The sequence below is a fragment of the Marinomonas shanghaiensis genome, from assembly GCF_003259175.1.
In the GTDB taxonomy this organism is placed as follows: Bacteria; Pseudomonadota; Gammaproteobacteria; order Pseudomonadales; family Marinomonadaceae; genus Marinomonas; species Marinomonas shanghaiensis.
Genome location: NZ_QGOK01000005.1, coordinates 57,307 through 172,649 on the forward strand (window position 1 = coordinate 57,307; position 115,343 = coordinate 172,649).

The 115,343-nt window shown below is 44.8% G+C and carries 108 protein-coding genes (2 of these 108 only partly in view); 49 read left to right on the plus strand and 59 right to left on the minus strand.

Going from position 1 to position 115,343, the window contains the following annotated elements:
• Positions 1-2,151, plus strand: partial view of an NACHT domain-containing antiphage protein HyoA gene (locus DKT73_RS03980; RefSeq protein ID WP_111637296.1) — the 3' portion only. Its footprint begins 2,166 nt before the window's first position; only the last 2,151 of its 4,317 coding nucleotides appear in the window; its start codon lies off the left edge, out of view; it ends in the stop codon at positions 2,149-2,151.
• A gap of 186 nt (positions 2,152-2,337) precedes the next feature.
• Here the strand turns inward: DKT73_RS03980 and ahpF are convergent, their stop codons facing one another.
• From ahpF to DKT73_RS04005, 5 genes are all read right to left on the minus strand, one after another.
• Complete coding sequence (gene ahpF / locus DKT73_RS03985) at positions 2,338-3,885, minus strand: alkyl hydroperoxide reductase subunit F (RefSeq protein WP_111637297.1); 1,548 nt, start codon at positions 3,883-3,885, stop codon at positions 2,338-2,340.
• 129 nt (positions 3,886-4,014) lie between these two features.
• Positions 4,015-4,572, minus strand: coding sequence for an alkyl hydroperoxide reductase subunit C (ahpC, locus tag DKT73_RS03990; RefSeq protein ID WP_011978188.1), 558 nt, complete (start codon positions 4,570-4,572; stop codon positions 4,015-4,017).
• A 120-nt stretch (positions 4,573-4,692) separates the two neighbouring features.
• Positions 4,693-5,745 carry a response regulator gene (locus DKT73_RS03995; RefSeq protein ID WP_198666534.1) on the minus strand — a complete coding sequence of 351 codons (1,053 nt, stop codon included), beginning with the start codon at positions 5,743-5,745 and terminating at the stop codon, positions 4,693-4,695.
• Positions 5,742-9,611: a hybrid sensor histidine kinase/response regulator gene (locus DKT73_RS04000; protein WP_111637298.1), complete on the minus strand. Its 3,870-nt coding sequence runs from the start codon at positions 9,609-9,611 to the stop codon at positions 5,742-5,744. Before DKT73_RS04000 ends, DKT73_RS03995 begins: the two co-directional genes overlap by 4 nt.
• Positions 9,608-10,828, minus strand: coding sequence for an ABC transporter substrate-binding protein (locus DKT73_RS04005; RefSeq protein ID WP_111637299.1), 1,221 nt, complete (start codon positions 10,826-10,828; stop codon positions 9,608-9,610). Before DKT73_RS04005 ends, DKT73_RS04000 begins: the two co-directional genes overlap by 4 nt.
• Positions 10,829-10,972: 144 nt before the next feature.
• On the opposite strand from DKT73_RS04005, the gene DKT73_RS20470 reads away from it, so the two are divergent.
• Positions 10,973-11,083, plus strand: a complete 111-nt coding sequence (locus DKT73_RS20470; RefSeq protein WP_456298944.1) for a hypothetical protein — start codon at positions 10,973-10,975, stop codon at positions 11,081-11,083.
• 174 nt (positions 11,084-11,257) lie between these two features.
• Here the strand turns inward: DKT73_RS20470 and DKT73_RS04015 are convergent, their stop codons facing one another.
• The 9 genes from DKT73_RS04015 to DKT73_RS04050 all read right to left on the minus strand — a co-directional run bounded on the left by DKT73_RS04015 (position 11,258) and on the right by DKT73_RS04050 (position 19,504).
• Entirely contained in the window at positions 11,258-12,823 is a 1,566-nt protein-coding gene (locus tag DKT73_RS04015; protein WP_198666535.1) for a sensor domain-containing diguanylate cyclase, read from the minus strand.
• Positions 12,824-12,940: 117 nt separating this feature from the next.
• Positions 12,941-13,093: a hypothetical protein gene (locus DKT73_RS20005; protein WP_157959147.1), complete on the minus strand. Its 153-nt coding sequence runs from the start codon at positions 13,091-13,093 to the stop codon at positions 12,941-12,943.
• A gap of 168 nt (positions 13,094-13,261) precedes the next feature.
• Positions 13,262-14,185 carry a 5-oxoprolinase subunit C family protein gene (locus tag DKT73_RS04020; protein WP_111637301.1) on the minus strand — a complete coding sequence of 308 codons (924 nt, stop codon included), beginning with the start codon at positions 14,183-14,185 and terminating at the stop codon, positions 13,262-13,264.
• On the minus strand, positions 14,175-14,879 hold the full coding sequence (gene pxpB, locus DKT73_RS04025; RefSeq protein WP_111637302.1) for a 5-oxoprolinase subunit PxpB: 705 nt from the start codon (positions 14,877-14,879) through the stop codon (positions 14,175-14,177). Before pxpB ends, DKT73_RS04020 begins: the two co-directional genes overlap by 11 nt.
• A gap of 3 nt (positions 14,880-14,882) precedes the next feature.
• Entirely contained in the window at positions 14,883-15,650 is a 768-nt protein-coding gene (locus DKT73_RS04030) for a 5-oxoprolinase subunit PxpA (protein WP_111637303.1), read from the minus strand.
• 20 nt (positions 15,651-15,670) lie between these two features.
• Complete coding sequence (locus DKT73_RS04035; RefSeq protein WP_111637304.1) at positions 15,671-16,978, minus strand: TRAP transporter large permease; 1,308 nt, start codon at positions 16,976-16,978, stop codon at positions 15,671-15,673.
• Positions 16,978-17,496 carry a TRAP transporter small permease gene (locus tag DKT73_RS04040; RefSeq protein ID WP_111637305.1) on the minus strand — a complete coding sequence of 173 codons (519 nt, stop codon included), beginning with the start codon at positions 17,494-17,496 and terminating at the stop codon, positions 16,978-16,980. Before DKT73_RS04040 ends, DKT73_RS04035 begins: the two co-directional genes overlap by 1 nt.
• A 135-nt stretch (positions 17,497-17,631) precedes the next feature.
• Positions 17,632-18,609: a TRAP transporter substrate-binding protein gene (locus tag DKT73_RS04045; RefSeq protein ID WP_111637306.1), complete on the minus strand. Its 978-nt coding sequence runs from the start codon at positions 18,607-18,609 to the stop codon at positions 17,632-17,634.
• Between the two features lie 94 nt (positions 18,610-18,703).
• Positions 18,704-19,504 carry a putative hydro-lyase gene (locus tag DKT73_RS04050; protein ID WP_111637307.1) on the minus strand — a complete coding sequence of 267 codons (801 nt, stop codon included), beginning with the start codon at positions 19,502-19,504 and terminating at the stop codon, positions 18,704-18,706.
• A gap of 204 nt (positions 19,505-19,708) precedes the next feature.
• Here DKT73_RS04050 and DKT73_RS04055 point away from each other — a divergent pair, with 204 nt between their 5' ends.
• Positions 19,709-20,989 (plus strand): amidase family protein, encoded by a 1,281-nt coding sequence (locus DKT73_RS04055; protein ID WP_198666536.1) that lies wholly within the window; start codon positions 19,709-19,711, stop codon positions 20,987-20,989.
• Here the strand turns inward: DKT73_RS04055 and DKT73_RS04060 are convergent.
• Positions 20,984-21,889: a LysR family transcriptional regulator gene (locus tag DKT73_RS04060; protein ID WP_111637308.1), complete on the minus strand. Its 906-nt coding sequence runs from the start codon at positions 21,887-21,889 to the stop codon at positions 20,984-20,986. The two genes, DKT73_RS04055 and DKT73_RS04060, sit on opposite strands and share 6 nt — an antisense overlap.
• A 166-nt stretch (positions 21,890-22,055) precedes the next feature.
• Between DKT73_RS04060 and DKT73_RS04065 the strand changes: the two genes are divergently transcribed.
• A complete protein-coding gene (locus DKT73_RS04065) occupies positions 22,056-22,637 on the plus strand; it encodes a DUF502 domain-containing protein (RefSeq protein WP_111637309.1) in 582 nt (193 codons plus the stop codon).
• A gap of 71 nt (positions 22,638-22,708) precedes the next feature.
• Here the strand turns inward: DKT73_RS04065 and DKT73_RS04070 are convergent, their stop codons facing one another.
• Positions 22,709-23,527: a glycosyltransferase gene (locus tag DKT73_RS04070; RefSeq protein ID WP_111637310.1), complete on the minus strand. Its 819-nt coding sequence runs from the start codon at positions 23,525-23,527 to the stop codon at positions 22,709-22,711.
• Between the two features lie 229 nt (positions 23,528-23,756).
• On the opposite strand from DKT73_RS04070, the gene DKT73_RS04075 reads away from it, so the two are divergent.
• Positions 23,757-25,007 carry a TIGR03862 family flavoprotein gene (locus DKT73_RS04075; RefSeq protein WP_111637622.1) on the plus strand — a complete coding sequence of 417 codons (1,251 nt, stop codon included), beginning with the start codon at positions 23,757-23,759 and terminating at the stop codon, positions 25,005-25,007.
• 104 nt (positions 25,008-25,111) lie between these two features.
• Here the strand turns inward: DKT73_RS04075 and DKT73_RS04080 are convergent, their stop codons facing one another.
• The 3 genes from DKT73_RS04080 to DKT73_RS04090 form a co-directional block, all read right to left on the minus strand.
• Complete coding sequence (locus DKT73_RS04080; protein ID WP_111637311.1) at positions 25,112-25,657, minus strand: porin family protein; 546 nt, start codon at positions 25,655-25,657, stop codon at positions 25,112-25,114.
• Between the two features lie 413 nt (positions 25,658-26,070).
• Positions 26,071-27,108 (minus strand): OmpA family protein, encoded by a 1,038-nt coding sequence (locus DKT73_RS04085; protein WP_111637312.1) that lies wholly within the window; start codon positions 27,106-27,108, stop codon positions 26,071-26,073.
• A 332-nt stretch (positions 27,109-27,440) separates the two neighbouring features.
• Positions 27,441-28,337 (minus strand): NAD(P)/FAD-dependent oxidoreductase, encoded by an 897-nt coding sequence (locus DKT73_RS04090; protein ID WP_111637313.1) that lies wholly within the window; start codon positions 28,335-28,337, stop codon positions 27,441-27,443.
• A gap of 112 nt (positions 28,338-28,449) precedes the next feature.
• On the opposite strand from DKT73_RS04090, the gene DKT73_RS04095 reads away from it, so the two are divergent.
• From DKT73_RS04095 to DKT73_RS04105, 3 genes are all read left to right on the plus strand, one after another.
• Positions 28,450-28,920: an Rrf2 family transcriptional regulator gene (locus DKT73_RS04095; RefSeq protein ID WP_232827778.1), complete on the plus strand. Its 471-nt coding sequence runs from the start codon at positions 28,450-28,452 to the stop codon at positions 28,918-28,920.
• A gap of 157 nt (positions 28,921-29,077) precedes the next feature.
• Complete coding sequence (locus tag DKT73_RS04100) at positions 29,078-29,869, plus strand: DODA-type extradiol aromatic ring-opening family dioxygenase (RefSeq protein WP_111637315.1); 792 nt, start codon at positions 29,078-29,080, stop codon at positions 29,867-29,869.
• A 248-nt stretch (positions 29,870-30,117) separates the two neighbouring features.
• Entirely contained in the window at positions 30,118-30,954 is an 837-nt protein-coding gene (locus DKT73_RS04105) for an alpha/beta fold hydrolase (RefSeq protein WP_157959148.1), read from the plus strand.
• 28 nt (positions 30,955-30,982) lie between these two features.
• On the opposite strand, the gene DKT73_RS04110 is transcribed toward DKT73_RS04105, so the two are convergent.
• From DKT73_RS04110 to DKT73_RS04120, 3 genes are all read right to left on the minus strand, one after another.
• Positions 30,983-31,321, minus strand: a complete 339-nt coding sequence (locus DKT73_RS04110) for a hypothetical protein (protein ID WP_157959149.1) — start codon at positions 31,319-31,321, stop codon at positions 30,983-30,985.
• A gap of 64 nt (positions 31,322-31,385) precedes the next feature.
• Positions 31,386-32,270 (minus strand): phytanoyl-CoA dioxygenase family protein, encoded by an 885-nt coding sequence (locus DKT73_RS04115; protein WP_111637318.1) that lies wholly within the window; start codon positions 32,268-32,270, stop codon positions 31,386-31,388.
• A 179-nt stretch (positions 32,271-32,449) separates the two neighbouring features.
• Positions 32,450-35,581, minus strand: coding sequence for a tetratricopeptide repeat protein (locus tag DKT73_RS04120; RefSeq protein WP_111637319.1), 3,132 nt, complete (start codon positions 35,579-35,581; stop codon positions 32,450-32,452).
• Between the two features lie 167 nt (positions 35,582-35,748).
• On the opposite strand from DKT73_RS04120, the gene DKT73_RS04125 reads away from it, so the two are divergent.
• Positions 35,749-37,125 (plus strand): Fic family protein, encoded by a 1,377-nt coding sequence (locus DKT73_RS04125; RefSeq protein WP_111637320.1) that lies wholly within the window; start codon positions 35,749-35,751, stop codon positions 37,123-37,125.
• Positions 37,126-37,201: 76 nt separating this feature from the next.
• Here DKT73_RS04125 and DKT73_RS04130 read toward each other — a convergent pair whose 3' ends face one another.
• A complete protein-coding gene (locus DKT73_RS04130) occupies positions 37,202-37,855 on the minus strand; it encodes a glutathione S-transferase family protein (protein WP_111637321.1) in 654 nt (217 codons plus the stop codon).
• Between the two features lie 121 nt (positions 37,856-37,976).
• On the opposite strand from DKT73_RS04130, the gene DKT73_RS04135 reads away from it, so the two are divergent.
• From DKT73_RS04135 to DKT73_RS04145, 3 genes are all read left to right on the plus strand, one after another.
• Entirely contained in the window at positions 37,977-38,837 is an 861-nt protein-coding gene (locus DKT73_RS04135) for a LysR family transcriptional regulator (protein ID WP_111637322.1), read from the plus strand.
• Positions 38,838-38,985: 148 nt separating this feature from the next.
• Entirely contained in the window at positions 38,986-39,168 is a 183-nt protein-coding gene (locus tag DKT73_RS04140) for a hypothetical protein (RefSeq protein ID WP_111637323.1), read from the plus strand.
• Between the two features lie 162 nt (positions 39,169-39,330).
• Complete coding sequence (locus tag DKT73_RS04145) at positions 39,331-39,513, plus strand: hypothetical protein (protein ID WP_111637324.1); 183 nt, start codon at positions 39,331-39,333, stop codon at positions 39,511-39,513.
• A gap of 125 nt (positions 39,514-39,638) precedes the next feature.
• Here DKT73_RS04145 and DKT73_RS04150 read toward each other — a convergent pair whose 3' ends face one another.
• The 6 genes from DKT73_RS04150 to DKT73_RS04175 all read right to left on the minus strand — a co-directional run bounded on the left by DKT73_RS04150 (position 39,639) and on the right by DKT73_RS04175 (position 45,753).
• Entirely contained in the window at positions 39,639-41,363 is a 1,725-nt protein-coding gene (locus DKT73_RS04150; protein ID WP_111637325.1) for an ABC transporter substrate-binding protein, read from the minus strand.
• A 95-nt stretch (positions 41,364-41,458) separates the two neighbouring features.
• The gene (locus DKT73_RS04155) at positions 41,459-41,731 is read right to left on the minus strand and encodes a DUF2160 domain-containing protein (protein ID WP_111607406.1); all 273 of its coding nucleotides are present in this window, start codon (positions 41,729-41,731) and stop codon (positions 41,459-41,461) included.
• Positions 41,732-41,742: 11 nt separating this feature from the next.
• On the minus strand, positions 41,743-42,639 hold the full coding sequence (locus DKT73_RS04160) for a carbohydrate ABC transporter permease (RefSeq protein ID WP_232827779.1): 897 nt from the start codon (positions 42,637-42,639) through the stop codon (positions 41,743-41,745).
• 9 nt (positions 42,640-42,648) lie between these two features.
• Positions 42,649-43,518 carry a carbohydrate ABC transporter permease gene (locus DKT73_RS04165; protein WP_111607405.1) on the minus strand — a complete coding sequence of 290 codons (870 nt, stop codon included), beginning with the start codon at positions 43,516-43,518 and terminating at the stop codon, positions 42,649-42,651.
• Positions 43,508-44,662 (minus strand): ABC transporter ATP-binding protein, encoded by a 1,155-nt coding sequence (locus tag DKT73_RS04170; RefSeq protein WP_111637326.1) that lies wholly within the window; start codon positions 44,660-44,662, stop codon positions 43,508-43,510. Before DKT73_RS04170 ends, DKT73_RS04165 begins: the two co-directional genes overlap by 11 nt.
• A 2-nt stretch (positions 44,663-44,664) precedes the next feature.
• On the minus strand, positions 44,665-45,753 hold the full coding sequence (locus DKT73_RS04175; RefSeq protein WP_111637327.1) for an ABC transporter ATP-binding protein: 1,089 nt from the start codon (positions 45,751-45,753) through the stop codon (positions 44,665-44,667).
• 304 nt (positions 45,754-46,057) lie between these two features.
• On the opposite strand from DKT73_RS04175, the gene DKT73_RS04180 reads away from it, so the two are divergent.
• The gene (locus DKT73_RS04180; RefSeq protein WP_332871633.1) at positions 46,058-48,061 is read left to right on the plus strand and encodes a sigma-54-dependent Fis family transcriptional regulator; all 2,004 of its coding nucleotides are present in this window, start codon (positions 46,058-46,060) and stop codon (positions 48,059-48,061) included.
• A 53-nt stretch (positions 48,062-48,114) separates the two neighbouring features.
• Here the strand turns inward: DKT73_RS04180 and DKT73_RS04185 are convergent, their stop codons facing one another.
• Together DKT73_RS04185 and DKT73_RS04190 are read right to left on the minus strand one after the other, a co-directional pair.
• Entirely contained in the window at positions 48,115-48,516 is a 402-nt protein-coding gene (locus DKT73_RS04185) for a RidA family protein (protein ID WP_111637328.1), read from the minus strand.
• Between the two features lie 99 nt (positions 48,517-48,615).
• Positions 48,616-49,503, minus strand: a complete 888-nt coding sequence (locus tag DKT73_RS04190) for a LysR family transcriptional regulator (protein ID WP_111637329.1) — start codon at positions 49,501-49,503, stop codon at positions 48,616-48,618.
• A gap of 110 nt (positions 49,504-49,613) precedes the next feature.
• Here DKT73_RS04190 and DKT73_RS04195 point away from each other — a divergent pair, with 110 nt between their 5' ends.
• The 3 genes from DKT73_RS04195 (at position 49,614) to DKT73_RS04205 (ending at position 52,512) form a co-directional block, all read left to right on the plus strand.
• Positions 49,614-50,138 carry a DUF7482 domain-containing protein gene (locus DKT73_RS04195; RefSeq protein ID WP_111637330.1) on the plus strand — a complete coding sequence of 175 codons (525 nt, stop codon included), beginning with the start codon at positions 49,614-49,616 and terminating at the stop codon, positions 50,136-50,138.
• A gap of 274 nt (positions 50,139-50,412) precedes the next feature.
• Complete coding sequence (locus DKT73_RS04200) at positions 50,413-51,387, plus strand: DUF1852 domain-containing protein (RefSeq protein WP_111637331.1); 975 nt, start codon at positions 50,413-50,415, stop codon at positions 51,385-51,387.
• 57 nt (positions 51,388-51,444) lie between these two features.
• Complete coding sequence (locus DKT73_RS04205) at positions 51,445-52,512, plus strand: methionine synthase (RefSeq protein WP_111637332.1); 1,068 nt, start codon at positions 51,445-51,447, stop codon at positions 52,510-52,512.
• Between the two features lie 85 nt (positions 52,513-52,597).
• On the opposite strand, the gene DKT73_RS04210 is transcribed toward DKT73_RS04205, so the two are convergent.
• Positions 52,598-53,647 carry a zinc-binding metallopeptidase family protein gene (locus tag DKT73_RS04210; protein WP_111637333.1) on the minus strand — a complete coding sequence of 350 codons (1,050 nt, stop codon included), beginning with the start codon at positions 53,645-53,647 and terminating at the stop codon, positions 52,598-52,600.
• 194 nt (positions 53,648-53,841) lie between these two features.
• Between DKT73_RS04210 and DKT73_RS04215 the strand changes: the two genes are divergently transcribed.
• Positions 53,842-55,158, plus strand: coding sequence for a PAS domain-containing methyl-accepting chemotaxis protein (locus DKT73_RS04215; RefSeq protein ID WP_111637334.1), 1,317 nt, complete (start codon positions 53,842-53,844; stop codon positions 55,156-55,158).
• A 65-nt stretch (positions 55,159-55,223) separates the two neighbouring features.
• On the opposite strand, the gene DKT73_RS04220 is transcribed toward DKT73_RS04215, so the two are convergent.
• The 5 genes from DKT73_RS04220 to pspF all read right to left on the minus strand — a co-directional run bounded on the left by DKT73_RS04220 (position 55,224) and on the right by pspF (position 60,579).
• Positions 55,224-56,342 carry a PA0069 family radical SAM protein gene (locus tag DKT73_RS04220; protein WP_111637335.1) on the minus strand — a complete coding sequence of 373 codons (1,119 nt, stop codon included), beginning with the start codon at positions 56,340-56,342 and terminating at the stop codon, positions 55,224-55,226.
• 82 nt (positions 56,343-56,424) lie between these two features.
• Positions 56,425-57,483: a FecCD family ABC transporter permease gene (locus tag DKT73_RS04225; RefSeq protein WP_111637336.1), complete on the minus strand. Its 1,059-nt coding sequence runs from the start codon at positions 57,481-57,483 to the stop codon at positions 56,425-56,427.
• Positions 57,480-58,463, minus strand: coding sequence for an ABC transporter substrate-binding protein (locus tag DKT73_RS04230; protein ID WP_111637337.1), 984 nt, complete (start codon positions 58,461-58,463; stop codon positions 57,480-57,482). Before DKT73_RS04230 ends, DKT73_RS04225 begins: the two co-directional genes overlap by 4 nt.
• A gap of 21 nt (positions 58,464-58,484) precedes the next feature.
• Entirely contained in the window at positions 58,485-59,336 is an 852-nt protein-coding gene (locus DKT73_RS04235) for an ABC transporter ATP-binding protein (protein ID WP_111637338.1), read from the minus strand.
• Between the two features lie 232 nt (positions 59,337-59,568).
• Positions 59,569-60,579, minus strand: a complete 1,011-nt coding sequence (gene pspF, locus DKT73_RS04240; RefSeq protein WP_111637339.1) for a phage shock protein operon transcriptional activator — start codon at positions 60,577-60,579, stop codon at positions 59,569-59,571.
• A gap of 216 nt (positions 60,580-60,795) precedes the next feature.
• Between pspF and pspA the strand changes: the two genes are divergently transcribed.
• Genes pspA through DKT73_RS04265 form a run of 5 tightly spaced genes read left to right on the plus strand, consistent with a single transcriptional unit; the run spans position 60,796 to position 63,601 of the window.
• A complete protein-coding gene (pspA, locus tag DKT73_RS04245; RefSeq protein ID WP_111607392.1) occupies positions 60,796-61,467 on the plus strand; it encodes a phage shock protein PspA in 672 nt (223 codons plus the stop codon).
• A 38-nt stretch (positions 61,468-61,505) separates the two neighbouring features.
• Entirely contained in the window at positions 61,506-61,754 is a 249-nt protein-coding gene (gene pspB / locus DKT73_RS04250; RefSeq protein WP_111607391.1) for an envelope stress response membrane protein PspB, read from the plus strand.
• Positions 61,755-61,802: 48 nt separating this feature from the next.
• A complete protein-coding gene (gene pspC / locus DKT73_RS04255; RefSeq protein WP_111637340.1) occupies positions 61,803-62,252 on the plus strand; it encodes an envelope stress response membrane protein PspC in 450 nt (149 codons plus the stop codon).
• Positions 62,253-62,285: 33 nt separating this feature from the next.
• Positions 62,286-62,468, plus strand: coding sequence for a hypothetical protein (locus DKT73_RS04260; RefSeq protein WP_111637341.1), 183 nt, complete (start codon positions 62,286-62,288; stop codon positions 62,466-62,468).
• A gap of 23 nt (positions 62,469-62,491) precedes the next feature.
• Positions 62,492-63,601 carry an MbnH family di-heme enzyme gene (locus DKT73_RS04265; protein ID WP_111637342.1) on the plus strand — a complete coding sequence of 370 codons (1,110 nt, stop codon included), beginning with the start codon at positions 62,492-62,494 and terminating at the stop codon, positions 63,599-63,601.
• Positions 63,602-63,674: 73 nt separating this feature from the next.
• Here the strand turns inward: DKT73_RS04265 and DKT73_RS04270 are convergent, their stop codons facing one another.
• Both DKT73_RS04270 and DKT73_RS04275 read right to left on the minus strand, forming a co-directional pair.
• Complete coding sequence (locus tag DKT73_RS04270; protein WP_111637343.1) at positions 63,675-65,291, minus strand: methyl-accepting chemotaxis protein; 1,617 nt, start codon at positions 65,289-65,291, stop codon at positions 63,675-63,677.
• A gap of 298 nt (positions 65,292-65,589) precedes the next feature.
• Positions 65,590-66,201 (minus strand): glutathione S-transferase family protein, encoded by a 612-nt coding sequence (locus tag DKT73_RS04275; RefSeq protein WP_111637344.1) that lies wholly within the window; start codon positions 66,199-66,201, stop codon positions 65,590-65,592.
• Positions 66,202-66,416: 215 nt separating this feature from the next.
• On the opposite strand from DKT73_RS04275, the gene DKT73_RS04280 reads away from it, so the two are divergent.
• Positions 66,417-67,010: a DJ-1/PfpI family protein gene (locus tag DKT73_RS04280; RefSeq protein ID WP_111637345.1), complete on the plus strand. Its 594-nt coding sequence runs from the start codon at positions 66,417-66,419 to the stop codon at positions 67,008-67,010.
• A gap of 254 nt (positions 67,011-67,264) precedes the next feature.
• Positions 67,265-67,735 carry a Dps family protein gene (locus DKT73_RS04285; protein WP_111637346.1) on the plus strand — a complete coding sequence of 157 codons (471 nt, stop codon included), beginning with the start codon at positions 67,265-67,267 and terminating at the stop codon, positions 67,733-67,735.
• Between the two features lie 79 nt (positions 67,736-67,814).
• Here the strand turns inward: DKT73_RS04285 and DKT73_RS04290 are convergent, their stop codons facing one another.
• The 7 genes from DKT73_RS04290 to DKT73_RS04320 form a co-directional block, all read right to left on the minus strand.
• Positions 67,815-68,093: a putative quinol monooxygenase gene (locus DKT73_RS04290; RefSeq protein WP_111637347.1), complete on the minus strand. Its 279-nt coding sequence runs from the start codon at positions 68,091-68,093 to the stop codon at positions 67,815-67,817.
• A gap of 11 nt (positions 68,094-68,104) precedes the next feature.
• A complete protein-coding gene (locus DKT73_RS04295) occupies positions 68,105-69,022 on the minus strand; it encodes a DMT family transporter (RefSeq protein WP_111637348.1) in 918 nt (305 codons plus the stop codon).
• A 122-nt stretch (positions 69,023-69,144) separates the two neighbouring features.
• Positions 69,145-70,566: a sensor histidine kinase gene (locus DKT73_RS04300; RefSeq protein ID WP_111637349.1), complete on the minus strand. Its 1,422-nt coding sequence runs from the start codon at positions 70,564-70,566 to the stop codon at positions 69,145-69,147.
• Positions 70,496-71,185 carry a response regulator transcription factor gene (locus DKT73_RS04305; RefSeq protein ID WP_111637350.1) on the minus strand — a complete coding sequence of 230 codons (690 nt, stop codon included), beginning with the start codon at positions 71,183-71,185 and terminating at the stop codon, positions 70,496-70,498. Before DKT73_RS04305 ends, DKT73_RS04300 begins: the two co-directional genes overlap by 71 nt.
• A 69-nt stretch (positions 71,186-71,254) precedes the next feature.
• Positions 71,255-74,416 (minus strand): efflux RND transporter permease subunit, encoded by a 3,162-nt coding sequence (locus tag DKT73_RS04310; RefSeq protein ID WP_111637351.1) that lies wholly within the window; start codon positions 74,414-74,416, stop codon positions 71,255-71,257.
• A gap of 2 nt (positions 74,417-74,418) precedes the next feature.
• Entirely contained in the window at positions 74,419-75,504 is a 1,086-nt protein-coding gene (locus tag DKT73_RS04315) for an efflux RND transporter periplasmic adaptor subunit (RefSeq protein WP_157959150.1), read from the minus strand.
• Positions 75,505-75,564: 60 nt separating this feature from the next.
• The gene (locus DKT73_RS04320) at positions 75,565-76,176 is read right to left on the minus strand and encodes a PepSY domain-containing protein (protein ID WP_111637353.1); all 612 of its coding nucleotides are present in this window, start codon (positions 76,174-76,176) and stop codon (positions 75,565-75,567) included.
• A gap of 207 nt (positions 76,177-76,383) precedes the next feature.
• Here DKT73_RS04320 and DKT73_RS04325 point away from each other — a divergent pair, with 207 nt between their 5' ends.
• From DKT73_RS04325 to DKT73_RS04345, 5 genes are all read left to right on the plus strand, one after another.
• The gene (locus DKT73_RS04325; protein WP_111637354.1) at positions 76,384-76,836 is read left to right on the plus strand and encodes a MarR family winged helix-turn-helix transcriptional regulator; all 453 of its coding nucleotides are present in this window, start codon (positions 76,384-76,386) and stop codon (positions 76,834-76,836) included.
• A 131-nt stretch (positions 76,837-76,967) separates the two neighbouring features.
• Complete coding sequence (locus DKT73_RS04330; protein WP_111637355.1) at positions 76,968-77,390, plus strand: organic hydroperoxide resistance protein; 423 nt, start codon at positions 76,968-76,970, stop codon at positions 77,388-77,390.
• A 386-nt stretch (positions 77,391-77,776) separates the two neighbouring features.
• Positions 77,777-79,663 (plus strand): methyl-accepting chemotaxis protein, encoded by a 1,887-nt coding sequence (locus DKT73_RS04335; RefSeq protein WP_111637356.1) that lies wholly within the window; start codon positions 77,777-77,779, stop codon positions 79,661-79,663.
• Positions 79,664-79,732: 69 nt separating this feature from the next.
• On the plus strand, positions 79,733-80,833 hold the full coding sequence (locus DKT73_RS04340) for an SMP-30/gluconolactonase/LRE family protein (RefSeq protein WP_111637357.1): 1,101 nt from the start codon (positions 79,733-79,735) through the stop codon (positions 80,831-80,833).
• Positions 80,834-80,894: 61 nt separating this feature from the next.
• Positions 80,895-81,203 (plus strand): 4a-hydroxytetrahydrobiopterin dehydratase, encoded by a 309-nt coding sequence (locus DKT73_RS04345; RefSeq protein WP_111637358.1) that lies wholly within the window; start codon positions 80,895-80,897, stop codon positions 81,201-81,203.
• 39 nt (positions 81,204-81,242) lie between these two features.
• Here the strand turns inward: DKT73_RS04345 and DKT73_RS20135 are convergent, their stop codons facing one another.
• Complete coding sequence (locus DKT73_RS20135; RefSeq protein WP_198666537.1) at positions 81,243-81,809, minus strand: helix-turn-helix transcriptional regulator; 567 nt, start codon at positions 81,807-81,809, stop codon at positions 81,243-81,245.
• 229 nt (positions 81,810-82,038) lie between these two features.
• Here DKT73_RS20135 and DKT73_RS04355 point away from each other — a divergent pair, with 229 nt between their 5' ends.
• Complete coding sequence (locus DKT73_RS04355; protein WP_111637359.1) at positions 82,039-83,055, plus strand: alpha/beta hydrolase family protein; 1,017 nt, start codon at positions 82,039-82,041, stop codon at positions 83,053-83,055.
• Here the strand turns inward: DKT73_RS04355 and DKT73_RS04360 are convergent.
• Complete coding sequence (locus DKT73_RS04360; RefSeq protein ID WP_111637360.1) at positions 83,052-84,098, minus strand: helix-turn-helix domain-containing protein; 1,047 nt, start codon at positions 84,096-84,098, stop codon at positions 83,052-83,054. The genes DKT73_RS04355 and DKT73_RS04360 overlap by 4 nt on opposite strands.
• A 149-nt stretch (positions 84,099-84,247) precedes the next feature.
• Between DKT73_RS04360 and DKT73_RS04365 the strand changes: the two genes are divergently transcribed.
• Positions 84,248-84,601: a DUF805 domain-containing protein gene (locus DKT73_RS04365; RefSeq protein ID WP_111637361.1), complete on the plus strand. Its 354-nt coding sequence runs from the start codon at positions 84,248-84,250 to the stop codon at positions 84,599-84,601.
• A gap of 13 nt (positions 84,602-84,614) precedes the next feature.
• Positions 84,615-85,175, plus strand: coding sequence for a hypothetical protein (locus DKT73_RS04370; protein WP_111637362.1), 561 nt, complete (start codon positions 84,615-84,617; stop codon positions 85,173-85,175).
• 39 nt (positions 85,176-85,214) lie between these two features.
• Here the strand turns inward: DKT73_RS04370 and DKT73_RS04375 are convergent, their stop codons facing one another.
• Together DKT73_RS04375 and DKT73_RS04380 are read right to left on the minus strand one after the other, a co-directional pair.
• Positions 85,215-88,094, minus strand: a complete 2,880-nt coding sequence (locus tag DKT73_RS04375) for a bifunctional diguanylate cyclase/phosphodiesterase (protein ID WP_111637363.1) — start codon at positions 88,092-88,094, stop codon at positions 85,215-85,217.
• A gap of 530 nt (positions 88,095-88,624) precedes the next feature.
• Entirely contained in the window at positions 88,625-89,476 is an 852-nt protein-coding gene (locus DKT73_RS04380) for a LysR family transcriptional regulator (protein WP_198666538.1), read from the minus strand.
• 160 nt (positions 89,477-89,636) lie between these two features.
• On the opposite strand from DKT73_RS04380, the gene DKT73_RS04385 reads away from it, so the two are divergent.
• The 4 genes from DKT73_RS04385 (at position 89,637) to DKT73_RS04400 (ending at position 92,175) form a co-directional block, all read left to right on the plus strand.
• Positions 89,637-90,359 carry an HPP family protein gene (locus DKT73_RS04385; protein WP_111637365.1) on the plus strand — a complete coding sequence of 241 codons (723 nt, stop codon included), beginning with the start codon at positions 89,637-89,639 and terminating at the stop codon, positions 90,357-90,359.
• A gap of 41 nt (positions 90,360-90,400) precedes the next feature.
• Entirely contained in the window at positions 90,401-90,796 is a 396-nt protein-coding gene (locus DKT73_RS04390; RefSeq protein WP_111637366.1) for a VOC family protein, read from the plus strand.
• Positions 90,797-90,910: 114 nt separating this feature from the next.
• Complete coding sequence (locus tag DKT73_RS04395) at positions 90,911-91,372, plus strand: methyltransferase family protein (protein ID WP_111637367.1); 462 nt, start codon at positions 90,911-90,913, stop codon at positions 91,370-91,372.
• 479 nt (positions 91,373-91,851) lie between these two features.
• Positions 91,852-92,175 carry a hypothetical protein gene (locus tag DKT73_RS04400; protein WP_111637368.1) on the plus strand — a complete coding sequence of 108 codons (324 nt, stop codon included), beginning with the start codon at positions 91,852-91,854 and terminating at the stop codon, positions 92,173-92,175.
• A gap of 472 nt (positions 92,176-92,647) precedes the next feature.
• Here DKT73_RS04400 and DKT73_RS04410 read toward each other — a convergent pair whose 3' ends face one another.
• The 4 genes from DKT73_RS04410 to DKT73_RS04425 are packed head-to-tail and all read right to left on the minus strand — an operon-like array spanning position 92,648 to position 95,511.
• Positions 92,648-93,376, minus strand: a complete 729-nt coding sequence (locus tag DKT73_RS04410; protein WP_111637370.1) for an amino acid ABC transporter ATP-binding protein — start codon at positions 93,374-93,376, stop codon at positions 92,648-92,650.
• Positions 93,363-94,013 (minus strand): amino acid ABC transporter permease, encoded by a 651-nt coding sequence (locus DKT73_RS04415; RefSeq protein ID WP_111637371.1) that lies wholly within the window; start codon positions 94,011-94,013, stop codon positions 93,363-93,365. Before DKT73_RS04415 ends, DKT73_RS04410 begins: the two co-directional genes overlap by 14 nt.
• Positions 94,014-94,046: 33 nt before the next feature.
• Positions 94,047-94,709, minus strand: coding sequence for an amino acid ABC transporter permease (locus tag DKT73_RS04420; RefSeq protein WP_111637372.1), 663 nt, complete (start codon positions 94,707-94,709; stop codon positions 94,047-94,049).
• Positions 94,710-94,719: 10 nt separating this feature from the next.
• On the minus strand, positions 94,720-95,511 hold the full coding sequence (locus tag DKT73_RS04425) for a transporter substrate-binding domain-containing protein (RefSeq protein WP_111637373.1): 792 nt from the start codon (positions 95,509-95,511) through the stop codon (positions 94,720-94,722).
• A gap of 322 nt (positions 95,512-95,833) precedes the next feature.
• Here DKT73_RS04425 and DKT73_RS04430 point away from each other — a divergent pair, with 322 nt between their 5' ends.
• The 7 genes from DKT73_RS04430 (at position 95,834) to DKT73_RS04460 (ending at position 104,085) form a co-directional block, all read left to right on the plus strand.
• Complete coding sequence (locus DKT73_RS04430; RefSeq protein WP_111637374.1) at positions 95,834-96,652, plus strand: MurR/RpiR family transcriptional regulator; 819 nt, start codon at positions 95,834-95,836, stop codon at positions 96,650-96,652.
• A gap of 269 nt (positions 96,653-96,921) precedes the next feature.
• Complete coding sequence (locus DKT73_RS04435; protein ID WP_111637375.1) at positions 96,922-98,145, plus strand: amidase; 1,224 nt, start codon at positions 96,922-96,924, stop codon at positions 98,143-98,145.
• Between the two features lie 6 nt (positions 98,146-98,151).
• Complete coding sequence (locus DKT73_RS04440) at positions 98,152-99,774, plus strand: gamma-glutamyltransferase family protein (RefSeq protein WP_232827780.1); 1,623 nt, start codon at positions 98,152-98,154, stop codon at positions 99,772-99,774.
• 79 nt (positions 99,775-99,853) lie between these two features.
• Complete coding sequence (locus tag DKT73_RS04445) at positions 99,854-100,672, plus strand: sulfite exporter TauE/SafE family protein (protein ID WP_111637376.1); 819 nt, start codon at positions 99,854-99,856, stop codon at positions 100,670-100,672.
• 10 nt (positions 100,673-100,682) lie between these two features.
• Positions 100,683-101,903, plus strand: coding sequence for a (S)-ureidoglycine--glyoxylate transaminase (locus DKT73_RS20525; protein ID WP_111637377.1), 1,221 nt, complete (start codon positions 100,683-100,685; stop codon positions 101,901-101,903).
• Positions 101,903-103,129, plus strand: a complete 1,227-nt coding sequence (locus DKT73_RS04455; protein ID WP_111637378.1) for an allantoate amidohydrolase — start codon at positions 101,903-101,905, stop codon at positions 103,127-103,129. Before DKT73_RS20525 ends, DKT73_RS04455 begins: the two co-directional genes overlap by 1 nt.
• Before the next feature lie 590 nt (positions 103,130-103,719).
• A complete protein-coding gene (locus DKT73_RS04460; protein WP_111637379.1) occupies positions 103,720-104,085 on the plus strand; it encodes a cupin domain-containing protein in 366 nt (121 codons plus the stop codon).
• A gap of 39 nt (positions 104,086-104,124) precedes the next feature.
• Here DKT73_RS04460 and DKT73_RS04465 read toward each other — a convergent pair whose 3' ends face one another.
• The 5 genes from DKT73_RS04465 to DKT73_RS04485 all read right to left on the minus strand — a co-directional run bounded on the left by DKT73_RS04465 (position 104,125) and on the right by DKT73_RS04485 (position 109,726).
• Positions 104,125-105,198, minus strand: coding sequence for a methyl-accepting chemotaxis protein (locus tag DKT73_RS04465; RefSeq protein ID WP_111637380.1), 1,074 nt, complete (start codon positions 105,196-105,198; stop codon positions 104,125-104,127).
• A gap of 112 nt (positions 105,199-105,310) precedes the next feature.
• Entirely contained in the window at positions 105,311-106,711 is a 1,401-nt protein-coding gene (locus tag DKT73_RS04470; RefSeq protein ID WP_111637381.1) for an APC family permease, read from the minus strand.
• Between the two features lie 41 nt (positions 106,712-106,752).
• Positions 106,753-108,045, minus strand: coding sequence for an NAD(P)/FAD-dependent oxidoreductase (locus DKT73_RS04475; protein ID WP_111637382.1), 1,293 nt, complete (start codon positions 108,043-108,045; stop codon positions 106,753-106,755).
• 55 nt (positions 108,046-108,100) lie between these two features.
• The gene (locus DKT73_RS04480) at positions 108,101-108,529 is read right to left on the minus strand and encodes a Rid family hydrolase (RefSeq protein ID WP_111637383.1); all 429 of its coding nucleotides are present in this window, start codon (positions 108,527-108,529) and stop codon (positions 108,101-108,103) included.
• 45 nt (positions 108,530-108,574) lie between these two features.
• On the minus strand, positions 108,575-109,726 hold the full coding sequence (locus DKT73_RS04485) for an ornithine cyclodeaminase family protein (protein WP_111637384.1): 1,152 nt from the start codon (positions 109,724-109,726) through the stop codon (positions 108,575-108,577).
• 224 nt (positions 109,727-109,950) lie between these two features.
• On the opposite strand from DKT73_RS04485, the gene DKT73_RS04490 reads away from it, so the two are divergent.
• From DKT73_RS04490 to DKT73_RS04515, 6 genes are all read left to right on the plus strand, one after another.
• Positions 109,951-110,784 carry a helix-turn-helix domain-containing protein gene (locus DKT73_RS04490; protein ID WP_111637627.1) on the plus strand — a complete coding sequence of 278 codons (834 nt, stop codon included), beginning with the start codon at positions 109,951-109,953 and terminating at the stop codon, positions 110,782-110,784.
• 224 nt (positions 110,785-111,008) lie between these two features.
• Complete coding sequence (locus tag DKT73_RS04495; protein ID WP_111637385.1) at positions 111,009-111,953, plus strand: ABC transporter substrate-binding protein; 945 nt, start codon at positions 111,009-111,011, stop codon at positions 111,951-111,953.
• A gap of 5 nt (positions 111,954-111,958) precedes the next feature.
• Complete coding sequence (locus DKT73_RS04500) at positions 111,959-112,969, plus strand: FecCD family ABC transporter permease (RefSeq protein WP_111637386.1); 1,011 nt, start codon at positions 111,959-111,961, stop codon at positions 112,967-112,969.
• A complete protein-coding gene (locus DKT73_RS04505) occupies positions 112,962-113,993 on the plus strand; it encodes a FecCD family ABC transporter permease (RefSeq protein ID WP_111637387.1) in 1,032 nt (343 codons plus the stop codon). Before DKT73_RS04500 ends, DKT73_RS04505 begins: the two co-directional genes overlap by 8 nt.
• Positions 113,994-114,022: 29 nt before the next feature.
• Positions 114,023-114,898, plus strand: a complete 876-nt coding sequence (locus tag DKT73_RS04510) for an ABC transporter ATP-binding protein (protein WP_232827781.1) — start codon at positions 114,023-114,025, stop codon at positions 114,896-114,898.
• Positions 114,891-115,343: the 5' portion of an IucA/IucC family C-terminal-domain containing protein gene (locus DKT73_RS04515; protein WP_111637388.1), read on the plus strand. It continues 351 nt past the right edge of the window; only the first 453 of its 804 coding nucleotides appear in the window; the start codon lies at positions 114,891-114,893; its stop codon lies off the right edge, out of view. Before DKT73_RS04510 ends, DKT73_RS04515 begins: the two co-directional genes overlap by 8 nt.

Below are 115,343 nucleotides of genomic sequence, written 5' to 3' on the forward strand. Positions count from 1 at the left end.
GATCCTAAAAGCGAACCCTTGACCTCCGATTCTTCTATTTCTTGGCAAGGTCATTTATGGGCATTTGAAACAGTTGAGAGTTTTCAAAGACTGCTTTCATTTGTACGTTGCCGAGCATTAGAAAATGATCAGTCTATTGCGCTTAGCACTGCCTTTCGCTTTTACAGCAGACACGACAAGCCATCGGATATGCTAGCGAAGCTAAAAGCAAGCGCAGAGCATAGTGCCATTTTGACTAATAAGTTAGATATGTTGATTGATCCTCCAATATCAGATTGGGAGAAAAAACACGGAGAGGAGAATGAGAAGCGTAGGCGAAAATTCGATATTATAAAAGAACATAAAAAAACGTCCCGTGATGCTTGGATAGATGGTTTGAAAAATAACCCTGATCGTTTGCGTAACTCTATACACTTATATTTTGGTGAAGTGGCGAATGACTTTTGCTGGATACTAAATGAAATTAATAATGAAAATTCAGTAGTAAACCGAAGTAGTGGCTCAGCCTGGGTGAAATTAATTCCTGATTTTGGCTACGAAGTTGCTCTTTCTTATCGTGATGCATTGATGAAACTGTGGAGAGTTTACACTCCGTCATTACAATCAGAAAGTGGGATGAGAAATAGTTCATGCCCATACTCGCTTCTACTTGCTCTGGCTGGTTTGGAAATTGAAGCGTCTGAACATTCAGAGTTTCCATATCACTTAGATGAACCAGAAGTACATCATGCGTTGCGCTATATCACGTGGGAGATAAATGGCTTTCCTAGTTGGTTTGAGAGCATGTACCGAGCATTCCCTTCATTGGTTACAAAAGCGGTTACCCAAGAACTTATTTGGGAGCTAGAAAACGCAGAGCTAGATTTGAATTACCGTATATTGAGTTCACTTGTTTTCGGCGCACCTTGGTTACATGAAGATATTGCTAATCCCCTTTTAGAGTGGTTAGAAGTCAACCCAAATACATTAAATCCGAAGAATCGAAGAGATTGTATCCATCTTCTAGTTTCTGGGAATAGTGATGCTGCACGCCTTGTAAATATTGCAAAACAAGAAATAGATCAAAGTAACGATTTAGATAGTGTTGCTTGCTGGTTTGCTTTTTTAGTAGATTGTGATCCAGTGAATGGCATTCCTCAGCTTGAACAATGGTTAGCAGGGCTTGATCACGAGCGAGTCAGTCGAGCTGCACAAGTTTTTGTTACCGCGCTTGTTGGTGAAAGCCATAGGTCATTCAGTGTGCCTAACGTAGGTTACTTCAAGACGCCAGAGCATTTGAAAAGGCTCTATGTCCTCATGCATAAATACATTCCTTCCAAAGAGGATATAAACCGCGCTGACGGCGGAGTGTATTCTCCAGAGTTGAGAGATGATGCACAAAGCGCTCGGAGCGCATTGTTTTCTCTTCTATGTAATATGGCTGGTTTTGCTAGTTATGCATCTATCAAACAACTGATTAAAGAACACCCCGAGCCTGAGTATCGAAAAAGGATGGCTCAACAAGCCTATAAAAGAGCAATGGCGGATGGTGATTTAGAGCTCTGGACGGTAGATCAGTTTAGTCAGTTTGATAAAAATCAGACAGTAACACCTGCAACACATCGCCAACTTTTTGATCATACGGTTAACCGACTAAACGATTTAAAAAATTGGTTAGAGCGCGGAAATGACAGCCCATGGCGAACTTGGAAAAGAACCGAGGGCGAAACAGAAATGCGAACTTTGATCGCTGGCTGGCTGAACCAAAACAGCCATGGTCAATACACAACAGCCCAAGAGTCTGAACTTGCAAATGGCCAACGCATGGATATTTGGCTTCATAATACAAGTGTACAATCTCCTGTTCCAGTTGAGTTGAAGCTATTAGATAAAGCGTGGTCAGGCCCAGATTTATGTGAACGATTAAGGAATCAGCTTGCGGGCGATTATCTTCGACAGGAAGGTGCTAGTTGTGGTGTCTTTCTATTAGTTGCGCAAGATATAGAACCAACAAAGCAATGGCGTATTGACGGTACATTAGTCAATTTGAGCGAGCTTTCAGCAGCGCTTAAAACCTATTGGCTGAGTATCGCTGAATACCATCCTAGAATTCACGAGCTAGAAGTAATCGTTATTGATTTATTAGAAAGGGAAAGGTTTAGTAAGTCATAAGTTGGCTTAACTGTAAATCAAGTAGAAACAAACTCACGCCGAGCGGCTTTACGCGCTTGCGCGTGGAGCGAGGCGGGAAGTTTGTTTCTGACTTGCCAATAGCATTTTGAGATAAAAAAACCGCCCTCTCGCTAAGCCAGAGGGCGGTTGGTTCGGGTGTTGCTGAAGACAGGTTATCCCCGTTGCCTAGTTACGAATCAAGTAATCAAACGCACCAAGAGCCGCTGTCGCGCCAGATCCCATGGAGATGATGATCTGTTTGTATGGCGCTGTTGTGACGTCACCCGCTGCGAAGACACCTGGAATAGACGTCTCACCATGGGCGTTGATCACGATTTCGCCTCTGTTTGTTAATTGCAATGTGTCCTTTAAAAACTCACTGTTTGGTACCAAACCGATTTGTACGAAGATCCCTGCAACGTCAACAAGGTGTGACTCGTCAGTTAGGCGATCAGTGTACTTAAGGCCAATAACACGTTGTCCATCGCCCATTACTTCCGTGGTCATGGCGTTTTTAATAATAGTGACGTTCGGCAAGGAGTTGGCTTTTTTCACCAATACATCGTCAGCACGTAAGGTATCACTGAACTCTAAAACGGTAACATGCTCAACCAGACCAGCAAGGTCGATTGCGGCTTCAATACCTGAGTTGCCCCCACCAATCACCGCGGTTTTCTTGCCTTTGAACAAGGGACCATCGCAGTGCGGGCAGTAAGCCACACCTTTACCACGGTATTCTTGTTCACCCGGTACGTTCATTTCTCTCCAGCGTGCGCCTGTGGCAAGCACGACAGATTTACTTTTTAGTATTGCACCGTTTTCCAATTCGACTTCGATGAATTCTTTTTTCTCTAAACGAACGGCTTTTTGCGTTTTCATCAAGTCCACGTCGTAATCGAGCACGTGTTGTTCTAAGCCTGTGACCAGTTTTGGACCATCTGTGGCTTTCATGGAAATAAAGTTCTCAATCGCCATGGTGTCGGCGACTTGTCCACCAAAACGTTCTGCGACCACACCGGTACGGATGCCTTTACGAGCGGCGTAAATAGCGGCTGCGGCGCCCGCTGGGCCACCACCTACCACAAGCATGTCATAAGGGGCTTTTTCCGCTAAAGCAGCGGCTTGTTTTTTCGCGGCACCAGTGTCCACTTTGTTAACAATTTCCGCCAAAGTCATACGGCCTTGACCAAATAATTCGCCATTTAGGTACACAGAAGGTACGGCCATGATGTTGCGACTATTCACTTCGTCTTGGAATAACGCACCGTCGATCATGGTGGCTGTAATCTTAGGATTTAACACGGCCATTAGGTTGACCGCTTGCACCACGTCTGGACAGTTGTGGCAAGAGAGGGAAATGTACACCTCAAAATTCAATTCAGCGTCTAGAGACTTAATTTGCTCTATCGTATCTTGTGCTGCTTTGGATGGATGACCACCTGCTTGCAATAGTGCTAGCACAAGAGAGGTAAATTCGTGACCCATTGGGATGCCTGCAAAACGCACACGTGCTGCTTCGCCTTTTGGCGCGATGGCCATTTGCGGTGCACGACCTGATGCGTTTTCATCCACCGTTAGGGTGATTTTGTCGCTTTTTAGCTCGGTGATTTCACGAGCCAGTTCGAGTAATTCTTGTGATTTTGCTGAACCATTTGTGGACACAGTAATTTCAATCGGATTAACGATATTTTGCAGGTATGTGCCCAACTGCTGTTTTAAGTTTGCTTCTAACATGATGATGAAACCTGTGTGTTTGATTGATTTACTGTGTTGAATAGCTGTGTTTAAGTGCTTTAGCGTGGTGAGAGAAGAGTGACTCTTTCAGAAGAAAGAGTCACAACGACTGTCTACACAGCAGTTAGCTTAGATTTTGCCAACTAGGTCTAGAGAAGGAGTCAATGTTGCTTCGCCTTCTTTCCATTTCGCTGGGCAAACTTCACCTGGGTGAGCGGCAACGTATTGTGCTGCTTTTACTTTGCGAAGTAGGTCTTGAGCGTCGCGGCCAATACCTTCTGCTGTGATTTCCATTGCTTGGATAGTGCCTTGTGGATCGATCAAGAAAGTCGCACGGTCAGCAAGACCTTGACCTTCGCGCATTACGCCGAAGTTGTTCGTGATGTTGCCTGTTTGATCGCCAACCATATAGTACTGGATTTTGCCGATCGTTTCAGAGCTGGCATGCCATGCTTTGTGAGTGAAGTGAGTGTCTGTAGAAACAGAGAATACTTCAACACCGCGAGATTGAAGCTCAGCGTAGTTGTCTGCCACGTCACCTAATTCCGTTGGGCAAACGAAAGTGAAGTCAGCTGGGTAGAAGAAGAATACAGCCCATTTGCCTAATACATCTTTTTCAGAAATTTCTACGAATTCGCCGTTTTTAAAAGCTGTTGCATTGAATGGTTTGATTTGCGTGTTGATCATTGTGTTTCTCCTAATGTGTTTAAGTTCGTTACCAACGAGACTCATATTAGGGAAAAACATAAAATAGATAAAATTGTTAATAACTAAAGTTATGATTGTCAAAAACTATCGGTTGTGTTGTTAATCAGGATAAGCAGCTCGAATTTTTTCTATTTCAGAAATGATCTGAGGGAGGTATGTAATGAGTTGCGGATCAAAATGTTTGCCTTTGTTTTCCTCCATGTAGCGAATGGCGTCTGTCAGTGGCCATGCTTCTTTATAGGGGCGTTTTGATAGTAAGGCATCCAGCACATCCGCAATGGCGACAATACGGCCTTCTAGAGGAATCTTGTCACCCGATAAACCATAAGGATAGCCTGTGCCGTCCCATTTTTCATGATGGGTTAATGCAATGACTTCGGCCATTTTTAACATTGGATCGTCGTCGCAATCACCTAAAATTTTGGCACCAAATAAGGTGTGTTGTTTCATGATTTCCCATTCGTCTGGGTTGAGCTTTCCTGGTTTCAATAGAATGGCATCGGAAATACCTATTTTCCCAACATCGTGCATAGGGGCGGCATTGAACAACATATCTATCCATTCACTATTACCGCCATAGGCTTCAGCGAGTAGCCTAGAATAGTGACTCATGCGAATCACGTGGGCTCCCGTTTCATTGTCTTTGTATTCCACCGCTCGACCAAGGTGATGAATAATACGCAGGCGATTACGTTCTAATGACTGAGTGCGTTCTTTGACCTTCTCTTGTAGCTGCCGATTTTGATTGTACAAGGCAATATGAGTACGAACTCTGGCTTTGACCCGAGGAGGGCTAATCGGTTTGGTAATATAGTCAACCGCCCCCAGCGCAAAACCTTGTTCTTCATCGCAGGCGTTGGCTTTCGCTGTAACAAACAAGACGGGAATATCGGAGGTAATGGGGTTAGCTTTTAATTGGCGGCAGACCTCATAACCATCCATTTCAGGCATCATCACGTCCAATAAGATCATCTCTGGCTTAGGAACGCTTTGGGCGATCTGAAGGGCTTTTTTGCCATTGGTCGCTACTTTAAGGTCATAATCGTTGCGTAACGTCGCTGCCAATACATCAATATTATCGGGCGTGTCGTCTACGATTAGAATCGTAGGTTTAAGCGGGCTTTGTTCTAGCATAACGTGGTTATCAATCATGAATGTGGATCGGTCATTAAGATGTTGAGTTTATCCATGGCCGTTTCAAAGTCATAACGTGTGATGGCTTGACGGATGGCGTGAATAAGGTGACTTTTATCTGTCCCTTCTAGTATCGCTTCTAATTCAACGGCAACAATGTCTGCGTCCAATTTATCCTGTGATAAAAGATCATACAGTTTCGCTATTAGTGTTTGATAATAGTCAGTGGACACCGGTTGTTGTGTTACTTTTGCGGGTGTTAATGTCTCTTTTTGTTTCTCTTTTTGCGCTTTTATTGGCGGGAGAACACGCCATAGCTCATTTTCTAATTCGCTCAGCGCATTTGAAAAGTCCGCGTCGGGAAGCTGGCATGCCTTTTCTAGCTCGGCGGCTTTGTTCATTAAATCAAGCATGCCTATGTTACCAGCATTGCCTTTTAATGTGTGTAGCAAACGCAGTCCGTCCTCTCGCGTATCTGTTTGTTGCATTAAGCGTTTGAATTGCTCAACAAAGTTTTGCTGAGTATCATAAAAACGCAATAGAAGACGCCACAGGAAAGCGACATCATGTTGGGTAACCGCGAGCCCTGTTGCCACGTCAACACCAATCAATTGCTCTAAGTCTTGTTGATCTTCTGTACTTAATGCCTTTTTGTAAGAGGTCGGTTGTAGATGAATAATCGTATCCACAGGTTGGCTAGGTTTGATCCATTTCTTTAACGTATCAAACATATAGTGAACCTGAATCGGCTTGGAAATATGGTCATTCATGCCGCTTTCGATGACTTTTTCTTTATCACCTGCCAACGCATTGGCTGTCATGGAAATAATGGGCAAATCACTGTATTTCGGATTTTTCCGGATGATTCGAGTGGCCGTATAACCATCCATGACGGGCATTTGACAATCCATTAACACACCGTCGTAAGTGTGTTGCTCAAGTTTATCCAATGCTTCTTGGCCATTATTGGCGGTCTCTACGATGAGCCCATGTCCCATTAATAGTTCTTGTGCCAGTTCTTGGTTAAGCAGGTTGTCTTCAACCAGTAAGATGCGCGCTCCGGCCAGTGTTCGAGTGTCTATTTGGGATATCAAGGTATGCTTGATGGGCGCTATGTGATCCAAGTGTAGCGCTTGCACCATGGCGTCGAACAAGGAGGAAGGCGTGACAGGCTTGGTTAGAAAACCGGCAATATTAACATCTTGGCTGGCTCGTCTGGCTTCTTCTAGGCTGTACGCTGTCACCATGAGCACAGTAGGGAAACCCTCTTCCTCTTGGCATTGCGCATGGAGCGCTCGACAGGTTTCGACGCCGTCCATGTCAGGCATTTGCCAATCAACCAGTACGAGTGAGAATGGGTCGAGTGTTTTATTGGCTTTTATAATACTAAGCGCATCTTCACCGCTATTCACTGAGGTGACTCTGAGCCCAAAGTTATGGATGATATTGTGTAAAATCTCTCGTGCAGAGTCGTTATCATCCACAATCAATACACGGTGTTTTATGGATAAGCTCGGGAGATTGTGAGAAGTGGATTGGCTGGATTCAAAAGGTAAAGTAAGGTGAAAAATACTGCCTTGATGTATTTTGCTTTCCACCCAAATGCTGCCGCCCATTAAGTCGGTGATTTTTTTAGAAATGGCCAACCCAAGCCCCGTTCCACCAAACTTCCGTGTCGTCGATGAGTCGGCCTGTGAGAACGATTGAAATAGGCGCGATTGTTGTTCTTCTGTAATGCCAATGCCAGTATCTTTGACGCTGAAATGTAACAGCAAGCCATCCGCATGTTGTTTGAGCAAATGGGCCGCAATGATGACTTCCCCTTGCTGGGTGAATTTGATGGCATTGTTGCCTAAATTAAGCAAGATTTGCCGTAAACGCATCGGATCACCCGTTAAGTTGGTCGGCAAGTTAGGCGCAAGATCGAATAATAACTCAAGGGACTTTTCTTCGGCTCTTAAGGATAAAATACTGGCCACATCGTTAAATACATCGTCTACTTTGAAGTCAATTTTTTCGATGTTGAGCATACCCGCTTCGATTTTTGAAAAGTCGAGGATGTCATTAATAATACCGAGTAATGAATTGGCAGAGTGGCTGACTTTCTCAATATAGCCTCGTTGTTTGTCATTTAGGTCAGTTAATAAGGCTAAATGGGACATGCCAATAATGGCGTTCATTGGTGTTCTAATTTCATGACTCATGTTGGCTAGGAAGTCACTTTTGGCTCGATTGGCCTGCACGGCTTCGTCTTTGGCGATTTCCAGTTCATGTGTACGGCTTTTGACTTCTACTTCAAGCTGTTCTTGGTGGGCGATTAAGGCGTTTTCAACCAGTTTACGTTGGCGTATGTTGTGCCAAGTGCACAAGGTGGCTGGGTGGTTTGAAATAGCGATACTTGCCATGGTGATTTCAGCAATTAATGGCTGTTGATTGGCATCGGTAAATAGCCATTCGAAGCGATGATAGCCGTGTTTTTCGACGCGTTCTAGAATGGTTTCCAAGGTGTCAGAAGAGCGCTTATCATTGCCTTGGCGAAGTGGGCTTAGCTCGTCCATGGTTTTGTGTTTGATGGCGTCTTCTGTGTCGAACCCAAGTTGTTCAAAAGCCGCTTTATTGCATTCCACAATGCGATGTCCTGATAAGATCCATACTGGATCGGGAGACAGTTCAAACATGGATCGGAAACGGTTTTCGCTGTCGACTAAATCGGACAGTTGTTTGTCGACCCGTCGAGACACTAACCAAGATAAGGCTAACAGTAACATAATGCCAATAAATGCTGTGGTGGTCATTTTTTTGGCAAAATCGTTGAGACGGCTTTCAACGGTATTATTTATTTTTTCTGATTGCTTTTGTACTTTTTCGCCAATTGAATCTAGCATCTTAGGTAGGTCTTGGAAGGCGGTGTAAAAACGCTGTTCTAAAAGAGTTCGGTCCGCTTCAAGTTGTAACTCATTGATGCGCATTTGGTAAAGACTCAAGCCAGAAGGCACGATAGTTCCGCGCTGTTGATTGACGTAAAAGTTTTCGCCAAAGAGGCTATGCGCCAACAGTTTAGTCAGCTGGGCAAGTTCTTGAGACGAATCATTAGCGTCCTGATTGAGTTGTTCAGGAAGCGCATTCAAGCGTTCTAATAATGGCTTTATACCATTGTCTTTAATGTCGATGAGGTTGTCTTTGTTGGCTTCTGTGAGCATGAAATTAATGAGCACTCTTAAATCCGACAGGCTCAGGAGAATTTGCTGCATCTGGTAATTGATTCGTTTATTACTCAATTCCATGTATTTTAGTGCAAGTGTATTTTTGGTGTTTTCTGCACTGTTGTTAAAACGATATAAAATAACCGCTTCATCGAGACGCATGCGTCCTTCTAAATTATTCAATCGATCACGAATGTTTTCTAACGCGGTTAAGGTATTCTTTTTATAAGAAACCGTGGCGAGGTAATTTTGTTTAAATGTATTGCGTTGTTGATTCCAGACTTGCGTGTCGACAGTCAGCTGTAGTATTTGCGTAAAGTTCTTATTCAGTGCCAGAGACAGGTTTTTTAACTCTGGATCTCTGTTATCTGATTGATTCAGTGATTTGATGGCATTATCAATACGCTTAACTTGCGTTTCTGGTGGATAGATGGCTTCAGAGTTTTCCTTTAGCGCTTGGCGAAGACGGTATTGATGGGCCGGTAATAGCTCTCGTAATTCCGCTGAGGCGAAGAGTAATTCATCTTGGGAGGTACGCGTTTTGTAGTAGGTGTCTTTTAAGTCCGTTAATGCGGTTGATAACATGATGGTGAAGGCTATGGTCATCGTCAAAGCGACGAAGGTCAGAAGCCACACTAAAGATCTGATGCTTGCGTGTGGCCAGGTGATCCATGTCTTCATTGTGCTTTTCCTGCTGTTTCTGTATTCATCATGTCACTAAAGTAGAGTTTTGGAACGGTTGCGACGGGAATAGGGATCAATTTACCGTCTTTTAACTGCGTTAGCCATACCGAGTGGCTGGCTTGATGATCTTCTAAAGATAAGCTTAGCGGTACACCAAGGCCAATATCGAACTGGCCGAGTGATTCGAGCAAATTAATGATGGCTTCACGGCTAACAGGCAAGGTTTCTGGCAGCGCTTTAGTGAATATTTTAGCGGCAATATAGCCTTCGAGGCTGAGTGGGGTTAACGGGCTTTGTGGTGAAAATCGAGCCATGTCTTGATGAAAATTGACGACAATGGGTAGGTTTTTTTCTTCAACATGCGGCACAACCTGTGAAATGATTATCTTTGCTGGGACATCTTGCAGCTCTTCAATAAATAAACGACTTCCCATAAAAGAAATGCCAATAAACAAAGGATCTAAGCCATATTGGCGTGTCAGGCGAATGAATTTTGCACTGGGCGCGGCGCTCCCCACAATAAAAATCACTTTGGGTGTGGGATGACGTATCAATAAGTCTGCAACAGCGTGCTCGACGGCTAGGGTATTGCGAGAGTATTCCATTTGAAATAGGCCTTTTTCATGTCGAATACCATGTTTTTTCATCAAGCCATCGAGATAACTTTTCCCCGAACTGCTAAACATATCTTGTTGATTAAATAAGGCGATATCCTCCTCATTTAAAGAATGCTCCTTCACCAAAGCGTCGAAGACAGTGGTTATTTCTTCTTCATAGCTTGCTCGATAATTAATAATGTATCTGTCTGGCGTGGTCGGACGAATCAGGGAAGACCCAGAAACGGGGGCAAAAAGCAGCGTTTTACTTTCTGTTGCGATAGGTGCACTGACGGCCACAGTTGGCGTGCCTATGTTACCGAATAAGGCGGTGACTTTTTCTTCTGTAATAAGGTGTCTGGTGTTGGGCGCAGCTTGTCTTGGATCGTAAGCGTCATCCAAGGAAATCAGCTCGATAGTGTGTCCTGTTTTTTCATGAAAGCTTGCAAACCCTGCCTGTGCGCCAGCACGAAAGTCTTCTCCCATCGACGCATTGTCCCCTGAAAAAGCACTGCTCATTCCCAGCGTTATCGTTTGAGCTGAATGGCCGTGGATTGAGCTACATAGAGTCATCATGCCAGCCAAAAAAGGGGCAATGATTTGGCGTAAGCGAATCATAATATTGCTTTACTCCCTAGGAAGGCACTAATGCTCGGAGTGCTTATTTATATTCTTTGTAACGGATTTAAGTGTAGGTGAGTTTTCGAAAATAGCATGGTGGGTTGTGTGTTGAAATTGTCTTGATTTGTACTGGTTACGACAATAGTCAGCTATACGTTCTTTGGATTAGATGCAATTGGCAATGAATTAGAAGATCCGTTTGGCAATGATGTAAATGACTTACCAACCCGATTCGATGGTTCGAATCATTGAGCGAGATGTTCATAGAGCCCTTGGAAAAACTGATCTACCGCCTCAAATCAAACCTATTGATCACGTTTAGAGCTGATTGTATATCTACTAAACTGGTATTTGAGATGAGATAAAAAAAGGGTGTCTATGAATTACCATAAACACCCTCTTCCTAAAAATTCAATACCGTTTAGATCATGCGATAATACAGCGATTTCTGCCTTGTTCTTTAGCCTGATAAAGTGCTTTATCCGCTAATGAAAGCGTTTTCTCTATGCTAATACCGTCTGATATTGACCACGTTGAAATACCAATTGAAACCGTAATGTTTCCAACGACGTCAAATGTTTCATCAGAAATTGCGACACGTAACCGCTCTGCTATTATAAAAGCATCCTCTGAAGAAGTTTGCTTCAATAACAACACAAATTCTTCACCGCCAGTTCTGGCGACCATGTCACCATCTCTACAAAACCGGTTCAATATTTGCGTTTGCTGTTTAAGAACATCATCGCCCACACTATGACCATAGCTATCATTGATACGCTTAAAATAATCAATATCCAAGGCTAAAATTGAAAAAGGCATTTCAAGTAAGGCTAACTGCTTTAGTTGAAACTCAAAAGCTCTGCGGTTATTTGCACCAGTCAATGGGTCGGTTTCGGCGTCTCGCTTAAGCTCCCCAATCTGATTATGGATAAGCTTTACACCATTCAACATGGCTTTTTTAAGACCTAAACTTTCCACGTACCAAGAGTCGATACTTTCTATGTCTTCATGCACAGTTGGACTATCAAGTGATCTCGCTCTATCAGCTAACTGCTGAAGAGGTCGAGAAATGGCTCGGGCAAATAGCCAAATAAATAGAAAAACGGCTAAAGCCATGGGTAAAGTGCGTAAAATAACTTTTTCCATAATGCCTGTTAAAGGTACTAATGTAGACTCTAAAGGACTCTGTGTAACGACAATCCAGCCAGTACTAGGAATAGTTGAGAAACCTGCCAACATATCAATCCCTCTACTGTTGGTCAGTAACAACCCTCCTTCTTTTTTGGCGACAATTTCATCAATACCATCATTTTCGGCGACAAATGAACCAATTCGATCTTTTTCAGGGTGATAAAGGACCTGTTTGTCTTGGTCTATCACATAGATATAAGAACCATTTTTGTAATTATGTTCACCCAATATCTCGCTCAAAATGTTAGGGCTTTTTAAATAGATAGACCCACCGAGAAAACCTAAATAATTTCCTTGAAAATCAAACACAGGAGCAGAAAGAAAAACAATCAAATTCTTTAGAGTAGAAAGATATGGACGACTAATAAGTAGCGTTTTTTCCTCAATAGCTTCTAAACTACCGGCAGAGGTAAGCCGTCTTCCGACTAAATCTAGCGTTTCTGGTGAAGCAGCTTGAGTCAAACCATTTGCATCACTAATGACCACAGAATTAAAACTATCAGTTTGGAATTTAAGCCTATTGGCCTCTTCCTTTAAGCGTTCTTCATTGTTCATTTTGTCAAACAGTGAGTTTGCCGCATAAACAAGTTGCTGCTTGGAAGAAGTAATGAACACTTCTGTCGTATCAGACAGCTTACTGGCATAAGCCCTATTCACTTCTATTGTCTGCAGAATCAATTGCCCTTTCTGCACCTCGTAGTTCGAATAAAAGCTGTTAATGAAGGTTAAGGTGGTAGCGGTTAAGGCCAAAAATAAAATAAGCCGATTGAGTTTTAGGAATTTACTTTTTAATGTGGTCAAACTGTACATCCATTACATTGGTTTAAGTCTGGGAGCGAATTACTCACTCATACTACACTTGAAGTTATAGCATAAAAAAAAGAGGCACGCTCAGCACCTCTTTTCCGCTATAGCATTTTAAACAGACTTTTCTTCTAGATTATCTTTAGTGATATTGTTAGGTTTACGGTGATTTAACCAAACCATAATTAATGCAATGAAAGACAGCGCTGCGGCAGCGCTCGGAATCCAATCAAAGCTAAAGCCGATGCTGATAACCGAATTGAGCAACTTAGGTTTACCTTTTTAACTATAGGTACATTTAGCTTCTATAGTTTTACTTCACTAATACTCTTTTCATAAGGGAAGACTTCTACCCTTGGTAGGGAGAATGTTTTGTTGCCTAAATCTCCTCTTTTGTGATGAAAGAGGAGATTTTTAGGTCATGTTATAGAAAGGTTAACGCCACTGAGCGAGACGAGCCATTTGCAAATGACGTTCTCGTTCGGCTTGGTCCACCGTAATGGGCGTAAATTGAATAATATCGCCCGGTTTTTGCTGTGCAAGAATACTGCCGCCAACGCGTGTGACACAGCCCACTTTCGGATAGCCACCGATGGTTTGTCTGTCCTGCAGCAATACAATAGGCTGACCGTCTTTGGGGATCTGAATCGCGCCGTAAGCAATGCCTTCGGAGATAATGCCTTTCAAGTCACTGTGCACGGCTTGGCCTTCTAGCCGATAACCCATACGGTCAGAGTTTGATGACACCTTGTAGTCACTGGAAAAAAAGTTGGCTCGCTCTAAAGCAGAAAAGGATTGATATTGATACCCCAAAATGACAGGGATTTCTTTGTTGCCATAATGGGGGATCGCCAAGCGTGGGACCGAGCTTTGCTGATGATCATGGTACGCTTGATAGGCTAACAGGTCGCCTTTTTGCAGCTTGTCGCCTTTGCCGTTTAAACCGCCAATCTTTTCACGCATTACCGTCGCAACACTGCCTAGCGTCGGTTCACAAAGGAAACCGCCTTTTACCGCAAGATAAGCGCGTAAGCCCCAAACGGGCTGGTGGAACGCCAACACATCGCCTTTTTTGATGGCATAGGTCTGCCAAGGCGTGATGCTTTTATCATTCAGCGTCGCCGCAAGATCCGCACCCGTGATGGCAATACTGGTTGCCGCTTGGGCTTCCAGTGTGAACATACCAAAGGTGATTTCGATCTGTGCACTATTGCTGTCGTTGTCGAGTAACGCATTGCCCCAACGGAAGGCGACTTCATCCATTGGGCCGCCGGTGGTGAGTCCAATAGACTGATGACCGTGGCGGCCCAAGTCTTGAATCAGCGCCAATAAACCGGGTTTGATTACTTTAAAAGCCATCGAGTTGACCTCCTTGTACCAAGAACTCATCTCTAGAAATAGGCTCGAATCGCACGGAATCGCCCATGGCAATCAGGGCGAGGTTTTTGCTGCCCCAATCAATTAAATTGATAGGCGTACGGCCAATAATTTGCCATCCACCAGGTGTTACGCTGGGATAAACGGCGGTTTGGTTTTCAGCCAAGGCGACGCTGCCAACCGGAACCTTTAGACGTGGCGTGGTCTTTCTGGGGACATGAAGTTCATCTGGCGTATTGCCTAAGAAGGCAAATCCTGGTGTAAAACCAATGGCGTAGGCGCGATAGGTCGTCTCGTGGTGGCGCTTAATCACTTCGTCGATACTCAGCTTGCAATGGTTGGCAACGTTTTCGATATCTGGCCCAACTTCCTTGCCGTAATACACGGGAATCACCACTTCACGCTGATCTTTGATTGAGAAATCGTTGGGGTCAATGACGTCGATGGTTTGGCGAATGGTTTTAAACATCGCAAAGCGGTCGTAATGATCGTCATCAAACACGACTAACAAGGTGGTGTAAGAGGGCACCAAATCCACAATGCCCGATAGCTTTGCCAAATGCTGTGTCACTTGAGCAATGTAGTTAGACGTTGCTTCACTGATCACCTGACTAAAGGTTAACAAGCAGGCCTGATTACTGACCATGTCTATGTGTGGAAAATCGTCACGTTTCATGCGTTATTTCACGTTTGCTTTGGTGGGTTGAGACAGGCTTAAGCGATCCACTAAAGAGCGAATACGGGTGACAGCTTCCAGTGCATGAGCACCATCACCGTGGACACAAATGGTATCTGCATGGATTGCAATCTGTTTACCTGACGCCGTTGTTAGAATGCCTGTTTCACATAATTGCTCGACTTGTTTTTCGATCAAATCAAAACTGGCGTGAACCGCATTGGGCTCTTTGCGTGGCGTAAGTCGACCTTCGTCTGTGTATAAACGGTCAGAGAAGGCTTCGAACCAAACGCTTAGACCGTATTTCTTTGCCATTTTTTTTATTTCAGGGGCTTCTGGCACCGCCATGACCATCAGGGGCAAGGTGGCATCTAGCTCGCTCACCGCTTGCATAACGGTCTCTAACACCGAAAAGTCCGCCATCATGGTGTTGTACAAAGCTCCGTGTGGCTTGACGTAATCGACTTGGGTATTTTGGCTATCGCAGATGCCTTTTAACGCGCCAATTTGGTACTGAATAATGGCTTTAAGTTCCGTTGGCGCGATGTCCATATTGCGACGGCCAAAACCGACTAAATCAGGGTAGGCTGGGTGCGCACCAATCGTGACATTGTGTTGTTTTGCTAAAGCAACCGTTTTTGCCATGGTCAGTGGATCCGATGCATGAAAGCCGCAGGCGATGTTTGCTTGATCAACAAAAGGCATGATTTTATCGTCTAGGCCCATTTTCCAAGCGCCGAACGCCTCGCCCATATCGCAATTTAATTTCATGAGTAACTCCTTTTTCTGGCCTAGTTTTGGGACATGGTCGTTGGTAAGTAAGTGACTATTTCAGGAAAGATACTGATCAACAGAATAGCCAGACCGATGAGTAAAAAGAAAGGCAGTGCGGCTTTGGCGACATATAAAATATTTTTCCCTGTCAGTGCCTGAATCACAAAAAGATTGAAGCCAACGGGCGGGGTGATTTGTGACATTTCAACCACCAATACGATGAAAATACCAAACCATAACAGATCAATATTAGCCGCTTGTACCATGGGTAAGATGACCGCCACAGTGAGGACTACGACAGAAATGCCATCTAAAAAGCAGCCTAAAATCACAAACAAAACGGTCAGGTATAAGATCAATTCCATCGGCGATAACGACATGCCGGAAATCCACAATGCTAACGCTTTAGGGATGCCTAAAAAGCCCATCGCGAGTGTTAAAAAATGCGCGCCAACTAGGATGAAGCCAATCATACAAGAGCTTTTGACGGCCCCTAATAAACTGTCCATAAAGCTGTGGCGGCTAAGAGATCCGGTACAAGCGGCCAGAACCAGCGCACCGGTAACGCCAATGGCGGCGGCTTCGGTTGGTGTCGTGATACCGCCGTAAATGGAGCCTAATACGAAACCGATTAAACCGACTACCGGCAAGAGTTTGCGCAAGCCTTTGACGCGCGCTGACCAGCTGGTCTCATGCCCTGTTGTTTTCGGCAATTCGTCTTTGTGTACATAGCCCCAAATCATGGTAAAGCCCATAAACAGAGACACTAACAACAGACCAGGTAACGCCCCTGCAATGAATAAACGCGCAATAGAGACTTCTGCTGCCACACCATAAACAATCAAAATAATCGATGGCGGAATCAGCAGACCTAAAGTGCCCGAGCCTGCTAAGGTGCCGATGGCCATACGGTCGCTGTAACCTTGTTTGCGAAGCTCTGGTAACGTCATGCGCCCAATAGTGGCGGCGGTGGCCGCAGAAGATCCAGACACCGCTGCAAAAATGCCACAGCTGAGAATATTCACATGCAGTAATTTTCCGGGTACACCACCTAACCAAGGTGACAAACCTTTGAACAAATCTTCGGACAAGCGCGTACGAAACAGCACTTCGCCCATCCAAATAAACAGCGGTAAAGCGGTCAGTGACCATGCGGTGCTCGCGCCCCAGCTAGAGGTAGCGAACAGTAAATCCACTTGATAATTTTCAGACAGAATTAACCCTAAACCACCGATGGCGATAAGGGTAAAAGAGACCCAAACGCCCAGTGACAAAAGCGCAAGCATGGCGAACGCCAATAAAATAGAGATCCACATCATGTCCATTAGATTTCCTCCAACGACAGAGCGTCTTCGTGTTCACTGTAAGTGGGTTTTTTGCCTCGGATAAGCATGACTAAGGCATCTAAAATGGCCAAGGTCAGGGCTATGACGCCTAGAGCAACAGGGATTTGAGGAATCCACAGCGGGATAGGGATATAGCCATAGGAGACCTCATTGTAAATATAGGATTCGTACACCATGTAACCGCAGGCGTAGGACAAATAGCACAGCAGCACGAAGGATAAGGTCAAAATAATGCCTTCTTGTATCTTGCGTGGGGTGGAGGAAAATCGCTGTATTAATAAGGTCACGCGGATGTGACCGCCTTCACGAAAGGTGTAAGCCAACCCAAGAAAGGTCGACGCCGCCAGTGCATAACCGGCGAAATCCTCCGCAGAAGGGACAATAAAACCAAATAAACGACCGATGATTTGTGCTAATAACAGCAAGGTAATAATAACGATACACAAACCAGACAGTAGGCCAGAGCATTGGTAAAGCTTTTCTTTGAATTGGCTCATAATGTTCACTTTTTTGAGAAGCAATGAGAGAACCCCCACCTAGCCTCCCCCTTAACAGGGAGATGAGTGAGCGGGTTTGTTCCCTCCCCTTATGTCTTTGAAGGGGAGGGCTAGGGTGGGGTTCGTTATAGAGACTTAGTTTTGGTAACGGGTCAGGATTTCACCAATCTCTTTTGGTGCTTCGGCTTTCCATTCTTCCGTCATTGTTTTGCCTATGGCTTTGAGTTCTTCAACTAGTTGTGGTGATGGATCCGATACGGTCATACCATTTTCCACTAAGGTTGCCTTGTCTTTTTCTGCACGCGCGGCCACTTTTGTCCAGCCTGCCGCTTCCGCGTTTTTCGCCGCATCCAGTACGACTTGCTGAGTGGCTTTATCCAAACGACGGAAAGCGCGTTTGTTTACGACGATGATGTTTTTAGGAATCCATGCTTTGATGTCTGTGTAATTGTTTACATAATCCCATGCTTGGCTATCCACCCCCGTCGATGGCGACGTGATCATGGCTTGGATAATCCCAGTGCTCATTGCTTGAGGGATATCAGGCACTTGAATGGTCGTTGGCGTTGTGCCCATTAAATCGGCTAGACGTGAGGTAGACGGGCTGTAGGCACGCATTTTTTGACCTTTCAAGTCGGCAAGGCTGGTCACGGGATCTTTGCTGTAAAGGCTTTGTGCTGGCCAGGCGACCGTATAAAGCAGCATCATGCCGTCTTTATCCAATTGTTGTGAAACAGCCGGTTTTGCGGCTTCCCATAGTTTCTTGGCGTCTTCAAACGACGTCGCTAAAAAAGGAATGTTATCGTGTTTATAAATAGGATTTTCATTGCCTAAAATACCTAAGAAGACCTCGCCAATTTGCACTTGTCCAGATTTAATAGAACGAGGGATCTCTGTGTGTTTAACCAAAGCACCACCAGAGTGAACGGTAATATCCAGCTCACCCTTGGTGTTGTCTTTGATTTCTTTGGCAAAGTCGTAGGCAATTTGAGTCGGCAAATTACCATCACCGTACGGGGTCGGCATGTGCCATTTTTCGGCAAAGCTGGCTGTCGATGTAAGACCGCCAATCGCGACGCCACCGATTAGTAAAGCATGGGTAAGTTTTGACATAGTTTTGTTCCTCTTCTCAGTATTATTTGTTTTTTATTATCAATGATGCAGGATCAGTTGCCTGCATTGGTTGCGCTTATCCGTTTAGGGAAAACTAAAGAACCGCAAGATCCGTGTCTAATATATCGGTCACCAGCATTTTTCCTGGTGCATGAGTAATACAGATCGGCGGTTTTGCATTACGAATAGCCACCTGGGGAGTCACGCCACAAGCCCAAAAGACAGGGACTTCGCCGTCTTTTACGCTGACAGCATCGCCATAGTCAGGTTGACTTAAATCTTTGATACCAATGTCTTGTGGCGAACCAAAGTGCAGTGGTGAGCCATGCGCTTTGGGGAAGCGTGTGGTGATTTGAATGGCACGAATGGCATCTTTTGGCACATAAGGACGCATGGTCACGACGGTGTTACCAAAAAAACGTCCGGCTGGTACGGTCGCAATATTGGTTTCAAACATAGAGACATTGACGTCTTCTTCGATGTTTCGTGGCGTCAGTCCGGCTTGCGATAAAGCGTGTTCAAAAGAAAAAGAGCAGCCTAATACAAACGCCACCATGTCGTCTTGCCATAAGTCTTCTATATCTGAGCGACTTTCGACTTTTTCGCCATTGCGATACACGTAGTATTCTGGAATATCGTGACGCATATCTATGTCATCACCCAGTTCAGGCATTCTAAAATCTCCGACTTCAGAGACGCCAATTAACGGGCAAGATACGGGGTTTTTTTGGCAATACAATAGGAAGTCGTTTGCCCAATCGGCAGGCAAAATCACCACGTTCCCTTGCATGGCGCCTTGCGCTAAGCCGCTAGTAACCCCAGTGTGTGTTTTACTGCGGATTGCTTGGCGTAAATCAGACGTTTGTTGCAGTAAGGGTGATAGAGCTTTTTTCATTAACGCTTTCCTCATTTTTGCCACATTGTGTTTTATTAAGATTAGATCTAGCCACCACAAAAAGTCTAATCGTGTTTTTTTGGGTGTTTTGATCAATTTTTTTTATCAAAGGTTCTGGTCGGCGACTTTTTATGAGCATTCGTTCTTTGACGGAGTCCGTGAAAGGCGGTACTTTTCAAATCAAATTATACGAACAGTGGGCTAATGATGACGCAACCAAAACCATCGAATCTTGCTTGGCAGGACCGAGATCTTATTACCAAGTGGAAGAGTGCTTTAGATATTATTGAAACAAAAGGACAGTCCGTGTTCACTGAACTGTTTGATTATGTTGAGCCTCAACAAGGCCCCTTACATGGGGCGATTATTTCGATAAAAGACCTATTTCAGGTACAAGGCTATAAGACGCAAGCAGGATCGATTTTTTTGGACGCGACACCTGCAGAGCATGACGCTGCTGCGGTGGCGTTGTTAAGAAAAGCGGGGGCGAGCTTGTTGGGTCACACCAATATGACAGAATTGGCGTACTCAGGGCTAGGGCTGAATCCACATTACGGCTCGCCGGATAATCCGATGAATGCAGGCCGCATTACGGGCGGATCAACCAGTGGCGGTGCGGCGTCGGTTGCTTTGGGGGTGGCGGATGCCGCGTTAGGAACCGATACTGGGGGGTCATTGCGCATACCGGCGGCGTTTTGTGGTTTGACAGGATTTAAACCTTCCCAACAAACGGTCTCTAGAGAAGGTTGTTTGCCATTATCATATTCACTTGATTCAGTCGGTCCAATAGCGAAAACAGTAGATGAGTGTGAGTTGCTCTGGCAGGTATTGTCTGGCGTTGCGCCATTAGGCGAGACAAGCAAAAGCGCGAAAGCGGATCCATTACGTATTGTTGTGCCAAGTAACTTTGGCATGAATGATTTAGATGCGCTGGTTGACGGCGGTTTTGTCGAGACATTAGCTCAGCTTGAAGCCGCAGGCGTGGTGATCGAACGGCGTTTTATCGGGGCTTTAGAAACCTACAAAACCTTGCCTGTTTGGCAGTTCTCAGCGTTTGAAAGTCAGGCTTTTTACAGTCAACAGTATGATCTAGACATCGCCAACATTGATCCGCGGGTGGCGTCTCGTATCGCTCGCGCTAACACCATTACCGCTGAGGATTTTCAGCAGACTCAAACGGCTCGTAAGGCGTTTATTCAACAGATGTCAGAGGATGAACCAAATACGGTTTTCTTGTTGCCAACTGTTGCTGTGGTCGCGCCTACTTTGACGGATTTAGCCGAAGACTCAGAATACGACCGGTTAAACCTGTTATGCCTGCGTAATACGTCGTTAGCCAATGTGTTAAACGGCTGCAGCATTTCTTTGCCGTTTCGATTTAAAAATGAGCCAATAGGGCTGATGCTGACAGCAGGTAATGGTAAGGATCAAGCGTTATTAGATTTAGCGAAACAATGGCAATCTATCATCAAAGACTCGTTATGATGTTTGTTTCTTGTTGTATTCCTCGGCTGCGATCACGGCAATATTGGTTGCCAGTTCTGCAATAGGGTTAAAAGGTTCGTCGGAATAGGACGCGGTAAAGGTAAGATCATTCGGGGTCCAAACGGCTCTTATTTTTCGCAGGCTTCCGGCCTCTAATTCTTTGGTGATCATGATGTTAGGTAATGTAGAAATCCCAACGGCATCAATCGCTAAGCTACGACAGGCAGCCAAGGAGGTTGACGCAAAAAAATGCGCTGGTGGTCCATCGAGTTCGCGGAATTTTTGATTGATTTCTACATAGGGTTTAGTGGCGCGAGCGTACGTGATGATCGGCCATTTGGCCAACTCCTCTAGATACAAGAGCCTGTCTGGCAAATTCAAATTTGGGCTAGCCACCCAAGAAAGAGCGAAAGTACAAAGCTCTCTGTTGACTATATTGGGTTCAGAAATGGGTCCCATTAAGAGCCCTAAGTCTAACGATCTGTCTTTAATTCCATTGCTCAAATTAGCGGTTATATCGACGGTCATTTCCACATCTAAGTTAGGCATATCTTTGTTCAGTCGTGACAAAAAGTCGGGTAGCCATGTATTCACAATGGTTTCAGAAACTCCCAACCGTAATATGCCCGAATAGGCGGTGGAAAGGCCGGCGCGTTTTCGTAATTGTTCGGTCTGATAAAGAATTTTTTCCACATAAGGAAGTAATTCTTTGCCCTTTGATGTCAGCATAATAGGGCTAGAGCCACCTTCCCGTTCGAAAAGTTTGACGCCTAACTCGGCTTCTAAACCAGAGATTCGAGCGGAAATGGCCGGTTGGGTTGTGTGCAGTCTTTCTGCTGCTTTGCGGAAATTTCCTAACGAGGCAACCCAAACAAAAGTTTCAAGGCGTTTGTAATTCACGTTGTTGTTACCTCTAGAGTCGCGAAAAAATAAAACAGTAAGATGGCTTGAAAGGGTATAAGGCTAATCAGATTTCAGCAATCTTTTCGTGAAGTCTTATCAGAGTCATAGGAGTGGCATAAAGCTTGCGGTATGCTATGGGCACATTTATAGGACCATTTTAATCATGAACAAATTGATTGCATTATTGCTGAAGGGTTTGGTAGCGGTTTTACCGATTGGTTTGACTGTGTATTTGATCTATTGGTTGTTGGCGACAGGTGAAGCCATCGCTCAGCCTGTTTTATTTTTGCTGATCCCAGATGCGCTTTATTTCCCCGGCCTAGGCTTGCTTGCCAGCTTGGCGCTATTGGTGCTGACTGGCTTTTTAGTGAATTTATACGGCTTTCGTTATTTAGTGAAATTAAGCCATAACATTTTCGAACGCATTCCGTTAGTAAAGTCCATTTATGGTGCCATTAAAGACATGATGATGGTGTTTAATCTAGCGGAAAAAAAAGAAATGAAGAGCGTTGTGTCAATTGAATGGAATGGCGCACAAGTGATTGGCTTTATCACAGGAGAGCAAACTGGAAAGCGGCTGTTTAAAGAGCAAGATTTGGTGGGGGTCTATGTGCCATTGAGTTATCAAATCGGCGGTATGACGCTGTACATTTCTCGCGATCGTTTGACGGAATTGGATATTGGAGTGGAAGAAGCGATGCGTCTAGCCTTGACTGCCGGAGTGCAAAGTCGCCCTAAAAAGTGACCCTGTTGATTGGATAAAAACGCAATCAGAACAAAATTTTGCTATAAAGCGTTCTGATTGCCATGCATTTATTAGTGTGTATCTAGGCCTTGTCTTGCCTTAAACATACCTTTTGATTTTCGTTCTAACATATCATTTTCATACTGGCTACCAGTGTAGTCTCTAGAAGATCGAGTATGGTAAAGATGAAACTGATTCGCTGCGAATTTACAAGACTTTACTTGTAACCCCAATGCTCTAAGCCGCCATTCTATGTCTGTATCATCGGGTATAGATGTTTCACCATAGCTTTCATCGAAACCATTAATAGCGATTAAGTCGCTTCTGAAACAAGAAAAATTGCAGCCCACAATAGACGTGGTTTTAGAATAGATCCATTTTTGGAATAGAGTGCTATGAGGCTTAATATAAATGCCAGCTTCGACATGACCTTCTAAGCAATCCTGCCAAAGGCTGGGTAGTTTTTGGATATACTTCTGTTCTAATTTTAAGGCGCTCATTTTTCCTGTGCGGATTTCTTCACTGTATTTAGGACCTAAATTAACCCTACGCCCAGCAAGAGCTTGACCCTTTTTTGCTAATAGAGCATGACTTTCGATAAAGGTACTGTAGGGTAAGCAGTCGCCATCGATGAAAATAATATATTCTCCCGTTGACGCTAAAATCGCATTGTTTTGTGATCGTGATTTGCGAATACCAATGTCTTCTTGAGTAGTATGTATTACCTCGAGATCTTTAATCTTGCTGACAAATGCATGCATCTCATCACTATTATTGTCCTCGGCGACAATAAGTTCAAAGTTCTTATAGGTTTGTGTTTTGAGCGACTCTACAATCAATGATAAGGCTTCTATGTCTTTGTAGACCGCAACTATTAAACTGACCTTCACTTAATATCCTTCATATCAAAGCTAGTGATTCGCATACCAACTTTATTAAGTTTCGTAGGGTTAAATAGTAGCATCTATAAAAAGCGAGTCACATCGAAATTTTGTCTGCTAGAGTGCTATTTTAATTGGTAAAGTGGTTTCATTTGCGTTGAAAGCATTGGTGATTACGCCTAAGTTCTTTATCATGCACTTCTTTTTTAAGTGTCTCTTTGAATTGATGTTGGTAAGTATGCAAAAGGCGTTGCAAACGCAGAAAACAGTCGTTGTTGTCGGTGCGGGTCCTGCGGGTTTGATGGCCGCCGAAGGCATTTGTGCCGCAGGCCATCAGGTTCATGTATACGATGCCAAGCCCAGTGCATGTCGTAAATTCCTCTTAGCCGGTGTGGGTGGCATGAATATCACTCACTCGGAAGCCTACCCCGATTTTATTCAACGCTATTACGATAAAGCCGAGTGGTTGGATACGGCCATTCGTCAGTTCAATGCGGATGCCTTGTGCGAATGGATTCATGGTTTAGGCATAGAAACTTTCGTGGGTACCTCTGGGCGAGTGTTCCCCAAAGACATGAAAGCGGCACCACTGTTGCGTAACTGGTTAAAACGATTACGAGACGCCGGTGTACAGTTTCATATGCGTCATAAAATGACCTGTTTATCTGCAAACCAAGTGGTGTTTGATCACGTTGGCGAAAGCGTGGTTGTTCAGGCTGATGCCATTGTTTTGGCCATGGGGGGCGCTAGTTGGCCTAAGCTAGGCTCAGACGGGGCTTGGCTTCCACTGCTGTCTGAAAAAGGCGTCGTGGTTGCTCCCCTACAGAGTGCCAACTGTGGTTTTTACAGTGAGTGGAGTGAGCATTTAAAAACCAAGTTTGCTGGCAGTCCTCTCAAAGATGTGGCGTTCTCTTTTACCTTGGCGGATGGCAACGTGGTCACCAAAAAGGGCGAGTGTATTGTTACGCACGATGGCATGGAAGGTAGCTTGATTTACGCATTTTCTAAATATCTGCGCGATGGCATTAACAGCTCGGGCCAATCGTCTCTGTTGATGGATTTCTTGCCTTTGCAAAGTGAAGCACAAGTCATCAAAAAATTGCGTAATACTAAGCCGAAAGAATCTTTTAGTAAGTATTTAAAACGTACCCTGAGCATCACAGGCGTAAAAACCGCTTTGTTGCATGAGTCGTTTCCTAAGGAGGCTTTTCAGACACCAGAAGACTTAGCGCGATGTTTAAAAGCCGTTCCTGTTTGCTTTTATAAGACTAAGCCAATCGAAGAGGTGATTTCTACTGCGGGCGGTGTCTGCGAAACCAGTGTCGATGAAACGTTGATGTTAAACGTCATGCCAGGCGTATTTTGTGCTGGCGAAATGTTGGATTGGGAAGCGCCAACAGGCGGCTATTTATTAACGGCTTGTTTTGCGACTGGGCATTTGGCCGCAAAAGGCGTGAGAGACTTTCTTGTTCGAAGTACAGAATGCTAATGGTTTATTGAATAAGAAACGCCCAATGCGTTGACATTTGGGCGTTTCTTGGTTTGCTTTCTGACATCTCTGTTTCAGAATGATTCGATTATCTTTTTGATGAATTAATTAGACGCTTGCTGGTTTGGCATACCGAAGTTGTATTGCACGCCAACCGACGTTACGTTGTCCAAATGATCATCTTCAATATCCTTCACTAGGCGGAAATCTGCACGCAGATCCACGTCACTGTTAATCGCGTATTTCACACCACCACCAGCATTAACTAATAGATTGGTGGAATCACCACGAACATCTGTTACGCCAACACCCGCAGCGACGTAAGGGGTTAGGTTCACCGTGGTGAAGGCTGGCAGACTGTACAGGCCATCCACTCGGTATTGGTCTAGATCGTTCTCACGTCCACGCTTGCTGGCATCTGAGTGAAGATAAACCGCTTCCAATGCCAGTGCGCTATTGGTTTGGTAGCCAACGCCGATTGAGTAAGACGTGTCATTGCCTGCTTGACGATCACTGTCAGCGTTGTAGTAGCCGATACTTGGTGTGACTGTGATGCCTTCTACTGGTTGTGCTGCGTATGCCATTGTTGTAAGGGATGAAGCAATCAGAACACCGCTAAAAAGAGTACGTTTTTTAAATGATGTAGACATGTTAATTTCTCCTAAATGAACATAACGTTTTGTTGTTCGTTGTTCAGATTACGCTGTTTTTTAGTATTGAAAAGCCCCCTCAAAATGCGCAAAAAATAGGACGTGAACCGCTGTTACCCAATCATGACGCTAGGTTGACTAAATTGTGTATATTCAAGCAATTAGCTGATCAAAACGTACCCAAAAGGGTGTAGGAAAAGCGCTGTTTATTACAGTAAGTTTTCACTCTTAAAATGCAGAAAAACCATTGTGATCAAAGTAAGTAAGCGATGTTCATAAAGGGATGCTTGTTTAAATGATTCGCTTTAAAGTAGAACGCTTAAAGGCAGAGCGATAAGCAAAAAAAACGCCCGATATTAAATATCGAGCGTTGCCTTAGCCGTAGGCTATTTGGGAGGGTATGAACGAGGTGTTTACGCTTCGCTGGTCGAAATAATAGCGACAACGCGACGGTTGATCTGACGGTTCTCTTCGCTATCGTTCTCTACGAAAGGTCTTTCTTCACCATAGCCAACAGAATTCACTCGTGATGCTGAAACCTCAAAGGTTTGAGTGAGCACATCGGCAATCGCTTTGGCACGTTTCTCTGAAATCATCTGGTTGTAGTTTGCAGATCCAGTGTCGTCAGTGTGGCCTTCAATCATGACTGTGCTGCCTGGGTTTTCTTTCAGGAAGTCAGCAATTTTTTCTATTTCTGGATAGTATTTCTGTTCAACATTGGTTTTATTGAGACCAAATTGAATGTTAATTTTACCTGGCGGTTCAGCCACAACGTCTACCTGTTTAGGGGCTTCTTCAACCACAGGGGCTGCTGCAATAGGCTCCTCTTTTACTTGTTCCACCGGCTCTGAAGGAATCACTTCCGGTTGAGCGGCTGGTTGTGTATAGGTTTGTTCAACCGGCTCTGAAGAGGCTCTTGATGAGGAGCCACCAAATGTCATTTGCACACCAAGTGAGGTGACGTTATCAAGGTGGTGATCTTCCACATCATTGACTAGGCGGAAGTCTGCACGTAACGACACTGCGTCGTTAAACGCGTATTTCAAACCACCACCCGCGTTGATCTGTGTGTTGTTATCTTCGCCATTGCTGAAATCGGCTGTGCCTACACCAGCCGCTAAGTAGGGCGTGAGGTTAAGCGAGCTAACATTCGGTAAATGATACAAGCCATCTAGTCGATATTGGTCTACATCGACGTCACCACCGCCAGATTGTTTAGAGTCGGCATTTAGGTAAACAAACTCGACCGCCCAAGGGTTGTTGAACTGGTAACCTAGGCCTAATGAATAAGACGTATCGTCTTCAGTGTTACGATCATTATCCATATTGTAATGACCAATACTTGGTGTAACGGTGAATCCTTCTTGTTGCTGTGCAAGCGCTACTGTGGACAGTGAAGACGCTGCAATAATACTGCTGAGAAGCGTGCGTTTTGCGATGTTAAAAGACATATTTTATCTCCTGATAAAGAATGATTTGTTTCAGTGTTGCTTGTTCTTTCAATCAGCATAGCGCGTTTGCCATTCGTTTTTCTATAGCGTGAAAATTGAGTGCAGAAACGTTTACAACGATTCATTAACATTTATAACGACTTATTTCATATGGTATTGCGCAATCCTGACAAAGTACTGACTCAGCAGGTATTTTTAGCATGGATTCAAGGTAAAATAGGCTCTTAAAAGCGTATGAAAGGAGATATTCATTACACGAGATTTTCACATAAATAAGCAAAAATAAGAGGTGTTAGACAACAGCCCATCACCTCCAGTGTAGAAAATTGTGTTTACCCTCGCATTAATGCTTGATGAGCGCCCACGCCCGCCATGACACCAGAAGCCGAGGCTAATGTGGCATTTTGCATTGGGTTGGAAATATCACCAGCGGCAAACACGCCCTCCACAGACGTCTGTTTTAAGGCATCGGTTTTAATAACCAGACCAAGAGGCCCGTCTTCAAATTCACATCCAAGTTGTTCGGCAAAGGGGCTTGCCATATGGGTCTTAGGTGCAACAAATATCGCTGCAATACGAATCGTACGGCCATCAGCAAGGTAAACAGAAGCAATTTCCGGCGTTCGTCCCAGTATTTCTAATACTGGAGTGCTTTCAATGGTAACGCCCCGTTTCAGTAAAAACGCACGTTGCTCTTCATCGGGTTCGTATAGACCTTGGGTAAAGTAAGTGGTTGGGCCCCAATCCGGAATCATTCCAGCCTGATGGGTAGATAGCGGACTGGTTGCTATAACACCGAGTGGCTGATTTCGTACTTCATAACCATGGCAATAAGGGCAGTGGATAACGGTTGCCCCCCAGCGTTCTTTTAGACCTGGGATATTGGGAATCTCATCTCTTAATCCTGTCGCTAAAATGAGCTTCTTACTGGTCAATATTCTTTTGTCTGCGAGCGTAATGCTGAACCCTTCAGTGTGCTTTTCAACGCTAATCGCCTTGCCTTTCACAATACTGGCGGTTGGGTATTTTAGGAGCTGGCGATAAGCCTCTTGCTGAATGGCAACAGGCGACACGCCATCCAAGCCGAAAAATCCATGAGATTCATCCGCGAAGCGATTTCTGGGTTCACCAGCGTCGATGACAGTGACGGTTCTTTGTCCTCTTACGAGCTGCATGGCAGCGGAAAGCCCAGCAAAGCTTCCACCAATTACGATAACGTCGAGTTGCATTGGTTCTTCCTCATTTTTATCAAGAATCGATATTTATGAAACATCATAAGTTACATGAAATATCGATGTCAACTCACGATACTTTTAATGTTTCATGATAAACTGAGTTAGAATGCAAAGATCGTTATTCACCATGAGATTGCTGATGAGAAAAGACAGCCGTTTATCCCGCATGTTGCACGTACTGATTCACATGAATCAGCTGGATGCGCCTGCCACTTCCGAAAAAATTGCCAGTATGCTCAATACCAACCCTGTTGTAGTGCGTCGAACCATGGCGGGTTTGCGAGATAAGGGTTACGTCACCTCCGTTAAAGGCCACGGCGGTGGTTGGTCATTGGCAACACCCTTATCCAACATTACCTTGCTGGATATTCATAGTGCGTTGGGTGAAAGCTCGGTGTTTACCATTGGTCTGTCTGATGAGCATACGTCATGCCCAATTGAAATCGCCGTTAACCAAGCCATTAGTGATGTCTTAATCGAAGCGGAAGCCTTATTACTAGAACGTTTTAGGAACGTCACATTGGATGTGTTAGCCGTTGGTTTTGCGGATTATCCGCTTAATCAAAAAGAAATATAAATGGCTCTTTCTATTAGATTGTTGATCAAAATGAAATGATGGGTTAACTGGTTGCGTGTTGATCAAGTTGAGTCATGGGCCTAGACTGCTGTCATCAAATTAGCGAATTTAGCCACTTGCTAGATTGCTGATTCTTCCAGTTTAGAGGTGAACCAGTATGTTACCCACTTATTTTATTTCCCACGGCGGCGGCCCTTGGCCTTATATCGCTGACATGCGCGCCATGTTTTCCAACCTTGAAGCGTCTTTGGTTCGAATGACACAAGAATTGCCTGAAAAGCCAAAAGCGATTTTGATGATCTCTGGTCACTGGGAGCGCAAAACCTTTGGTGTGCAGTCTAACCCAGCGCCTGGAATGGAATACGATTATTACGGTTTTCCCGCGCATACTTATGAGGTGAAATACCAAGCCCCTGGCTCGCCAGAGGTGGCCAATCGCATCGCTGAACTTATTAAAGGCGCAGGCTTTCCGGTGGATCTGGATGATAAAAAAGGTTTCGACCACGGTGCGTTCGCGCCAATGGCCGTGATGTATCCAGAAGCAGACATGCCGATGGTCCAGCTGTCACTTAAATCGAACCTAAATCCAGAAGAACATATGGCGTTAGGCCGTGCATTGGCGCCATTACGTGAAGAAGGCATATTGATCGTCGGCAGTGGCTTGAGCTTCCATAACCTTGGATTAAGAGGCCCACAAGCCATCAAGCCTTCGAATGGCTTTGACGCTTGGTTACAAGAAATATTATTGGAATCAGCACCCGCAGAACGCAGCGCTGGCATAGTGGAATGGGACAAAGCACCTTATGCTCGTATTGCTCACCCAAGAGAAGATCATTTGATTCCGCTTATGGTGGCTCTTGGTGCTGCTGAAAGCGGCAAAGCGACTTGTGTGTATCACGATGAAGGGCTTTTTGGTGGCTGGACCGCTTCAAGTTTTCGGTTTGATTGACTGGATCTGATCGTTGTTTGTGATTGTTTAAATGATAAGAAATCTACCTTCCTTGTTTTTCTGTTTTATCATTTGATGAGAAAATAAAGAAACTTAAACGCCAAAAAAGCCAGTGTAAAAACTGGTTTTTTTGTTTTCTAATCAAATAGTTAAACTTTTCAAATCAGTAGTCTAACGTCCATCATTAAAGATGGCATGTGCCTTGCTATTTAGCCAAATAAATATAAAAACAATGAGAGGGCGCTATTTTGGAAGATTTATACATATCGATTAAAGGCTATACGATTCGTTATCGAGATACTGGCGGCGCCAAGCCTGTTTTGTTACTGACTCATGGTATTGGCTCCTCGCTAGAAACCTGGGAAGCACAAGCGGATGCTTTAGCAAACCATCTGAGAGTCATCAGCTGGGATTTACCCGGTCATGGTCTGTCAGACATATCTGAAGGTGCTTTTGGCATAGAGAAATACGCGCGTTTTGCATGGTATTTTTTGGATGCATTGAATATTGAACAGGTTTCCGTAGGTGGAAACTCTATGGGCGGTGGGATCAGTGTTCACATGATGGGGCTTCATCCAGAGCGAGTCCCTAAAGTCGTGTTATTAAATGCAGCAGGGCTTGGCAAAGACTCTCCACTTCCATTTCGTTTGATGTCGTTGCCTATTTTAGGGGACTTGATGTCAAAGCCCGGAAAGATGGCCATTGATAATCAGATCAAAGCCATTTTTTACCATCAAGAAGAGGTGACTGACAAATCAAAAGCCATTATTGCTCGAAATGTTATGCGAGAAGGGGCACAAGCGGCCTTTGTTGCGACACTGAAAGAAATAACGACGATATTCGGTCAGCGAAAAAGTCTCTATAGCAAAACGCTCGCTATTTTATCGGCAACGAAAACCCCCGTCTTATTTATTCATGGCAGGCACGATGCCGTGATACCACTGGCGCATTCACAACGTGCTCAAGCCATGACGCCGGCTTTTAAACTGATTATTTTAGAAGATTGTGGTCATACGCCACAAATTGAAAAGCCAGTGGAAGTGAATAAACGGCTAAAGGAGTTTCTCCTCGAACAGGAGGCATAATTTTTAACCCGTAAGCTTCTATGATTGGCTAACTGTTCTTGGTTTTTTTGGTCGTATATTTCTTGGTGGCTCTGGATCGAAAACCTGATCTAGCGCCAACTTGTTTGATACGACCTTTCATCTCAAGCATGGCTATTTTGATCTTTTTGTTCGAAGCCGCCAGTGCCTTTAACTGCTCGATTTCTTTTAATGCCTCGGCAAACTGTTTTTTGGCCAGCAATATTTCAACCACTCTGTGCATATTCGCAACGACTTCCGTGTGATCAGTAGAGAAGTTAGACAAGCTGATTTCAAACGCGTTTCTCGCATTGTCTAATGTCTCATCGGGTTGATCTGCTTGTTCGTCGTTGCGTGTCATTGTTGTCATGAAAGCCTTGGGAAGAATAGAATGAATGCTGTATTTTACGGGAAATCATAGCGTTTGCGGTAGGTTATAATTGGCGTCTAAAGTCGAGTCGCAATACTTGTCTAGGAAGGCCAGAAACATTGGCCGAAAACGTGTGCAGACAGCGCGGATCAAATACGATGATATCGCCTGCGGCACCGGTTAAGGTGACAACCTTTTGTTCGATGCCATGCAGCGAATTGCCTTCCTCGATGAACCGTTGAATTCTCTGATCAGGGGAACCTTCTTTAACCAGCGCTTGGAACCAAGGATCCTCTTGAACAAGGGGTTCTAATACCTGATCCATGGGCAATAGGGTGACCTCTTTCGGATTCTCAAACAACCCACTGTTCACCGATTCAAAAGCGTTTATTAAGGCTTCGTTATTCGATGTGCCGAGCGTTTTGGCAAGACGCTCCGCTCGTCGGTGTGAGCCAGATACGACCGTTGTTGGCCCCATATCGGCAGTGACATCATCAAGAAATACAAAAACAAACAGGCTCCAAGGCTCTGCGTCTCCCACCACACAGGGTTCATCGCAGTGCCAAGATTTATGAGGCACATTCCAAACCGACTCTGAGCCTGGAAAGCTTAACAAAGAATACCAAAGGTCTAGCGGTTGCCAAGCGTGAGCACCAAATACCTGATTAATCGCCGATTGTATTACGCTCTCTATTTCATCTAATTTCCCTGACGCTTTGAGCTCTCGCATAATCGACCCCATCGCGTTCAGCCGTTTGGCACCAGCGTCTCCGACAGGGTTGTGAGCATTGGAAAACCATGTGCTAGGTTCATCAAGATGAATGCCAAATTTGTGGCTCACTTCCTGCCAAAGATGGCTTTGTACATCGGCAACCATTTCAACATCAATGACATTGGCAAGCTTAAGGACTCCTTTGTTCTGGAAATCTTCATGGTTAGAGAATGTCATCGAATTGGTTTCCCGTTCAGCATTAGCGTTTTAATTTAGGCCCATCTTATCATTGTGTTCTTTGGTAGGAAGGCCTTTTGTATAGTCTGAGTGTTCATAACCTTGGGGTTAAGAGACCCACAAGTCATTAAACCGTCTACTGAGTTCGATGCTTGAACAATGTCTAGTTTCCGCTTTGATTAACGCCGTTTTGGTTTGTGTTTATTGTTTTTTTTAGTTGGGCTATTGAATTTATAGCCAGAGTTCTTGCCTGTTTGTTTGATATGGCTTTGTAGTTCTAGCATTTCGATTTTAACTTTTCGGCTCGTACTCGCCAGCGGTTTTAATGCATCCAATTCAGCCAAGGCACGTCCAAATTGCTTTTGCGCCAGCAAGGTATTTACTATTCCCCACATAGCATTAAGTAAATCGGAGGGGTTAGTTGTATAGAGCCATAAATATATTTCGAACGCTTTTCTGCCATGAGTTAAGGCATCAGGGTAAAGGCCTAACTTTCGATAGGTTATCGCTATATTACTTTGGCTTGGAGCGACATCTGGGTGATTTTCGTCGAACAGTTCAAGCCGTAAACGTAGGGCTATTTTTTCGTTTTCTAATGCTTTGTCATGTAACCCTAGCTCACCGTAGGTGCTACCAATGTTACCATAGCTTGTGGCGACATGTGGGTGGCTTTCGCCGAGCAGTGTTAGGAGTAAACCTAGGCTTTTTTCCTGGCTTTCCAATGCTTTTTCATGTAATCCCAGCTTACCGTAGGTTGCGCCTATATTGCCATAGCATCTGGCGACATCGGGGTGATTTTCGTCGAATAGTTCAAGTCGTAAACGTAGAGCTTTTTCTTTGTTCTCCAGAGCTTTGTCATGCAATCCTAGATGACTGTAGGAAATACCTATATTGTTGTAGCTTGTGGCGACATCTGGGTGTTTTTCCTCTGAATAGGTGAGTCGTATATCCAGTGCCGTTTGCTCATAGGTCAGTGCGTGATTTGGTTTCATTAGTCCACTATTTATTGTGCCTAAGTCGGCCAGTAAGTGGGCTTTTAATAGTTGGTTGTCTTTGTGTTCTGTTGTGTGTGTTTTTTCAAATAAGTCTAATGCTTTTAATAATAACGCTTCACTTTGTTGGTACTGACCTAGGTGCCATAATGGATAGGCTTGTAACCAGATAAGCTCGATGGCTTGCGACCACTGGTGTTTGTCAGCTAAGGCTTGCCAGTTTTCTAGATGGTCTACTTCGGCTTGATACTCTTTTAGATCTAAGAACTCATCTTTGCGTGTTTCGAACCAGTCAATTATGCGTTGGCAAACGGTTTGTCCCCATGCCTGCATATTATCTAATGGGTGCAATTTCCGTTGTATTTCTTTCAGTAAGCGGTGAACGGAATAACGAGTATGGTCTGTGATGGATAAAAGCCTTAGCTCCACCCCAAGCGCCAGTGGCTCAATTAAATCGTCTTCCGAAACGTCCAACAAGCTTGCCATCAATGACGTGCTCATGGAGGCCGTGGCGCTCCAGCTAAGTAGGCGTAAAACCTCTTCTATAAGCGGTGATTGTTCTATCTCTCGCTCTGTTAGTGTTAAGGTGCCAAACAGTCCTTTTTGGTGGTTGGTAAAACTGTCATGGTGTTTAGTGTTTAAGGCTGTGTCTAAACTGGAATGTAATAGGGTTCTGTAGTTTGCAAAGGTAACGCTTGGCAGTCGTTTCAGATAGGCGCCCGCCAGTTCAATCGCAAGTGGTAAATGGCCTAATGTTTCCACAATGTCTTGGCAAATTACCTTGTCCTCGTCTGACAGCTTAAGATTCTGGCGGTTGGCTTCTTTCAGTAAAAGTTCAATTGATTCATCTTCGCTAAGCAGAGACAAGGGTAACGCGTTAAAACCGCTGATATTGATTCGGCTGGTGATTAATAGATGTGGTGTTGCCTGTACAGTTGGTAAGTAGTCTTGAATTTGCTCTTTGCTTTCAACGTTATCAAAAATGATTAAGCAATCTGAACTGTTTTGCAGTTTCTCTCGTGCTTTTGCTAGCAGGTCTGCCGTTTCTAAATGGGGTGAAAACCATTTGGCGTTATTCGCCATGATGACTAACTGGGAAGACATGTCCTGATCCGCAGCAATCCACATAACCCCATTAGGGTATTCATCTCTATATCGATACGCGTACTCGACGGCGAGCTGTGTTTTCCCTAAACCGCCCATGCCATTAAAAGACGCCGCATGACCGATGCTAGTTTGTTGTCCTGAAACAAGTTGTGTTCTCAGTTCCTGTAAAACCTGTTCTCTACCGACGACACCTTCCCCTTTTGATCGAAAAGGCAGGTTAAAAACAAAATTGTTTATATCAAAATCAGGTTTGGTGTTTGGTGCTGGCGAAGTGGTTGTCGGTAAAGAGCTTGTCACGGCAGGTTCTGACTGTTCGTTCTGATTCTCTCGTTCAGCATCGCTGGCCAGCTCGTTTAATAAAGCAGGCAAATCCTTATGGTTTTCATAGGTGACAGAAGTTAAAGGCAATCCAAGCTTTTCTATGTCGGTTTTCTGACTTTCTTTGATTAATATAAAATGATCATGAGTATTGCCATCAAAAAGCTCACTGATGGACTGTAGCTCTTTAGAAAAGACTTTATCACTAAAACTGAAACCTATAAAAAGTAGCTGGCGAGTTGCTAAGTAGGTTTTTAATGTCGCTTGCGCTGTTTTGTATTTCGCCTTATCTGCATCTTCACTGTATAAGTGGCTGTAACCATCGGGTGTGAGGATAAGCTGGTTTGCATTGCTAATGCGACCATGCAAATGCCAAACAGTCGGTTTAGTGAGTTGCGTAGATAATGAAATTGCTTGTTCATGAGCTGCTTCAATATCCCAGTGGTTTAGGTCTGCCAACATTGGGCAAGCCCAATCTAATACTTTGTCATAGTTGGTAGTAATAATAAGCAAACTGTTTAATCGCCAGATGGACTTTGCGAGTTCTAAGCTTGATTGTTCGCATTGATCTTTGTTCAATCCTATTTGTTGTGTGAGATAGGCATTCCATTTTTGATTTTTAAGTGTCTGCTTAGCTAATTTGGCGGCGTCCAAATAGCTATTGTCATCACCATGATCAAGGTGCGCTTCAATCAACGTCGCTGCTGAGTCTTTGAGTCCTTGTTTTCTAATTTCTTCTGCGCTGTTAAGTAATAATGTCTTCCAGCTAGGAAAAAGAGGTTCTTGGGAGCCAGCCTTTTTGACAGACATGGAAACCCCCGCCCCAACAAACGGAATTAATTGACCACTTTTAAGTGCTTCTGTTAGTCCTTTGGGGAGTGTGAATTTCGTCATGAAAACCTTGAAAGTAGAGAAATGAGTCAAGGTTTGATTTTACTGGGAAATCACCATGCATTGCTACTTCATAAAAATGATACCTTATCTCAAAATAGTGTTTTTTTGAGACAGATATTCTTTTCTTTGCTATCTTTATCTCAATTATTCTTGTTTTTGAGATAGCTATGATTATTTCACCGCCTAAAGACTTAATAGAAAACCCAATAGAGTTCATTTCTAAGCAATCAAATTACTCTTTTGGTGAGTATATTAGCTATAGGACCCCAGTGGACTCTAAGGGGCGATATTTCCATTTTGATGAGATCAAGCATCGGTTACCTAAGAAATTAGATACACTGTTAGTTTGGTCGTTGATGAAAGAAGCCAGAAGCAATCAAAGACAAACGGCCTTTTTTGATGGAAGTGTGGTTGTTCCTAGTTTATATCTCACACCAACCATCCAAAAAGCCATTAGTGAGACGGATCGAAATACAACAACCGCCGCATTGGAGTGGATGTGTAACAAGATAGGTGAGCAGAAGCATCTAGACTATTTATTGAATGACCTGATTGAAGACGAAGCCATTAGCAGCAGTCAGCTAGAAGGGGCAGCCACCACAACGAAAGTCGCAAAAGATATGCTGAAACGGGCGAGAAAGCCCAGAAGCCTTGATGAAAAAATGATTCTTGGTAATTTCAGAATGATGAAGTTTGCGTGGGAGCACAGAAACAAAGCTCTTTCGGTTGAATTTATCGAGGAACTTCACCAGATCGGTGTGGAAGGCATTGAAGATGATAAATACAAACCGGGTGTGATTCGAACAACTGATGATGTGGTGGTAGAGAACAATGATGGTGAAGTCGTCCATACGCCACCCAAAGCCGAATCCTTAAGTAGTCGACTTGATAGGTTAGTAGAGTGGGTAAATCAGTCACATCATGATGCGGAAAGTTCGGGTTATATCCATCCTCTGGTGAAGGCTATCACGCTACATTTCCGAATTGGCTACGAACACCCTTTCCATGATGGCAATGGTCGTGTCGCTAGGGCGCTGTTTTATTGGTACATGTTTAAAAACGAGTTTGCAGCGTTTCGTTATATTGCGATCAGCTTGTTATTGAAAGAAGCCCCTGTGCAATACGGTAAAAGCTATCTTTATACCGAAACAGATGACATGGATTTAACCTACTTTGTTGACCATCAGTGTCGAATTATCATTCGGGCTATCAACAAATTTAAAGCTTCCTACAAGGAGTCAGTAGAGCAAACCGAAGTGTTTAACAAGTGGCTGTGGGATTCTGGTTTGTATCGTCAGTTGACCGATAAGCAGCAGACAGTTTTTCAAGTGGCGAAAAGTGAGAAAGCCGTTTCTTTTACCATCAACAATGTGAAAGATAACTTGGGTTGTTCCTACAACACCGCCGCGACCGTATTGAATGGATTGGTTGAATTGAAGTTATTTAAAAAAGTGAAAGACGGCCGTGAATGGGTGTACAAAATGATTGACCAGAAAGAATTGGTAAAATCATGGCAGGCTGATACGAAACAATTTAAAGATTAATTGGCCTTTTGATACATAAAAAAACGAAAGTCATCATTGGCTTTCGTTTTTTATTGGATGATGAATTACCAAGAAATTAAAGGACTTCGCCTGCCTCACCTGCAGCGACGACTTCTGTTTCAGCTACAGAGTCTGCTAACCATGCTTGCATGTCTGGGCGTGCGAGCATGGTTTTGTGGTAGGCGCTGGCGGCGTCCGAAAGTTGGATGCCGTAGGTGGCAAAGCGGAAGACAACGGGCGCAAAAAAGACATCGGCTAAGCTGAATTCACCAAATAAGTAGTCGCCATTTTGGGCGTGTTTAGTGCGTAAATCAGACCAGAGAGCATCTAGGGTTGCGACTTCCTTTTTTGCCTTGTCGCTTAGTTCTACACGGCGCTTCGCACGGCAATTCATCGGCATTTCGTTGCGAATTCCAAAGAGTCCAGAGTGCATATCAGCCACAATTGAGCGTGCCACGGCGCGGTGGTTTTTGTCCCCAGGCCAGCCTTTTCCATCCAAATAGGTTTCATTGATGTATTCGCAAATAGCAAGAGAATCCCACACGTTTAAATCACCATCCACCAATACGGGTACTTTGCTGACGGGAGTGTATTTGGCTAGCTCAATGCGGAATTCGTCGCTAAACAGGCTGAGTTTTATTTCTTCAAACGGAATGTTGAAGGCTTTTAACGCCAACCAACCCCGTAAAGACCAAGATGAGTAATTTTTATTGCCGATGATCAGTTTCATTTTGCAAGGTTCCTTTTTGATGTCTCTACTGGCTAAGAAATGCATTATTGCTGCTTGTTTTTCTGACGACTAACGAATAGTTTTGATGTTTCCTATTCCAAACCTTGATAGATGATTTTTCATGGACATTGATTCACTCCGTAGCTTTATTGCTTTTGTTGATACTGGCAGCTTTACCCGAGCGGCAAAACAGACGTTTCGTACACAAAGTGCCATTAGTATGCAGATGAAAAAGTTGGAAGAAGAAACCGGTCATGCTCTGTTTGTGAAAGAAGGCCGTAACCTTGGCTTGACGGAACAAGGTCAGCATTTGGTGAGTTATGCCAGAAGGCTGGTTTCTTTACATGATGAAGCGTTAGGGCATTTTTCGACTCATCTTCAACATCCACCTTTGACCATTGGCTGTCCTGATGATTATGCCGAGTCCATATTGCCTTCCATTGTGGCCTTGGTTCGTGAGACTTTACCGCAGCAGAGCATTCGAGTCGTTTGTGATTGCAGTACGCAACTGCGCTTGATGCTGGACCAAGGAAAAATAGATGTCGCCATTTTGACCCGTGCACCAGACGCCGAAGAAGGTTATCTGCTAAAACACGATTCTGGTGTGTGGGTGAAGGGTGACAATCTGCAAACAGATGAACCAATAGAAAAGCAAAATCCCTTGTCTTTGGTGTTGTATGAACCTGATTGCAAGTTTCACAGCACAGCCATTGATGGACTAGAAAAACAGGGGCGAGAATATCGATTGATGTGCAGTAGTTCCAGTGCAACGGCGATTAAAGGTTTGCTGCGCAAAGGTCAAGGTATCAGTGCGATGGCGCGATCTAGTGTTTCCTATGGTCTTGGTATTATCGAAGACTCTACTCTTCCTGCGTTACCCTCTGTCGATATCGTGCTCGCTGTTGCGCCTATTCCTCACCCTATGTTTGCGTCTCATTTAGCGGCAGAGATTAGTCAGCGCTTTTTCGGACAAAATCATTAACGTCGGGTTCAATGGAGGATGGTCTCGAAAAGGAAAAGTCAGTGATCTTTGCATAACGAAAATCTTAGTCATGATGGTGTAAAGCTGCACACTGGTGTGAAAGAGGGTTTGCTATGCTGCCTCAACGTTAAAAATTGAGGAAACAAAGATGCGAACAGCTTTGCTTATTATGGCTTTTAGCCTTGTGTCGTTAACGGGCTGTGAAATAAATCGAGTTGGCGGAAAGTTGGCGGGTTTTGATATCGAAGCGAAAAGTGATGCGGGGCAAAAAGAGAGTGGTCAATCCGGTAAATTTTGTCCACCTGGGCAAGCGAAAAAAGGCAGCTGCTAGATTTCGGGCTATTTTTGCTCTGTTACATTGATAATGATTATTATCCTTGTAGATTTCTGTAAATACTTCAATTTTTTACATAACTTTTCTCATTTATGACAGAGTAAATAGAAAAAGTTGTCTATGGTTAGAAGTCACCATGCATCTACGGAGAGAACCCGCATGAACAGAAAAGATGACCGTATACAACATTTGGTTAGTTTGCTTGAAAACTTAGAAAAAGTATCACTGCAGGATATTGCGCAAATACCCCCTTCGCAGCAGCATATACTGGCTGAAAAAATCGAAAGCCTACAGGATGAGCTAAAAGCCTTGATGACAGACGATGAACCCATGACGCATTGATTTTTTTTTAGTCTACCTGATCCATTACTCCAAATCCTATTGACTGCTCGCCCTTTACCAAGCAAAAAAAGACCGGCCTAGGCCGGTCAAAGGTTCAGAGTGCTGTGGACAATAACGAAAAGATCTTATTCCCAAGAACGAAGTAGGTCGTCGTAAGAGACCGTTACGCCCTGTGGTTTTTCGTTAGCCAATTTGGGTTTTGGAGAGCCTGGCTGTGCTAACCAGTAAGCTTCGTCACGTGGTTGGTTCATTTTTGGACCACAGATTGGCTGTACATTAGCGCGTTCTAGACGTTCCATGACTTTGTCTTGCGCTTCTGCAAGGCCGTTAAGCGCTTCTTGTGGTGTGGCTTCTCCGCTTGCCGCTTGAGAAATATACTGCCACCAAAGTTGTGCTAGCTTAGGATAATCTGGCACGTTAATCCCGGTTGGAGACCATTGTTTGCGTGCTGGTCCTTTGTAGAATTCCACCAAACCACCTAGTTTAGGTGCTGCAGCCGCCATTTCAGGAGAGTTGATATCCGACTCACGAATCGGCGTTAGACCGACCAAGGTTTTCTTCAAAGAAACGGTTTTAGCTGTAGTGAATTGAGCGTACAACCACGCGGCTAGACGACGGTCTTCTGGTGTTGAGTTCATGAAAGTCCAAGCCCCCACGTCTTGATAACCTTTTTTCATGCCTTCTTCCCAGTAAGGTCCTACCGGAGAAGGTGCCATGCGCCATTTTGGCGTGCCATCTTCATTCACAACTGGCAGACCTGGTGACGTCATGTCAGCGGTAAAGGCTGTGTACCAGAAGATTTGTTGTGCAACACCCCCTTGTGCTGGTACTGGGCCAGATTCAGAGAAGGTCATACCTTGTGCTTCTGGTGGCGCGTACTTACGTAACCATTCAACGTATTTGGTTGTTGCATATACCGCCGCTGGGCCGTTGGTTGCACCACCACGAGAGACGCTAGAACCGACTGGTGAACAGGCGTCTTTGATGCGAATGCCCCATTCATCTACAGGTAAACCGTTTGGCGTGCCTTTGTCGCCAGCACCTGCCATAGAGAACCACGCATCCGTGAAACGCCAGCCTAAAGAAGGGTCTTTTTTGCCGTAGTCCATATGACCATAAACACGAGTACCATCGATGTTTTGTACTTTATCGGTGAAGAACTCAGCAATGTCTTCATAAGCGGACCAGTTCACTGGCACACCTAGCTCATAGCCGTAGATAGATTTGAATTTTTCTTTCAAATCAGGGCGAGCAAACCAATCCGCACGGAACCAATAAAGGTTGGCAAACTGTTGCGTTGGCAACTGATAAAGTTTGCCATCTGGGCCTGTGGTGAAATCCAAGCCAATAAAGTCGGCAAGATCCAAGGTTGGTGAAGTGAAATTTTTACCATCGCCAGTCATCATGTCAGAAATGGGGACGACTTTACCGTAGCGGAAATGGGTACCGATTAAGTCTGAATCGTTGACGTAAGCATCGTAGATGTTACGGCCAGATTGCATTTGCGTTTGCAGTTTTTCGACCACATCGCCTTCTTGGATCAAGTCATGGTTGACCTTGATGCCGGTGATTTCTTGGAAGGCTTTGGCCAATACTTGCGATTCGTATTTGTGCGTTGTTAGGGTTTCAGACGCGACATTGATTTCCATACCACGAAATTTTTTCGCGGCATCGGTGAACCATTGTAATTCGTCTAACTGTTGTTGCTTACTCAGCGTCGAAACTGTGAATTCCGTGTCTACCCATTTCTTGGCAGCGTCAGAATACGCGTCGGCCCATAAGCTAGCCGAGTGCATCATAACAGCAAAGGGTAAGGCGGCGAGTGCAATTTTTTTCTTATTGTAGTGCATAATTTACCTCAACAAAGTTTGGTTTTTCTTTTTGGTTTTTGAAGCATGGCTTCCATGCCAGATAATCCATCGTTCCTATTGATTAGGGACGCTGACTAGCCCCAGCGCATTAAAATCACCATCCAAAATGCGCACAGGACGGTTGCCACCGCGATGTTCACATCCGTTAGTGCAACGAATGCGAGGTGGATAAAGGCACTGCTTAACAGGCCGATAAACAAGCGATCACCACGTGTCGTGGCCAGTGGCAAAAAACCACGGCGCTCTACACAAGGTGAGATAATTTGCCACGTGGTCATGCCGACTAAGATCACAGCAATGCCGATAAAAAATAGGGCGGTCGGTAATGTCCAAGACATCCAAGCCATAATGATTCTCCTTACACTCGACCAAGGGCAAAGCCCTTCGCCACATGGTTACGAACGAAGTAAATGACCAACATTCCCGGCAGAATAGTGAGCACACCTGCGGCGGCGAGCAATCCCCAGTCCATCCCTGATGCCGAGACGGTTCGTGTCATGATGGCCGCGATAGGTTTGGCATCGACCGAGGTTAAGGTCCGCGCTAACAAGAGCTCTACCCAAGAGAACATAAAGCAGAAGAAAGCCGTTACACCGATGCCTGAACGAATCAACGGAATGAAGATGCGCACGAAAAATTTCGGAAACGAGTAACCATCGATATAAGCGGTTTCGTCTATTTCACGAGGCACGCCGCTCATAAAGCCTTCTAGAATCCACACCGCTAATGGCACGTTGAACAAACAGTGCGCCAACGCCACGGCAATATGGGTATCAAACAAACCCACAGAGGAGTACAACTGAAAGAACGGCAACAAGAACACGGCTGGTGGCGCCATACGGTTAGAGAGCAACCAGAAAAACATATGCTTGTCGCCAATGAACTTATAGCGACTGAAGGCATAAGCGGCCGGCAAGGCCACCAGTAAGCTGATTACCATGTTCATGGAGACGTAAAAAATCGAGTTGACGTATCCCATGTACCAGGTTGGATCGCCAAAAATTTTGGCGTAGTTATCTAAGGTGAAATTCTCAGGAAAGAAAGACAAACCACTGAGGATTTCGGTATTGGTCTTGAATGACATATTTACTAACCAATAGATAGGCAGCAAGAGCAACACCACATACAGGGCTAGGCCAAAGCGTCCGCGCAAATTGGCATTGCGGAGTTTACGTTCTGCACGGCTATACACAGGCGCTTGCTCTTTCGTGGCTTTGTAAGCGTGTGCAATGGGCTTCGTTGATGGTTGAGTCATGATCTGCTCCTACTTGTCTTTTTGCATGTTCATGATGGTGGTGTAGAACACCCAACACACGAGCAAGATGATTAAGAAATACACCAGCGAGAACGCCGCCGCAGGACCAAGATCAAACTGACCTATGGCTTGCTGCACTAAGGACTGACTCAAGAAAGTCGTAGAACTGCCTGGACCACCACCGGTGAGTACAAAGGGCTCGGTGTAAATCATAAAAGAATCCATAAAACGCAATAACACACCAATAATCAGCACGTTGGTGAGCTTTGGTAGCTGGATATAGCGGAACACTGCCCAGCGAGAGGCTTGATCAATGCGTGCCGCTTGGTAATACACTTCAGGAATGGCGCGTAAGCCGGAATAACACAATAACGCTATTAAAGGTGTCCAATGCCAGACGTCCATCAAGACTACGGTTAACCAAGCGTCCGTTGGGTCAGAGGCATAGTTATAATCGACACCGATACTGCTCATAAAGGCACCGAACAAGCCGATGTCAGCACGTCCGAATATTTGCCAAATGGTGCCGACGACGTTCCATGGAATCAGCAAGGGAATGGCGACTAAAATCAAGGCCAATGACGCGCCGCGGCCTTTGGTCGGCATCATCAATGCCACGCAAATACCCAAGGGCACTTCAATCGCCAAAATGGTGAAGGAATAGAGAAATTGACGCAGCAAGGCTTCGTGCAAGCGGCTGTCTAGCATCACTTGTTTGAACCATTCTGTGCCAACAAAGTAGCGTGTATACGGGTCAAAAATATCCTGTACCGAATAATTGACTACTGTCATTAAAGGGATAATGGCAGAGAAAGCCACGATAAGGAAAACCGGTAAAACAAGAAACCATGCTTTGTTATTTTCGACTTTAATTTGCATGAGGAATCTCCTTTGTCTTGTCGTTATCAACGGTAGCGTCGGTGACTTCAACGAGGTAATCGTCTACATAGACCTTGGTCCACTGCTCTGGGAAACTCACGTAAATTTGTCCAGAAGGGACTTTTTGATCTTCGCTAAGCCGAGCTTTCATGACTTGCCCATGAAATAAGAAAGACAAAATTTTGTACGTACCTAAGTCTTCTACATAGTCCACATCAACATGGAAGGCATCGCTGTTTTTTCCCTCCCAAACATGCACAAACTCTGGCCGAATGCCCAAGGTGACTTTATTGGCGCCCATGGCTTTTAAGCGTGCCAGCATGGCATTGCTAACGGAGATTTCATGGTCACCGAACATCAGGGTTTCTTTTTCGCCTTGGCTCTTTAGCTCGGCTTCAAAAAAGTTCATGCCCGGGCTACCGATAAAATAACCAACGAAAGTGTGCGCTGGGTTTTCGAAGAGTTCTCGAGGTGTGCCGAACTGGACGATTTGCCCGTTGTACATGACGGCAATTTTGTCCGCGAAGGTTGACGCTTCTAGCTGATCGTGCGTCACATACACCATGGTGATATTGAACTGCTCATGGATCTGCTTGAGCTTACGACGCAGTTTCCATTTCAACTGAGGATCGATAACGGTAAGCGGCTCATCAAATAAGATGGCAGACACGTCGTCGCGAACCAAGCCGCGGCCCATGGACACTTTTTGTTTCTGATCCGCGGACAAGCCTTTGGCTTTGCGTTTTAATTGATCAGACAGTTCGAGAATTTCAGCCACTTCGTAGACTTTTGACTTCACCTTATATTCCGGCACGCCAATGTTACGTAGTGGGAAAGCCAAGTTGTCAAACACCGTCATGGTGTCGTACACCACAGGGAACTGGAATACCTGTGCTATGTTGCGCTCTTCTGGTTTTAGCTCATTGACGCGTTTGCCATCGAACAACACTTCGCCATTGGAGGGTTTTAGTAACCCTGAAATGATATTGAGTAGGGTGGATTTACCACAGCCGGATGGGCCCAACAGAGCAAAAGCCCCGCCTTGTTCCCACACGTGGGTCATTTCGCGAATGGCGTAGTCCTCAGGCTTGGTCGGATTGTCTGTATAAGTATGCGCTAAGGCATTTAAGGTGATTGCTGCCATGATTATTGATCCCTCATTCGTGCTGGGGAATGCACCATCTTGCCTTGGGCGTCAAAGGCATAAAGCTTGTGCGTAGGAAAGTAGACTTTAATTTCTTGATCCACTTGGTAGGCATGAACACCAGATAAATGCAGCACCAAATCAAAATGTGGATTATGGACATGCAAGAAGGTTTCAGAGCCGCTGATTTCAGCAAGATCGACGCGGACAGGCAGTTCTAAATCATCGTCTGAATGCGGCACCAAACCGATGTGCGAAGCGCGTACGCCAAATTGATAATCCCCTGGTGCTAGGCCTCGTAAGTCGCTGTTTAAGCGGAAGTGTACAGTGTCGTCAAAGGTCACTTCTTCTTCACTAACACGACCTGGCACCACATTGATGGGAGGTTCAGAAAACATTTCGGCGGTAATAATGTCTCTTGGTTGATGGTAAACCTCAGCCGTCGGTCCCATTTGTAACAAACGACCTTCGTTTAATACGGCTGTGTTGCCGCCTAACGCCAGTGCTTCATTAGGTTCTGTGGTGGCGTAAACCGCGATGCAATTACGGGCTTTGAATAAGGCGCGTAATTCTTGACGTAGCTCTTCGCGCAATTTGTAGTCGAGGTTTACCAAGGGTTCATCAAACAGAATAATTTGTGAGTCTTTTACCAAGGCTCTTGCCATCGCGGTGCGTTGTTGTTGTCCGCCAGACAGTTGCAATGGTAAGCGGTCAAGAAATGGGTCAATGCGCAACATGGCAGCGGTTTCGCGTACACGACGATCGATGTCTTTGGCGTCCATTTTTGCCAAACGCAACGGCGAGGCGATGTTTTCGTATACGGTGAGGTTGGGGTAGTTGATGAACTGTTGATACACCATGGAAATGTTGCGTTCGCGCACTGGTACACCAGTCACGTCCACCCCATTCATGAGGATCTTTCCCTTGGTTGGACGGTCAAGACCGGCCATGAGGCGCATCAGCGTGGTTTTACCAGACAGCGTACGTCCTAGCAAAACGTTGAAAGAGCCGGGTTCGAGAGACAGGTTTACCTGATCGATCCACGTCTCACCTTCAACAACGCGCGATACATTCTGCAGCGTCAGAGACATTGTGAGTACCTTTTTTTGTTATTGTTTTTTTAGTGTGAATGAATTGATGAGCGGTAAAGCTCAAAAACGAACACACCTTGATGAATAGATGAGTTACAAAAGGCGTGCCAAAAATATTTAGTATGGCATTTTTATTGTTAAGTATTTGAAATATATTAATTTTTATAGGGTTTTATACGTTTTTTAGTCATTTTCATTTTTGAAAAGAGACTGTTCACGGCTGTTCAAAGTGTTTACAGTTCTCTAAAACAGTGAACATTTCATACACAGTGTTGACGTTTGTTGCGCTGTGTTGGAGTTGCAAATGCAAGATGAAGAACAAAAACAAGAAGTAACAATGGAACAACCGCTGAGTCGTAAGCGTGACCCTTTGCAACAAGAGCAAACACACAAAGAGCGAATACAGGCCTCTTGGTACCGATGTGAGCAATTTGGCTTAGAGCACGGTAGCCGACCCGATTTTGCGACTCTGCCGAAAGGCACTTTGAGCGATTTGCTTGATCAACATCGTAGCTTGTTGGAAACGACCGAAAACGAAGTGCTACCGTATTACGAGAACATCCTTAGTAATTCAGCTTGTATGATTGTCTTGGCTGACCGACAAGGTCATGTATTGAACACATGGGGGCAGCCGCGTTTTGGGCGTGCGTCGGAGCATGGTTTGATCGGCGGTAATCAATGGAGTGAAATGGGCGCGGGCACGAATGCCATTGGTACGGCATTGATTACGGGTCAAGCGATTCAGGTGGGTCGTGATGAACATTTTTTACGCGCTAACCGTTTCATGGTGGGTTCAGCATCGCCTATCTACAACACCAAAAACGATTTGGTGGGTGTGTTGGACATTTCTTCCGACGCGTATCTCCCTCAAGATCATACCTTTGGTATGGTCAAACTTATGTCTTTGAGTGTGGAAAATCGCCTGATATTTTCGGCTTTTCAACAAGAGCATTTCATCCTCAGTTTTAATACCAATGTGGTCAGTTTAGACAGTCATTGGTCGGGTATTTTGGTACTCGATGAAAATGGCACGATTGTGTCTGCTAACCGTCGTGCGGAAGTGGTACTGGCGCAGGACTTGGCTCTGCTGAATATCAATCAAGTATTTGATATTGAAATGCGTGAGATAAAGCATCACCCCTACAGTTTGCCAATGAAACTGATCGCCATGGGGCGTTACCAGTTTTATGTCAAAGTCATTCCCCCAGTACAGCAAATTATGCGTGTGCCGGACTTTCGTCAGCGTGCAGATTATGTGGCGCCTTCTCAACCAGAAATCATTGATATGAATGAAAAAAGTCCACCGATAGAAAAATTAAAAAATGCTCCAAAACCGTTGTCTAATGCCATTCCTGACAATGTGATTCCCTTGGCTGAATTGCAACATGGCGACGAACGAGTGGAGCGCTTGGTTCGTCAAGCGCATAAGATAATGGAAAAAGACATTCCTATCTTGATTCATGGGGAGACGGGCGCAGGGAAAGAAATATTTGTACGTAGTTTGCACTATCACAGCTCTCGCGCCAAAGAGATGTTAGTCGCAGTAAACTGCGCGGCTATTCCCGCTGAACTAGTTGAGTCTGAACTTTTTGGTTATGAAAAAGGCGCTTTTACCGGCGCGCAAAATCGAGGCTCCATTGGTCTGATTCGCCGTGCTCATCATGGCACATTATTTCTTGATGAGATTGGTGAAATGCCCATGGCCGTGCAGTCGCGTTTGTTACGTGTTTTACAAGAGAGGGTGGTGACGCCGTTAGGTTCAACAGAAGCGTTTCCGGTCGATATCAAGCTGATTTCCGCCACCAACCGCACATTAAAAGATGAAGTGAAAGAAGGGCGTTTTCGCCAAGATTTGTATTACCGAATTTCCGGTTTGAACATCGAATTACCCGCGTTACGAGAGCGAGCCGACAAAGCAGAACTGATTCAATACTTACATAATCGCCTGCGCAAAGAAGAGCCCGGTCCCGCGTTATCGCCTGACATGCTTGAATTATTGGTCAGACACCCTTGGCCGGGTAACATGCGCCAGCTGGTTCATGTACTCAAAGTTGGCATGGCCATGGCTGATGAGGAAGTACTGGAAGAATGGCATTTACCGGATGACTTTTTTGACGATCTTGATGCTTCCGCGTCATTTGATGTAAAGGTGCCTGATTCCTCCTCTGAGCACGATGAGCCTCTAGAAAGACTCATTCCACGCTTATTGAGTGAATTTAAAGGCAACGTTTCGCAAACAGCCAAAACCGCTGGCGTCAGTCGTAATACGGTTTATAAATACGCGAAAGGGAAAGAAAATGATGCCTAAGCTGACAATAGCGTCCCTGTTTTAACCTAGATGGTTAAAACAGGGACGCTATACTATCGAATGATTTTTGCGACAGCTTCAATTTCAATTAAGATCTCTGGGGAAGCTAAAGAGGCAACGCCAATCCCTGTTAAGGCTGGGCGTGATGTGCCTAATGTACTTGCGATAATAGGGACGATGTCTTCCATATGGTCTGCAACCTCACCACGCACATAGACTCGTAGCTGCAAGATGTTGTCGACTGAAGAATTTGCTTCTTCTAGCACCGTGATTAAGTGTTTTGCCGCATTGGCAGTTTGTGTTTTTATGTCGTGATTATGAGTTTGATAATCGGTGTCCCAGTCGACCTGCCCTGAAATAAAAACCAATCCCGTATCGGTATCTACTGTGGCTTGTGACATGCCTGTTGCCGTACCATCATACAAGGATAGTGGGTTAATGCGTTTGATGGACATAATGACCTCTAGATAGTGTTTAAAGTGACGCTAGGGTAGAGGTGATAAGGACGTTTGGCGATAAAGCTAAGCTTGTTACTCATACAAGCTTATGTCTCTTTAATGAGTAAACTTATGTTGGATGTTATCCAGTAACCAGCGAATTAATGGGTCATGTTTTGCGCCTGGGTGATAGGCTGCTACGACTTGATAACCCGGTGGGTATTTTTCCAATGTAAGCTCAACTAGTCCATCGCACGGCAGTAGTCTCGAAGGGATGAACCCTACCATGTTTGACTGCTTTAAGGTCTCTTTCGCCATATGAAAGGACGGGGCAGATACGGCGACATGACGTGGAAATCCTTGTTGTTCAAACCAAGTATCGGCAGAGCCTATAAAGCTGCCAACGCCAGGTGAAACGATAACGAAGTCGTGTTTGATTAATTGTCCTAGCGATAAGCTATGTGTGCGTTCAATGGCTGTATTCGCTGTTACGCATGAGTATTTCTCGGTAAATAACGGCGTTGAAATCAATCCTTCGGGAGCATAGGCGCTGGTGGTAAAAACAATATCTATTGAGCCTTGATGAATTTTTTTGGTTAGATGAGCGTGTTCGATATTGGTAACGATCACTTTAACTTTTGGAGCGTACCGTCTCAGTTCTCTAATTAGCTCGGTGACGATCACTTCTTGGGTGTAGTCTGTTGCACAGATAACCAGTGTTCTTTCTACTTCCAGTGGTGAAAACGTATTTGCCAGAGGGATGTTATTTATCTGGATTAATATTTTTTCGATGTGTTGCTCAATCTCTTTGGCGTAGGATGTTGGAATCATTCCGTGGCCTGTTCTAACAAAGAGTTGATCACCAAGAATAGTTCTTATCTTTTTAAGCTGAAGACTGATAGCCTGTTGAGAAACACTGAGATGTTCTGCCGCTGCTGAAATATTGCCGAACTGATAAAGAGCGCTTAATGTTCTAAGATGATTTATTTCAAGTTTATCTATCATGCGCGTCTCGTTGGCTATTAGTGGTCTAGATGAAGCATTGATGTTATTAATAGTCGTTAAATGATCGTTTTCAATGCTCTTTCTATTTGAATTGCTCTGGAGTGAATAGCATGTTGCGTCAATGTTTTTTATGGAGTGTGTTGTTATTGTCTGCATGCAGTAGCCGACCTGCTATGGACGTTGCGCCGACACAAGTTCAGTCGGTGTCGTTTCCCGTATTACGAGCATGGCATGAGGGCAAAGAGGTTCTTTATATTACGACCGATGTGTCCGATCAAGCGGTAGCAAAAGCAAAAAATGCGAATTATGCCCCTCGGTTGCGAAATACGATACCTCAGTATCCTAAACCACCCCAAGTAAAAACCGCGTTAGAGCGTGTCTATTCCTTCCCAAACAAAGAACAAGTCCGCACGATTTTTGCCTCAGTACCTGAGCCATTGGGGTATGCGAGCGAAAGTACGCATTATTCGCCACTTTGGTTGATGTATGTTGTTGTTTGGAAAGACCCAAGTAAGGCCACAGAGTTGACCTCAGAAGAGGCCGTTTTAACAGCAGAAGAGCAGGGTTTGGTGACCATTGAACGAACCGATATTGTGCTCAATTGCCCTGTCATTCCGTTTCCTCTTATTGATTAGCGCCCGATAAAATAACGCGCTACTTAGGGCGTTATTATCTTCCAGCAGCCTCTCTTATTCTTGATTGAAAACGCCTATCCCAGAAGCGTGTTTATTTTCCATGTATGAATTATATTCATGACAATATAGTTTAATTCATTTTTGTTCATGTTTATGGTCGAGTATAAAGGTACTCACATAGTCACTAGGCCGATCGCCGCCAATCGAAAACGGAAAAGTGAAAATAAGGAATAGCATCCTATTTTCACTTTAGAAAATAGGAGACCTGATCACCATGAACAATGATTTTGCCTTTAGCATTAAGCGTATTTGCTTCGATGAAAGCTATCGCCCTTCAGACAACACTCGCATCACAACGAATTTTGCAAATTTAGCGAGAGGAGAAAGACGACAAGAAAATATACGCGACGCATTGGGGATGATGAACAACCGTTTTAACGCCTTGGCGCATTGGGATAACCCCAACGGGGATCGTTATTCTGTTGAGCTTGAGATTATTTCTGTCGATGTGGATGTGGAAGGAAAGGGGCACTTCTTCCCAACGATTGAGATGCTGAAAACCACTATTCTTGATCGCCAAGCGGGGCAGCATATTGAGGGTATTGTAGGAAACAATTTCTCTTCTTATGTCCGCGATTATGACTTTAGCGTCGTACTGCCAAACCATAACAAAGGCCAAACGGAATTTAGCATTCCAGATAACTTTGGTGACCTGCATGGGAAGCTCTTTAAAAGCGTTGTGACATCGGACCGCTTTAAAGAAAGCTTTACCAAGCCGCCAGTCATCTGTCTGAGTGTTTCAGAGACTAAAACTTACCTGCGCACAGGAAATCAACATCCAGTATTAGGCGTTGAATATCAGCCAAATGGTACTTCTTTGACTGAGCAATATTTTCAGAAAATGGGCTTACAGGTTCGCTATTTTATGCCTGCCAACAGTGCGGCACCCTTAGCGTTTTATTTTGTGGGGGATTTGCTGAACGATTACAGCAATCTTGAGCTGATTGGCACCATCAGCACAATGGAGACCTTCCAGAAAATCTACCGACCAGAGATTTACAACGCCAATGCGGTTGCTGGAAAGCGTTATCAACCGAACTTAAAAAACTCGGATTATTCTCTCACGCACATTGTTTATGACCGTGAAGAGCGTAGTCAATTGGCGAGTAAGCAAGGCAAATATGCAGAGCAGCACTTTATAAAACCCTACCAAAGGGTACTTGAGCAATGGCCTGCTTATTGCGCATAAACGCGATTTTTGATGATTATTTTCCAACATGAAATTGAATAGACGGCCCTCTTTATTATGAAAACAGACAGTAAAAAAACAGTGACTAAAAACACCCTCCTGCCCACGTCAACGGCAGGCAGCTTGCCTAAACCCACCTGGCTTGCTGAGCCAGAAACCCTCTGGTCTCCTTGGAAATTGCAAGGCGATCAATTACTTGATGGTAAACAGGATGCACTGCGTATCTCGTTACAAGAGCAACAGCAAGCGGGGATTGATATTGTCAGTGACGGCGAACAAACACGCCAACATTTCGTTACCACCTTTATTGAACATCTTAGTGGCGTGGATTTTGAGAACCGTCAGACGGTAAGAATTCGTGATCGCTATGATGCGAGCGTTCCTACTGTCGTTGGCCCGGTTAGCCGCATCAAGCCCGTTTTTGTTGAGGACGCTAAATTTTTACGTCAGCAAACCAAGCAACCGATTAAGTGGGCGTTGCCTGGGCCAATGACCATGATTGATACACTGTATGATGACCACTATAAAAGCCGCGAAAAGCTTGCTTGGGAATTTGCCAAAATTCTCAACCAAGAAGCCAAAGAGCTAGAAGCGGCGGGTGTGGATATCATTCAATTTGATGAGCCTGCGTTTAATGTGTTTTTTGATGAGGTCAATGAATGGGGCATTGCTTGTCTAGAAAGAGCTATTGAAGGCCTGAAATGCGAAACCGCAGTACATATTTGTTACGGCTACGGCATCAAAGCCAACACGGATTGGAAAAAGACGCTTGGGTCTGAATGGCGACAATATGAAGAAGCCTTTCCTAAGCTAAAAAAGTCCAATATCGATATTATTTCTCTGGAATGCCATAACTCGCATGTTCCAATGGAGTTGCTCGAGCTGATTCGCGGGAAAAAAGTCATGGTTGGCGCAATCGATGTGGCAAACCATACCATAGAGACACCAGAAGAAGTGGCTAATACTCTGCGAAAAGCCCTGCAGTTTGTCGATGCCGATAAGCTTTATCCTTGTACTAACTGTGGCATGGCGCCGCTGCCTCGCACTGTGGCAAGAGGCAAGCTACATGCCTTAACGGCAGGTGCAGACATCATTCGAAAAGAGTTAGCGAATTTGTCTCAATAGATAAAAAAATCCCGTTTCGAGTTCATGCATCGAAACGGGATTTTTATGTGTTGCTGGTCATAGAAATTAATAGAGGTTGGCGAATCTAAATATTCGATACGACCTTTAACATATCAAGAAACGCATCCACGGATTCCACTGCTGCCGATTCATGCATGGTGTGGTAACCAATGGTTGGGATTTGAATCGTTGTGCCATCTACTAAACCATTTGATGCCGCGATAATACGACCTAATTCCGTACTACCAAGAGAGCTAGGCGGCAAACCTTGTTCAGCACGTTTGGCATTTTCTTTTTCCACGTAGCGGTTTTTATACAAATAACTGATGTTGTTTTTTACACACAGCTCTTCGAGCAATTGGGTGCTGTCTTGGTTAAACGTCGCATTGGCGTCTTTTTCCCTGAGTACCAGAAGCTGTTCATTGGCGGCTTCTACGTTGGGAAAAGGACTGGTATCAACCACAAACAAACGGTTGGTTGAACCACCAAAGCGACGGAACCATTCCAGCAAATAGCGCCAGCTTTTCCCGGCTTCCTCTTGGGCGGTAAAAAAGGCCGTGCCTTTAAAACCATGATCAAAAAGATGCACCAAGGCCGCTGCTGAAATCACGTTATCGAGCTGGCCTTCTAAGCGATTGTCGACGATGTGTAATTGGTCTTTAAACGCGATTGGCGTTCCAGCGACAACACCTTCTAATCCTTCGGTTTCGAAAATTAGGTTGTTACGGAATTCACACACGTAAGAGCTTTTGATGGTGCCTTTGCCACGGTAAACGCCAGACCAAGGCTCGTAAGCGTAGATTTCTTCATGGTTGAAGCGCTCTGTGACCTTGGTCATCAATTCTTCAGAAACCGAGTTGTTCAAAAGATCGGTGCGATTTGCCGACACAAACGCTGCGTATTGGAATTCATTTGGGCCAGTACACACTAAGCCATGACGATCTATATGCGCCGAAAACATGGTGCTAAACGGATCACTGCCTTGGGCAACCAACAAACCTTCGTACCAAGTGACATGGGCCCCTCGTTCTTCCAGCTCACGTTGTAACACGCGGAAAAATGAATGCTCTGCACCCACCACACTTGGGGCGCGAATCAGCAGTTTCAGTACATCAATAAAATCATCACTAGGCATGCAAATAAGTTCCAATAAAGGGGGAATAAATTGAAGCCTTGTTTATAAACTGAATTGGCGGTTTTACATAATGTTTTTTTGTGTAAATAGTACTAAATTCTTTCATAATGCTACAAAAACATCATCGAGTTCGTAGTAAATGTTCGTTACTCTTGTTGAGTCGTAATGGTGATATTTAAAGAAGGAGGCTGCGAATGTTATTTGGTAATCAAAAATTATTAGCACGAATTACTGAGTTAGAAAATGAGCTTGCTTCCTTTCAGGAGATGCAGGCAGACGTTAGACAAGAGATGTTGTATCTCTCCATAACACCAGATGGAAAAATAATTGATACGAATGCGCTTTTTATTAAATCCAGTGGCTTTGATAAAGAAGAGCTTATCGATAAAAACCTTAAAGACTTGATACTCAAGAAGTCTTTACAAAAAGACCATTGCCAAAAAATGCTGTCTGCTATTCGTGATAAAAAGCATTGGCATGGTGCTTTACAGATTGAAACCAAGCAGGGTAAAGAAGCGTGGTATCGCTCAATTCTTCAGCCGAGACAACAATCTGAAGGTGGGCGAATCGTTCTGGAACTGTATTCAGCTGAACTGACTCGTACCATTTCCCAATCGAAAGAAGATGAAGACATGTTAGCCGCCTTGAATCGATCTACTGCGGTGATTGAGTTCACTTTAGACGGTATTATCTTGAATGCTAACGATAATTTTTTGAAAGGCATGGGTTATTCGAAGAATCAGATCATTGGCAAACATCATAAAATATTTTGTGATCCCAAAGAAATTGAATCGCAAAAATACCAAGATTTTTGGCGACAACTTAGGTCAGGTAAATTTGTTTCTGAACGTTTTAAACGTTTCGACAGCCGTGGAAATATTGTGTGGTTAGAAGCTTCTTATAACCCAATACATGATGAAAGCGGTGAGTTGTATAAAGTGGTGAAATTTGCCACCGTTATTACTGAGCAAATGAACCGAGAGCTTGCAATATCTGAAACGTCATTGATTGCTTATGAGATCTCTAAAAAAAGCGATGCTGACGCGGTGGCAGGTAAAAAGGTGATCGAAGCAACGATTCAAACCATGGATGAACTTTCTGTACAGATGGGTGAGGCGAGTAAAGGTATCACGGATTTGAACACTCAGTCATTAAAAGTCGCCGCTTTAGTCGAAAGCATACGAGGTATTGCTGACCAAACGAATTTGCTTGCCTTAAACGCGGCAATAGAAGCCGCTCGTGCAGGCGAGCAAGGCCGAGGCTTCGCTGTGGTGGCCGATGAAGTGAGGCAGCTGGCTTCACGAACCAGCTCGGCGACAGAAGAGATTATTAAAGTGGTTGGAGATAATAAAAATCTGACTGAAAAAGCCGTCGCGTTAATAGCGCAAAGTATGGAAAAAGCCGATAAAGCACTCGACCTTTCTACTGAAGCAGGGCATGTGATGAATGATATCCAAACTGGCGCAAGACAAGTGGTTGATGCTGTGAGTCAATTTAATAACAGTTTATAAGACGTTAAACCCTCCAAACGACTTTTACCGTTAGAGGGTTACTTGACCTCTTCAAATGACGTTGGCTAGAACAACGCCATTTGGTCGCCTTCTTTCGGTGGAATGGCAAAGTGACGACAATCGAGATAGCTCAGGCGATTGTCGTTCAATCCATGTTTGCGTCGCGCTACGTGAAAACGTTGGTTAATCAAATCTGCAAAGATACCTTCACCTGTCATACGTTTGCCAAATCGACTGTCGTAAAGTTTACCACCACGCATGTCCATGATGCGCTGCAAAACGTGTTCTGCTCTGTCTGGATAATGCTGGTGAAGCCAATCACTAAACAAAGGCGCCACCTCGTGAGGCAAACGCAACATGATGTAGTTGATGGATTGCGCGCCAATCTTCGCGCAAGCCGCGACAATGTCTTCTAACTCATTATCATTAATAAAAGGAATCACCGGCGCGACCAAAACCGATACCGGAACCCCAGCGTCACGTAAGGTTTTAATGACCTGCAAGCGTGTTTTTCCAGACGCTGTTCTGGGCTCCAAAATACGCTTTAAATCGTTATTGAGCGTGGTCACACTGATCGCCACATGAATGAGCTTTTTCTCTGCCATTTGCGTCAGCAAATCTAAATCTCTGAGTATCAGTGTGCTTTTGGTTATTAGCGAGATGGGCTGATGATGCGCCAAGGCGACTTCCAGTAATTGCCGAGTGATCTTGAGCTGTTTTTCAATGGGTTGATAGGCATCGGTATTGATGCCTAATGCAATGGGTTCACAGCGATAATTCGGATGCGCCAGTTCTTCTTCAAATAAAAACGGAGCGTTCGCTTTCGCGACCAGCTTGGTTTCAAAATCCAACCCTGGTGACAAATCTAAATAGGCATGAGTCGGACGAGCAAAGCAATACACACAACCATGCTCACAGCCTTTATAAGGATTCACCGACAGACGAAAAGGAATATCAGGCGACGAATTGCGACTGATAATGCTTTTGGCGTGTTCATAGCGGACTTCTGTCTTGGGCGAGGACGTTTCCAGCAAAGCAATGGCTTCGTCGTTTTCATCGACTTCCACCAGCGTAATCGCAAAACGTCCCGCCATATTATTAGCGGTACCACGTCCCTTGATAGGGTGATTGAAAGAAGAGGTATTGCCCTTTTTATCGCTGTTATTGGTAAAAGAAGCCGACATAAAAACACCTAAAATACTGTACATATAACCAGTATTCTGGGTGTTGGATTTCAATAAAGCAAGCCTTCTTTTGTTCGCTTATTTAGAGTGAGACGTTGCGCTTTTGTCGCATCAAAAAGACGAAGGCGATGCCACCAACGAGCCCTGTGATAATCCCAATTGGCATGTCTTCGGGGGGAATAAGCACTCGCGAAGCAATGTCCGCAGTCACCAGAAAAAGGGCGCCCACTAAAGCAGATAAAGGCAAGACTTTGCGATAATCGCCACCCACCAACAAGCGCACGATATGCGGCACCATCAAGCCAACAAAGCCGATGACACCAGAAAAGGCGACGGCTGCGCCAGTCAGTAGCGCGCAGACAACAATCACAATCAGGCGGAATCGTTCGACAGGAACGCCCAAGGTGCTGGCGCTTTCATCCCCCAATGTCATGGCGTTTAGGTAACGAGCCTTGTAAATCAGATAGCCAGAGCCCAGTACTAAGGTCACCAGTGGAAACCAAAGTTGTCCCCACTGCGCCAGTCCTAAGCCGCCAAGCATCCAGAAAATCACCGTGTGGGACGAGCGATGATCGCCCATAAAGATGAATAGATTCCCCAACGCCGTGAGTACAAAGGCCACAGCGACTCCAGCAAGAATCAAACGCCCTGCGCTGTGTGCCGAGGAAAAGTTCGCCACCGCTAAGACGAGAAACATGGCGAATAAAGCGCCAAGGAAAGCAAAGATAGGCACGGTCACGACGCCTAACACCATGCCAGTATGCAGTAAGGCGATAATCGCCCCTAGAGCCGCGCCTGACGACACACCGAGTAAATGTGGATCCGCCAAAGGGTTTCGAGTAACCGATTGCAAAGCGGCTCCTACTATTGCCAAAGCGGCGCCGACCATGGCCGCGAGCAATGTTCTTGGCAAGCGTACTGACCAGATGATGTTTTCGCGTCCCGTTGACCAGTTAGGCAGCGTATTGGTGATCGACAGTTTATGGCCGATCACGCTCCATACGGTTGACTGGTTTATAGACACCGAGCCCACACCAATTGCCACGCCCATTAGTAACAGCAGCAAGAGGCTCAGCATAATGAACAGCGCAGGCAAGGGAACATGTCCCATGATGGTCAGCTTTGTGTGGTTAGATTTCATAACGCCGTTCTAAATGCCTCGGCTAAGCGTTTTATCGCCTTAATATTTCGTGGTCCGGGTGTGGCTTCTACGTATTCCAATACCACAAAATGATTGTTTTTCACCGCGGGAATATTCTCGAAAGCGGGATTGCTGCGTAAGAAGTTAATTTTTTGCTCTGCAGTAACGTCACCGTAATTGACGATAATGATCACTTCTGGAGAGCGGTCAATAACGGCTTCCCAGCCTATTTGTGTCCAGCTTTTTGGCACATCATCGACGATGTTCTTTCCGCCTGCGGCTTCAATCAACGCGGTTGGCATACCGTAACGACCAGAAGTAAAAGGTTGTTCTTCACCCGAGTCATACACAAAGACTTTTGGTGCGGTTTTTAAGGGAGTGAGGTTCGCTTGGAAATTGGCTAGATCTTGTTGATAGCTTTTTACCAAGGCTTGCGCTTGCTCTTCTGTGCCAAAGATGCGGCCTAGATTTAATAGGTCGTTGTACATATCGTCCATGGAGACTTTCGGTTTATCCATAATATGAATACAACTTTCGGTTAGCTCATACACTTTAATACCGAGTGGTGCCAAGGTATCGGGTGTGACGCCGCCACCGACACGCATGCCGTAGTTCCAGCCAGCAAAATAAAAGTCGGCATCGGCTCCTAATAGCACTTCTTTACTTGGGTATTTTGGGGACAGTTCTGGTAACTCGCCGATGCCATTTCGCAGTGTAGGATCAAGGGTTTTCCAGCCAGATACCCCTGTAAAACCGACCATGTGATCTTGCAAGCCAAGTGCCAGCATCATCTCCGTTAGGTTTACATCATTCGATACCGCCGCTTTTGGGGCTTGATCAAAGGTGACTTGGCGGTCACAGCTTTGTACCGTAACTGGATAGCCAGAGGCGCTGGCTAGACCTGTGTGTAACAGTCCCAGCAAGGTACCGCTGATAAGCAAAGAAGTGCGCTTGATATAGCTATTGACGTTCGTTGTCATGAATTTGTCCCGTATAATAAATTAATCATTGATATAAAAAGAAAATCTTGGTCTTTTGGTCATGGGGTGTTCATCGATGATGGTGTCCACGTCAAACACTTGCTTAATTTGCTGTTGAGTAAAAACATGATTTGGCGGTGCACAGGCTTTCATTCCACCCTCTTGCATGATTAACACTCGGTCAGCGTAGGCGGAAGCCAGTGCCAAGTCGTGTAAAGACACAATAATGGTGCAAGGTAGCTTTGACAGCAAAGCCAATACATCGAGTTGGTGGCGAATGTCTAAATGGTTTGTTGGCTCGTCCAAAATAAGCACATCGGGCCGTTGCGCCAAGGCCCTAGCGATCATCACACGTTGACGTTCACCGCCGGACAAAGAATCAAAAGACCGATCTGCTAAATGCGCCACATCTAGAAGTACTAAGGTGCTTTCGATGATATGAGTGTCTTCTTCTGATCGCCCCCACATTAGCGATTTTGGTGTTAAGCCTATCTCTACCATCTCGAAGACGCTTAGGCCAAACTCGCCACCAGTGTCTTGTAAAACGGTCGCAATACGCTGTGCGCATTGGCGTGGCGACAAGGACCAAAGATTTTTACCGTCCAGTAAAATCGTGCCGCTGGTCGGTTTATTGGTACGATAAAGACAGCGTAACAAACTGGTTTTGCCGGAGCCATTTGGCCCCACAATCGCCAGAAATTCACCCGGGTGAACCGTAACCGTGATTGGCTTGAGTAGCGTCTTGTCACGGTAAGGGGACCAAGCGACGTCATTCAGCTGCATGCCAGCGGGCTGGCAGCCAGAAAAAAACGCATAAGAAGCATCGTCTTGTTGTGCAAGGTGCTTAGTCGTTGAGAGGGTTGGGTTAATCAAGGCGAATCAATGTCCGTTATTAATTTGTTATAATATAACATTATATAGTGTTGTCGCCATCAAGTCTTTTCTTAAAAGGGCGAAAATAGTGTATCAAGCGTCAATAGTATAAAACACGGACTATACGGAAGGAGGATTGTCTCAACAAGCTATGTTGGCTGGTGAATTTTCATCTTAACATGCGAGAATTGAATGCAGTGTAATAAGAAAGCCTGCTCAGATAACTAAGAGGTTATTTGAGCTTCTTGAGCAACCCCCTAAATTGATCATAAGTGAGTCCCAATGATTGAGCGGCGAGTCGCTGATTGTGTTGATTTTCATTAAGAGCTTGCTGAATTAAGTGTTGTTGCAGTTGAAAAGTCTGCTCTTTCAAACTCAAAGAGGAATTAAGGGAAAAGCCAGACGGATTTGATTCTATTGTGACTGCCTGTGCGGCTTGTGTATTAATGAGGCTGTCGCTTGCTTCTTCATGTGCATGAGTAAAAGGATTGATTACGATTTTCTCAACGGGATCGGCTTGGAAGCCCCATCTATAAACGGAACGCTCTACAACGTTTTTAAGTTCACGAATATTACCAGGCCAATCATATTGCTTTAAAGATGTTAGTGCTTTAGGGCTAAACCCTTGGAAATATTCCCAGCCAAGTTCCGTGCTGAGTTTCATCGCAAAAAAATTGGCCAATTCTTCGATGTCTTCTTTTCTATCTCGTAATGGAGGAACTTGAATAACATCAAAGGTAAGGCGATCAAGTAGGTCTGCACGAAATTCGCCTTGCTTGCTAAGAGAAGGTAAATTTGCGTTCGTTGCCGCGACAATTCGAACGTTAACTCGTTGAGTTTTGGCACTGCCGAGGCGTTCGAACTCACCATATTCAATAAGACGAAGTAGCTTTTCCTGTACCCTAAGAGACATGGTGCCTAGTTCATCAAGAAATAAGGTGCCGCCGTCTGCACGTTCAAATCTGCCTTGGTAAGTCTTGGTTGCACCAGTAAAAGCCCCTGCTTCATGACCAAACAATTCACTTTCCATCAAGCTGTCACTAATGGCTGCGCAGTTGATACTAATAAAAGGCTGATCCCAACGAGGGGATAAATAATGCAATCGCTCTGCGATGAGTTCTTTGCCGCTGCCTCGTTCACCACAGATCAAGATAGGTCGATTAATTTCTGCCAGAATCGATGCATGATCAAGTGCATCAGCCAGTGCTTGAGAGCTGCCAATAACTCGTTGGTTATTCTTCATAAGCTTAATCTACACCTTTTACTTTGTTGGTAAAAATAACCATATATTGTGGTTAAAAATACTAATAAATGGCTATAAAAACCAATATAAACTTGTTTTTATAATTCTTTAAAAATAATAATTCCATAATAATCATAAGTTTATCGGTTTTGGCACGAATGCTGTAATAGCAAGAGAAGAAGTTCATCAATTCCATAAGAAATAGGAGATAAAACCATGGGTATTTTTTCAAGAATGACGGACATTATTAATAGCAACTTAACCTCGTTGCTGGATAAAGCCGAAGACCCTAAAAAAATGATTCGCATGATGATTCAAGAGATGGAAGAAACATTAGTCGAAGTGCGCTCTAGCTCTGCTCGCGTCATTGCCGATCGTAAAACCACAGGACGCCGTTTGGAGCGTATGCGCAGTGAAGCAGCAGAGTGGGAAAGCAAAGCTATGCTGGCAATTAATAAAGGGCGAGAAGACCTAGCTCGAGCCGCTCTTGCAGAAAAGCAGCAAATAGAAAAAGAAATAGCAGTCATTGATAAAGAATTGTCTGCTTTGGATGAGCACCTTGAGCATTTAAATGAAGAAGTAGGACAGTTACAAATCAAATTGAATGATGCCAAAGCTAAGCAAAAAGCCATGTTGTTGCGTCAATCCAGCGTAGAAAGTCGTATGCGTGTGAAACGTCAGAATCATAAAGAAGCATTAGACGATGCTTTTGAGAAATTTGAACGCTTTGAGCGCCGTGTTGATAGCTTAGAAGGTCAACTTGAGTCTATGGATATCGGGATGCAGCCAAAAGCAGACTTGAAATCACAAATTGATGCCTTAGCGGAAGATGATGATATCAACAATGAGTTGGCTCGTCTGAAAGAGAAAATGACTAAGGCCAACTAAGCTGAATTTTTATCAGTTAATAAAAAAGGAATTGCACTATGAGTATGGCTGTATTTTTGTTTGTTCCTACCATCATTTTTATGTCGATAGTGGCACCTATTTGGTTGTTATTGCATTACCGAAGTAAGAATCGTGCCGTAAAGGGATTAGATGAGAGTGATAAGCGGGAGTTAGAGTCTCTATTAATGCAGGCTGATAAATTGACAGATCGTGTACAAGCGTTGGAAAAAATCTTAGATGTAGAAAGCCCTGATTGGCGTAGTAGAGATAATGATGAGTACCGATGATCTTCGAGTAATTGAGCAGTAGAGGATTAGTTAGTCGAGAGGAATAAAATGATGAATGGCAAAATGAAAGAAAGTTTTAAGTCTAAAAAATCCCATGGCTGGAATTTGAATTTATATCGTAATAAGAAAAAAGGTTACTTCGGGGGAGTATGTGCTGGCTTAGCAGACCATTTTGATGTCGACGCATGGGTGGTACGGCTTTTTACCTTTGGGGGCTTTTTATTTCTTGGTAGCTTTGTGGTTATTGCTTATATCGCGCTTTGGTGGTTCTTGGATGTTCGCCCCAAAGGTGAGGATGGGTACGAATATGAATACGATGAGCATCAACAAAGTTATCGGCCAAAGAAGATGTTTAAGTACGCTGATAGTGCGAACTCAAGGTTACGTCGTGCTAAAGAAAAATTGGATGATGCGGCGAGACGCGTTACTGAGATGGAGCGACATGTTACATCTAAAAAATTCGATCTAGATCGTGAATTCTCAAAGCTTAGGGACTAATCTTTAATCTGTGCAAGTAAGGAGGGCTGGTAAATGCAGATGAAATCGTCTTTTTTCCTCTTATTGTTGGGAAATGTATGCCTATATTTGGATGCAGTTTTCGCTTTTGTATTGGCTGTGGCGATGGATTGTCTACTGGTTTTGTTGTTGAATATTCCCATTGCTGTTATTTTGTACAGTATGGGGCGCTTATTATCAAAACGGATTTATATTTGAAATAAAAGATCTTGGGAGGTTTGATGGAGGTCAAATATGCTTATCTTTCATCCCAAGTTGAGCATCTTGCTTTGGGTTTAATGTTGCTAGTTTGTACTCCTTACCTTTATGCAGGCGATTATATTTGGTCATTACCTGCATGGATGCCGGTTCCGACCGTCCCTGTGGATAACCCAATGAGCGAGGAAAAAGTCACGTTAGGCCAGCGTCTCTTTTATGATGCCAATTTGTCTGGGCCTGGTTACATGTCTTGCTCTACTTGTCATATGCCTGAACATTCCTTTTCAGAGCAAAGACCTGTTTCTGTTGGTGTTACAGGGCAGTTTCATAGCCGGAATGCCATGGCGATTGTGAATGTGGCCTATATGAAAACGCTAACCTGGGCGAACCCTAATGAAGTGCGCTTAGAAGACCAAGCAAAGGTTCCTATTTTTGGTACTCATCCTATTGAAATGGATACCAAAGGCCAAGAAGGTAAAGTAATTTTGTTTTTACAGCGTGATCCTATTTATCCAGATTTATTTCAAAAAGCCTTTCCTAATCAAAACCCCCCAATTAGCTTCGATACCATTACTAAATCGATAGCTTCCTTTGAGCGTACTTTAATAAGCTATCAATCTCCTTACGATGACTACAAGTACAATCATAATGACAGCGCCATGAGCGAGGAGGCGAAACAAGGGGAAGCGTTGTTTATGAGTGACAGAGTTGGGTGTTCCGCTTGTCATTCGGGGGTGCATTTTTCCGACGCAACGCAAGCGTCAGTTTTTCATAATACGGGGCTTTATAACCTAGACGGACAAGGTGCGTATCCAGAAGGTAATCAAGGTTTGTATGAATACACAGGAAATGCATTAGATCGAGGACGATTTAGAACGCCAACCTTGCGCAATATCGCGAAAACCGCCCCTTATATGCATGACGGCTCTATCGCAACACTTGAGGAGGTAATAGAGCATTATGCGGCTGGTGGACGTGCTGCTCAGCAAGGGGAAGCGTCTCCTTTGCTTGATGATAAGTTACATCGTTTTGTATTAACAGACGATGAAAAGCAGCAACTCATTGCTTTCTTGACTAGCCTCACAGATACCACTTTTATAGACAATCCACGTTTTACGACGCCATTTAGATAGTATGAGATAGACAAAACCGTCGAAATTGATGGATGATTACGACGGTTTTTTTTAGGTTTTAAAAAGTACTTTATTAAACCGTGAAGCGTTTAACCTGAGACGCCAATTCATCAGAATTGGTCAGCGTTTCATGAACGGAATGGCTGATACGTCTCGATATGTTCATCACATCTTTTGACATACTGGCAAGACTGGACAGGTTCTCGTTTATCTCGTCGGTGACCTTACTTTGCTCTTCGGTGGCGCTGGCGGTTTGCGCGGTAAAGTCATAAATGCGTCCCGCAGAGGCTTTTACTACGGCAATGGATTCCATGGTGTTACGAGAAAGAGAGACGCTAGTGCCGGCCATATCGACACTTTGGGTAATGGCGCTGACCGCGTTACTGACGCCAGACTGTAAGTCATTGATCATTTTTTGAATGTCTTCGGTGGAGGCTTGTGTTTTGCTGGCGAGGTTGCGCACTTCGTCCGCTACCACCGCAAAGCCTCGACCTTGTTCACCCGCTCTGGCCGCTTCGATGGCTGCGTTTAAAGCGAGTAAATTGGTTTGCTCGGAAATGCCAAGGATGACATCCAAGACGGACGCAATTTTATCGGATCGTTCTGAAAGCTGATTGATGACCCCCGCTGCACCCTTGATTTGCTCCGCAAGACCATCCAATTGAGAAATCGCCTTGTCTAATTGTTGTACACCATCGTCTGCCGAGCGGTTTAGTGCCTCGACTTCCGCGACGGTATTGGCGGCATTTTGCGCGACTTCACGAGTGGCTCCTCCCATTTCTTCCACTGCGGTAACCACAAAATCCAATGCTTGGTTTTGACGTTCACTCAGGTTCGCCGATTCCGCGGCAGATTCTCCTAAGTTAAACATTTCTTGGCGAATATGTTCACAGCCGTTGCGAACTTGTCCAATTAAACTGCCAAGACGAGCGACAAACTCATCCAGTTCTCGGCTTAGCTCTCCTGTTTCGTCTGTCTTTTTACTGTTAATACGTCGAGTTAAGTCGCCATCGCCAGAACTGATTTCACGTACTCCTGATGTGACCAACTTTATGGCTTTAGAAATATTTCGAGGAGCAAACCATGCCAGTACGATACTTAACAACAAAGCAAAAATAGCAAAGACGCCGACAATCATTTTAAATGTATTGGTAAATTCATTGATAGCTTGATTTTCTAGCTCGGAATATTTGCTGATGAGCTCCTCTGAATGGTCGTATAATGAACGCAGTTCGGTAAAATCTGTTTGATTTTCACCAATAAAAAGGATCATGGCCGAATCTGGGTTATCTTTCATTGAGCGGATAATGTCGAGATTACCTGCTGACCATTTTTTATAAAGCACATCAAAGTTTATCAAAAGCTGTGATATTTCATTGATCTCTGCCGTGAGTTTTTGAAATTGGTGCATCCTATCCAACGCCTGTTGAGCGTTAGATAAAATATCTGCTTCTAGTTCCTTGGTGGACTTGTCTTCTTGTTCAAAAACGAGTGTGGCGAGTGCTAACCGTGATTGATATAAGTCTCGATCCGCGTTCTGAATTAACGAAGTGCCAGAGGCATATTTACCAATACTATTTTGCAAGTAGCTGACCAGTGTCTCGGTAGAGATTATGACCAGTAAAAATACCAGTGCCAAACCGCCAAAAATTAGCGTATAGCGCCCTCTTATCGTCTGTAGCATTGTCATGAATGTATCCCTGTATTAGAAGACGTTGAAAACCAAATTGGAAAACCTCGTACTATACCGCTGTCCTTCAGTTTTGGAGCGTTCTGGATAAGACAATAGACTCATTCATAAAAATGGCACCCGGATCTGAAATGTGCAAGTAATTAGAATGTTATTTAGCGGTATTTTTTTAAGTGGCATTTTTTGAGGGAAAAATAGCCGAGCCCACGAGTGGTCGTGTCGAGTGGGCGAGGCTTTTTTATGTATGACTTGCGATGGTTAAACGGCATTTGTGTCAAAGCCGCATTTATATTGGGTATTAATCTTGTGTAATGGGAACGAACCAATCCAAGGCTTCAATATCTTTAATCCAGCGCTGAATATTCGGGTACTTAGACAATTGATAAGCACCGCCTTCTTCCGCGACATGGGTGTAAGGGAAGAGACAAATATCCGCCAGTGTGATGGTATTTCCCACTAAAAATGTCTCTGTTGCTAGGGTCTCTTCCATCTGTTTTAACGCGGCGTGACCTTGCTCTATTCGGTCTGGTAGCATCTGCTTTTTCAGGTCTGTCATGGCGTTGTGAGTCAGCCAAAAACGTGGTGAGGCAATATTAGGTTCATGGCTGTATTGTTCCCAGAATAACCATTTATAGACCTTGGCTCTTAGGATGGGATCGGACGGCAACAAGGCGCCTTTATGCTGTTCTGCAAGATATAAGAGCACCGCATTGCTCTCGCTCAAGCATTGTCCATCATCCAATTCCAGCACCGGAATTTTACCGTTTGGGCTCATGGCCAAGAAAGACTCTGTGTGAGTTTCGCCTTTGGTGATGTCATATTGCTTCAACGTCACTTTTAAACCTAAATAGGCACATAACAAACGGATTTTATAACCGTTTCCTGAAGGCAAAAAATCGTGCAGAATCATGCTCGTCTCCTTATTAGTTTGAGGTTGGATCATCTGACAAACAGCGCACGGAAAAAAGCCAATTAAATTGATGGCAGGTATAACGGATTTTGATAAATGGAAGAAGGTTAGAGTGCCCAAATTGAAGCGGTGATTGGATGATAATGGCGGATAGTGTGTTTTAATGAGAAAAATTCGCCTATACATTGGGCGTGTTATTTACAGGAGTATAACGTATGAATGTCGGTATTTATCTTTATGAGAAAGCGGAAGTCTTGGATTTTTCAGGCCCATTTGAAGTGTTTACAACCGCGTCTCGTGTTTGCCAAAACGAGGACCCTTTTCAGGTATTTTTGATCGGTGAGTCGGGTGAAACCATTGCGGCTAGGGCTGGGTATAAAGTAGTGCCGGATTATGGCTTTCATAATCACCCACAGATTGATGTTTTCATTGTCGTGGGTGGTGATCATACTGCAGAAATTCACAAGCCTAAGGTGATCAGCTGGATTCATCAACAAGCCCAACAAGCCAGTTTGGTTGCCTCTGTTTGTACGGGAGCATTTTTGTTAGCAAAAGCGCAGGTATTTGAGGATCAACAAGTGACGACACATTGGGAAGATATTGCGGATTTAAGGGCGCAATTTCCAACATTGGATGTGGTGGAAGGAGTGCGCTGGGTTGATGCGGGTGATGTCGTCACGTCAGCGGGTATTTCTGCCGGTATCGACATGAGTTTGCACCTTGTGAGTCGGCTGCATAGCCAAGCACTGGCTGAAAAAACCGCTCGCCAAATGGATTTTGACTGGACAAAAAATCCAGACAAGCTTTGATTTTATCTTAACGAAAGGGTGGGGAAATTGGGTTGTGTTTTTGGGGGTATTGGGCAGAAAAAAAAACAAATTGACTCACTTTCCTCACATTAGCTCCTTATTTTTTCAATCTCTTATGGTTTCGGATCACCTGATTTTATTGTAATAATGTAAATAGAAAAAAACGAAATAGGCTGTTGCTTTTGATTTGCGGGCGCTCAAGCGAGAGTCGGCGAGAAAAAGCGTTATCACAAATATTATTATGAGGTAATAACATGACAGACATTGATATTGGTATCAGTAAAAAAAATAGATCCGAAATCTCAGAAGGTCTAAAGCATCTTTTAGCGGACACCTATACTTTATATTTGCAGACGCACAATTTTCACTGGAATGTGACAGGTCTTCAATTTCGTGAATTGCATTTAATGTTTGAAGAGCAATATCAAGAGTTAGCGTTGGCGGTAGATGATATTGCAGAACGTATTCGTACTTTGGACGTTGCCGCGCCTGGTACTTACAAAGCCTTTGCTGAATTGAGCTCCATTAAAGAAGTCGATGGTGTGCCAAGCTCGACGGACATGGTTAAGTATTTAACCAAAGGGCATGAGCAGGTTGTCAAAACCGCACGTAAAGTATTAAAAGTAGCGCAAGAGGCTGATGACGAATCTTCTGCGTCCTTGGTCTCTGATCGCATGCGAGTGCATGAAAAAACCGCGTGGATGCTCAGAGCCACTCAAGCTTAGTGGTAATTATTTGATTGAATTGCCCAGTTCAACAGAAAACCAGCTATCGTCATCGGTCGCTGGTTTTTTATTGAGCAAATTAATGGTCTGTAATCGTATAAAACCGTTCAACTTTGTTTGTCACTTTTCCCCAATGAGACGTTTTCACTCTAGCTTGATGTTTTTCAAATTCGACTTTGTTGGTGAATTCTTCATAGACATCAAAGCGTTGTGGATTGTTTGAATCTTGAGTCACGGTAAAGGTAATACAGCCCGCTTCTTGATGCGTCAGTGCGATATGGTTGGGCAGTTCTGTCAATACGGCGTCTAGATCTTCTATTGGGACTTTAATGTGGCCACTCAATGTGATTTTTGACATGGAAGTTCGTCCTATCGTTGCTGTATAAATGAAAGTGTCCAATGAAATTTCACCGCGCTCACCGCCAGTAATATCAGTATGACACCAACTATTTGCATTAGGCTGATATGTGTCGAGAAAGCAAAATGGTCGACAAACAAAGCGGTGATCGGATAAATAAAAGACAGCAAGGCAATTAAGCTGGTGGGTAGCTTTTGAAAGCTGTCGTACATGATGATGTACATGAATCCGGTTAGCACGGCACCGAGAATCAATAGATCGATCCATTGGCTGGTTTGGGTTGGTAAATCGTTGAAATCCGCAAAGGGCAAGAGCATAAAGATGCCAACGATCACCTGTACCAAAGCCACAAAGGTGGAAGGCACTTGGCGGACTTTTTTTGTGACCAGCGTAGTTACGGTATAAAGTAGCGCTGCCCCCAAGGCGAGTGATAAGCCAAATAATGCAGAAGAGCCGTCGCTGCTTGCTTCACCAGAAAAGAGTGCGCTTATCTCGTTCAGATCCAATTCCACGATCAAAAACAAGCCAACAAACGCCAGTGCGAGCCAAAATAATAAACTGGCTGACAGCTTCTCTTTGGTAATCAACGCGCCTGTTAGCACTAAGAATAATGGCTGCATGTGATAGGCTACGGTGGCGATAGAAAAGGGAATGTAATTGAATGAAGCAAACAAAAATATCCAGTTTCCTACCAAGGTGATACCGCCCAAAATAATCATCAGCAAGACACTACGCTGAAAATATTCACGACGAATAAGACCCGCATAATAAGCGTAACCGCCTAGAACCGTTGCTCCTATGACGCAACGGAAAAACACCACATTCCAAAACGCTTGATCCGAACTGATAACAAAATAGCCAATGGTGCCAGACAGTATCATGGCTAGAATGAGCTCGATGCTGCCGATTGTGTTGCTGGAACGATTCATTATTACTTCCCAATATTTGAATAGCTTGATCGGCATTTAACCCTAAAGCTGACAGAATCTATACCACTTTATGTACAGTGAAAATATGCGTCTCATTGAGCTTCTGTTCTTTCTTCAGCTGTTCATGGCTTTGAATGGACAGTATCCTTTTTATTCTCTATCGGATGTGACATGTTCAGTGTGACATGAACTTGTAATCCTGGATGGTTGTCTTTTAGTTCAATTTTTCCTTGATGAAACTGTGCGATGGCTTTGATTAATGGGAAGCCTAGACCATATCCAGGGCTGGTACGACTGGATTCTAGACGAAATAAACGCTGTAAGACTTTGTCTTTAAATTCGTCTGGTATGCCTGGGCCATTGTCCTTCACAATGAAGCCTGAGGGGGTGGTAATCAGTTCAATAGCGCCACCAGAGTCCGTGTATTTGCAGGCATTTTCTAGGGTGTTAAACATAGCGCGGAAAATAAGTGTTTTATCGCCCTTAATATAGGACTGAGCCGTGGTGATGCATGACAGCGTTTGCTGTTTGTCTTGTGCTATAGGCTGTATCAGGTCGATTACATCGTCAGCGATGTGATTAATATCAACAATATCAAAGTGTGACTTGGCTTGTTTATGCTCCAATCGGCTGAGTTCCAGCATGGCGCTAAACGTTGTTAGAATATGATCCAGCTCTTCAAGCATGTCTTGTAACTGGGATTCGTTGATAGGCTTCTCATGCAAGGAATTGAGATGGCTTTCGAGGCGGAGGCGAAGTCGCCCGAGAGGCGTTCTAAGATCATGGGCAATGGCATCGGTGACCCCAGATACGGCATGAAAAGAATCTTCGAGCTGATTAAGCATTCTGTTGATGTAGCCAGCAAGCAGGTCGAATTCATCTTGACGATCACTGACAGTGACGCGTGCACCGAGATCTCCAGATTGTATAATCTTGGCTGTGTCATTGATGTTTTTGATGCGGCTGAGAAATTGTTTCGATAGGTAGCGTCCAGATAGCACCCCTAGCCCGAGTGTCAGTAGTAAGGCTAATACCCCAGCTCGAAGGAATTGTGTTTGCAGAAAATACAAATTTTCATCATCAAATGCGACCAATAAACGTCCGTTTGATAGTGATTCAATACATCCAGAGTAAAGGCGTAGATCATTGCTATTGTCGACAAGAAAAGTGGTGTGTGTTGGGCAAGAAGTAATATGGTTGGGCAAACTTGTTAAACGCCCATAGGTGGCGTTTTTGTCTTCATAAGCGAGAATGAGGTTGCTTAATTGCTCGGCTTGATTGGTAAACTGTGTCAGGTATTCCGCTGGGCTCATTTGTTTGTTAAATAAGCGTTGCTGCTGTGTGATAAACTGAATTTGTTGTTGATAGCTGCGGCTTATTTCCCCCACACTGAGTTGGTATAGCACAAAAAAAGCCACCGCCATTAAGGTAATTAATAGCGCGGTATACAGCAGTGTAAAACGCCAAACAAAGCTAGCTCGTTGTTTTGTCAACCAGTCGGTAACCAACGCCACGGATTGTTTCAAGGATCGGGGGAAGGTCATCGCTTTCTACCTTTTTTCGTAAGCGTGCCACGTGCACGTCGATAACATTAGTTTGTGGGTCAAAGTCATAATCCCATACCGCTTCAAACAACAAGGTGCGAGTCACAACCTGTTGTGGGTGTTCCATCAAATAGCGTAGGATTTGGAATTCTTTTGGCTGTAAATTGATTTCTCGGCCAGCACGCCAGACTTGTCGTGTCAGTAGGTTCATTTTTAGATCAGCGGCCTGTATCAAAGAACTTTGTTGCGACACCGATAGTGGCTGACGTCGAAGCAGTATTTCGACACGGGCCAGCAATTCTGCGAAGGCAAAAGGTTTGACAAGATAATCGTCTCCGCCCTCACGTAGGCCTTTGACTCGTTCATCAACAGAATCCAATGCACTGAGAATTAAGACAGGCAGCGTTTTCTTAGCACTGCGTAACGTGCTAAGAACCGTAAGGCCGTCCAGTTTGGGCAGCATTCGATCCAGAATGATCAGTTGGAAATCCATTTCCAACGCTTGAAATAATGCGTCTTGACCATTGCTGGCAACGTCTACTTGATAGCCGTGTTCAGTCAACCCTTTTTTAATAAAACCTTGTGTGACGAGATCGTCTTCAACCACCAAAATGCGCACTGTCTGTTCCTATCATTAAGAGTCTACTATTTAAGAGGCTACCATTAAAATCTGTCGTTGTTATGCCCTTTAAGGTGATTTTTTCTTTATGTTAAGACGCTTTTCGGACAGCTGAAATACCCAAATGGTCATCGCTGGTAGAAAAGTAACGGTTACAAAAGCCGTAATAAGCAAACCAAATAATACAATGATGCCAACACCTCGGTAGAGTTCAGAACCTTCACCCGGAAGGAAGACTAAAGGGATTAAACCACAGATGGTGGTCATGGTCGTGATCGCGATAGGGCGTAGACGTGTGGCAACGGCTTGCTGTACCGCCTCTTGTATTGTGCAGTGCGTTTCTTTTAAACGATGGCGTGCGCTTTCGATAATCAAAATAGGGTTATTAATAACCGTCCCCATTAAAATCAATAAGCCTAGCATGGTGATCATGTCAAAAGGTTGAGAGAAGGCGGGCAATCCCAGTACGGGCAGCCATCCTCCTAGACCATTCATCAACGCTAACCCAATAATGCCGCCACTAATGCCCACTGGAATGGTGGTGAGTATCAATAAGGGATAAACCCAGTTAGACAAAATAGCCACCAACAGCAAATAAATGATAGCAATAGCAATGACAAAATTGTCCATTAGAGCGGCTTTTGTTGCGTTCAGTTGATCGCTTGCTCCTGAAATAGAAATCGTCACCGTCTCTGGTAAAGTGCTATTTTGTCGCAATTCAAGTAATTTCTGTTGCACGGCCGCTACCCCTTCTTCAAGTGCCATACTGCGAGGAGGAATCACGTTCAATGTGACGGTTCTATTACCGTTGATGCGTCTAACCGTGTTGGTGCCCACGGTTTCTTCAATGGTGACAAGCTCAGAAAGAGGAAGCGCCCCGCCTGTCGGTGTATGCAGTATGCGTTTCGATAATTCCGCGACTGAAGCTTGTCGTTCTGCGCCATAAACATAAATGTCCATTTTTTCGTCTTCGAGGAAAAAGTCGTCAACGAAAGCGCCTTGGTTGAGTGCCGCAATGGAGAAGCCAAGTGTTTCCATGTTCATCCCCAGTTCTTCAACCCGCTCCCAATTGGGTCTCATTTGGATCAGCGGTTGATCCAACGTGAGCGAGGAGGGTTGGGTTTGGATACGCGGATTGCCCAAGTGTTCTGAGAGCTGTTCATAGAGATGGTTAGCGGTGCTATAAATTGTGCCAAGATCAGGACCAGATATGTCTAAGCTGATGCTTCTTGTGCCACCATTGTTACTGGAAATAATCGAACCTCGAGACGCAAACGCACGCATGCCTGGATAACTGCGATAGACACGAGTCAATTCATCCATTAACGCATCAATGTGATTTGGGTCGATGGGCTCGGCGATGGAAAATAAACGAGTGGGTGAGACGTTAAAAGTGATCAGTGCCAAAGGTGGGACCTGAGTCTTACCCGCCAAATAATGTTCTGGTGAAGCATTGATGTGCGGCAAAAAATGCCCTTTTATTTGCTCGGTGATCAGCGCCATTTCCTGCATGCTGTAACCTGGTGGTGGATTCATCACCGCAAAGGTTTTTGGTTCTTCCCCTTCTGGCAAGTACTCTGCGGGCGGTGTTAAATAGAGTAACGAGATAATGCAAACCGCACAGGTCATAAAGATCACGGTAAGGCGTCGAGTAGAGGTCGCTACGAGTCTCGCACAGAGGTTAGCAAGGCGATCTATAATGGATGTTTTGGTTTTTTGTACGGACGTTTCTTCTTTTTTCTTAGTCGAAAAATCGAGGTTTGCGCACAGCACAGGCACAATGGTGACGGCGACTATCATCGAGGCAATAATGGCACCTGAGACAGCAATAGCAATATCAGAGTAGATTTGTCCTGCTTCTTCATCAATAAACAAGATAGGCAAAAACACCAATACCGTCGATGCCGTAGACGCCAATACGGCAGACCAGACATCACGAACGCCCTTGAGCGCGGATTCGAAACGGTCTAATCCTAAACGCCGATAACGTTCAATATTTTCCAATACCACAATGCTGTTGTCGACGCTCATACCAATGGCGAATGCCACGCCAGCGAGAGAGATAACATTAATAGTGCGCCCAGTGATCATCAAACCTAAAAATGCGGCTAAAGTGCAGAGCGGAATGCCCACAACGGCAATAAGAGTCGCTCGGCTTGAGCGTAAAAATAGATACAGTACCATGGTGGCAAAAATTGCCCCCAGACCTAAATTGGTGAGTACATTCACCACGGACGCTTCAACGTAACGCACGTCATCTGAGGTGATCACCATTTTCATTCCGGCAGGTTCTAACACCTCGCGATTGATGGTATTCATTTCCTCAAGCATATCGCGTTTAATCTGAATCACATTAGCGCCACTTTCTCGACGCACTTGAAGGCCAATACCACGATTACCATTAAAATAGGAAATGGCACGTCTGTCTGCTAAGCCAAACTCGACAGTGGCCACATCAGCGAGCCTAACGATGTTATCGCCACGGCGGACAATAATCAGGTTTTCTACGTCTTCCAGGGTTTCGAAACGACCTAGTGTGCGCAGTAAATAGCGTCGTTTACCTGAATCTACTTCTCCGGCTGACATATCCATATTACGGCGACTAATAGCACTGCGTAGGTCCGTTAACGATAATCCCCGTTGCGATAGTGCCATCTGATCGACAAAAATTTGCAATTGTTGGCTGGAACCACCATAAACCGAGACCTCAGATACCCCCGTTATGCCTTCCATTATGGGTCTGACTCGATCATCGACAAAATCCGCCATGCGTTCGATTTCAACCGATTTAGGGTTATTGTCCAGCGGTGAAATATGGAAGCGCAAAAAAGCCTCTGTTGAAAAGGCGGCAGAAACGACACGAGGTTGATCGACATTAGCAGGGTAGGAGCGGACTTGGCTAAGTGCACCATTCACTAAAACCAGCTTTTCTGTCATATCCACATCAAAGGGAAAGGCCAGTTCAATCCTTGCGCGACCGCTTTCTGCGATCGCTGTCATTTGCTGAAGTCCGGGTAAATTGCGTAAGTATTGTTCTTGCTCGATGAGGATGTCTTTTTCGACATCCTGTGGTGTGGCGCCTCGCCAATTGGTTTCAACGGTAATCGTTCGGACTTCTACATCCGGTACCATTTGTACCGGTGCTTTGAGTACGGCAGCGCTTCCCAGAATAATCAGCATGCAAGCCATAACGGCGACAAGAATGCCGTTACGTAATAAAAAAGAAAACATGATTATGCTCCAGAATCAGCGACACGCACGACATTGCCTTCCATAAGGCCTTCGTTTCCCCGAGTCACAATCAGTTGATCCTGTTGCAATTCAGAGTCCAGTACTTCGACCGTATTATTCATGTAAGTTCCCGGAGTGACGGCCTTTTCTGACACAATATAGTGTCCTTCTTCATCGTGTTTACTGGCGACCCAAACGGTGGTGCGACCATTTGGGTAACGATTGATTGCATCGCGATTAATCAGTAACCCCGTTTCAGCGTTCGGTAGTTTTAGGGTCGCTTTGACGGATACCCCAGGTAAAAAATTATTGCACGCCGAGACATCGGTTTTGATCAAAAAGGTGCGAGAAATACGGTCGCTGACCGGAACCTGATGGGTGATTGTTGACGCTATTTTCTGGCCGTTACAATCCAAGGTAATGGCAGCTCGAGTGGATATTTTGGCGTAATAATGCTCTGGAATACGGAAGTCGGCTGTTAAGCCACTGTCGTCTGTTAGGGCAAACATTTGAACACCTTGTGCTGCCCATTCACCGACATGAATAAAGCGTTCAGAAATAATCCCTGAGTAGGGGGCTCGTAAGTGGTGTTGACTCAATAATGCGCGTAAGCGTGACTCTTCAGCTTGTAACTGAGCTACCTGCGACTGCAGCAACTGTACATTACTTTTTCGGCTTTGGACTTCGGTGACGCTAATGTCACGACCTGCTTGTAATGATTCGGCTTCTTTTAAAAGGCGTTTAGCTTCTGCAAAGCGGATATTGGCTTCGTTGACGCTGCTGACGGCTTTTTGATGTTCAAAACGCGTCAATTCGTCGTCTAAAGAAAGCAGTGTATCGCCTTTTTTTACCGCATCGCCTTCTTTGACATGGACTGTTTTGACGATACCTGAAACGTAGGAAGATAAGGTTGAGGCTTCTATTGCATTGATGGTGCCGACAAGGTCGATTTCATTCACAATCGTCTTTTGAGTCACGGGTTCTAATTGAACAATAGAGGCAGTTCTAGCTAACGCGACGCTTGCAGAGCACAGTGCAACAGTGATTGCAGTAGGAACAAGTAAGTATTTTAGTACGTTTGTCATCATCAACTTTCCATGCATGAGTGAACGATATGTCACCGAGTTTTATCTTCGATTGCGACGCCTTTAGCGTCGCAAAGAGGGAACGATTTCACCAGATTTTGCGTCAATGAGTATTTTTGTCGAACCGGATGGCCCTATTGATTTGACCTCATAAAATGTTAATCCGCGTTTGCGTTCTAGCTCGATAGACTCAATATATGAACCTTCTGGTAGATTCGTCAGTGCGATAGCATCTTGGATAGAAATGCCTTGGTTTTTTACGGTTTCCAGCGCGGCTAGGTCATGGTCATCTAGCTTATTAAAGCCCATGAAACGTAATGATTTTGAATAGTTGCTTATCTTCTCGCCGTTGTGCAATGCATAGTGCGCTTTGTATCTTGTGCCTTCTTCGAGATCGATGCCTTTTATCTCGTACATTAAAATATTGTCCTCCTCATCCAGTTCGATTTCGGTAACAATCGAAGGATAGTCGGCTTTAAAGGTTGCTATGACAGTGTCTAAAGAGGTTTGACTGGATTTGAGTGCTAAGAGCATCATTTGGTTCTCTTTATAATCATCGTGATCTTTTGCGTAGGTGGTACTGCTCATCAACAAAGCGGCCGAGCAGAGCGCAACTAAGGTGATGATAGATATAAAGGTCGTGAAGATAATGCTGAATTTGGTTTTGAGTGTCATGGTTATTACCTCATTTAATTAGATTGCCTTGTTAAGCATGACGTCACTATAACTGGGGGCTATTAACGATAAGATGATCGCAACATTAAACTTTTTTCATCTTAGGGAATGGCTGTCTTTTTTAGCGACATGCAGTTCTCGCTAAAAAAGAGTAGAATTCTTAATCATTATCGCCATAACAATTGGCGCAACTATGCATGAGAACGTATGACTTCTGACAATTCTTTACTCCCTAATAACCCATTATTGCTCGACAATCAGTTGTGCTTTGCCCTGTATTCGACGTCTTTAGCAATGACTCAGTTCTACAAAGAGCCTCTTTCCGCCATTGGTTTGACGTATCCTCAATATACGGTCATGTTGATTTTATGGGAGCAAGACGGCGTGAGTTTGAAACACATTAGTGATGCGCTTGGGCAAAAGTCTGGTGCGTTGACGCCAGTGATAAAGCGCATGGAAGCGGATGGTTTGGTTAAGCGTTTGCGCGGTGTAGACGATGACCGTAGCCTGAGTATTGCTCTGACTGAAAAAGGTAAAACATTGCGTGAACAAGGCTTAGATGTGAACCGCTGCGTTGCCCAAGCCTGTGGAATGAACATGGATGACGTTGTCGCTTTGCGTGAGCAACTGGTGGCTCTTAGAAATAAATTGATAAAATAACACTTGCGCAATAATAGTTATCGCGATAACATAAATCCATTAGCTCAGGTAACTGAGCTTTTATTTCACCTAATAGTTATCGCGATAATCATTATCTAGATAACAAACTGTATCATTCTAGGAGCAATATTATGCAAGCAATTTATAGTGCAACAGCAACGTCTACTGGTGGCCGCGATGGTCGTTCGATTTCATCTGATAACAAATTGGATCTTGCTCTTAGCACGCCAAAAGAGTTGGGCGGCGCTGGCGGTGAAGGGACGAACCCAGAGCAACTTTTTGCCGCAGGTTATTCTGCTTGTTTCATTGGTGCATTGAAATTGGTCGCATCTCAGCAGAAAGTAAAAGTGCCTAATGATGTTAATGTCACGGCGACTATCGGTATCGGCGCGAACACCAAAGGCGAAGGTTTCACTATCTGCGCTGATTTGGAAGTGAATGTTCCTGGAGTTGAAAAAGACGTTGTTGAGCAATTGGTTGAAGCGGCTCATAAGGTTTGCCCATACTCAAATGCAACGCGCGGCAACATCGATGTGAACTTTACGATTGTCTAAAACATACGAAAGACAGATATAGATCAGTGTTGGTAAAAATGTACTCAAAATGTCTACGAAACCTACTATGAAGAAGAGGTAAAGTAATGTAATCTGCAAGTAGGTTAGGCTAAGGAAGCATCTGCAAAACGGACTTTTGAGTACATCTTCATAACTCATTTCTTGAGAGTATATTTTGATTTCCCTTGTCCAAGGGGAATGTATTCTTGTCCTTGTTGTGTGTTTTTCTCTCTACCGTAACGCTCCTCTCTTTATGCTGGGCGGCATTTTAATTTTATTGTCACTCTTAACATATAGGCTTTGAATGGCGGACTTTCTGTTATTTTCTCAATGCCAGAAAATACCCCTGAGTTTCTAAAGACAATTTACATATAAGGATATGGTCTATGAAATTTACCTTAAAAAATAGAATTCTGTTTTTTACTTTGTGTCTTATTCTTGTCATTTCAGGGGTGTTAACTTGGAATGGTTACAGCCGATTCAGTTCATTCAATAGCGAATATGCTCTCGAAAACCAAAAAGTAGAAACCATCTTGGTGGCGGCGGCGTTAGAGCAAAATATCAATTCTTACTTTGGTGCCTTGCAAAGCTTCCATGTCGATTTTAACGACGACTTAACTTTTGCCAACGAAAAACAAGTCACTGAAGCATTGGCTTTATTAAAAAGCACCAATCCTGCTATTCAGGCTGCTTTTGTGGCACTAAAAAGTGGTCTTTCTTTTGAGGGCGATCGTTTTTTCCCCGGATTCAATGCTAAAGACTTAAAAAAAGAATGGTATGTCAGGGCATTTGCAGGTGAAAAAAACATCATAACGAAAGCCTACTTTGGTGAGGGTGAACAGGCGGATGTGTTTGCTCTGGCTTCGCCAATTTACCGTGATGGCAATGTTATTGCTGTTGTTTGTGTCACTCTTAAGGTATCTGAACTCACTACTTTTATTGAAGGGTTGACGGAGAAAAATCAGCTTTTTGTGTTTGATGAGGGCGGTTATGTTGTTTCGGCTCCGCAAAAAGAGCTATTGGGTAAAAATATTTACCAAATACGCCCTGATTATTCAAAGTTTAATGGCAATAACCCCGTGCTGCACTACAGCATCAATGGTCGTGATGTGACAGCATTTGAGGGAAAGCTGCAGAATCGAAACTGGAAAGTGGTGTCTTATAATTTGGATGACGAGATTTCGGCTCCCAGTCAAAGTATGTTAATCGGTTCTATTTCTATCTTTTTTGCTCTGGTTATCGTCTCACTTTGTATTGTGTATTACGGTGTAGTAAATCTGGTTTACAAGCCTATTGGCGGTGAGCCGACAGAAATATCCGATATTATTTCACGTATAGCGAAAGGCGATTTGTCGCAAAGATTACAAAATAACGGTAATGAAACGGGAATTTATGCGTCGATTATTACGCTAAATCAGAAGCTCTCAGAGATCATTCGTGGCAGCCTGTCCATTTCGGATAATGTGGCTTCTGCTTCTGAAGAATTAACCTTGGTCATGAAAAGCACGGCAGATAATTCTGCCGAAGAATTAAAAGAAGTTGAGTCCATTGCCAATGCGGTCAATGAATTGTCCAATGCTTCTGAAGAAGTCAGTGCAAACGCCGTTCAGGCGGAAGACAAAGCGAATAAGGCCATAGAAAGTGTGACAAAGGGCCATCAAGGTCTACAAAAATCCATCGATTTAACTCATAGCATTAATACCACGTTTAATGAAACCGCCAGTATGATCGCCAAATTGCGAGACGAAACACTGAACATTGGCGAAGTCACTAATGTTATTAGCGCTATTTCTGAACAGACCAATTTATTGGCGCTTAATGCCGCCATTGAGGCCGCTCGTGCTGGAGAGCAGGGTCGAGGCTTTGCGGTGGTGGCAGATGAAGTTCGTAGTCTTGCAGCGAAAACACAAGCCTCTACCGCCACTATTCAGGCAATCATCGCGACCTTGCAAGATCAGTCCAAGAAAGCCAATGACAACATGGTTGAAAATGTAAAAGCGATTCAGGCGTCGGTGGCGTTATCAGAACATGTTAAGCGTTCTTTTGACGAGCTTTCTACTTATGTCCGCGCCATTTCAGATATCAATACACTGGTGGCGGCCGCTTCTCAGGAACAGTTTAATGTCACGGCTGATATCAATAAAAATACTGCCAATACAGTTGATCTAGTTAATCAGAACGTGTCTGCGATTAATCAAACTCAACAGGCCGCAAAGGAGCTTGCTCAGTTGGCGCTAAGCCAAAAAGAGACGCTTTCTTTTTTTAAACATTAATGGCAGCGGCCAGACTAGCTAAATAGTTTTGTGTAATAACGCAACGGATTTATTAGGGAGTATAGGGAAATGGAAAGAGTCAATCCAATCGGGTTACTTACGGAAGAGACGTCAAATTCTCGTCGTGATTTCTTCAAAAAAACGGCGGCGCTGTCTGGTTTTGCACTAGGCAGTTCTGCGTTATCGGGCAAGCTTTTGGCAGAGCCATTGAGCCTGAATTATCCTGATGAGCATGTAGAGATACTCGATGAGAGCTTTTCGAAGTACCGTCTTTTTAATGCCAGTGTTGAGCGATTAGCAACGGGAATGCGCTGGGCAGAAGGCCCTGTTTGGATTGGTGATGGTCGTTATTTATTGGTCAGCGATATTGCCAATAATTGCATTATGCGTTGGGACGAAATCACCAATCAGTTTAATGTTTACCGTCATAAATCCAACTATTCAAATGGCTTATGTCGAGATCTTGAGGGGCGACTGATTGCTTGTGAAGGTTCGACAACAGATACCGAAGGTCGCCGAGTAACAAGAACTGAGCATAACGGCAAAGTGACGGTATTGGCCGATAATTTTCAAGGGAAGCGTTTTAACTCGCCCAATGATGCTGTGGTTAAGCGTGATGGTTCGATCTGGTTTACCGACCCTCCATTCCAAGCAGGCAGTATGTATGAAGGGCATATTATCAAGACGGAACTCCCCGACGCGGTATACCGTATTGATGGTAAAACGGGGGCGTTAACTCAGGTTATTAATAATCTAGCTGGACCAAACGGTCTGTGTTTTTCGCCAGATGAATCCGTTTTATACGTGGTTGAATGCTCTTCACAACCCAGAAAAGTGTGGGCATATGATGTTATGTCTAATGGCAGCCTTGGCCAACGCAAAGCAATTATTTCAGACATTCCTCACGCTGCGTTCGACGGTATTAAATGTGATCAAGACGGTAATCTATGGTGTGGTTGGGGAAGTGATGGTTCGGCAGGGCTAAATCCTCAAGCACTCAATGGCGTTATGGTGTTCAATAATAAAGGCAAGCCTATTGGTCATATTAGGCTGCCTGAATATTGTGCCAATATTTGTTTTGGTGGGACGGAAGGCAATCGGTTATTTATGGCGTGTTCGCACTCTATTTATGCTTTGTACGTTAACACTCGAGGGGCTACCTTTGTTTGATATCAATTTAGTCATCAAGCCGCTAGACTGGTATTTTGTATCTGCATAGAGGCGTAAACGCATGACACATCGAAAACTCGAACCGCATGAGATAGCGCAAGCACTCAATCAATTAAACACAGAAACGTCAAACGTGTGGGTGATAGAAGACGAAAAACTCAGTAAGACGTTTACATTCAAAGACTTTCAGCATGCTTTTGGTTTTATGACCCTGTGTGCTCTTTATGCTGAAAAACAAGACCATCACCCAGAATGGTTTAATGTGTACAACAAGGTCAAGGTACAGCTCACAACCCATGACGTGTCGGGCATTTCTAAAAAAGACATTGATCTTGCCGAAAAAATGGAAGCCTTTGCATTGTCGGTGTAACCAATAACACTCGACAATGCGGAGGCTTACGGCTTTGTTTTAATGAGTCAGAATCGCCGCTAATAACTGGCTTGAAGTGGGGACGAGGCCAAGCTTGATATCAAAAGGCTTGAAGACTTTATTGATGATGTCTGCGGTATAATTGCCTTTATCGTTTTCGATTTCTGATAAGGTTTTACGAGAGACACCAGAGAGCTTGGTAAAGGCGTCTTGTCTTAGGCCTAGTACATCCACTCGTAGCTCTCGTAAGGCTTGTCCTTGAGTCATCTCATCTAATAACAAACGTTTGATGATTTGGTTAATGGCGATCAGCTGTTCTTCTTTGCTCATGGGTTGCAGGTTTTTTGATGCCCGCTGCCTTATCGAGGTATTTGGGGCTTTTTCTTCCTCTGGTTTTGCAACAACAGAGTCAATCTTGTACTGTTTTTTAGGCACATTTTTCGATGAAATTGTGTGTTTAGACGTCGTCTCTTTGTGGTGTTTCTGTTCCTTAACCTCTTTTTTTGTTTCCAGCTTTGACTGTTTCTTTTTTAACTCACTTTTTTTGGCTTTGGTTTTATGCTTCTTTAGTGGCTGAGCACTATCTAACTGTTCTTTCATCTTCATTTTGTCGTCTCCGTAAACTTCAAGAAAAACGAGGTGAACACCGCGAATACCATCAGAGTACAGAGCTAATATGACAGATAAGTAACAATAAATGCTAGAAACCGTTTTGTTTTATGAAACGGTATGCTGAACGTGCTTTATCAGGTCCTCCATCCTGTTTTAGGACGCTTTAACGTGTTTTTTCTTTCACACTGATTTTTTTAAAAGCACTTTGAAAGGAGACATCACTATGAAGCGTTTCGCGATTTTTATCCTATTTTCAGCCTGTTGGGTGCCACATGCTTTTGCCTATTCGGTGGGGTTTGATCAGGTTCCGTTGTACGCAGACAGCGATAGGCCAGTGAAAGCCAGTGTTTGGTATCCTTCACAGACGACATTTCCCGTGGAAAGAATCGCGGAAAATGCGGCGTTTTTGGGAACCAATGTAGTTCGAGTGGGAACACCAATGCCGGGGCAATTTCCTCTAGTAGTGATTTCTCATGGTTATCGTGGCAATTGGCGCAATCAAAATTGGCTAGCAACAAAACTGGCACAAGAGGGTTATGTCGTGGCATCGCTTGACCATCCTGGAACCACGTCGTTTGATCATTCGCCACAAGCCGCGGCTCAGTGGTGGCAACGCGCTGGAGACTTATCGCGCTTGTTGGATTGGTTGTTGAATGAGTCTTATCTATTGCCAAATATCGATGCTAACAATGTCACCGCTATTGGTCATTCATTGGGCGGCTGGACGGTGATGCTGCTGGCGGGAGCTCAATTTGATCGTGATCAGCTAAAGCAAGAATGCGGTCTGAACGCGAGTCCTCGTGTGTGTGGCTTGATGCCAGAACTTGGTTTGGATCAACTCCAAATCGGCGAACCATCGGGCGGTTTGCAAGATACGCGAATAAAGCGAGTGGTTTCATTGGATTTAGGTTTAGCGCGTAGCTTGTCACGTCAGAGTTTACAAGCATTTACTACCCCGACTTTAATTCTTGCGGCGGGCGTAGATATCGGCGATTTACCGCAAACCGAGGAATCGGGTTTTCTTGCACACTATATCCCCGCCAAAAATCGTCGATACATTGTCTACCCAGACGCCGCGCACTTTAGTTTTATGCAGCTGTGCAAACCCAATGCTATTGCTATGCTAGAAGAGGAAGTGCCGGGGGATGGCATTGTTTGCCAAGACGGTAATGAGCGATCTCGGGATGAACTTCATCAAGTGATGTATCGGGATATTATGCACTTTCTCAAAACGTCTTAACCTTTCATATTAGCGCGCCGAAAGGCGCTCGGTGTTTGTTGCGCTACCCGAGAAAACTCTCGGTGAAAGTTAGACTTTGTCTGAAAGCCAGAATCCAAATAGATTTGGGTGATGGCTTTATCGGTTGTCAGCAGCAGCGTTTTGGCGCGTTCAATACGGTATTCGTTCACCACTTGTGAAATGTTGCGACCGTAAACTTGATTGATGGCAGCAGAGATTTGACGTGCTGGAATGCAGGCTTTGCGTGCCAGTCTATCGAGTGTTAAGTCTGGATCGAGAAACACTTCTTTGGTGCTAAGTAGCACTTCTATTTTGTGTACTATGTCTTTCACTTCATCCTCGCTCAACAGCGGCTGAGCTTTGTCTTTTCCCTTCTCGATGGCGTGTGTTTCTTCTTTACCGTATGGTTCGCTCACGCTCGGAGCCAGGCTCAAGCTCATCATAATGACGGCGATAGAAAGCACAGGCAGTAATACAGCGTGACCAATGGCGAGAATAATCAGCGCATGTTCGCCAGCGAAAAAATAAAAATCGATGGCTAACGCCCCGTCAATAACAGCAGACATCAATAGCATGGCACCTGCAATGCGTTCGGCTTTTAAAGCGTTGTCGATGTCTGATAAGCGTACTTTTTCTGGAAGGTTGGATGTTTTTAATGAGGACCGAATCAGAGCAATACCATAACCTAGGTAAAGGAGCGTTAAGACCGGGTCTAAAGGCGGTCGCCAAAAGGGATAAGTAAAAGACGCCAAAATGACAAAAATAGGGGGCAAAAAGTGCCATACCTTGAGCTTATGAGTTTGGTGGGCACTGGAAAAACAGTACCAAGCAGTAATCGGTATACAGGATGCCAAAATAGGTTGAATAAGGCGAAAGAGGGAATAATCAAAGGTCCAGCGTAACCCCACCACGGTTGTTGTGAGCGCACATAAGGCGATAAAGACAAACGCCGATTGTGTGGATTCTTCTCGGCGCATAAAGAGCAAAAACGCCAAAATAGACAATAATAGAGCAACCACAAAAGGCAAGGGAATGGCGATCATTTTGACTCCGTTTTTTATCACTCAGGCCTTTATTATGTCCTAGATCCTTATCAAGATCGTCCTTAAACCTGATTTAGGACGCGAATCTTTTTTTTGCAACGTACTTTTAAGTCTTCAATAACCCTTTGGGTTAATTAAAGGAGAAAAGTATGAATGAGTATTTTGATGCGTGGAAGCGTTATGCGCAATTTTCTGGACGGGCATCGCTAAAAGCATTTTGGGTGTTTTTTTTGGTGAACGGTTTTATCTCGGTTGTGTTTGTCGTGTCGGAATTAGCCTTTCCATCGACATGGCGAATAGAGGCGCTTTACAGCGTATTGGTTTTGCTGCCTATGTTGTCTTTGACTGTACGTAGGCTGCGTGACACAAACCGTTCCGCTTGGTGGTTGCTGGTGGTCTTGGTACCTGCGATAGGCATGCTTATTTTGTTGGTGCTATTGGCCTTACCCAGTGAGCCGAATAAGGATTTTGGTCATTATCCACAAAACAACGCCATGCTATAAACAGGAACTAAATATGAAAGATGTTAATAACTTACCCCACTTATCCACCATGTTATGCGCAATCCTGTTGCTTTTATCCGTTTCTGCTCGCAGCAATGAGGTAGATAATACGGATAGAAATCATGTGGTGATTCCTGAGAATATAAAAGCGGTTGTCTACATTGAATCGCCGAAAATGGGGACTTTGCTGCAGCTTCGAGGTATTGCAGGAAAAGGTGTGCTGCTCTCTAAAATGGACGCACAACAAGGAGTGCCAACAAACTGTGTTTTTTTACCGATCCGCTTTGCAGCAGGCGACTTTAGTGGTGAGAGCATTGGTATTCAATCGGTTAAACCGATTCGACTGCTTGTCTACTCCGATAAAGTGGCAAAGAAACTGATGGGCGGTGATGAGATTGTCAGCGACGATTATATCATTACGGACCAGAAGGATGCCGAATTGGGTGACATTAAAATCGAATCCGGTTTAACTCTTAGTTATGGTTTTGTGCTCAATCCTGGAGAATGGTCTTGGTCGTCGGTGTTTGGGTTAGATCCTGTGGATATTGGGTGTGAGCAGTTGAGTTCGCTTTGAATAAGCCTCTGGAAGCGCCTTGTTTCCAGAGGCTGGTTTTTATTTATCTAGGAATGTTTTCTCAAACACGTCTGCTGGAAGCGGCTTGCTGAATAAATAGCCTTGATAAATATCACAGTCTAATCCCTTGAGGATATTGAACTCGATACTATGCTCGACGCCTTCAGCAACCACTTCTAGATTCAGTTTTTTACACAGAGTAATGACACTTTCCACCATGGTAAACAGACTGTCATCTTTACTCATACTGGCAATAAAGGACTTGTCGATTTTGACCTCGTCAATAGGCAGCTTCCACAGTGAGTTGAGTGATGAAAAGCCTGTCCCGAAGTCATCCAGAGAAATGGTAATACCGTGTTCTCTTAGCGCCGTTAATGTGGTGATGGCGGTCTGATAGTTTTTCATAAAAACCGACTCGGTGATTTCTAAGCGGACCATTTTTGCTGGCACATCGTATTTTTTTAGAATATCCAGTAGATCTTTTTCAAATTTCGGTTCAATGAGTTGGATAGGGCTAATATTCAACGATAGCGTTCTAAAGTCAGTAGACGTTTTTCGGTTAAACCACTTGGCGAGTTGTTGGCAAGCTTTGTCTATAATTTGCAAACCAAGGGGGTAAATAAGGTTATTTTTTTCTGCGATCTCAATAAAAACGTCTGGGCTGACAAAACCAAATTTTTTATGATTCCAGCGAGCCAATACTTCAACGCCAATGACCTGCTGTTGTGCATTCATTTGTGGCTGAAAGTGCAAGTTCAAACTGTTTTCAGCGATGCAGTCTCTTAAATCCATCGTTAAAATGGTCTTTTTATTAAAGAGGTCTTGGTCTTTGTGGTCAAAGATATGAAAACGATTTTTGCCTTTATTTTTTGCGGAGTACATCGCAATATCGGCTTGTTTGAGTGTCTCATTAAAATCCAATATTCTCACGTCTTCCGAGATGATCCCCATGCTTGGCGTGATCACAAGAGTGTGCGCGTTATCCAAAATGGGTTCGCCAATACGCTGGATAATTTTGTCAGCGATGAGCTCGGCTAACGTGGGGTCCGGTAGGACCTGATGTGTTAAGACAATAACAAATTCGTCCCCACCCAAACGTGCGACTAGATCATTCGCCGTCGCACATTCGTTGAGCCTTTGTGCAATAGTGATTAATAATCTGTCGCCTGTTTCATGGCCCATGAAATCATTGACGTCCTTAAAGTTATCCAGATCGATAAAAAGCACAGACACATGGCTAATGTGTCTTTGTTCTTTCAACCCTTCGATAAAAGACCGAAGGTGTTCTCGGTTAGCCAACCCTGTTAGAGAATCAAAATAGACACTTTGCTCCAGCTGGTTGATGCGCATTTGGCTGTGTTTAGTACTAAAAAAGTCTTTACCCGCGTTAAAAATGATGTCTAAAAGATTGATGTCTTGCTCTTGCCAAGGAGAGCTTTCCCCTGCAATATTTTGACGCCATAAGGCAAACGAGCTTCTAGGCTCAAGATATCTTTCGTTATTTTCAACCACAATATTGATGGTTTGTGGAACACCACCCCATTTGATGGTTTTGGCCACTTCTTCTTTGCCTATAAAAACATAAAAATCATTTGGTACTTTTGCTCTGACCATGGCGATCCCGGCCATGTTATGAAGGCCGGGAATACTGCCTTTTTCCTGCGGTAATTTTTCGGACTGGAAATGGGTGGCGTCCTGTGTTGGGAAGAGATTTTTTAATGCCTCAATGGTTTTATCATCTGGACTCAAAAAAGACCGTCCTTCAAGTAGGTAGGACTGTTCTCTATAGATAATACCTATAAAATGATACTGAGTGATGGATTGAATTTTAAGCAGAATAGACTCAAACAGAGCGGCTGAGATATTCGCCATTTTTGCCTGATTAAAGGTCGCTTCTATGTAAGACTGAGCGTTCATTAAGTAAGAGAGCCGTTTAATTTTTTCAGCAGGAATCAAATAAGACGTAATAATCTCACTGAACAGCTCACCTGAAATACGCAATTGCGAAATCACATTATTGGTCGGTATTTTAGGGTCGTTATGATGAAAAACCACCATGCCCCACAATGCTTTGCCCTTCTTAATGGACAGCGATAATGAAGAGCCAACTTGCATATTTTTTAGATAACTACGATGTACCGTTGACATACTTCGTAGGATGGACAAGCTTTGATTAAGTGGTAGACCATTTGGTAACAGGGCTGGCTCTAATGGACACGGCTCAGCGTCTATGTCTGCAAAAAGTCGAATAGGGCTTAGCGCATACAGTTCACGGGCTTGCTTAGGGATATCCTCAGCGGGAAAGCGCATCCCTTCATATTTAATACTTTCACGTTCAGAGATGGCTTCTGCTACAACCTCACCTGACCAGTCTGGTAAAAAGCGATACATCATGACGCGATCGTATCGCGTATATTCCTGTAGCTGTCTTACTAACGTATGAAACAGAGTGGTCTCATCATGAGATGATTTAAGCAATTCGACCATATTATCAATTTGAGATAATAGAACGTTGCTGTTGTACTCGGAGCCTGAATTTGGAGAGAACTCTAAGCTGATCCAATTCTCGACCCGATGCGCAAAACACCCCCATAAAGAGGTTTGAATGATGCCTGTGTCTGTGATCTCAAGCACCACTGATTTTTTAGACGATAAAGCGGCTAAAAACTCGATATTGGCAAATTCAACCCATTGACTAATGTGGCTACCGAGTAATGTCGGGTAGGTATCTATAGACGACGTTTCTGTAAGTCGTTCCAGTGTGTTTGTAGAATGTTGAACAATGTGTAACGTGTCGGCATCAAGAACTAATTGAAATCCATGAGGTTGAATGGATCCGATGATTTGAATCGCTTCCGAGGCGCATTGTGCGGCTTCGTCACTTGTTATCTTACGTGTTTCAATTATTTCTTTTGTCATATTCCCTATCTCTTACCGTAAAAATGGTAGATTCTGAAACTACAGCACATCCTCGTAAAACCAAGGACGTTGGCGATATACCCCTGAGTATGGTTTGTACGTTAATCCTCAGCTGAAACATCAAAAAAAATCATAATATTTCTATAAATACTCATGTACTTCGTCGTTCTCTGATGAATTTATAATCAATAAATGTCTGTTTATAATAGAAAATTGACGGCTTTTATTAACTTAAGCCTCTTGCTTGCCAAAATACAACCCCAATGATAAAAAAACGAATAACACTTGTGTGAATGGTTTTTATTACATTAGAAAAAATGCAAACAGCGCTTCTTTTTTTAAAATAGGTATTGCCAGTGGAAGTAAAGCGACTATGCGAAGCGAATCCGACCCAAGCCGTGTCTCTCTCATATCACCTAATAATGAAGTTTGTAAGCGAGGTTTGTTCTACACACAATCGGACAGGAGATATAGCGAATAGTTCAGGTGTTTAATGCTTTGCTTTATTCTGTAGATCGTCTATCACTCAATCAAATAGACCAATGAGAGGCTTGGTTAAAGCCATCCAGCAGGCTCTTTTTTGCTTGCTCGAAATCATCTGGCAATGCCTTATTGTTATGGTAAACCAGGTAGATAGGATAGGTGAATTCTGCGGCACCTTTTACTTTGTGCAATCGTCCTTCTTTTAGGTATTGAGCAACGACTCGAGTACGGAAGTAGCCATTTCCACCTTTTGCCAGTAGATATTTTAAGGCCATGGGACCAAGAGAAAATTGCATTGCGGCCTGGCGATTAAAGGGGACGCAACGATCAAATTGCACGGTGAAATCTTCGCCCCAATCGATGAATAAATCAGGCGTTTGGCTCAAATCTGAAGCGACATGAATGAGCTTTTCTTCGGCAATCTGTTCGACCACTAAACTGGGTAAATAACGAGGGCTGTGCACAATAATGGCGTCGATTTCTTGCTTTTGTAGAGATTGATACAAACTGTCGGTTGTGGTGACTTGACTGTTGACGAGTAAGTGAGGCAGGTCATTATTCATCGTCAGTAACCAGTCAATGAGGATTGGGTTCCACAAACTAATTTCCCCACCGACTCTCAACGTTTGCTGAGCTTGGTAATCTGCCATGCTACACAGTTGCTTTGCTTGCTCCCATGCTTCTAGCATATTTTTCGCAGGTTTCACAAAGGCTTCACCACTTTTGGTTAGCCTAGCGCCTGCTCTATTCCTAACAAAGAGGCGACAATTTAACGACGATTCTAGTGCTTGAACTCGTGCGGTCACCGTGGTTTGAGTGACGTGCAAGCGTTCTGCGGCACGGGCAAAGGTACCAGCATGAATAATTTCGAGAAAGGTTCTGGCTTGTTCAATATCCATCTCAATTTTAAATGCAATTATATTGCATTTAAACCTCATTTAAATTCGTTATACATGAGGCTATTTTACTCACTAAAATGCTGCCCTTGCTAGGCAAATGCCACGTTTTGCCTATGTTGTCTGAAATCACTATTGATTATCGCAAGGCGCTATTGTTTTTATGTTCTTTTCGCTATGTCGCAATCTTGTTCGATTTATTGGTATTGAAACCAATAAAACCTCCCATTTTGAACGCTTTTTATCAGGAGCAACGGCGTGTCTCGCCTTAGTTTGTGTTTATTATTTTTCGAGTTTATTTTTATCTCTTTCTGATTCGTTGTTAGTGGTGGCTTCTATTGGCGCCAGTGCCGTTTTATTGTTCGCCATTCCCCATGGTGCTTTATCGCAACCATGGCCCTTTGTTATCGGGCACCTAATATCAGCGCTTATTGGTATCAGCTTTTATCAGGCGTTTGGGGCGTCTTTTGTGACGGGAGCGGCCGCGGTTGGCGTATCGATTATCGGCATGCATTACCTGCGTTGCCTGCATCCACCAGGCGGGTCGACGGCATTATCCTGTGTGATTGGCGGCAGCAGTCTGCATGCTATGGGCTATGAGTTTTTACTGTATCCGTTATTGATCAATTTGTTGGTGATGTTAGTGCTCGCAGTTATCCTCAATAATTGCTTTTCTTGGCGGCGTTATCCTGCTTTTTTAAATGCTTCGCTCCATCAAGAACCTCATGAACAGCACTTGCTTGAAATGGACGATCTTTATCACGTGCTAGAGCAGGAAGATATTTTTATCGACGTCAGTGCAGAAGAGCTTATGCACATTTACAACGCCGCAAGCGAGCATGCGAAAGCGCGACATAAAAGACTTGTATCTACATTGCCGAAGTAGGATCTTAGTGTGAAGACGCTATTTAATGAAAAAGGAATAACATGTTTTCGCATATTTATTACGGTGTAAGTGACTTTGAGCGAGCTTATGTTTTTTACAGCAAGCTAATGACTTGTTTAATCATCAAAGAGCGCTTTTATGATCGAGATAAGCCTTGGGCAGGTTGGAACAGCCCTAGTTCAAACGGCCGGCCGTTATTCGTTATCGGCAAACCTTTTAATGGTAAAGTCCATGATCAAGGCAATGGACAAATGATTGCCTTCAGTGCGAAAGATAGAGCCACCGTCACGGCTGCCTATGACTTAGCCATTGAAAACGGTGCCACATGTGAAGGTAAACCCGGACTGCGGAGCGAATACCATGAAAGCTACTTTGGCGCTTATTTTAGAGACTTAGACGGCAACAAGGTTTGTGTTGTTTGTCATGAAATTGAGTAAGACAGAGTCAGCTACTTCAGCAAGCTCTGGGAGATTTGGACGTTATTCTTAGCATCCATTGAGTGTCTTTATGGAAAAAACGCTTGGTGCCGCTGGTGATCAAAAGAGGGTGTCATGAAAAATCTTGAGCTTAAAGTTCCCCCTGTTATTTTAGTCGCGGTTGTTTTTGTCGGTATGTGGGCGGTATCGCCTATTTCGCTGGCTTTACGCTTTACCTTTTCCTATATGGAATGGTGGTCGGCTGGTTTGGTTTTTCTTGGCTTCTGTATTGCTATTGCGGGAGTTTTACAGTTTAGAAAAGCTGGAACGACAGTGGACCCTCGAGTACCAGATCAATCAAGCAACTTGGTGGTGAGTGGGATTTATCGCTATAGCCGTAATCCGATGTATTTAGGCTTTTTACTGGCGTTGTGTGGATGGTGTGTATTTTTAGGCAGTATGGTTTCTGTGTTGTTTTTGCCTGTTTTTATCCTTTATATGAATTGTTTTCAAATCGTACCAGAAGAGCGCTTTATGCAAGAAAAGTTTGCCGAGTCTTATCGCCAGTACAAGACTCAAGTGCGCCGCTGGATCTAAAGGCAGGTCAGGTAGTCATGATCGGCGGTTGTCATTGCGCTCAGGCGAAGGCTAAAATAACGTTATATTAGAGTTTAATCTCTTCGGATAAATTCCTCGCAGCTTGCTGCGTCATTCCCGCGAAGTGAGGTTGGCGTTAAAGCTTTTTAGGCCTGATGAGGAGGTACGACCTTGATCAGGCGTATAGCCTGCAATGGGCTGATTTATATTGCTTTTTGTAGGTCGTGGCTTTAGCCCGACAAGACCTAATTGGTCGTGGCGAGTTTTTTGTCGGCATAAATGCGCGACCTACAAGATCGAGATCAGTCGTTTTGTGATAGCTTCCTTCGAGGGAATGGAATATGAATAAAGCTTAATATTGCTCGAATGAAACACCGATATCCCGCAGCTTGCTGCGAAGATCTTTATTTGCAGCGAAACAGCATGTTTTCGTTGTTAGTGAATTTGCCATTGTTCAGAAAAAAGACAAGAGCGTTAAGATGACAATTGATATAGACCAGTTAACGGAAGATGAATTAGTCGAGCTGAATCATCGAATTGTTAAGCGGCTCAAATTTTTAGAGTCATTTCATACCCACAATGAAATGATGCAGTTTAGCCCCGGAGAGCAAGTGACGTTCGAACCGCCCGGTAGAGAGCGTCAAATTGGCATTCTGGTAAAGTTTAATCAGAAAACCGTTACCGTGATGACGGAATCTGGACATAAATGGAATGTCTCTCCACACTTGCTTAGCAAAGTGAAAAAAATGGACCCCAAAAAGGCCAAGTCCAACAAAGTCGTCAATTTGCGTAAGTCAAAATAACCCATCTACATAAGTGCTATTTTACGGGGATAGTAATGCATGTTTCTTTTTCAACGATTAGTTTTGAGCTTAGAATCGCCATCAGAAGAAGAACTAAAATCTGATTGGTTGCTTGAGGCTAGATGCAGGGCTGAAGAACTTGACAATTCTTCAATTCAGGCTGTATTAGCCGATGATGTCATGAGGAAGGCCCGAGCGCTGATCAAATAAATGATTCTTTTCACCCAGCAGCCGAAGCTGAGTTTTTAGAATCAGTTGGCTACTATGAATCTAAAGTTTTGGGACTAGGGAATATGCGAATAAGTCATATTTCTAGCTTCTGTGGATAAGTGATTACATTAAATATCAATTAGATAGAATCGTAACTAAAACGTGAAAACGACTTATTCGCAGTATCCCTAATGAACTCGATCAATCTCTTTAAAAACCACACTCCAATTGTGGAGTGTGGTTTCATTTAGTTGTCGAACCACTAAAGCACTGCCCCCATAAATTGTTTCAATTCATCGGTTTGTGGGTTGGACAAGATGGTTTTTGGGTCGCCTTGCTCCCAAACTTTGCCTTGGTGCATGAAGACAACTCGACTGCCAACATCGCGGGCGAAGTTCATTTCATGGGTCACTAGCACCAAGGTGATGCCTTCTTTCGCCAGTTGTTCCAGTACTTTTAATACTTCGCCAACCAGTTCAGGGTCGAGGGCTGAAGTAATTTCATCGCACAGCAAGACTTTTGGCGACATCGCTAAGGCGCGGGCGATGGCGACACGTTGTTGCTGACCGCCAGAAAGCTTTTCTGGGAAGCTGTCGAACTTCTCCGCCAGTCCGACTTTTTCCAGCATGGCGCGAGCGGTGGCTTCGGCCTCGGCTTTGCTTTTCTTCAACACAATCGTCGGCGCAAGCATGACGTTTTCGCCCACCGTCATGTGCGGAAACAAGTTGAAGTTTTGGAAGATCATACCAACGCTCAGTGCTAGGCGACGAACCTGAATGTCTTCTGTGGTCACTTCTTTGCCGTCAACGGTGATACCGCCTTCTTGATATTGTTCCAAACCATTAATGCAGCGTAATAGGGTACTTTTACCTGAACCACTCTTGCCAATGATAGACACCACTTCGCCCGCTTTGATATCGAGATCAATGCCTTTTAGCACATGATGATCGCCATAGTATTTATGGACTTGATGTAAGTTAACGAGAGACATTGAATTTTTTCTCCAGATGCTTGCTGTACAAAGACAGTGGGTAACAGAGCATGAAATAAATCAGTGCGACGAGCGTGAATATTTTGAAGGGCTCAAAAGTGGCATTGTTTAACATGGTGCCAACTTTGGTCAGTTCGACAAAACCAATCACAGAGGCCAGCGCCGTACCTTTAATCACCTGTACTGAAAAGCCGACCGTTGGTGCCGTTGCCACGCGAATGGCTTGTGGCAAGATAATAAAGCGCAAAGTCTGTAAGAAGCTCAAACCTAAACAGCGGCTTGCTTCCCATTGGCCTTTTGGCAATGTGTCGATGCAGCCACGCCAGATTTCCACCAAGAAGGCGCTGGTGAAAAACGTCAGCGACAAAATCGCCGCACCCCAAGCGGAGATCTCATAACCCAGCATGGACAAGCCAAAAAAGCATAAGAACATCTGCATCAGCAAGGGCGTGCCTTGAAACAATTCCACATAGATTTTGACGATGCGTTGCATCACTGGATTACGCGTTAAGCGCATAGCCGTTAATGTCAGCGCGACCGTGGTGCCACCGATAAACGCGGCCAGTGACAATAAAATGGTCCATTGTGTCGCAAACAATAGATTGCGCAAAATGTCGTAGTTAGAAAATTCGATCATTGAGTTTCCCTCATTTTACTTATTGAATGCTTTTTAATTGGACGTTCGATAAGCAAATAGGCGTTTTCCTAAAGCGTTGAAAGCAAATCTCAACAGAATAGACAAACCAAGGTACAAGAGTGCTGTCACCAAGTAGCTTTCAAAAGCACGAAAGTTGCGGGATTGCACTAGGTTGGCCGCGTAGGTTAGGTCTTGTACGGAAATTTGCGAAATCACCGCCGATCCCAGCATGACGATAATGCATTGGCTGGTAAGGGCTGGGTAAATTTTTTCAAAAGCCGGAATAAAGATCACCCGAGTTAGTGTTTGGCGGAAGTTTAAGCCCAACACCTTTGCCGCTTCCACTTGACCTTTTGAAATACTGGCAAGACCAGCCCGAATGATTTCTGTGCTGTACGCCCCAAGGTTAATCGTCAGAGCGATCATGCTGGCTTGCCATGGTGACAACATCATGCCAAGGGCAGGCAGGCCAAAAAAGATAAAGAACAGCTGAACAATAAAGGGTGTATTACGGATAAGTTCCACATACACACTGACGACGCTTTGACCCGCTCGGTTGCCGTATTGGCGTACGGTCGCGCAGACCGTACCCAATGCCACTCCCAAGATCGTTGTCAGTACAGTGAGCTCAACAGTGGTTTTTAAACCACTGAAGAACACGTCGCTGTATTGCAATAGATCAGAGAAATACAACATAACGGAACCCTTATGCGCCGAAGCCTTCAGGTAATGGGGCTTTTAACCACTTCATGGAAATGTTGTTAAGTTCACCCGAGGCCAATGCGGCTTTGATCAACTCATTTACTTTAGCTTGTAATGCTACTTCACCCTTTGCCATGCCGATGTAGCAAGGAGAGTCTTTCAGCATGAACTTATTCTCTGGTGCACGTTGTGGCTGACGATTCGCAATCTCGGCCGCCACTAGATTCCCCGTAGCAATCAAGTTTACTTGACCAGATAAGTAAGCGGTGAGTGTGGTGTTGTTGTCTTCAAAGCGACGGACATTGACAGACTTTGGTGCGTTTTTCTCAAGCTCTAAATCTTCTACTGAACCACGAGTGACGCCGACGGTTTTATCGGCTAGATCGTCTATTTTTGTCACGGCTACGTCTTTAGAACCAAATACGCCTAAAAAGAAGGGGGCGTAAGGGGTAGAGAAGTCGATGGCTTTTTCGCGTTCTGGGTTTTTGCCGAGGCTAGAAATCACCAAATCGACTTTTTGAGTTTGTAGATAAGGAATACGGTTGGCGCTGGTGACAGGAACGATTTCAATTTTTACCCCCATTTCCTTGGCGATGTAATTGGCCATGTCCACGTCGATGCCTTGTGGTTTCAAGTCGGTACCAATGGAGCCAAAAGGGGGAAAGTCTTGCGGCACGGCAATGCGAATTAAGTTGCGGTCTTTTATGTCCTGCAGTACGTCAGCGCTGGCACTGAGTGCACTAAAGCCAGCAGCGATGATTAAGGTTTTGCCTAATAGTTTGGTCAATCTTTTCATGGTTGGGGTTCCTATTTGTGTTGTTGAATGCCTGAAACACAATTTGCAACACCCATGCCAATATGAAACAAAAGTTTCTTATGCGTTGATTTCTGTAACAAATCACAGCAAAAAAGACCCTAAGCACCCAATGATCAGGTTTTATCATAGGCTCGTTTTTTGACGAAAGGGGAATATTGGTTGGTTTTTGTGCTCCAATGTGGGGCACGGTTGATTTTTTGGTGCAAAGTTCTCTAAGACGCCTAAAGTCGATAATCTAAGTTGGCAGCAGAATGATAATCCATTACCGTAGAGCAAAATATTTTTGAATTGAGGTTAACCCGTGGCGACAAAGCAGGATGTGCTATCCCTGATCGAACAGACTTACCCGACTCTGTCTCCATCAGCGCGATCCATAGCGAACTATCTACAACAGAATCCCTTGGCGATTGTGAGCCAAACGTCGGCCGAGATTGCTGAAAACACCAACACGTCAAAAGCGACCGTGAGTCGTTTCTTTCGTCAACTGGGTTACGATTCACAACAAGGTGCGAAGCAAGCGCAATTAGCCTTGCGTGAAAGTGGCGTGCCGATTTTCACCCAAGGCTCGTCTTTGGACCAAACCGCGCAAGAGTTAAAAAATCTGTCACTTACCTTTGAAGGCTTGCGACCAGAGACCCTTAACGATATCAGCCAACGCCTAGCCAAGGCGAAACGTGTGACCTTGATCGGCTTTCGTAACGCTTACCCATTGGCATTGCATTTTCGTCAGCAGCTGCAACAAGTGCGTCATTCTGTGCGCCTGCTGCCTCAGCCGGGTCAAACCTTGGGCGAAGACCTACACGATATTCTTGATGATGAAGTCATTGTCTTGCTGGGTTTTAGACGTCGCACTCGTCAGTTCAAAAAAGTGGTTGAGGCCTTGCAAGGAAGAACGACGGTGTTGATCACCGACCCAACAGGACAGGTTTATAACCAACAAGTGTCCCATGTGCTGGTTTGTCACCTTGGAAACGAAAGCCCATTCGACAGCTACGCCGCACCGATGAGTCTTATTTCTATGTTGTGCAATCGTGTGTTTGGTTTTCTGGGGGATGCGGCCAGTCGCCAAACGCAGGCGATTTCGGCGTTGTATGAAGATTTGGATGAGTTAGAACCTTAACGGTTACGACTACTGTGCTCGACAATACTTTGTTAAAAACAGACTCTAAATGCTCATTTATAACCCATAGACTCCGCTTTATCGTCTGTTTTTGCCTCGTCTTGCCTTCGCTCGTGACGTCGTATGTTGTGGCGTTGGAATTTTATTTCTAAGAGAGAATACATCCGTACTGTTTGCGACATTTTTGTAGAAAAAAATAATTTCTTTTTGTTTCAGTTGACAGGTTGTTGAAACGATTGTTTCATATGTACTAATCAAGTGGAGGACATATGAAACATTTCATGGTACTAGATCCCTTTCTTACATTGGATTCAACATCGAGCCCAACGGCTCGGAATCAGTCGTCATCAGTGGATGCTTCTTTGCCGTTAAGCGGTTTGCGTCTGGCAGTGAAAGACTTGTTTCATATGGCAGGATTGCCGACTTCCGCGGGTAATCCAACTTGGCTTGCCACTCATCCTATCCCAACAAAAACGGCTTCCAGTGTTAGCGCTTTGCTAAAAGAAGGGGCTATTTTTTGTGGCAAAACCATTACCGATGAGTTGGCTTACAGTCTAAACGGACAAAATATTCATTATGGAACACCCTCAAACCCGGTGACACCGAATCGTCTCCCAGGCGGGTCGTCATCGGGTTCGGCGGTGGCCGTGTCATCCGGTCTTGCTGACATTGGTTTAGGCACCGATACGGGCGGGTCGATTCGTGTGCCAGCCAGTTACAACGGATTATTCGGATTGCGCCCTACTCATGGTGTGATACCTGTTGATAACATGGTTGCTTTAGCACCGTCTTTTGATACGGTGGGTTGGCTCACTAAAGATCTCAACACTTTAGAAAAAACTGCCAGCGTGCTGCTGAAAAGTAAGCCTCCTAAAAAATTCACTAACGTCTTGATTGCGAAAAACTTAATAGATCAAGTCGCTCATGTTAAAGAGTTAAAAGCACAGCTGCAGACATGGTGTGAACAAAAGCGTTTTCCAAAAGATTCATCTTTGGTAATAGATACCAAAGCGTGGAAAACGGGCGAGACATTTCGTACCTTACAGGGCGCCGAAATTTGGCGCGAACATGGTAAGTGGATCAAAAATTTGCATCGTTCTGACCGTCTGTCAGAGGAGGAAAAACACTCTGTTTTTGCGCCAGATATCCAGTTGCGCTTTGAATGGTGCCAAACGATTTCTTCTGCCGATGTGCTGGCCGCGGAACAACAAAGACAGCGTTTTAGTGATTGGCTCGAAAATGAAATCGAAGGCTCGGTGCTTATTATCCCGACCACACCGGGTTTAGCGCCATTATTTGATGCGCCAGACGACGAACTCGCCGCCTATCGAAATCAGTTAATGGACATTACCGCCATAGCAGGGTTAGCAGGGCTTCCACAGTTGCATTTGCCGGTTTGTACCTTACATGGCGCGCCGTGTGGCTTGTCTTTGGTGGGGGGGAAAGGCACCGATTTGGCGCTGATTGAATTCGCAAAAACCTTAATGGAGTAGTTTTTCGTGAGCATTTTTCAAGAAAATATTGCAGTGAAAAAGAACGATATTGCGTTTACCGCACCGCACTTTAAAGCCACAGAAACAGGGCGAAAAATCCTTGAGCAAGGTGGCACGGCAATCGAAGCCATGGTGGCGGCCGCGGCGACGATTGCTGTGGTGTATCCGCACATGAATGGCTTGGGTGGTGACGGTTTTTGGTTGATCAGCGAACCGGGTAAAACGCCCATTGGCATAGACGCGTCTGGCAAAGCCGCTGAATTAGCCACGCTGGAATTTTATTGTGGCCACGACAGTATTCCAGTACGAGGCGGCAAAGCAGCTTTGACTATGGCGGGTGCTGTTGCTGGCTGGCAAGAGGCCTTGGCCGTCAGCCAAGCTTGGCAAGCCGTCTCCAACGCACAAAATATGCCCTTAACGAGCTTGTTGGAAGACGCTATTCAGTTAGCAAAAAACGGCAGTGATGTGACAAAAACCTATGTCGATGCCAGCAAGAAAACCTTTGCCGATTTGGTCAGTGTTCAGGGCTTTGCTTCGACATTTTTAAAGCAGGGCAGCCTGTATGAACAAGGCAATACGTTGACCTTGCCAGTACTGGCACAAACGCTGGAACAACTTGCTGAAAAGGGGTTAAACGATTTTTATCAGGGCGATATTGCCACACGATTGGCGAAAGATTTAGCGAAGTCAGGCTCGCCGATTCGATTGGCAGACTTTAAATCCTATCAAGCAAAACGGGTGACACCTTTGCAGGTAAAAACCAGCGTAGGCTCTCTGTATAACTTGCCTGCGCCGACACAAGGCATCGCGTCTTTGTTGATTTTGGCTTTGTATGACAAGTTATACACACAAGGCAAAAGCGTCACAGACATGGCGCATTTGTTGATTGAATGCACCAAACAAGCCTTTATTGCCCGTAATGAATATGTGACGGACGAATCGCGTTTGGCAATGGATTTAGCGTCTTTGTTGGAAGAAGAACCGCTAGAAAAAATGTGTCACGAGATCTCGTTGGAACGGGCACAAGTTTGGCCACATCACGCCAAACAGGGCGACACTATTTGGATGGGCGCGTGTGACAGCGAAGGTCGCATGGTCAGTTACATTCAGAGTTTGTACTGGGAATTTGGCAGTGGTGTCGTCAGTCCTTCCACTGGTATTGTGTGGAACAACCGCGGCTCGTCGTTTTCGTTGCAAAAAGGTTCCTTGCAAGAACTTGGGCCGAATCTTAAGCCTTTTCATACACTAAACCCTGCGTTTGCCGAATTGAACGATGGTCGACGTATGAGCTACGGCACCATGGGGGGCGAAGGTCAGCCACAAACTCAAGCGGCGCTGTTTAGTCGTTATGTTTATCATCAACTGCCGTTAGACCAAGCCATCAGCGAGGGCCGTTGGCTGCTCGGTCGGACTTGGGGCGATGTCAGTCATAATTTGAAAATCGAACGTGACTTTGCCGATATCGCGGCCGAGGAACTGGTGAAACGCGGTCACGATTTGGTGATCGTTGATTCGTGTAATGAATTAATGGGGCACGCGGGGGCAGTGGTGCTTCATCAGGATGGACATACCGATGCCGCAACGGACCCGCGCAGTGATGGTTTGGCCATCGTTAGCCGTTTTCATTAGCTGTACTTTGTATTTCGTCATACTTTTATCCAGTAACACTTTTAGTTAGTAATCATTGTATTTAGGAGCAAACAGAAAGATGTCATTCATAATGGAAAACTATTCCATGATTCTCGCCATGATGGCCACGGGTGTGGTGGGCGGGATTTTAGCCGGTCTATTAGGTGTTGGCGGTGGCATTGTCATCGTGCCTGTGCTGTTTTTCTTGTACCAAGGTTTAGGTGTGAGTGCGGATACGGCGATGTTGGTGGCGACAGCTACGTCATTGGCCACCATAGTGCCTACGTCAATCAGCTCCATTCGCTCTCATAAAGCCAAAGGCAATGTGGATTTCGACTTATTGAAGCGCTGGGGATTCTTTGTCTTTTTAGGCGTGATGATTGGCAGCTTTGTGGTGACTCGCGTGGATGGCGAATGGTTGACCTTACTGTTCGGTATTATTGCCACCTTGTCTGCGCTAAATATGTTGTTGGGCAAAAAAGACAGCATGTTCAAGTCTTTACCAGGTAATGCTGGGCAAGGTGTGATGGCAACTTGTGTGGGTTTTTTCAGTTCCATGGTGGGTATTGGTGGCGGTACGTTAACCGTTCCTATGCTGACTTTCTGTAATTATCCAGCGCACCGTGCCGTTGGCACCGCCGCTGCCGTCGGTTTGATCATTTCCTTACCTGCGGCGCTGACCATGTTGATTTTTGGACAAAGCCCAGAAGATTCCCCTTACGGAACCGTGGGATTGGTTAACTTAATTGGTGCGGCCTGCATTATTCCATTAACAGTATTGTTTGCCCCTGTGGGGGCCGGATTGGCCCAACGATTAGACGCGGCCAAGTTGAAGAAAGTCTTCGCGATTGTGTTGATTTTCACTGGCGTAAAAATGCTTTATCAAGTGTTAGGTTAGGAGATTACTCATGCAGCCGCTTTCTTTTCCACCCAGATTATTAATGGGCCCAGGCCCGATTAATTGCTACCCACGCGTGTTGTCGGCCATGTCGACTCAGTTAGTGGGGCAATATGATCCCACCATGACCAGCTACATGAACGAAGTCATGGAATTGTATCGTCGTGTTTTTAATACGCAGAATCAGCAAACTTTTTTAATCGATGGTACCTCTCGTGCGGGTATCGAAGCCGCTTTGGTGTCTTGTTTAGAACCGGGCGATAAAGTGCTGATTCCTATCTTTGGTCGCTTTGGACACTTGTTGGCTGAAATTGCCGAACGTGCCGATGCCGAGGTTCACACTATCGAAGTGCCTTGGGGTGACGTGTTTGATCCGCAGCAAATTGAAGACGCGATCAAAAAAGTGCGGCCAAAATTATTAGCGATTGTACAAGGCGACACATCAACCACCATGTTCCAGCCATTGGAAGAGCTCGGCGAGATTTGTCGCGCTCACGATGTGTTGTTTTACACCGATGCCACAGCGTCTATTGGTGGTAATCCGTTGGAAGTAGATGCGTGGAAAATCGACGCGGTGACAGTGGGTTTGCAAAAATGTCTCGGTGGCCCATCAGGCAGCGCACCGATTACCTTGAGTGACCGCTTTGTGTCTTGCGTACGCAAACGTGCCCATGTGGAAGCGGGCATTCGTGATGCCCATCATCAAGGATCATCTGGTCTACGCATTCGCTCTAACTATTTTGATCTACCTATGATTATGGATTACTGGGGGGAAGAGCGTCTGAACCACCATACGGAAGCCGCCACCATGTTGTTTGGCTCCCGTGAGTGTGCAATCCAATTACTGAGCGAAGGTCAGGATGCGGTGATTCAGCGTCATCAGTTAGCAGGTGATGCCATGTTAAAAGGTGTACAGGCGATGGGCTTGCAGCCGTTTGGTAATCTCAAACACAAGATGAGCAACGTGGTGGGGATTCACATTCCAGAGCAAGTGAATGGTGAGCAAGTTCGCCATGATTTGCTGAACATCTTTAACATCGAAATCGGCACCAGCTTTGGCCCATTAAAAGGCAAGGTATGGCGCATTGGTACTATGGGCTACAACGCTCGCCAAGATGCGGTATTGCATACTTTGCAGTCACTGGAAACCGTACTGCGTCGTGCTGGTTTTGCGTTACCTTCAGGTGACGCGGTAGACGCAGCCATGTCGGTTTACGCAGGAGAAAAATAATGACAGATTACGGCAAACTCGCTCAGTTGGTCATGGACCGCTGTGACGAACTTGGCAAAATCAGTCAAAGCGACGATTGCCTAGATCGTCGTTATCTCACCAAAGAACACAAACAAGCCAATGGACTGGTGGGCGGCTGGATGCAAGAAGCAGGTATGCACACTTGGCAGGACGAAGCCGGTAACCTTTGGGGACGCTGGCAAGCCGCAGACCCAGAGGCTCCGCGTTTTATCATGGGCAGTCATTTGGATACCGTGCCAAATGGCGGCCAATACGATGGCATGTTAGGCGTGATCACGCCGGTGACCTTGATCGCGGCGATGAACGAAGCGGGTATTCGTCTGCCGTTTCACCTTGATGTGGTGGGCTTTGGTGACGAAGAAGGCACGCGTTTTAGCTCAACCTTGCTTGGCAGTCGCGCGTTGACCGGTCAATGGCCAGCGAGCTGGGCGGATTTAAAAGACAGTGATGGCATTAGCTTGTCGCAAGCCCTTAACGACTTTGGTTCGGATTTTGCGAGCATTCCTAATGCGGCCATCGCTACTGACAATCTATTGGGTTACCTTGAATTGCACATTGAACAAGGTCCCGTATTAGAAGACTTGAATCTGCCGGTTGGCGTGGTAAGCGCCATCGCTGGGGCAAAACGTTTTGAATTTAACGTCACCGGCATGGCGGGACACGCTGGTACTGTGCCGATGAATTTACGCCAAGATGCCCTTTGTGCCAGCAGTGAAATGATATTGGCGATAGAGAAAGTTGCACAGCAGCATGGCATTGTGGCGACGGTAGGCCGTATTCAGAATCGTCCTAATGGTGTGAACGTGATTTCGGGTAACACGGGATTTTCTCTTGATATTCGTAGCGAATTTGATGACAAACGCGATGTGGCTCTGGATGAAATTTTGCAGGAATTAGAGGCCATTGCGGCTCGCCGGAATGTCTGTATTGAACGTAAAGCTACTCATGCTGCCAATGCGGTTCATTGTGACGAAAAACTGCAAAGTAAACTGCGCAACGCCATTGAAGCGCAAAGTATGGCTGTTCATACCTTGTTCTCAGGAGCGGGTCATGATGCCATGGCGATTGCGGATATTTGCCCTGTGGCAATGCTGTTTATGCGTTGCGATAAAGGTATTAGTCATCATCCAGCAGAAGCGATTGATACGCCAGATGTGGCGGTGACCTTGGCGGTGTTGAGCCATGCGATACAGAATTTGGCCTAAAGATTTTGTGGTTAGCTACTCAGCATAATGCCTCGCTCCTTTTGTACTTCACCCAGTATCACGCCTCGCTCCCCGAGCAGGCTCGAAGAATCGCTCTAGCGTGACTCTGGGTTCAGTGAATAGACGTTTAAGAATTGAATAAATCGAAGCAAACTCGTAGGTCAGATGAGACGAGGAACGAGGCGCTTATTGGTAAAAAATAGTGACGGTTGAAGGTGGATGTGACGATTAAAAATGGCACATTATGCCTCGCGCATGATGCCCTACGAAAATAACACACCGAAGCAAACTCGTAGGTCAGATGAGACGAGGAACGAGGCGCTTATTGGTAAAAAATAGTGACGGTTGAAGGTGGATGTGACGATTAAAAATGGCACATTATGCCTCGCGCATGATGCCCTACGAAAATAACACACCGAAGCAAACTCGTAGGTCAGATGAGACGAGGAACGAGGCGCTTATTGGTAAAAAATAGTGACGGTTGAAGGTGGATGTGACGATTAAAAATGGCACATTATGCCTCGCGCATGATGCCCTACGAAAATAACACTTAAAGGGATTGGCCCTTGTTTTAGCTAAAGGATAAATGTATGAAATTTACGCGCATTTTTAACGACGATCAAGGTAAAAGCCATTTTGGTGAGGTAGAGCTGGAAGTTCGAGATGGCGGTCCCATTGGTTTTTTGTCGGAGCGTTTTCCAGCGGGTGAGATGATTTTTCGTGAAACCCCAAGTGACTACGATTTCAAATGGCATCCAGCGCCACAACGTCAGTTTGTGTTTATTATCAAAGGACGTTGTGAGTTCAAGGTGTCGTCTGGTGAAACGCGTCAATTTGGCGCAGGGGATGTGGTCTTGCTAGAAGACACCGAAGGCGAAGGCCATTGCAGTAAGGCGTTGTTTAACGAAGTACGCCACTCGATTTTTGTTACCGTGCCAGATGATGTGGTGTTTTAAACACTGGTGAAACGAATCAAAGGGCGCAATGCCCTTTGCTTATAAGTGAGAGAATAAATAGGTTTGCGATTCTTTTAGTCGCTGATGTATTCCATTGATATGTTTTTCCATTGCCATTTGTAGCTGGACTAATTTCTCAATATCGCTGGGGCTGGTTTGCATCATGGACTGCGCCAATGTATCCAATTGCTCGAATTCGCTAGCCATGCTGACGAAGCTGGACGTATGTCTAAAATCGAATTCGTTATCTGTGCCATTGAAGTACCAATCTGCAACGGCCGTTTCGCGCACGTTCATCATGGTGTCCTTACCGGTAATGACATTGATCAGGCAGCTTGTCTGCCAGTTGTTCAGTTCCAGCAATGATGCGCAAACGTGAGAATATGCCATGGATTTATAGCTCGCTTCCATGAGGCCTTGTGTGCTTTCGGCGGTTTTGTTGAACGAGTGATTGAGGTTTTCACAGGTTTGACTAACGCTTAACGTATTTTCATGCAGCTTTTCGATCTGTTGGCTAACCTTGATTGTGCGATTATCGATGCGGCTCACTAAGGCAGAAATCTGCTCGCTGGAATCCTTAGCTTTGGTTGCCAAGGTTCTCACTTCGTCTGCGACGACTGCAAACCCACGACCATGCTCACCTGCCCGTGCGGCTTCAATAGCGGCATTTAATGCCAATAGGTTGGTTTGTTCCGAGATACTCTGAATAGTATCGGTAAAGCCTTTGATTTCATTGGCAATATCTTTTAGTCCGTTTACATCTTCTAGGCTGAGTTGTGTTTGGCTGGCAATGTTATGTAATGCAGTAGATAGTTGATTAATATCTGCTTTGTTTTTCTCAATGTCCTCGTTACTGCCTTCTGCTGCGCTCATGGGTTCGAATAATAATTCTAAGACCTGATTGATGGCGTCAAAGGCTTGTTGGTTGAGTTTTTTTTGTGGCAAGAAAAAACGTTTATCGAGTTGAGTGGTAGGTGCATTTGACGATGCGTTTCTGAGTGATTCAATGGTTGCGGTCAGCTCAGATACGTCGGTTTCAAGTGCCTGCTTCTCAGCGGTTACTTTAGCTAAATCATTTTCCAAAATTTGGAAACGCTTTTTGTTCAACCACATAGACTGTCCTTTTTAGGAGCGTTGAGAATGAATAATTTATTCAGCAAAAAATACCAATTGTAAAAAACAACGCCGTTTAGGGCGGCGTTGGTTGATCATAATGGTGATCTATTTATTTTGAGTCAGGCTCAAATAAGCCTCGCTTCATGAAGAGCTTCACCCATATCGCGCCAATGACACACAGTGCCAGTAATATACCGCCAGTGATGCTGTACACCATTTCGGTCATTTCTGGTGAAGGTGAGTTGTTCAAGGCAACATACAGCATGGCCGCAATACCTAAAATTTGTGGTAATGGATAGAAAGGCGTGCGGTATGGACGAGGATGATTTGGCATACGCTTGCGCAATACGATGACATTGATGTGGGCGACGATGTAAGCCAATAGCCAGCTGGTGGTGGCGGCAATGACTAACGTAATCAATGAATCAATTCCTAAGGCGAAGTAGGGAACAGTGGTTAATCCAGTGATCATGATGATGCCAATCCAAGGTGCATCAAAGCGGTTTTTGGCCTTTAATTGGGGGAAAGCTTGACCTTGTTCTGCCATGCCTTGAAGCATTCTTGGGACGGCAGCCAGAATGGTATTCATCGTGCTACATGTCGCGGCCAATGCCATGATGGTAGCAATAACCAAACCACTCTGGCCAAATACAGCGCTGGCATAATCCAAAAATGGAAGAGGTGCACCAACTAATTCTTCGGTATTTAAGTAAAGGCTCGCCCCATACACAAAGGCGCTGAATATTAAAAAAATCATTAATAAGGACAGATGCATAGCGCGTGGAATGTTTTTTGTTGGAGAGTTAACCTCTTTGATTAGTGGGCAGATAAACTCGACACCGACCATAGTCCATAATGCCAAGCCAACTAGACCAATAAAACTACCATCCATCACGCCACCAAAGCTCCAATCTACCGTCGTTCCGCTTAATTCAGGATGGGGTTCGTTTGCTCCAGTAATGGCTACTGCACCAATGATGATTAAGGCACTGACCAAAATGAACGCTAGCAAGTTTTGAATTCGCGCAAATACGTCAGTACCAATGAGGTTGGTAATGGCGAAAACAAATAGGATGAGTAAGGGTATTACCTTTTCAGGCAGCATTCCTGGAAACAGTTCTCCCAGCATGGCGTCGACCAAAAACATTTCCACTGGCAGCGCAAGTACGGCTACGACAACGTAGCCTGCAAACACTGAAACGATAGCAGGGAAGTGTCCGATGGCTTTTTGAGTATAGGTTGCTAATGTTCCTTCCTCTGGAAACATCAATGATAACTCAGCGAAGCTCATGGCGTTAAATTGAGCCAGAATGAGTGCTGTAACCATAGCGGCAATAAAACTCATGCCACCAATTCCTATGCCTTGCAGAGCCGATATCATCGCACCTTGCACAATGACTAAGCCGATACAAATTGCCATCATGGTTGGCAATCTCATTTTTGATTTTTTGGAATTTGTCGCTGATAAGTCAGCTGTCGTTATCGTTCCTGAACTTGTGATACTGCTCATTTTTTTGTTCCTTTTGTTAATAGGGAACCATCTTGTAGACGTTAGAACCGATCGAATCGATAGGGACTTGGGTCAACGATGGGGGGGACATTCGAAACAATATCTGCAGCAAGTTGCCCTGCTGCAGGACCGGTACCAAAACCATGACCAGAAAAGCCAGTGGCTACTGTCAGTCCAGGTATTGTGTTGATACGGTCGATCACCGGCGTTGAGTCCGGTGTGATATCAATTAAACCTGCCCACGATTCTTCTATTTTTGTATTTTTAAACATGGGCCAGGCACTGATGGTGTTATTCATAGCATCGTTAAGGAGGCCATGATTAACCTGCGGTTCGCACACGCGAACGTGTTCGAATGGGGTTTTGCTATTGGCATGCCAGGATCTGGGCATGGCTAAGTCACGAAGGAAGGTGCCGTTCAGAGCAATATTCAACGAGTCTTTACCATGCTTTAGTTGGTCTCTAAACTTTAGACCGATTTTTAGGTGATCTAGGGTGATTGGCGCATCCACTTTGCCGCGCTGCATGATGATAAAACCACCATCTTTGTGTTTGCGGAATGAAAAGTCTGGGCCGCCAACAGCGATTTCAGTTGGGCCTTCGACAGGCGCGGTTCTTAATACGGACGCAATGACGGGTAGGGTCGGCAAGGACACACCAAGGTTTCCGAGAAAACGGCGCGACCATGCACCTCCCGCGAGCAAGACTTGCTCACAGCGAATTTCCCCTTTTTCGGTGACCACTGCGCTGATTTTCCCCGCTGTGGTTGATAATGTTCGCACGGCACATTGCTGAACGATAATGGCGCCTTTTTTTATGGCTGCTTTGGCGATTGCACTGGTGGCAATTGTGGGCTCTGCGCGTCCATCTGAAGGCGTATAAATAGCCCCCACCCATTTCCCTTGACCATGTGGAACATGTTTGTCGATTTCTTTCGGGCTAAGGAGTTGTGAGCCTAGATCAAGCGGTTGAACTGACTTTGACCATGCTTCGTAAAGAGCCATTTGCTCGTCTGTTTTGGCTAAAAACATAATGCCGGATTGTTTATAACCAACTGACTGTCCAATCCGCTCTGGCATTTCAGCCCACAGACGGTCTGCAGCCTGTGCCAGTGGTACATCATTGGCGTGGCGGCTGGTTTTACGGATCCAACCTAGGTTGCGAGATGATTGCTCACCCGCAATGTGGCCTTTTTCTAATAACACGACGGGAATATTTCGTTCTGCTAGCGTCAGTGCCGCCGTGATACCCACAATGCCCCCACCGATAATAACGACGCTGGTTGAGTCCGGTAATTCATTGGTGGTGTGAACGGCATCAAGCATTTTAGTCATGATTTACTTCCTAAAAATCTCATCAAGCCCGATGACAACCATCGGGCCTTTTTCGTTATTTCGCGGTGTTGGTATGGATTATTTCTACTTCTGCGCTAGATGCGCCACGAAAGGCGGTGACTTCCAGTTCCATTTTGTAGATGGTTGAGCCAAGCGGTGGACAGGTCACTGTGGTCGCAGGATCCACGCCACGAAATTTTTCTCCCACTAACGCCATCACAGTGTGGGTGTCTTCTGGGTTCTGAATAAAAACACGTGACATCACCACGTCTTTTAAACTCGCGCCGACGGTTTTCAGAGCGGCTTCGACATTGTGGAAGACTTGGTGTGTTTGCTCTAGCAGGTCTTCTGGGATTTCTTTGGTATCAGGGTTCCGTCCTGCGGTATTGGAAACAAAGATCCAATTGTCGACGCACACCAGACGAGAGTAGCTGCTGATTTCTTCGAGTTTTGAGCCGGTTTTTACTTTGATGATTTTTGTCATATTTGTCTTTTAAACCTGTGTCCAAAGGAAAAATTAGTGAAGGTGTTATCTCAGTACTGGGGTTTCCCAAAGATTTAATTTCACGCCAATCTTTTGTTCGACCGCATTGCGATACACCTTGGTTGCCCATGCCACGTCTTCTACTGGCATGCCGCCCACTGACATGATGATTATCTCTTCATCATTTATGCGGCCAGGAGCATCACCTGCGGTGATTTTTCCGATGTCTTCTAGATCATCTAATGTGATTTTGCCTTCGGCGATCATGTCCATGAATCGTACGCCCGGCAGAGGGATATGGTTGTGGGCAGGCTTTGGCACTTCTTCGTACCAAGCTTGGTAAAGACCTGTGTTGTCGAGCACTTTGCGCACATCATTTTGTTCCATGCCATCGTCTAGGCTGCAGTAAGCCGGCATAACAAGGAAAGTGCCCGGTTTCACCCACTCGCGTTTCACTATAGGGTAAGTTGACGGGTCACCGGTTACGCCAGAGTTGCAGTAGGTGACGATGTCAGAGCCGCGTACGACGTCTTCTAAGGTGTCGACAACCTGAACATGGGTGATTTGTGGGAAGGTCTCATTGACCCATTCAATAAAGACATCGAGGCTTTTTTGTCCGCGGCCTTTCACTTTGATCGTATCGATTTCAGGGCAAACTGCCATAAAGGCTGCAACCGCCGTTTTACCCATGACACCTGGTCCAAGTAGACCGATGACTTTAGCGTCTTTACGAGCAAGATAACGTGCACCCACACCCGGAACCGCACCAGTACGGTAGGCAGAAAGTAGGTTGGCTGACATATACGCCATTGGAGCGCCGGTATCTGTGTCGCTTAAGGTGAACATGAGGATTGAACGTGGCAAGCCTTTTTCTCGGTTCGCAATATTTGATCCATACCATTTCACACCAGACGTTTGAAAGCTTCCTCCAAGGTAAGCAGGCATCGCCATCAAGCGACGGTCTGCGGTGGGTTTGGGCATGGTAGGAAAAGGTGATTCATCTGGGAAGGTGATCATAGCACCGTGGGAATCGCTGTTTGGTCCTGCCATACGGTAGTCACCGGTGTACAACAGGGTGAACATCTCATCCATGGTGTCTACGCACTGGGACATATTCATTACACCCGCTTTAATCATGTCTTGTTCAGAGAGATAGATAAAATCAATAGTCGTGTTTTCGGTCGTCGTTACAGACATAACATCACCTTAAAAAGTTGGAAAAATTGTGTGTTTCCGTGCTTTGCTCGAGTTGTTGTTTCGCTGATGGAGAGCCTTCTTGGGCAGCGGATGATTTTGATCCTAGAGGCTTGTTTTTTTCCCGTATTGAACTTTTGCGACACGATGAAATAGATATTTATCACCATAGAATTGGCATCTGGTTTGCAAAATTAAAAGATCATTTTGGTAAGCTGGTGCGGGTCATGTTGAAAGATTCTGTGTACGATCGAGTTTCAGAAATTCACTCCGAACAACCGTGGTTTGTACTGGGTGCAGCTCGGGATTTTTTGCTCTATCACTCTGATATTCCAGAAATTTCTCATTTCTACAGTTTTGAAGCAGATCCATATACTGAACAAGTGTTGGCCATTCCGGATGGGTGTGTGGATATTTTGTTTGACTGTGATGAGTGTCGACCAACAGCGAAAGTGTGCGGTACGACATTAGAAGCGACTAATGCGGAATTTATTCATAACCATCGATATTTTGGGGTGAGATTTGCGCCTGGTTTGACTCCCGATTTCTTACAGGCTTCGGCCAATGAATTGATCGAACATCAGCTCAACCTTTTAGATGTAGCACCTATTGCATCGATCATATTTGAGCAAATCATACGTTGTTCAGTGTTTGCTGATCAGGTCGCTATTTTTGAAAAATTCTATGCAAACCAATGTGCTAGAAAGTCTTCAAAGCTAACTTTGTTTGCGGTGAATGAAATCTTTGTTCATAAAGGAAATATACAAATTCAGGATTTAGCCGAATCAACGGGTTGCAGTACACGCACCATTCAGCGTCAGTTCCTTGCGGATATGGGCATGTCACCAAAAGCCTTTAGCCGAATAATTCGTTGTCAATCTGCGGTCTATGATCTTAATCACAGCAAAAATGTGACATTTGCTGATTTGGCCTTTGATCTTGGTTTCAGTGATCAATCGCATTTTCTAAGAGAGTTTAAGAAACTTGTCAGTGTGACGCCATTGGACTATTTGCATCGAGTGAAGCAAGAGGCTTACGTCGCGCGATTGCGCTATTTTTGAGCCAAGTTGGTCTATTTTTCATGGTATTGCACCCAAGCTGTGCAGTATCTCTCTCGCTATATCTACGCTTTTTTAAACCTTATCCTCTTTTTTATCTTGTACTCATCATTTTTTGTCGGATTCAGGAGATGATTTGCCCCATTTTAAACAAGAGTAATGTTTGTGAGGATGATAATTGTTATTATAACGTTTTGTTAAAATAACAATGAAGGAAGTTCCTCAAGATGCAGGTAAATCGAATAAAACGTTGGGTGTTGATGCTGGCGATGTGTGTATTGGTTGCCGTGCCTGTGACTCCGGTCATGGCGTCAGAAACAAAGACGATTATTCATGCGATGGGCAGCACTGAGGTGCCCAAAAAAGTCTTACGTGTGGTGACCTTGTTTCAAGGGGCAACCGATTCTGTGGTGGCGTTGGGTGTAACGCCTGTTGGTGTGGTGGATTCTTGGGCGCAGCTGCCAACGTATGACTATTTGCGAGAGGTTTTAGCGAATGTTGCTCATGTTGGGTTAGAAACTCAACCTAACCTTGAAGCCATTATGGCGTTGAAGCCGGATGTGATCATTGGTACGAAATCGCGTCATGAAAAAATTTATCGTCAATTGTCACAGATCGCGCCTACTGTGATGACTGAAAATGTCTATGACTTTAAAACAACGTTGGATTTAACCGCTGAGGCGCTTAATAAACAAGAGAAAGGCCAGCAGCTTTGGCGCGCTTTTCAGCAACGCATTACGGCCTTTCGCAAGGCGATTAAACAACACGAAGCAAAGTGGCCTTTGACGGCGGCGGTATTAAACGTTCGCGCCGACCATTTGCGTCTGTATTTGAAGCAAAGTTTTTCTGGTGTGGTGCTAAAGGAGATTGGTTTTCAATTTCCATTGCCGAAAGAAAATGGTTGGGGCGTTAAGCTGAAAACGAAGGAAGCCTTGCCAAGTGTGAACGCAGACGTGTTCTTTATTATCCTGCAGTCCGATGACGCGGCGGTGAGGCAAAATTACGATGCCTGGCGCGCGCATCCGTTGTGGCAAATGCTAACAGCGCCTAAAAATAAGCAAGTGTATGAAGTGGATAATGTGGCTTGGTTGTTGTCTGGTGGGATTCTGGGGGCGGAACAAATCCTTGATCAGCTGTATCACATGTATCAATTTCCTCAGACTGAGCGCTAGAGCTTATGCGCTTACACAGCCGTCGCACTTTTCAATTCAGTTTTCTTGCTCTGTCTCTTTTGTGCTTGCTGCTCGCTTTGTTGGGGAGCATTGCCTATGGGCAATATGCCATTTCAGCGAAATCGATTTGGACGGCGTTTTGGGCATTTGATCCTCAGTCGATTGATCACGTTATTATCCGTACCACGCGTTTGTCTCGTGCTCTTGTTGCTTGTTTGGTTGGCTCAGCGTTGGCGGTGGCGGGTGTGTTAATGCAAGCCTTAACACGTAATCCGTTGGCGTCACCGTCTATTTTCGGCGTCAACGCGGGCGCTGTGTTTGCCATTGTGTTGTTCTCGACCTTCTTTTCCGTGACTTCCTTGAATACGTTTTTGTGGCTAGCGTTTTTGGGCGCGAGCGTAGCGGGAGCATTGGTGTATGGGTTGGGCAGTTTAGGCAAAGACGGATTGTCTCCGGTTCGTATTGTGCTGTCTGGTGCGGCGATCTCGGCGCTGTTTATGGCTTTTACTCAAGGCATATTGGTGATTGGTCAAGAAGGCTTAGACAGTGTGTTGTTTTGGGTAGCCGGATCCGTATCTGGTCGTGATGTGTCTATGGTAGTGCCGTTAGCGCCCGCTTTTGTTGTCGGTATGGTGTTGGCGATACTGGCCGCGCCCCAGATTAATATTTTGCTGTCTGGCGATGATGTTGCTAAGGGGTTAGGGCAGAACACACTGCTTATTAAAGTGGTGTTGAGTTTGCTGATTATTGGCTTGGCGGGTGGCTCTGTTGCGCTGGGCGGCAGTATTGGCTTTATTGGTTTGATGGTGCCCCATATGGTGCGTTCCGTGGTGGGTTATGACCATAAATGGCTGATTCCATTAAGCGCTTTGTGGGGCGCTATTTTGTTGTTGTGTGCGGATGTGATCAGTCGCTTTGTGATTATGCCAGAAGAGGTGCCGATTGGTGTCACAACGGCGATTTTAGGTGCGCCTTTCTTTATTTATTTGGCACGTAAAGGAGGCAAGCGTGAGTAAGTCTTTTAGCGTTCGTCACCGTTTATTTTCCTTTTCGACCCCCGTTCGTTCTTTGTGGTCGATGCTGGCTCTCTTGGTTTGTTTTCTTGCCGTGATGGTTTTTTCCCTGTGTTTAGGCGAAGAGCCGATTACGTTGCTGGATGTGTTTCGGTCACTGCTTGGGCAGGCGGATCAAGGCACACAATTTGTCGTGGAAACCTTGCGTTTGCCAAGGGCTTTGATGGCGGCCATGGTGGGCGCGGCGTTGGCATCGTCTGGGTTGGTGCTGCAATCCATGATACGCAACCCATTGGCCTCTCCAGATATTATTGGTATTACGGGCGGGGCTTCCGCTGCCGCTGTGTGTTTTCTGTCTTTTTTTGCGACCGCAATGGGGATGGTTTGGTTGCCTGTATTTGCCATTATGGGGGCTTTTTTGGCGGCATTGTTGATCTATGCGCTCGCTTGGAACCATGGTGTAACCCCGATGCGGCTGGTATTGATCGGTATTGGTATTTCCTCGGCAATGGGGGCGGTGACGACCTTTGTGATAGCCGCGAGTCCGCTTTCGACCAGCATTACGGCGTATATCTGGCTGACAGGCAGTGTGTATGGCGCGAGTTGGGTTGAGGTAAACGCGTTATTACCTTGGTTGTTGGTTTCATGGCCTTTGGCGTTTTATTTAGCACGTCGCGTGAATACGCAAGAACTCGGTGATCAACTGGCGACGGGGTTGGGTGTATCCGTACAGCGTTTGCGTCTGGTGTTGCTATTTTTGAGTGTGATTATGGCGGCGCCCGCGATTGCTTATGCCGGAGCAGTGGGCTTTGTCGGTTTGATCGCACCGCATATTGCTCGTCGTCTTGTGGCGCGCAGTTTTGCGCTTTTATTGCCAACTTCTGCATTGGTGGGCGCATGTTTGGTGATGCTGGCGGATTTATGTGGGCGGCTGTTGTTTCAGCCGTTGGATGTTCCCGCAGGTGTGTTTGTGTCGGCGATTGGTGCGCCATTCTTTATTTATTTGCTCTATCGACAGCGTTTTTAAGTCGATTAGCCATATTGGGGTTTTGAATCATGAGCTTGTCTGAAGAGGCTTTAGTAGACCGTCATTTAGGAAACAGTCATTTAGGAAATAGTAACCCATTAGAAAGTGTCGCGCTGTCACTGGGTTATGAGAAAAAAACCATTATCCAGTCGTTGGATTTGGTGATTGAGCCTAAGCAAATTACCGTGTTGGTCGGCGGCAATGGTTGTGGTAAATCTACCTTGCTTAAGTCATTTGCGCGGTTATTAAAGCCGTCTTCAGGGCATATCCTTTTAAATGGTGCCGATATTCATTCATTGTCTGGAAAAGACGTGGCTCGGAAACTGGCTATTCTTCCTCAAGGGCCTGTTGCGCCAGAAGGGTTAACGGTGGAACAGTTGGTTCGCCAAGGTCGTTATCCTCATCAAAATTGGCTGCAAAGTTGGACGGAAGACGATGAGCGTTTAGTGCGTAAAGCCTTGCAAGACACCAATATGACTGAGTTTGCCAATCGCTCGATTGATGCTTTGTCTGGTGGTCAAAGACAGCGCGCTTGGATCGCCATGGCGCTGGCGCAGAATACCGATATTTTGTTACTAGACGAGCCGACAACTTACCTGGACTTAACTCATCAGATAGAGATTCTCGACTTATTATTTGAGTTAAATATTACACAGAAAACGACCATCTTAATGGTGTTGCATGATTTGAATCTGGCGGCTCGTTACGCCCATAAAATGATTGCCATTAAAGATGGCACGGTTTTTTGCCAAGGCGCCCCCGAGGCGATTTTAAATCATGATATGGTAAAAGCCGTGTTTGATATGGAATGCCATATTGGTGCCGATCCGCTGTTTGGTACGCCAATGTGTATCCCTTATGGGAAAGGGCGCAAGCTCGACTCTCAGGCAGCTAAGCATGTTTAAACAAGACAATAAGCATGAGCTTCTTACTGAAGAGTGGGAAGTGTTGGCCGCATTCGGACTTAAGGCTTACCAAGCGGATGAGCCACTTGCCATCGACTCTAGCAAGTTGTTGAATGATGAATTGTGCTTGGAAACGCTACACAGAATCATGCCGGAACTCGGTGCGCCGAACCTGAAAGTAACAGCATCATTGGTGATTAAGCGTGTGGCGTTTCTTACGTTGGCACCTGTCTTATACGCCATGTCTGGGTTTGATAAAGGCCTTGATGCTTCAATAGAAAACAGTGTCTTTGAATATCCGCTCGAAAGCCGCATATGGCAATCCAAGATGCCATTAAAAGACACATCGGTATCAGTGTTAGAATGTTCGGATAAAGAAGGCCGAGAAGCTTGGCGAAACGAGATTCTAGGTAAGGTGTTTACTGGACATCTAACCTTGTTGGTT

What these genes read in the sequence shown, in the direction of transcription:
- ahpF (WP_111637297.1), bottom strand. Translation starts at nt 3,885, where the DNA reads ATGTTAGAAGCAAACTTAAAACAGCAGTTGGGCACATACCTGCAAAAT.
- ahpC (WP_011978188.1), bottom strand. Translation starts at nt 4,572, where the DNA reads ATGATCAACACGCAAATCAAACCATTCAATGCAACAGCTTTTAAAAAC.
- DKT73_RS03995 (WP_198666534.1), bottom strand. Translation starts at nt 5,745, where the DNA reads ATGATTGATAACCACGTTATGCTAGAACAAAGCCCGCTTAAACCTACG.
- DKT73_RS04000 (WP_111637298.1), bottom strand. Translation starts at nt 9,611, where the DNA reads ATGAAGACATGGATCACCTGGCCACACGCAAGCATCAGATCTTTAGTG.
- DKT73_RS04005 (WP_111637299.1), bottom strand. Translation starts at nt 10,828, where the DNA reads ATGATTCGCTTACGCCAAATCATTGCCCCTTTTTTGGCTGGCATGATG.
- DKT73_RS04020 (WP_111637301.1), bottom strand. Translation starts at nt 14,185, where the DNA reads ATGGCTTTTAAAGTAATCAAACCCGGTTTATTGGCGCTGATTCAAGAC.
- pxpB (WP_111637302.1), bottom strand. Translation starts at nt 14,879, where the DNA reads ATGAAACGTGACGATTTTCCACACATAGACATGGTCAGTAATCAGGCC.
- DKT73_RS04030 (WP_111637303.1), bottom strand. Translation starts at nt 15,650, where the DNA reads ATGAAATTAAATTGCGATATGGGCGAGGCGTTCGGCGCTTGGAAAATG.
- DKT73_RS04035 (WP_111637304.1), bottom strand. Translation starts at nt 16,978, where the DNA reads ATGGACATGATGTGGATCTCTATTTTATTGGCGTTCGCCATGCTTGCG.
- DKT73_RS04040 (WP_111637305.1), bottom strand. Translation starts at nt 17,496, where the DNA reads ATGAGCCAATTCAAAGAAAAGCTTTACCAATGCTCTGGCCTACTGTCT.
- DKT73_RS04045 (WP_111637306.1), bottom strand. Translation starts at nt 18,609, where the DNA reads ATGTCAAAACTTACCCATGCTTTACTAATCGGTGGCGTCGCGATTGGC.
- DKT73_RS04050 (WP_111637307.1), bottom strand. Translation starts at nt 19,504, where the DNA reads ATGAAAAAAGCTCTATCACCCTTACTGCAACAAACGTCTGATTTACGC.
- DKT73_RS04055 (WP_198666536.1), top strand. Translation starts at nt 19,709, where the DNA reads ATGATGACGCAACCAAAACCATCGAATCTTGCTTGGCAGGACCGAGAT.
- DKT73_RS04065 (WP_111637309.1), top strand. Translation starts at nt 22,056, where the DNA reads ATGAACAAATTGATTGCATTATTGCTGAAGGGTTTGGTAGCGGTTTTA.
- DKT73_RS04075 (WP_111637622.1), top strand. Translation starts at nt 23,757, where the DNA reads ATGCAAAAGGCGTTGCAAACGCAGAAAACAGTCGTTGTTGTCGGTGCG.
- DKT73_RS04080 (WP_111637311.1), bottom strand. Translation starts at nt 25,657, where the DNA reads ATGTCTACATCATTTAAAAAACGTACTCTTTTTAGCGGTGTTCTGATT.
- DKT73_RS04085 (WP_111637312.1), bottom strand. Translation starts at nt 27,108, where the DNA reads ATGTCTTTTAACATCGCAAAACGCACGCTTCTCAGCAGTATTATTGCA.
- DKT73_RS04090 (WP_111637313.1), bottom strand. Translation starts at nt 28,337, where the DNA reads ATGCAACTCGACGTTATCGTAATTGGTGGAAGCTTTGCTGGGCTTTCC.
- DKT73_RS04095 (WP_232827778.1), top strand. Translation starts at nt 28,450, where the DNA reads ATGCAAAGATCGTTATTCACCATGAGATTGCTGATGAGAAAAGACAGC.
- DKT73_RS04100 (WP_111637315.1), top strand. Translation starts at nt 29,078, where the DNA reads ATGTTACCCACTTATTTTATTTCCCACGGCGGCGGCCCTTGGCCTTAT.
- DKT73_RS04110 (WP_157959149.1), bottom strand. Translation starts at nt 31,321, where the DNA reads ATGACAACAATGACACGCAACGACGAACAAGCAGATCAACCCGATGAG.
- DKT73_RS04115 (WP_111637318.1), bottom strand. Translation starts at nt 32,270, where the DNA reads ATGACATTCTCTAACCATGAAGATTTCCAGAACAAAGGAGTCCTTAAG.
- DKT73_RS04120 (WP_111637319.1), bottom strand. Translation starts at nt 35,581, where the DNA reads ATGACGAAATTCACACTCCCCAAAGGACTAACAGAAGCACTTAAAAGT.
- DKT73_RS04125 (WP_111637320.1), top strand. Translation starts at nt 35,749, where the DNA reads ATGATTATTTCACCGCCTAAAGACTTAATAGAAAACCCAATAGAGTTC.
- DKT73_RS04130 (WP_111637321.1), bottom strand. Translation starts at nt 37,855, where the DNA reads ATGAAACTGATCATCGGCAATAAAAATTACTCATCTTGGTCTTTACGG.
- DKT73_RS04135 (WP_111637322.1), top strand. Translation starts at nt 37,977, where the DNA reads ATGGACATTGATTCACTCCGTAGCTTTATTGCTTTTGTTGATACTGGC.
- DKT73_RS04140 (WP_111637323.1), top strand. Translation starts at nt 38,986, where the DNA reads ATGCGAACAGCTTTGCTTATTATGGCTTTTAGCCTTGTGTCGTTAACG.
- DKT73_RS04145 (WP_111637324.1), top strand. Translation starts at nt 39,331, where the DNA reads ATGAACAGAAAAGATGACCGTATACAACATTTGGTTAGTTTGCTTGAA.
- DKT73_RS04150 (WP_111637325.1), bottom strand. Translation starts at nt 41,363, where the DNA reads ATGCACTACAATAAGAAAAAAATTGCACTCGCCGCCTTACCCTTTGCT.
- DKT73_RS04155 (WP_111607406.1), bottom strand. Translation starts at nt 41,731, where the DNA reads ATGGCTTGGATGTCTTGGACATTACCGACCGCCCTATTTTTTATCGGC.
- DKT73_RS04160 (WP_232827779.1), bottom strand. Translation starts at nt 42,639, where the DNA reads ATGACTCAACCATCAACGAAGCCCATTGCACACGCTTACAAAGCCACG.
- DKT73_RS04165 (WP_111607405.1), bottom strand. Translation starts at nt 43,518, where the DNA reads ATGCAAATTAAAGTCGAAAATAACAAAGCATGGTTTCTTGTTTTACCG.
- DKT73_RS04170 (WP_111637326.1), bottom strand. Translation starts at nt 44,662, where the DNA reads ATGGCAGCAATCACCTTAAATGCCTTAGCGCATACTTATACAGACAAT.
- DKT73_RS04175 (WP_111637327.1), bottom strand. Translation starts at nt 45,753, where the DNA reads ATGTCTCTGACGCTGCAGAATGTATCGCGCGTTGTTGAAGGTGAGACG.
- DKT73_RS04180 (WP_332871633.1), top strand. Translation starts at nt 46,058, where the DNA reads ATGCAAGATGAAGAACAAAAACAAGAAGTAACAATGGAACAACCGCTG.
- DKT73_RS04185 (WP_111637328.1), bottom strand. Translation starts at nt 48,516, where the DNA reads ATGTCCATCAAACGCATTAACCCACTATCCTTGTATGATGGTACGGCA.
- DKT73_RS04190 (WP_111637329.1), bottom strand. Translation starts at nt 49,503, where the DNA reads ATGATAGATAAACTTGAAATAAATCATCTTAGAACATTAAGCGCTCTT.
- DKT73_RS04195 (WP_111637330.1), top strand. Translation starts at nt 49,614, where the DNA reads ATGTTGCGTCAATGTTTTTTATGGAGTGTGTTGTTATTGTCTGCATGC.
- DKT73_RS04200 (WP_111637331.1), top strand. Translation starts at nt 50,413, where the DNA reads ATGAACAATGATTTTGCCTTTAGCATTAAGCGTATTTGCTTCGATGAA.
- DKT73_RS04205 (WP_111637332.1), top strand. Translation starts at nt 51,445, where the DNA reads ATGAAAACAGACAGTAAAAAAACAGTGACTAAAAACACCCTCCTGCCC.
- DKT73_RS04210 (WP_111637333.1), bottom strand. Translation starts at nt 53,647, where the DNA reads ATGCCTAGTGATGATTTTATTGATGTACTGAAACTGCTGATTCGCGCC.
- DKT73_RS04215 (WP_111637334.1), top strand. Translation starts at nt 53,842, where the DNA reads ATGTTATTTGGTAATCAAAAATTATTAGCACGAATTACTGAGTTAGAA.
- DKT73_RS04220 (WP_111637335.1), bottom strand. Translation starts at nt 56,342, where the DNA reads ATGTCGGCTTCTTTTACCAATAACAGCGATAAAAAGGGCAATACCTCT.
- DKT73_RS04225 (WP_111637336.1), bottom strand. Translation starts at nt 57,483, where the DNA reads ATGAAATCTAACCACACAAAGCTGACCATCATGGGACATGTTCCCTTG.
- DKT73_RS04230 (WP_111637337.1), bottom strand. Translation starts at nt 58,463, where the DNA reads ATGACAACGAACGTCAATAGCTATATCAAGCGCACTTCTTTGCTTATC.
- pspF (WP_111637339.1), bottom strand. Translation starts at nt 60,579, where the DNA reads ATGAAGAATAACCAACGAGTTATTGGCAGCTCTCAAGCACTGGCTGAT.
- pspA (WP_111607392.1), top strand. Translation starts at nt 60,796, where the DNA reads ATGGGTATTTTTTCAAGAATGACGGACATTATTAATAGCAACTTAACC.
- pspB (WP_111607391.1), top strand. Translation starts at nt 61,506, where the DNA reads ATGAGTATGGCTGTATTTTTGTTTGTTCCTACCATCATTTTTATGTCG.
- pspC (WP_111637340.1), top strand. Translation starts at nt 61,803, where the DNA reads ATGATGAATGGCAAAATGAAAGAAAGTTTTAAGTCTAAAAAATCCCAT.
- DKT73_RS04260 (WP_111637341.1), top strand. Translation starts at nt 62,286, where the DNA reads ATGCAGATGAAATCGTCTTTTTTCCTCTTATTGTTGGGAAATGTATGC.
- DKT73_RS04265 (WP_111637342.1), top strand. Translation starts at nt 62,492, where the DNA reads ATGGAGGTCAAATATGCTTATCTTTCATCCCAAGTTGAGCATCTTGCT.
- DKT73_RS04270 (WP_111637343.1), bottom strand. Translation starts at nt 65,291, where the DNA reads ATGACAATGCTACAGACGATAAGAGGGCGCTATACGCTAATTTTTGGC.
- DKT73_RS04275 (WP_111637344.1), bottom strand. Translation starts at nt 66,201, where the DNA reads ATGATTCTGCACGATTTTTTGCCTTCAGGAAACGGTTATAAAATCCGT.
- DKT73_RS04280 (WP_111637345.1), top strand. Translation starts at nt 66,417, where the DNA reads ATGAATGTCGGTATTTATCTTTATGAGAAAGCGGAAGTCTTGGATTTT.
- DKT73_RS04285 (WP_111637346.1), top strand. Translation starts at nt 67,265, where the DNA reads ATGACAGACATTGATATTGGTATCAGTAAAAAAAATAGATCCGAAATC.
- DKT73_RS04290 (WP_111637347.1), bottom strand. Translation starts at nt 68,093, where the DNA reads ATGTCAAAAATCACATTGAGTGGCCACATTAAAGTCCCAATAGAAGAT.
- DKT73_RS04295 (WP_111637348.1), bottom strand. Translation starts at nt 69,022, where the DNA reads ATGAATCGTTCCAGCAACACAATCGGCAGCATCGAGCTCATTCTAGCC.
- DKT73_RS04300 (WP_111637349.1), bottom strand. Translation starts at nt 70,566, where the DNA reads ATGACCTTCCCCCGATCCTTGAAACAATCCGTGGCGTTGGTTACCGAC.
- DKT73_RS04310 (WP_111637351.1), bottom strand. Translation starts at nt 74,416, where the DNA reads ATGTTTTCTTTTTTATTACGTAACGGCATTCTTGTCGCCGTTATGGCT.
- DKT73_RS04315 (WP_157959150.1), bottom strand. Translation starts at nt 75,504, where the DNA reads ATGATGACAAACGTACTAAAATACTTACTTGTTCCTACTGCAATCACT.
- DKT73_RS04320 (WP_111637353.1), bottom strand. Translation starts at nt 76,176, where the DNA reads ATGACACTCAAAACCAAATTCAGCATTATCTTCACGACCTTTATATCT.
- DKT73_RS04325 (WP_111637354.1), top strand. Translation starts at nt 76,384, where the DNA reads ATGACTTCTGACAATTCTTTACTCCCTAATAACCCATTATTGCTCGAC.
- DKT73_RS04330 (WP_111637355.1), top strand. Translation starts at nt 76,968, where the DNA reads ATGCAAGCAATTTATAGTGCAACAGCAACGTCTACTGGTGGCCGCGAT.
- DKT73_RS04335 (WP_111637356.1), top strand. Translation starts at nt 77,777, where the DNA reads ATGAAATTTACCTTAAAAAATAGAATTCTGTTTTTTACTTTGTGTCTT.
- DKT73_RS04340 (WP_111637357.1), top strand. Translation starts at nt 79,733, where the DNA reads ATGGAAAGAGTCAATCCAATCGGGTTACTTACGGAAGAGACGTCAAAT.
- DKT73_RS04345 (WP_111637358.1), top strand. Translation starts at nt 80,895, where the DNA reads ATGACACATCGAAAACTCGAACCGCATGAGATAGCGCAAGCACTCAAT.
- DKT73_RS20135 (WP_198666537.1), bottom strand. Translation starts at nt 81,809, where the DNA reads ATGAAGATGAAAGAACAGTTAGATAGTGCTCAGCCACTAAAGAAGCAT.
- DKT73_RS04355 (WP_111637359.1), top strand. Translation starts at nt 82,039, where the DNA reads ATGAAGCGTTTCGCGATTTTTATCCTATTTTCAGCCTGTTGGGTGCCA.
- DKT73_RS04360 (WP_111637360.1), bottom strand. Translation starts at nt 84,098, where the DNA reads ATGATCGCCATTCCCTTGCCTTTTGTGGTTGCTCTATTATTGTCTATT.
- DKT73_RS04365 (WP_111637361.1), top strand. Translation starts at nt 84,248, where the DNA reads ATGAATGAGTATTTTGATGCGTGGAAGCGTTATGCGCAATTTTCTGGA.
- DKT73_RS04370 (WP_111637362.1), top strand. Translation starts at nt 84,615, where the DNA reads ATGAAAGATGTTAATAACTTACCCCACTTATCCACCATGTTATGCGCA.
- DKT73_RS04375 (WP_111637363.1), bottom strand. Translation starts at nt 88,094, where the DNA reads ATGACAAAAGAAATAATTGAAACACGTAAGATAACAAGTGACGAAGCC.
- DKT73_RS04380 (WP_198666538.1), bottom strand. Translation starts at nt 89,476, where the DNA reads ATGGATATTGAACAAGCCAGAACCTTTCTCGAAATTATTCATGCTGGT.
- DKT73_RS04385 (WP_111637365.1), top strand. Translation starts at nt 89,637, where the DNA reads ATGTTCTTTTCGCTATGTCGCAATCTTGTTCGATTTATTGGTATTGAA.
- DKT73_RS04390 (WP_111637366.1), top strand. Translation starts at nt 90,401, where the DNA reads ATGTTTTCGCATATTTATTACGGTGTAAGTGACTTTGAGCGAGCTTAT.
- DKT73_RS04395 (WP_111637367.1), top strand. Translation starts at nt 90,911, where the DNA reads ATGAAAAATCTTGAGCTTAAAGTTCCCCCTGTTATTTTAGTCGCGGTT.
- DKT73_RS04400 (WP_111637368.1), top strand. Translation starts at nt 91,852, where the DNA reads ATGACAATTGATATAGACCAGTTAACGGAAGATGAATTAGTCGAGCTG.
- DKT73_RS04410 (WP_111637370.1), bottom strand. Translation starts at nt 93,376, where the DNA reads ATGTCTCTCGTTAACTTACATCAAGTCCATAAATACTATGGCGATCAT.
- DKT73_RS04415 (WP_111637371.1), bottom strand. Translation starts at nt 94,013, where the DNA reads ATGATCGAATTTTCTAACTACGACATTTTGCGCAATCTATTGTTTGCG.
- DKT73_RS04420 (WP_111637372.1), bottom strand. Translation starts at nt 94,709, where the DNA reads ATGTTGTATTTCTCTGATCTATTGCAATACAGCGACGTGTTCTTCAGT.
- DKT73_RS04425 (WP_111637373.1), bottom strand. Translation starts at nt 95,511, where the DNA reads ATGAAAAGATTGACCAAACTATTAGGCAAAACCTTAATCATCGCTGCT.
- DKT73_RS04435 (WP_111637375.1), top strand. Translation starts at nt 96,922, where the DNA reads ATGAAACATTTCATGGTACTAGATCCCTTTCTTACATTGGATTCAACA.
- DKT73_RS04445 (WP_111637376.1), top strand. Translation starts at nt 99,854, where the DNA reads ATGTCATTCATAATGGAAAACTATTCCATGATTCTCGCCATGATGGCC.
- DKT73_RS20525 (WP_111637377.1), top strand. Translation starts at nt 100,683, where the DNA reads ATGCAGCCGCTTTCTTTTCCACCCAGATTATTAATGGGCCCAGGCCCG.
- DKT73_RS04455 (WP_111637378.1), top strand. Translation starts at nt 101,903, where the DNA reads ATGACAGATTACGGCAAACTCGCTCAGTTGGTCATGGACCGCTGTGAC.
- DKT73_RS04460 (WP_111637379.1), top strand. Translation starts at nt 103,720, where the DNA reads ATGAAATTTACGCGCATTTTTAACGACGATCAAGGTAAAAGCCATTTT.
- DKT73_RS04465 (WP_111637380.1), bottom strand. Translation starts at nt 105,198, where the DNA reads ATGTGGTTGAACAAAAAGCGTTTCCAAATTTTGGAAAATGATTTAGCT.
- DKT73_RS04470 (WP_111637381.1), bottom strand. Translation starts at nt 106,711, where the DNA reads ATGAGCAGTATCACAAGTTCAGGAACGATAACGACAGCTGACTTATCA.
- DKT73_RS04475 (WP_111637382.1), bottom strand. Translation starts at nt 108,045, where the DNA reads ATGACTAAAATGCTTGATGCCGTTCACACCACCAATGAATTACCGGAC.
- DKT73_RS04480 (WP_111637383.1), bottom strand. Translation starts at nt 108,529, where the DNA reads ATGACAAAAATCATCAAAGTAAAAACCGGCTCAAAACTCGAAGAAATC.
- DKT73_RS04485 (WP_111637384.1), bottom strand. Translation starts at nt 109,726, where the DNA reads ATGTCTGTAACGACGACCGAAAACACGACTATTGATTTTATCTATCTC.
- DKT73_RS04490 (WP_111637627.1), top strand. Translation starts at nt 109,951, where the DNA reads ATGTTGAAAGATTCTGTGTACGATCGAGTTTCAGAAATTCACTCCGAA.
- DKT73_RS04495 (WP_111637385.1), top strand. Translation starts at nt 111,009, where the DNA reads ATGCAGGTAAATCGAATAAAACGTTGGGTGTTGATGCTGGCGATGTGT.
- DKT73_RS04500 (WP_111637386.1), top strand. Translation starts at nt 111,959, where the DNA reads ATGCGCTTACACAGCCGTCGCACTTTTCAATTCAGTTTTCTTGCTCTG.
- DKT73_RS04510 (WP_232827781.1), top strand. Translation starts at nt 114,023, where the DNA reads ATGAGCTTGTCTGAAGAGGCTTTAGTAGACCGTCATTTAGGAAACAGT.